The organism is Xenorhabdus sp. TS4, assembly GCF_014467265.1.
GTDB lineage: Bacteria > Pseudomonadota > Gammaproteobacteria > Enterobacterales > Enterobacteriaceae > Xenorhabdus > Xenorhabdus ehlersii.
This window is the reverse complement of the sequence record NZ_NKHQ01000011.1, coordinates 1-115343: the sequence shown is the minus strand read 5'-3', so window position 1 is coordinate 115343 and position 115343 is coordinate 1. Positions and strand designations below refer to the sequence as shown.

At 43.9% G+C, this 115343-nt stretch carries 88 protein-coding genes, 8 tRNA genes, 1 pseudogene and 1 riboswitch (1 of these 98 running past the window's edge); of the genes and pseudogenes, 45 read left to right on the top strand and 52 right to left on the bottom strand.

The genetic code is table 11. From position 1 onward, the window contains the following. The 3 genes in view from Xets_RS28195 to Xets_RS28185 are tightly spaced (at most 13 nt apart) and all read left to right on the top strand, a layout consistent with a single transcriptional unit that may run on beyond the window. Positions 1 to 1144 carry the 3' portion of an ATP-binding cassette domain-containing protein gene (locus Xets_RS28195; protein WP_187651101.1) on the top strand. It extends 593 nt beyond the left edge of the window, so 1144 of the gene's 1737 nt are visible here — the last part of the coding sequence; its start codon lies off the left edge, out of view; the stop codon is at positions 1142 to 1144. Continuing rightward, a complete protein-coding gene (locus Xets_RS28190; protein ID WP_099131181.1) occupies positions 1141 to 2301 on the top strand; it encodes an ABC transporter permease in 1161 nt (386 codons plus the stop codon). Before Xets_RS28195 ends, Xets_RS28190 begins: the two co-directional genes overlap by 4 nt. A gap of 13 nt (positions 2302 to 2314) precedes the next feature. Next, on the top strand, positions 2315 to 3421 hold the full coding sequence (locus tag Xets_RS28185) for an ABC transporter permease (protein WP_187651102.1): 1107 nt from the start codon (positions 2315 to 2317) through the stop codon (positions 3419 to 3421). A gap of 95 nt (positions 3422 to 3516) precedes the next feature. Here the strand turns inward: Xets_RS28185 and Xets_RS28180 are convergent, their stop codons facing one another. The 5 genes from Xets_RS28180 to moaA form a co-directional block, all read right to left on the bottom strand. Next, positions 3517 to 4227, bottom strand: coding sequence for a Bax inhibitor-1/YccA family protein (locus Xets_RS28180; protein WP_099131179.1), 711 nt, complete (start codon positions 4225 to 4227; stop codon positions 3517 to 3519). A 187-nt stretch (positions 4228 to 4414) separates the two neighbouring features. After that, positions 4415 to 4867 (bottom strand): molybdopterin synthase catalytic subunit MoaE, encoded by a 453-nt coding sequence (gene moaE, locus Xets_RS28175; RefSeq protein WP_187651103.1) that lies wholly within the window; start codon positions 4865 to 4867, stop codon positions 4415 to 4417. Positions 4868 to 4869: 2 nt separating this feature from the next. Beyond that, a complete protein-coding gene (gene moaD / locus Xets_RS28170; RefSeq protein ID WP_099131177.1) occupies positions 4870 to 5115 on the bottom strand; it encodes a molybdopterin synthase sulfur carrier subunit in 246 nt (81 codons plus the stop codon). Beyond that, on the bottom strand, positions 5112 to 5591 hold the full coding sequence (moaC, locus tag Xets_RS28165; protein WP_099131176.1) for a cyclic pyranopterin monophosphate synthase MoaC: 480 nt from the start codon (positions 5589 to 5591) through the stop codon (positions 5112 to 5114). The genes moaD and moaC overlap by 4 nt, the downstream gene beginning before the upstream one ends. 48 nt (positions 5592 to 5639) lie before the next feature. Beyond that, on the bottom strand, positions 5640 to 6623 hold the full coding sequence (moaA, locus tag Xets_RS28160; RefSeq protein WP_187651137.1) for a GTP 3',8-cyclase MoaA: 984 nt from the start codon (positions 6621 to 6623) through the stop codon (positions 5640 to 5642). Then, positions 6610 to 6766: riboswitch (molybdenum cofactor riboswitch) on the bottom strand. (Overlaps the previous gene by 14 nt.) Before the next feature lie 225 nt (positions 6767 to 6991). On the opposite strand from moaA, the gene yvcK reads away from it, so the two are divergent. Then, complete coding sequence (yvcK, locus tag Xets_RS28155; RefSeq protein WP_099131174.1) at positions 6992 to 7900, top strand: uridine diphosphate-N-acetylglucosamine-binding protein YvcK; 909 nt, start codon at positions 6992 to 6994, stop codon at positions 7898 to 7900. A 94-nt stretch (positions 7901 to 7994) separates the two neighbouring features. On the opposite strand, the pseudogene Xets_RS28150 reads toward yvcK, so the two are convergent. The 7 genes and pseudogenes from Xets_RS28150 to bioB all read right to left on the bottom strand — a co-directional run. Beyond that, positions 7995 to 8212, bottom strand: a pseudogene (locus Xets_RS28150) (type II toxin-antitoxin system RelE/ParE family toxin); the annotation flags it as partial. Continuing rightward, positions 8212 to 8460, bottom strand: coding sequence for a type II toxin-antitoxin system Phd/YefM family antitoxin (locus Xets_RS28145; RefSeq protein ID WP_099131173.1), 249 nt, complete (start codon positions 8458 to 8460; stop codon positions 8212 to 8214). The gene Xets_RS28145 and the pseudogene Xets_RS28150, both read right to left, overlap by 1 nt. A gap of 61 nt (positions 8461 to 8521) precedes the next feature. Then, positions 8522 to 10537, bottom strand: coding sequence for an excinuclease ABC subunit UvrB (gene uvrB / locus Xets_RS28140; protein ID WP_099131217.1), 2016 nt, complete (start codon positions 10535 to 10537; stop codon positions 8522 to 8524). A 612-nt stretch (positions 10538 to 11149) separates the two neighbouring features. Continuing rightward, the gene (gene bioD / locus Xets_RS28135) at positions 11150 to 11833 is read right to left on the bottom strand and encodes a dethiobiotin synthase (protein WP_099131172.1); all 684 of its coding nucleotides are present in this window, start codon (positions 11831 to 11833) and stop codon (positions 11150 to 11152) included. After that, positions 11823 to 12596 carry a malonyl-ACP O-methyltransferase BioC gene (bioC, locus tag Xets_RS28130; RefSeq protein WP_099131171.1) on the bottom strand — a complete coding sequence of 258 codons (774 nt, stop codon included), beginning with the start codon at positions 12594 to 12596 and terminating at the stop codon, positions 11823 to 11825. Before bioC ends, bioD begins: the two co-directional genes overlap by 11 nt. Beyond that, the gene (bioF, locus tag Xets_RS28125) at positions 12580 to 13731 is read right to left on the bottom strand and encodes an 8-amino-7-oxononanoate synthase (protein ID WP_187651138.1); all 1152 of its coding nucleotides are present in this window, start codon (positions 13729 to 13731) and stop codon (positions 12580 to 12582) included. Before bioF ends, bioC begins: the two co-directional genes overlap by 17 nt. Continuing rightward, positions 13731 to 14771 (bottom strand): biotin synthase BioB, encoded by a 1041-nt coding sequence (gene bioB / locus Xets_RS28120; protein ID WP_099131169.1) that lies wholly within the window; start codon positions 14769 to 14771, stop codon positions 13731 to 13733. Before bioB ends, bioF begins: the two co-directional genes overlap by 1 nt. 95 nt (positions 14772 to 14866) lie before the next feature. On the opposite strand from bioB, the gene bioA reads away from it, so the two are divergent. Next, positions 14867 to 16135: an adenosylmethionine--8-amino-7-oxononanoate transaminase gene (gene bioA, locus Xets_RS28115; RefSeq protein ID WP_187651104.1), complete on the top strand. Its 1269-nt coding sequence runs from the start codon at positions 14867 to 14869 to the stop codon at positions 16133 to 16135. A gap of 175 nt (positions 16136 to 16310) precedes the next feature. Beyond that, positions 16311 to 16892, top strand: a complete 582-nt coding sequence (locus tag Xets_RS28110; RefSeq protein WP_187651105.1) for a hypothetical protein — start codon at positions 16311 to 16313, stop codon at positions 16890 to 16892. 79 nt (positions 16893 to 16971) lie between these two features. Here Xets_RS28110 and pgl read toward each other — a convergent pair whose 3' ends face one another. After that, a complete protein-coding gene (pgl, locus tag Xets_RS28105; protein ID WP_187651106.1) occupies positions 16972 to 17958 on the bottom strand; it encodes a 6-phosphogluconolactonase in 987 nt (328 codons plus the stop codon). A gap of 149 nt (positions 17959 to 18107) precedes the next feature. Here pgl and Xets_RS28100 point away from each other — a divergent pair, with 149 nt between their 5' ends. After that, the gene (locus tag Xets_RS28100; RefSeq protein WP_099131165.1) at positions 18108 to 18923 is read left to right on the top strand and encodes a pyridoxal phosphatase; all 816 of its coding nucleotides are present in this window, start codon (positions 18108 to 18110) and stop codon (positions 18921 to 18923) included. A 62-nt stretch (positions 18924 to 18985) separates the two neighbouring features. On the opposite strand, the gene modC is transcribed toward Xets_RS28100, so the two are convergent. The 4 genes from modC to Xets_RS28080 all read right to left on the bottom strand — a co-directional run bounded on the left by modC (position 18986) and on the right by Xets_RS28080 (position 21879). Next, entirely contained in the window at positions 18986 to 20050 is a 1065-nt protein-coding gene (gene modC, locus Xets_RS28095; protein ID WP_187651107.1) for a molybdenum ABC transporter ATP-binding protein ModC, read from the bottom strand. Beyond that, the gene (gene modB / locus Xets_RS28090) at positions 20044 to 20736 is read right to left on the bottom strand and encodes a molybdate ABC transporter permease subunit (RefSeq protein WP_099131163.1); all 693 of its coding nucleotides are present in this window, start codon (positions 20734 to 20736) and stop codon (positions 20044 to 20046) included. The genes modC and modB overlap by 7 nt, the downstream gene beginning before the upstream one ends. Positions 20737 to 20753: 17 nt before the next feature. After that, entirely contained in the window at positions 20754 to 21524 is a 771-nt protein-coding gene (gene modA / locus Xets_RS28085; RefSeq protein ID WP_099131162.1) for a molybdate ABC transporter substrate-binding protein, read from the bottom strand. A 220-nt stretch (positions 21525 to 21744) separates the two neighbouring features. Then, the gene (locus Xets_RS28080; protein ID WP_074018394.1) at positions 21745 to 21879 is read right to left on the bottom strand and encodes an AcrZ family multidrug efflux pump-associated protein; all 135 of its coding nucleotides are present in this window, start codon (positions 21877 to 21879) and stop codon (positions 21745 to 21747) included. 176 nt (positions 21880 to 22055) lie between these two features. On the opposite strand from Xets_RS28080, the gene modE reads away from it, so the two are divergent. The 4 genes from modE to gpmA all read left to right on the top strand — a co-directional run bounded on the left by modE (position 22056) and on the right by gpmA (position 26480). Beyond that, positions 22056 to 22844 carry a molybdenum-dependent transcriptional regulator gene (modE, locus tag Xets_RS28075; protein ID WP_099131161.1) on the top strand — a complete coding sequence of 263 codons (789 nt, stop codon included), beginning with the start codon at positions 22056 to 22058 and terminating at the stop codon, positions 22842 to 22844. Positions 22845 to 22962: 118 nt separating this feature from the next. Continuing rightward, positions 22963 to 24447, top strand: coding sequence for a molybdate ABC transporter ATP-binding protein ModF (modF, locus tag Xets_RS28070; RefSeq protein WP_187651108.1), 1485 nt, complete (start codon positions 22963 to 22965; stop codon positions 24445 to 24447). Between the two features lie 211 nt (positions 24448 to 24658). Next, a complete protein-coding gene (locus tag Xets_RS28065; protein WP_099131159.1) occupies positions 24659 to 25498 on the top strand; it encodes a CPBP family intramembrane glutamic endopeptidase in 840 nt (279 codons plus the stop codon). Positions 25499 to 25727: 229 nt separating this feature from the next. Further along, the gene (gpmA, locus tag Xets_RS28060) at positions 25728 to 26480 is read left to right on the top strand and encodes a 2,3-diphosphoglycerate-dependent phosphoglycerate mutase (RefSeq protein WP_074018398.1); all 753 of its coding nucleotides are present in this window, start codon (positions 25728 to 25730) and stop codon (positions 26478 to 26480) included. A 75-nt stretch (positions 26481 to 26555) separates the two neighbouring features. On the opposite strand, the gene aroG is transcribed toward gpmA, so the two are convergent. The 23 genes from aroG to sdhC all read right to left on the bottom strand — a co-directional run bounded on the left by aroG (position 26556) and on the right by sdhC (position 48379). Then, a complete protein-coding gene (gene aroG / locus Xets_RS28055; protein WP_099131158.1) occupies positions 26556 to 27608 on the bottom strand; it encodes a 3-deoxy-7-phosphoheptulonate synthase AroG in 1053 nt (350 codons plus the stop codon). Positions 27609 to 27856: 248 nt separating this feature from the next. Next, complete coding sequence (pnuC, locus tag Xets_RS28050) at positions 27857 to 28576, bottom strand: nicotinamide riboside transporter PnuC (protein WP_187651109.1); 720 nt, start codon at positions 28574 to 28576, stop codon at positions 27857 to 27859. 288 nt (positions 28577 to 28864) lie between these two features. Further along, positions 28865 to 28940, bottom strand: a tRNA-Lys gene (locus Xets_RS28045). Positions 28941 to 28970: 30 nt separating this feature from the next. After that, positions 28971 to 29046, bottom strand: a tRNA-Lys gene (locus tag Xets_RS28040). A 156-nt stretch (positions 29047 to 29202) separates the two neighbouring features. Then, on the bottom strand, positions 29203 to 29955 hold the full coding sequence (gene cpoB / locus Xets_RS28035) for a cell division protein CpoB (RefSeq protein ID WP_370588214.1): 753 nt from the start codon (positions 29953 to 29955) through the stop codon (positions 29203 to 29205). Positions 29956 to 29988: 33 nt separating this feature from the next. Continuing rightward, on the bottom strand, positions 29989 to 30489 hold the full coding sequence (gene pal, locus Xets_RS28030) for a peptidoglycan-associated lipoprotein Pal (RefSeq protein ID WP_047770281.1): 501 nt from the start codon (positions 30487 to 30489) through the stop codon (positions 29989 to 29991). Between the two features lie 42 nt (positions 30490 to 30531). After that, positions 30532 to 31818: a Tol-Pal system beta propeller repeat protein TolB gene (gene tolB / locus Xets_RS28025; protein ID WP_370588200.1), complete on the bottom strand. Its 1287-nt coding sequence runs from the start codon at positions 31816 to 31818 to the stop codon at positions 30532 to 30534. 189 nt (positions 31819 to 32007) lie between these two features. After that, entirely contained in the window at positions 32008 to 33084 is a 1077-nt protein-coding gene (gene tolA, locus Xets_RS28020) for a cell envelope integrity protein TolA (RefSeq protein WP_187651110.1), read from the bottom strand. 35 nt (positions 33085 to 33119) lie between these two features. Next, the gene (gene tolR, locus Xets_RS28015) at positions 33120 to 33551 is read right to left on the bottom strand and encodes a colicin uptake protein TolR (protein ID WP_099131153.1); all 432 of its coding nucleotides are present in this window, start codon (positions 33549 to 33551) and stop codon (positions 33120 to 33122) included. Between the two features lie 24 nt (positions 33552 to 33575). Then, positions 33576 to 34265: a Tol-Pal system protein TolQ gene (gene tolQ / locus Xets_RS28010; RefSeq protein WP_099131152.1), complete on the bottom strand. Its 690-nt coding sequence runs from the start codon at positions 34263 to 34265 to the stop codon at positions 33576 to 33578. After that, positions 34262 to 34666 carry a tol-pal system-associated acyl-CoA thioesterase gene (ybgC, locus tag Xets_RS28005; protein ID WP_099131151.1) on the bottom strand — a complete coding sequence of 135 codons (405 nt, stop codon included), beginning with the start codon at positions 34664 to 34666 and terminating at the stop codon, positions 34262 to 34264. The genes tolQ and ybgC overlap by 4 nt, the downstream gene beginning before the upstream one ends. 114 nt (positions 34667 to 34780) lie before the next feature. Further along, positions 34781 to 35068 (bottom strand): cyd operon protein YbgE, encoded by a 288-nt coding sequence (gene ybgE / locus Xets_RS28000; protein ID WP_099131150.1) that lies wholly within the window; start codon positions 35066 to 35068, stop codon positions 34781 to 34783. Then, positions 35068 to 35184 (bottom strand): cytochrome bd-I oxidase subunit CydX, encoded by a 117-nt coding sequence (cydX, locus tag Xets_RS27995; RefSeq protein WP_099131149.1) that lies wholly within the window; start codon positions 35182 to 35184, stop codon positions 35068 to 35070. The genes ybgE and cydX overlap by 1 nt, the downstream gene beginning before the upstream one ends. Before the next feature lie 11 nt (positions 35185 to 35195). Then, positions 35196 to 36335, bottom strand: coding sequence for a cytochrome d ubiquinol oxidase subunit II (gene cydB / locus Xets_RS27990; protein WP_099131148.1), 1140 nt, complete (start codon positions 36333 to 36335; stop codon positions 35196 to 35198). A gap of 14 nt (positions 36336 to 36349) precedes the next feature. Continuing rightward, entirely contained in the window at positions 36350 to 37921 is a 1572-nt protein-coding gene (cydA, locus tag Xets_RS27985; protein WP_099131147.1) for a cytochrome ubiquinol oxidase subunit I, read from the bottom strand. A 644-nt stretch (positions 37922 to 38565) separates the two neighbouring features. Continuing rightward, positions 38566 to 39435: a succinate--CoA ligase subunit alpha gene (gene sucD, locus Xets_RS27980; protein WP_099131146.1), complete on the bottom strand. Its 870-nt coding sequence runs from the start codon at positions 39433 to 39435 to the stop codon at positions 38566 to 38568. Beyond that, positions 39435 to 40601 (bottom strand): ADP-forming succinate--CoA ligase subunit beta, encoded by a 1167-nt coding sequence (sucC, locus tag Xets_RS27975; RefSeq protein WP_099131145.1) that lies wholly within the window; start codon positions 40599 to 40601, stop codon positions 39435 to 39437. Before sucC ends, sucD begins: the two co-directional genes overlap by 1 nt. A 157-nt stretch (positions 40602 to 40758) precedes the next feature. Continuing rightward, a complete protein-coding gene (gene odhB, locus Xets_RS27970) occupies positions 40759 to 41970 on the bottom strand; it encodes a 2-oxoglutarate dehydrogenase complex dihydrolipoyllysine-residue succinyltransferase (RefSeq protein ID WP_099131144.1) in 1212 nt (403 codons plus the stop codon). Between the two features lie 14 nt (positions 41971 to 41984). Beyond that, positions 41985 to 44792: a 2-oxoglutarate dehydrogenase E1 component gene (sucA, locus tag Xets_RS27965; RefSeq protein WP_099131143.1), complete on the bottom strand. Its 2808-nt coding sequence runs from the start codon at positions 44790 to 44792 to the stop codon at positions 41985 to 41987. Between the two features lie 335 nt (positions 44793 to 45127). Continuing rightward, positions 45128 to 45844 (bottom strand): succinate dehydrogenase iron-sulfur subunit, encoded by a 717-nt coding sequence (locus Xets_RS27960; protein ID WP_099131142.1) that lies wholly within the window; start codon positions 45842 to 45844, stop codon positions 45128 to 45130. Between the two features lie 37 nt (positions 45845 to 45881). Further along, entirely contained in the window at positions 45882 to 47648 is a 1767-nt protein-coding gene (gene sdhA, locus Xets_RS27955; RefSeq protein WP_099131141.1) for a succinate dehydrogenase flavoprotein subunit, read from the bottom strand. Further along, positions 47649 to 47996 carry a succinate dehydrogenase membrane anchor subunit gene (gene sdhD, locus Xets_RS27950; protein ID WP_099131140.1) on the bottom strand — a complete coding sequence of 116 codons (348 nt, stop codon included), beginning with the start codon at positions 47994 to 47996 and terminating at the stop codon, positions 47649 to 47651. Further along, positions 47990 to 48379, bottom strand: coding sequence for a succinate dehydrogenase cytochrome b556 subunit (gene sdhC / locus Xets_RS27945; protein WP_074022583.1), 390 nt, complete (start codon positions 48377 to 48379; stop codon positions 47990 to 47992). The genes sdhD and sdhC overlap by 7 nt, the downstream gene beginning before the upstream one ends. 621 nt (positions 48380 to 49000) lie before the next feature. Here sdhC and Xets_RS27940 point away from each other — a divergent pair. Beyond that, positions 49001 to 50284 carry a citrate synthase gene (locus Xets_RS27940; protein WP_099131139.1) on the top strand — a complete coding sequence of 428 codons (1284 nt, stop codon included), beginning with the start codon at positions 49001 to 49003 and terminating at the stop codon, positions 50282 to 50284. A gap of 101 nt (positions 50285 to 50385) precedes the next feature. Here Xets_RS27940 and Xets_RS27935 read toward each other — a convergent pair whose 3' ends face one another. Beyond that, positions 50386 to 51171, bottom strand: a complete 786-nt coding sequence (locus tag Xets_RS27935; protein ID WP_099131138.1) for a helix-turn-helix transcriptional regulator — start codon at positions 51169 to 51171, stop codon at positions 50386 to 50388. Positions 51172 to 51290: 119 nt separating this feature from the next. Between Xets_RS27935 and Xets_RS27930 the strand changes: the two genes are divergently transcribed. Beyond that, positions 51291 to 52439 carry an MFS transporter gene (locus tag Xets_RS27930; protein WP_099131137.1) on the top strand — a complete coding sequence of 383 codons (1149 nt, stop codon included), beginning with the start codon at positions 51291 to 51293 and terminating at the stop codon, positions 52437 to 52439. Positions 52440 to 52470: 31 nt separating this feature from the next. Here Xets_RS27930 and Xets_RS27925 read toward each other — a convergent pair whose 3' ends face one another. Beyond that, entirely contained in the window at positions 52471 to 53214 is a 744-nt protein-coding gene (locus tag Xets_RS27925; protein ID WP_187651140.1) for a type 2 GTP cyclohydrolase I, read from the bottom strand. Positions 53215 to 53423: 209 nt separating this feature from the next. Beyond that, a complete protein-coding gene (locus Xets_RS27920) occupies positions 53424 to 53633 on the bottom strand; it encodes a YbfA family protein (protein WP_187651111.1) in 210 nt (69 codons plus the stop codon). Between the two features lie 351 nt (positions 53634 to 53984). Between Xets_RS27920 and kdpF the strand changes: the two genes are divergently transcribed. Genes kdpF through kdpD form a run of 5 tightly spaced genes read left to right on the top strand, consistent with a single transcriptional unit; the run spans position 53985 to position 61199 of the window. Then, on the top strand, positions 53985 to 54074 hold the full coding sequence (kdpF, locus tag Xets_RS27915) for a K(+)-transporting ATPase subunit F (RefSeq protein ID WP_065814091.1): 90 nt from the start codon (positions 53985 to 53987) through the stop codon (positions 54072 to 54074). After that, a complete protein-coding gene (gene kdpA / locus Xets_RS27910; RefSeq protein WP_099131134.1) occupies positions 54075 to 55772 on the top strand; it encodes a potassium-transporting ATPase subunit KdpA in 1698 nt (565 codons plus the stop codon). It begins immediately after the preceding gene. Between the two features lie 16 nt (positions 55773 to 55788). Further along, positions 55789 to 57855: a potassium-transporting ATPase subunit KdpB gene (gene kdpB / locus Xets_RS27905; RefSeq protein ID WP_187651112.1), complete on the top strand. Its 2067-nt coding sequence runs from the start codon at positions 55789 to 55791 to the stop codon at positions 57853 to 57855. Positions 57856 to 57910: 55 nt separating this feature from the next. After that, on the top strand, positions 57911 to 58510 hold the full coding sequence (gene kdpC / locus Xets_RS27900; protein ID WP_099131132.1) for a potassium-transporting ATPase subunit KdpC: 600 nt from the start codon (positions 57911 to 57913) through the stop codon (positions 58508 to 58510). Beyond that, positions 58497 to 61199 (top strand): two-component system sensor histidine kinase KdpD, encoded by a 2703-nt coding sequence (gene kdpD / locus Xets_RS27895; RefSeq protein WP_187651113.1) that lies wholly within the window; start codon positions 58497 to 58499, stop codon positions 61197 to 61199. Before kdpC ends, kdpD begins: the two co-directional genes overlap by 14 nt. A gap of 54 nt (positions 61200 to 61253) precedes the next feature. On the opposite strand, the gene pulA is transcribed toward kdpD, so the two are convergent. Then, entirely contained in the window at positions 61254 to 64052 is a 2799-nt protein-coding gene (pulA, locus tag Xets_RS27890) for a pullulanase-type alpha-1,6-glucosidase (protein ID WP_255430553.1), read from the bottom strand. 530 nt (positions 64053 to 64582) lie between these two features. Between pulA and Xets_RS27885 the strand changes: the two genes are divergently transcribed. Beyond that, positions 64583 to 65011 (top strand): EamA family transporter, encoded by a 429-nt coding sequence (locus Xets_RS27885; RefSeq protein WP_099131129.1) that lies wholly within the window; start codon positions 64583 to 64585, stop codon positions 65009 to 65011. Between the two features lie 61 nt (positions 65012 to 65072). Here the strand turns inward: Xets_RS27885 and pgm are convergent, their stop codons facing one another. Next, positions 65073 to 66713, bottom strand: coding sequence for a phosphoglucomutase (alpha-D-glucose-1,6-bisphosphate-dependent) (gene pgm / locus Xets_RS27880; protein ID WP_099131128.1), 1641 nt, complete (start codon positions 66711 to 66713; stop codon positions 65073 to 65075). Positions 66714 to 66806: 93 nt separating this feature from the next. Continuing rightward, positions 66807 to 67340 carry a replication initiation negative regulator SeqA gene (gene seqA / locus Xets_RS27875; RefSeq protein ID WP_074018432.1) on the bottom strand — a complete coding sequence of 178 codons (534 nt, stop codon included), beginning with the start codon at positions 67338 to 67340 and terminating at the stop codon, positions 66807 to 66809. Positions 67341 to 67599: 259 nt separating this feature from the next. Here seqA and ybfF point away from each other — a divergent pair, with 259 nt between their 5' ends. The 4 genes from ybfF (at position 67600) to Xets_RS27855 (ending at position 72334) form a co-directional block, all read left to right on the top strand. Continuing rightward, entirely contained in the window at positions 67600 to 68379 is a 780-nt protein-coding gene (ybfF, locus tag Xets_RS27870; protein WP_099131127.1) for an esterase, read from the top strand. Positions 68380 to 68571: 192 nt separating this feature from the next. After that, on the top strand, positions 68572 to 69306 hold the full coding sequence (locus tag Xets_RS27865; protein WP_099131126.1) for a class I SAM-dependent methyltransferase: 735 nt from the start codon (positions 68572 to 68574) through the stop codon (positions 69304 to 69306). Between the two features lie 392 nt (positions 69307 to 69698). Next, positions 69699 to 70730, top strand: a complete 1032-nt coding sequence (locus tag Xets_RS27860) for a methyltransferase (protein ID WP_099131125.1) — start codon at positions 69699 to 69701, stop codon at positions 70728 to 70730. Between the two features lie 65 nt (positions 70731 to 70795). Next, positions 70796 to 72334 carry an FAD/NAD(P)-binding protein gene (locus tag Xets_RS27855; RefSeq protein ID WP_187651115.1) on the top strand — a complete coding sequence of 513 codons (1539 nt, stop codon included), beginning with the start codon at positions 70796 to 70798 and terminating at the stop codon, positions 72332 to 72334. A gap of 179 nt (positions 72335 to 72513) precedes the next feature. On the opposite strand, the gene rtxA is transcribed toward Xets_RS27855, so the two are convergent. Genes rtxA through Xets_RS27840 form a run of 3 tightly spaced genes read right to left on the bottom strand, consistent with a single transcriptional unit; the run spans position 72514 to position 87479 of the window. Beyond that, positions 72514 to 86604 (bottom strand): MARTX multifunctional-autoprocessing repeats-in-toxin holotoxin RtxA, encoded by a 14091-nt coding sequence (rtxA, locus tag Xets_RS27850; RefSeq protein ID WP_187651116.1) that lies wholly within the window; start codon positions 86602 to 86604, stop codon positions 72514 to 72516. A gap of 29 nt (positions 86605 to 86633) precedes the next feature. Next, positions 86634 to 87095 carry an RTX toxin-activating lysine-acyltransferase RtxC gene (gene rtxC, locus Xets_RS27845; protein WP_099131122.1) on the bottom strand — a complete coding sequence of 154 codons (462 nt, stop codon included), beginning with the start codon at positions 87093 to 87095 and terminating at the stop codon, positions 86634 to 86636. A gap of 33 nt (positions 87096 to 87128) precedes the next feature. Next, positions 87129 to 87479: a peptide chain release factor 1 gene (locus Xets_RS27840; protein ID WP_099131121.1), complete on the bottom strand. Its 351-nt coding sequence runs from the start codon at positions 87477 to 87479 to the stop codon at positions 87129 to 87131. A gap of 541 nt (positions 87480 to 88020) precedes the next feature. On the opposite strand from Xets_RS27840, the gene Xets_RS27835 reads away from it, so the two are divergent. The 6 genes from Xets_RS27835 to fur all read left to right on the top strand — a co-directional run bounded on the left by Xets_RS27835 (position 88021) and on the right by fur (position 95544). Further along, positions 88021 to 90138: a peptidase domain-containing ABC transporter gene (locus Xets_RS27835; protein ID WP_187651117.1), complete on the top strand. Its 2118-nt coding sequence runs from the start codon at positions 88021 to 88023 to the stop codon at positions 90136 to 90138. After that, positions 90131 to 91486, top strand: coding sequence for an HlyD family type I secretion periplasmic adaptor subunit (locus tag Xets_RS27830; RefSeq protein WP_187651118.1), 1356 nt, complete (start codon positions 90131 to 90133; stop codon positions 91484 to 91486). Before Xets_RS27835 ends, Xets_RS27830 begins: the two co-directional genes overlap by 8 nt. A 2-nt stretch (positions 91487 to 91488) precedes the next feature. After that, the gene (locus tag Xets_RS27825; RefSeq protein WP_099131118.1) at positions 91489 to 93684 is read left to right on the top strand and encodes a type I secretion system permease/ATPase; all 2196 of its coding nucleotides are present in this window, start codon (positions 91489 to 91491) and stop codon (positions 93682 to 93684) included. Positions 93685 to 93907: 223 nt separating this feature from the next. After that, a complete protein-coding gene (gene ybfE, locus Xets_RS27820) occupies positions 93908 to 94198 on the top strand; it encodes a LexA regulated protein (protein ID WP_074018441.1) in 291 nt (96 codons plus the stop codon). A gap of 174 nt (positions 94199 to 94372) precedes the next feature. Continuing rightward, positions 94373 to 94906 (top strand): flavodoxin FldA, encoded by a 534-nt coding sequence (fldA, locus tag Xets_RS27815; protein WP_099131117.1) that lies wholly within the window; start codon positions 94373 to 94375, stop codon positions 94904 to 94906. 185 nt (positions 94907 to 95091) lie between these two features. Continuing rightward, the gene (gene fur / locus Xets_RS27810; RefSeq protein ID WP_099131116.1) at positions 95092 to 95544 is read left to right on the top strand and encodes a ferric iron uptake transcriptional regulator; all 453 of its coding nucleotides are present in this window, start codon (positions 95092 to 95094) and stop codon (positions 95542 to 95544) included. A gap of 155 nt (positions 95545 to 95699) precedes the next feature. On the opposite strand, the gene Xets_RS27805 is transcribed toward fur, so the two are convergent. Both Xets_RS27805 and glnS read right to left on the bottom strand, forming a co-directional pair. Beyond that, positions 95700 to 98405: a beta-N-acetylhexosaminidase gene (locus Xets_RS27805; protein WP_187651119.1), complete on the bottom strand. Its 2706-nt coding sequence runs from the start codon at positions 98403 to 98405 to the stop codon at positions 95700 to 95702. 207 nt (positions 98406 to 98612) lie between these two features. After that, complete coding sequence (gene glnS / locus Xets_RS27800; protein WP_187651120.1) at positions 98613 to 100280, bottom strand: glutamine--tRNA ligase; 1668 nt, start codon at positions 100278 to 100280, stop codon at positions 98613 to 98615. 431 nt (positions 100281 to 100711) lie between these two features. Between glnS and Xets_RS27795 the strand changes: the two genes are divergently transcribed. The 11 genes from Xets_RS27795 to Xets_RS27745 all read left to right on the top strand — a co-directional run bounded on the left by Xets_RS27795 (position 100712) and on the right by Xets_RS27745 (position 108047). Further along, the gene (locus tag Xets_RS27795) at positions 100712 to 101998 is read left to right on the top strand and encodes a glycosyltransferase (RefSeq protein WP_187651121.1); all 1287 of its coding nucleotides are present in this window, start codon (positions 100712 to 100714) and stop codon (positions 101996 to 101998) included. Positions 101999 to 102193: 195 nt separating this feature from the next. Next, entirely contained in the window at positions 102194 to 103708 is a 1515-nt protein-coding gene (gene nagE, locus Xets_RS27790) for an N-acetylglucosamine-specific PTS transporter subunit IIBC (protein WP_187651122.1), read from the top strand. Between the two features lie 283 nt (positions 103709 to 103991). After that, a complete protein-coding gene (nagB, locus tag Xets_RS27785; protein ID WP_099131111.1) occupies positions 103992 to 104798 on the top strand; it encodes a glucosamine-6-phosphate deaminase in 807 nt (268 codons plus the stop codon). Positions 104799 to 104822: 24 nt separating this feature from the next. Then, a complete protein-coding gene (nagA, locus tag Xets_RS27780; RefSeq protein ID WP_187651123.1) occupies positions 104823 to 105980 on the top strand; it encodes an N-acetylglucosamine-6-phosphate deacetylase in 1158 nt (385 codons plus the stop codon). 12 nt (positions 105981 to 105992) lie between these two features. Further along, complete coding sequence (locus tag Xets_RS27775; RefSeq protein WP_099131109.1) at positions 105993 to 107216, top strand: ROK family protein; 1224 nt, start codon at positions 105993 to 105995, stop codon at positions 107214 to 107216. Positions 107217 to 107371: 155 nt separating this feature from the next. Further along, a tRNA-Met gene (locus tag Xets_RS27770) sits at positions 107372 to 107448 on the top strand. 5 nt (positions 107449 to 107453) lie between these two features. After that, positions 107454 to 107538, top strand: a tRNA-Leu gene (locus Xets_RS27765). A 69-nt stretch (positions 107539 to 107607) separates the two neighbouring features. Continuing rightward, positions 107608 to 107682, top strand: a tRNA-Gln gene (locus Xets_RS27760). Between the two features lie 83 nt (positions 107683 to 107765). Then, positions 107766 to 107840, top strand: a tRNA-Gln gene (locus Xets_RS27755). Between the two features lie 41 nt (positions 107841 to 107881). Further along, a tRNA-Met gene (locus tag Xets_RS27750) sits at positions 107882 to 107958 on the top strand. Between the two features lie 14 nt (positions 107959 to 107972). After that, positions 107973 to 108047, top strand: a tRNA-Gln gene (locus tag Xets_RS27745). Positions 108048 to 108369: 322 nt separating this feature from the next. Here Xets_RS27745 and ubiF read toward each other — a convergent pair. Next, on the bottom strand, positions 108370 to 109557 hold the full coding sequence (gene ubiF, locus Xets_RS27740) for a 3-demethoxyubiquinol 3-hydroxylase (RefSeq protein ID WP_099131215.1): 1188 nt from the start codon (positions 109555 to 109557) through the stop codon (positions 108370 to 108372). 203 nt (positions 109558 to 109760) lie between these two features. On the opposite strand from ubiF, the gene miaB reads away from it, so the two are divergent. The 5 genes from miaB to lnt all read left to right on the top strand — a co-directional run bounded on the left by miaB (position 109761) and on the right by lnt (position 115216). Next, the gene (miaB, locus tag Xets_RS27735) at positions 109761 to 111191 is read left to right on the top strand and encodes a tRNA (N6-isopentenyl adenosine(37)-C2)-methylthiotransferase MiaB (protein WP_099131108.1); all 1431 of its coding nucleotides are present in this window, start codon (positions 109761 to 109763) and stop codon (positions 111189 to 111191) included. Between the two features lie 24 nt (positions 111192 to 111215). Next, on the top strand, positions 111216 to 112262 hold the full coding sequence (locus tag Xets_RS27730) for a PhoH family protein (RefSeq protein ID WP_099131107.1): 1047 nt from the start codon (positions 111216 to 111218) through the stop codon (positions 112260 to 112262). Beyond that, the gene (gene ybeY / locus Xets_RS27725) at positions 112259 to 112726 is read left to right on the top strand and encodes an rRNA maturation RNase YbeY (RefSeq protein ID WP_187651124.1); all 468 of its coding nucleotides are present in this window, start codon (positions 112259 to 112261) and stop codon (positions 112724 to 112726) included. The genes Xets_RS27730 and ybeY overlap by 4 nt, the downstream gene beginning before the upstream one ends. A gap of 70 nt (positions 112727 to 112796) precedes the next feature. Beyond that, complete coding sequence (corC, locus tag Xets_RS27720; RefSeq protein WP_099131105.1) at positions 112797 to 113675, top strand: CNNM family magnesium/cobalt transport protein CorC; 879 nt, start codon at positions 112797 to 112799, stop codon at positions 113673 to 113675. 11 nt (positions 113676 to 113686) lie between these two features. Then, a complete protein-coding gene (lnt, locus tag Xets_RS27715; protein ID WP_099131104.1) occupies positions 113687 to 115216 on the top strand; it encodes an apolipoprotein N-acyltransferase in 1530 nt (509 codons plus the stop codon). The last annotated feature ends 127 nt before the right edge of the window (positions 115217 to 115343 follow it).

The following is a 115343-nucleotide window of genomic DNA, read 5'->3' as shown; positions in this document are numbered from 1 at the left end:
TTATTTGGATGAAGCCGAATTATGTCGTGATGTTTTGCTTATGAACCAAGGTAAGCTGCTCTATCGCGGCCAGCCACAAGAATTAACCCAAAATATTGCGGGTCGATCTTTTTTGCTTGATGTCAAACAAGATGCGCGGCGCAAAATGTTGCAACATGCCCTCACCTTGCCCCAAGTGACTGATGGTGTAATTCAGGGAAAATATGTTCGTCTGATCTTAAAAGAAGAAGCGGATAAAAATGCATTACTCCAACAAATAGGGTTGCCTGAAGCCAATCTCTTCGAGGCCGAACCACGTTTCGAAGATGCATTTATCGACTTATTGGGTGGTGGCCCATCCCATCGTTCCGAATTGGCAGAAATAATGCCTCAAATCCCACCAAACCCAACGGAAACCGTGATAGAAGCCCGTAGCCTGACTAAAAAATTTGGCGATTTTGCTGCCACTGACCAAGTCGATTTTCAGGTGAAACGAGGGGAAATATTCGGCCTATTGGGGCCAAATGGAGCCGGAAAATCGACTACCTTCAAAATGATGTGTGGTTTAATGATCCCCACTTCAGGCAAAGCGCTGGTTCTGGATATGGATTTAAAAACCGGTTCAGGCAAAGCCCGCCAACACCTTGGCTATATGGCCCAAAAATTTTCACTTTATGGCAACCTGACTGTTGAGCAGAATCTTAAGTTTTTCTCCGGTGTTTACGGCTTGAAAGGTCGCCATCAACAAGAAAAGATGTCTGATATGATCCGAGCGTTCAATCTTAGGCCAATCTTACATCAAAAGACTGATAGCCTTCCGCTCGGGTTTAAGCAACGACTTGCCCTTTCCTGCGCATTGATGCACGAACCTGATATTCTGTTTTTGGATGAACCCACTTCGGGTGTGGACCCGCTGACCCGTCGAGAATTTTGGTTACATATCAATGGCATGGTAGACAAAGGGGTAACTGTGATGGTCACAACCCACTTTATGGATGAAGCCGAATATTGTGATCGTATCGGGCTGGTATTTAGAGGCAAATTGATTGCAGCCGGAACGCCCGATGAACTGAAACAACTGGTTACCACGGATAAGCTCCCTAACCCTTCCATGGAAGATGCTTTTATCGATCTCGTGTTGAACTACGATAAGGAGCCGCAATGAGTCATCCTGAACATATAACATCCCAACAAGCGGTCAGTTTCTCATGGCGTCGATTGAAAGCACTCTGTATCAAGGAGACTAAGCAAATTGTCCGTGATCCCAGCAGTGCTTTGATTGCGGTAGTTATCCCTTTGATGTTGCTCTTTATTTTTGGTTACGGCATTAACCTGGACTCCAGCAAGCTTCGCCTTGGTATTCTAATGGAACAGCAGAGCGAGGACGCCAGAGAATTGGTGCATGTATTTACAGGATCGCCCTATATTGATGCCACCATCAGCGACAATCGCCAGCTCTTAATCAAAAAAATGCAGGAAAACCAAATTCGGGGCATTATCGTCATCCCTGTCAATTTTGATGCCCAGCTTGCCCGCGCAGACGGCCATGCCCCCATCCAGGTTATTACCGATGGCAGTGAACCTAATACCGCCAATTTTGTGCAGGGCTATACCAAAGGTATCTGGCAAATCTGGTTACAACAGCGAGGGCAAAATCGTGGGGTTGCAACGACTCCCTTGATTGATACACAAATCCGCTATTGGTTTAATCCCGCCGCCATTAGCCAGCATTTCCTTATTCCTGGTGCTGTTTCAATTATTATGACCGTGGTAGGCGCAATTCTTACCTCGCTCGTCGTCGCCCGTGAATGGGAACGCGGAACCATGGAAGCACTACTTTCGACCCAAGTTACCCGCACCGAATTGTTGCTCGCTAAATTATTACCCTATCAAATGCTGGGGTCTTTTGTCATGGTACTTTGCATGTTATTCACAGTGTTTGTACTGGGAGTTCCCTATCGCGGCTCACTCTGGATATTAGCATTAGTCTCCAGCCTTTATCTCGCTACTGCCCTGGGTATGGGGTTACTAATTTCCACCCTAACACGTAATCAGTTCAATGCGGCGATGATTTCTCTCAATGCAGCTTTCTTGCCTGCCATTATGTTGTCTGGTTTTGTTTTCGAGATAGACAGTATGCCCGTACTTATTCAGGCTTCGACTTATGTCATACCGGCTCGTTACTTTGTCAGCAGCCTACAGACGCTCTTTCTGGCTGGGAACATTGGTACTGTGTTGATGACAAACCTGCTCCTGCTAATTGCCAGTTCCATTGTCTTTATCGGCCTGACCGCGTGGAAAACCCGTCGGCATCTGGAGTAAATAAGGAAAGAGCATGTTTTATCGTCTGTATACACTCATCATGAAAGAGTTACAGTCTCTTCTGAGAGAACCGCAAACACGGAACATTTTGATTTTAACTGTGATTATACAAATGATCCTGTTTCCGTGGGCCGCAACGCTGGAAGTCAAAAATGCCACCATTGCTATTTATAATGAGGATAAAGGACATGCATCAATTGAATTGACCCAACGGTTGGCAAAATCAAAAGCATTTCCTGATGTTATTTTGCTAACTAGTTCGCAAGAGATCCGCCCTACTCTGGATAACCGCAAGGCATTATTGCTGGTGCGCTTTCCACAAAATTTCAGTGCTGATCTCGCCAACCATAACCCGACATCAATTCAAGTTTTGTTGGATGGGCGTAATTCAAACAGTGCCCAAATTGCAGCCAACTATATCCAGCAGATTGTGATGGATTACCAAAAACAACTGTTGGGAAATGCCCCTAATTTCAATAATAGTGAACTCATTGTGCGTAACTGGTATAACGCCAATTTGGATTACAAGTGGTTCGTCGTACCGTCGCTGGTTGCCATGATTACTACGATTGGTGTTCTCATTGTCACAGCATTGTCAGTCGCCCGTGAGCGGGAACAAGGAACGCTGGATCAGTTGCTGGTCTCTCCACTGGCAACCTGGCAAATTTTCCTTGGCAAAGCCATTCCGGCATTGGTTGTGGCAACGATGCAAGCAAACATTGTTTTGCTGATTGGAACACTGTTCTATCAAATTCCTTTCGCGGGTTCATTGCTGCTATTTTATGGCTGTATGTTGATTTATGGCTTATCCCTGGTGGGTTTCGGTTTGCTGATTTCTGCTGTCTGTTCCACCCAGCAACAAGCATTTATTGGTGTATTTGTGTTTATGATGCCCGCTATTTTGCTTTCTGGTTATATCTCTCCGGTCGAGAATATGCCCGTTTGGTTACAAAACATCACCTGGATTAACCCAATCCGGCATTTTACAGATATTACCAAGCAGATTTATTTGAAAGGGGCTGATTTATCCGTTATTTGGCCAAACTTATGGCCTTTATTGGTGATTACTGCAACAACTGGGGGGATCGCTTATCGGCTGTTTCGAAGTAAGATTGCCTGATAAATTTAAAGCAGATTCGAAAGATTAAATGACCTTTTAAAAAACCCTGACAAGGCAGGGTTTTTATATCAAAAAATAATTCAATATATCAGTGACTATCGACGATCACCCAAAATACGCAACAGCATCAAGAACAGGTTAATGAAGTCCAGATACAGAGTCAGTGCACCAGTAATTGAATACTTGCGCAGGTTTTCTTTATCGTTAACATCCAATTGTTCACCCATTTCTTTCAGTTTTTGGGTATCGTATGCCGTCAAGCCAGCAAAAATTACAACACCAATATAGGTGATTGCCCACATCAACGCTGGGCTTTTCAGCCAGATATTTAGCAAAGAAGCCAGAACAATACCAATTAGCCCCATAAACAGGAAGCTACCCAGACCACTCAAACTACGTTTGGTGGTATAACCATAGATACTCAATGCACCGAACATACCCGCTGAAACAACAAATGTGCTGGCGATAGAACTACTGGTATAAACCACAAAGATACTGGAAAGTGTCAAACCCGTTAGCATAGAGTACAGCATAAACAGCCCTGTCGCCATTGCCCCACTCATTTTATGAACCAAACCAGACAGCACAAATACTAACGCAAGCTGTGCGATGATTAAGCCATAAAAAACAATAGAGCTACTGAAAATGGCGTATAAAATTTCAGGGGTATTTGCCACATACCATGCAACAAATGCAGTTAACAACAAGCCACAAGTCATCCAACCGTAGACTTGTGCCATGTAAGTTTGTATACCAGAACCAGTTTTCTGGACAATCGAATCATTAGAACGTTGATATCGATCCATGATGATTACCTTTTCATGACAATGTTTAAGGATTAAGAATGTTTAAAAATAAACAATCTATTCAAAAGTTATACATTAGCATAGAACATTAATAAAACCATCCGCCAATTAATGGCAATTTCAGTGACATATTATTTATTTGTCCAGTTTCCGAGATAGTCCGCAGAACGAACCCCCAAAAGCTGTTTTACCAGCGACTTACCGCATCCCAGTCACTCTGCCTCGCCTCTACCCAGCGCTCTCCCTCCGCAAGTGATTCTTTTTTCCAGAATGGAGCCTTAGTTTTCAGATAATCCATAATGAATTCAGCCGCCATAAAAGCCATATTGCGGTGAGAGCTGGTGACACCAACAAATACGATCTCATCTCCAGGGTACAATTCACCAATGCGATGAATAATGCTGACCCGTTGCAACGACCAACGTTGGCGGGCTTCATCAACAATTTTCTGCAACATCTTTTCTGTCATGCCAGCATAATGCTCCAGTGTTAGTGTCTTAATGGTGTCTCCTAAGTTATGGTTACGAACTTTTCCGGTAAAAGTCACAACAGCACCATCTTCATCACATTGCGAGAGCCATTGATACTCTTCACCAACACCAAATGTCTCCTGTTGGATACTGATCCGCGTATTTTCCATTTTTATCCCCCCGTAACAGGTGGGAAAAAAGCCACTTCATCATCATTATTCAGAGCATGTTCAGCGTGGACAAAAGATTGATTGACAGCAGACAACACTTTGCCTTCTTCCAATGCCAGTGCCCATCGTTCTCCCTTTTCAGTCAGTGCATGACGAAGATGCGCTACAGTTGGGTAATCATTAGGTAGTTCAAGTGAATCCGTTCCTACCAGCTCGCGAACTTGAGCAAAAAATAGTACCTTTATCATACCCCCACCTTAAAATTTTCTGATTTGCCACCACTTTTTTCCAACAAACGCACAGGCCCGATGACCATATCTTTTTGTACCGCTTTGCACATGTCATAAATTGTCAAAGCAGCCACAGATACCGCCGTCAAAGCTTCCATTTCCACACCTGTTTTCCCTGCCAAGCGGCAACAGGATTCGATTCTGACACGATTGTGTTCTGTTTGCGCTTCCAGCCGGACTTCCACTTTACTAAGCAACAGAGGATGGCACAGCGGGATCAATTCCCACGTCCGTTTCGCCGCCTGAATACCTGCAATACGAGCAGTAGCAAAAACATCTCCTTTGTGGTGATCACCAGCAATAATCATGGCCAAGGTTTCAGCCTGCATTTCAACAAATGCTTCTGCCCGTGCTTCACGCACAGTTTCTGATTTGGTAGAAATATCTACCATATGAGCTTCACCCGAAGTATTGATATGGGTTAATTGAGACATTTTACATTCCTAAAAATAGCACCTAAAACGGCTTCCGAAAAATACAGGCTAACCGCCAATAAAAGAAAGATTAGGAGTGATCCCGCTGTCTCCTTGATGTAAAAAGTGAGTTTCACGCTTATGGTGCAACCCACCTTGAATACGTAGTTTCAGGGCATCAAGCGATACGTTATCAGACAATAAATCACGCAATGGAATACCCTGTTCACCAAATAAGCACAAATGCAGATTGCCAATTGCTGATACCCTCAGACGGTTGCAGCTTTGGCAAAAGTCTTTTTCATACGGCATGATAAGGCCAATTTCTCCCTGAGAATCGGGATGACGAAAAACTTGCGCCGGCCCATCACTTCGCGCACGTTGCTGTTGTTGCCATCCCTGTTGTAGCAGTTTGCGGCGGATCACTTCTCCAGAAAGATGATGACGATAAAAAATGGCACGACCTTCCCCCGTTTCCATCAATTCAATAAAACGCAACTGGATAGGACGATGTTTAATCCAATCAAGAAAGGCTGGCAGGTTGGTATCATTCACATTCTTCATCAACACGACATTGACTTTCACTGTGTTGAACCCCGCCTCAAAAGCCGCGTCAATGCCACGCATAATCTGGAAAAATTTATCTTGTCCGGTAATAGCGTAAAATTGGCGGGGATCCAAACTATCAACACTCACATTAATCACTGTCAGGCCAGCCAATTTCCATTGAGAAACATCCCGCTCCATACGGTAACCATTCGTTGTGACAGCAATTTTTTTGATTTGTGGATTTTCATGAACCGCAGCGATGATGTCGCAGAAATCACGGCGCATGGTTGGTTCTCCTCCAGTTAAACGAATTTTTTCTGTGCCAAGTTCAGCAAATGCCCGGCTAACCCGACGAATTTCTGGCAGGGAAAGGAATGATTTATGGCCATGAGGCCGGTATCCATCAGGCAGGCAATATGTGCAACGGAAGTTACACACATCGGTAATAGACAATCTCAAGTAATAGAACTTGCGCGAGAATGCATCTACGAGTTGTTCCACAATAACACCTTCCAAGTACGGGAGATGCTGGCATTTCTACCTTGCATCCTGGTGACTCAGGAGCCACGGCCAGAGCATCATATCAATGTGATATCCATTTGATAGAACAGCGACTTAGACACAGAGGCTAGGGGTTAATATCAGTTAAATTTTATATGAACCTAAAATAAAAAGCTAATTCCTGATCCGATATATACCTTATTATACAACGAGTTAACTAAACGCGATAACATCAGCGCCCTACAGTGTTTCCAGGCTATCTATTCGCAATGATCGCATAGCATCGCATCAATTTCTGGAAGCATCATATTTTGTGATAAATTACACGAGATTTATTAAAGCCCCTATGTTTAGCCAATAACAGGAATCCTATGCGAAATCGCACATTAGCTGATTTGGATCGCGTTGTCGCCCTCGGCGGCGGTCATGGACTCGGACGCGTTATGTCTTCCCTTTCTTCTCTCGGAGCACGCCTGACAGGAATTGTAACGACAACGGATAATGGGGGTTCAACTGGTAGAATACGGCGCTCGGAAGGCGGGATTGCATGGGGAGATATGCGCAATTGTCTGAATCAGTTAATCACGGAACCGACCATTGCTTCTGCCATGTTTGAATATCGGTTCAGTGGCAATGGCGAATTATCTGGACATAATTTAGGCAACTTAATGTTGAAAGCCCTTGATCATTTAAGTGTCCGTCCTCTTGAGGCAATTAACCTGCTCCGCAATTTACTGAAAGTCAATGCACAGTTGATTCCTATGTCAGAACAACCGGTTGATTTAATGGCTGTCGATGAGCAAGGCAATACTGTGTATGGTGAAGTGAATATCGATCAACTTAATTGTGTACCACAAGAACTATTGCTTTACCCTCACGTCAATGCCACTAAAGAAGCACTGGATGCTATTGAGCAAGCAGATTTGATTTTGATCGGCCCAGGCAGCTTTTTCACCAGCCTAATGCCGTTGTTGCTATTGGAGGATTTAACACAATCCTTACGACGCAGTAATGCAAACATGATTTATATCGGTAACTTAGGGAAAGAACTTAGTCACGCTGCTGCCAATCTATCATTAAAAGATAAACTTACCATCATGGAGAATAAGATTGGTCGCAAGATGATTAATGCGCTGATTGTCGGCCCGCGTACCGATATCAGCCCTTTCAGTGACCGCATTGTGACACAACAGGTTTTGGAAGCGCAGGATATCCCTTACCGTCACGATCGTGAATTATTGCGCCAGGCAATTGAGCATACTCTGCAAAAATTGGGTTAGCATTTCAATCCACTGACAAACTCTATTTAAAATAATGGGGTTTGTCTTTATTTATGATAAATACTGTTATCCATCATTAATCATGTTAAATAGTAATTAATTTATCATCAATGACCTGATAAACAAGCCTAAAACCAGAAGCACGTAATTTTACTTTATAACAATTGGGCATTCCACTGAGTTTAAGAGAAGGAATATGTGGATTTTCACATAACTTCTTTAGTTTCTTAACAAATTGTCGCGGAATATAGTGCTATCCAGTCTAGCCCACTCTTTTGCAGCATCTTCCCTAAATTTGACCGTATAAATCATCAATACTGATCCAAATCCACATCAATTAGAGGCTGATTTTCACGCTCCTGCACTATCTTGACTAATTCCCGATCATCCAAAGCATCCAACATTTTTTCATACAGTTCCGCAGGAACACAATAAAATGCAGGTTGATTTCTATTCAATATAGCAACTGGAGAGCCCCCTCCAGCACTGACAATCGCCATGGGGTTACGTTTTAACTCACTAACACTGGCCCTCATGTCACTCAAAATAATAGCAGCCATAATCCCTCCAAAAGACCAGTTAACAAGTCACGATGAATCACATAGACACGGATATACATTTTCAGGAATTGGTAATAAATTGCGCCCGCAATGCCTGAACCTGGTCACGAATATTGGCTGCTTGTTCAAATTCGAGATCCCGTGCATGTTGGTACATTTTCTCTTCCAGCACACGGATTTTTCTCTCCAGCTCTTTCGCCGACAGGTTGCGGTAATCATCTGTATCCAAGGTAACTTTACTTTTTCCTTTGGCCTTCCCTTTGCCATTAATCGGCTGACCAATTTTCAGGATATCACCAATTTTTTTCTTCAAACCTTGCGGAACGATGCCGTGCTCTTGGTTAAATGCCTGCTGTTTGGCGCGACGGCGTTCTGTTTCTTCAATAGCCCTTGCCATCGAATTCGTAATTTTGTCACCATATAAAATGGCCTTACCATGCAGGTTACGTGCTGCACGACCAATGGTCTGGATCAAGGAGCGTTCTGAACGAAGGAAACCTTCTTTATCTGCGTCCAAAATTGCCACGAGGGAAACTTCCGGCATATCCAGGCCTTCACGCAATAAATTGATACCAACCAAAACATCAAATTCACCAAGACGAAGATCACGGATAATTTCCACTCGCTCTACGGTATCAATGTCAGAATGGAGATAACGCACTCGCTCGCCATGCTCTTCCAAATACTCAGTCAAGTCTTCCGCCATGCGTTTGGTTAAGGTTGTGACCAACACTCGCTCATTGTTTACCGCACGGATACGAATTTCAGACAGCAGATCATCGACCTGAGTTGCCACCGGTCGAACTTCAACTTCAGGGTCAATTAACCCCGTTGGACGCACAACTTGCTCAACAACTTCGTGGCCAGATTTTTCTAATTCATAATTGCCGGGCGTGGCTGAAACATAAATGCTCTGCGGAGCCAGGGCCTCAAATTCCTCAAACCGCAACGGGCGGTTATCCAGCGCTGACGGCAAACGGAAGCCATATTCCACCAATGTTTCCTTGCGTGAGCGATCCCCTCGGTACATTCCACCAATCTGTGGAATAGTGACGTGGGATTCATCCACCACCAGCAAACCATCTGCCGGCAGGTAATCAAACAGCGTTGGGGGGGGATCACCAGCAGAACGTCCAGACAGATAACGGGAGTAGTTTTCAATACCAGAGCAGTAGCCCAATTCATTCATCATTTCGAGATCGAATTGTGTTCGCTGGGTGACACGCTGTTCTTCCAATAGCTTGTCTGACGCTAACAAAATCTTGCGCCGTTGTTCCAGCTCAATCTTGATCTCCTCCATCGCCTGAAGGATACGTTCACGCGGTGTAACATAATGGGTCTTGGGATAGATGGTATAACGCGGCACATGGTACTCGACCTGTCCCGTCAGCGGATCAAACTGGGACAGGCGTTCGACTTCATCATCAAACAATTCTACGCGCAAAGCACGTTCATCCGATTCTGCGGGGAAAATATCGATGACTTCACCACGTACCCGAAATGTTCCGCGCTGGAATGCCTGATCATTACGGGTATATTGCAGTTCCGCTAAACGACGCAAGATGGCACGCTGGTCAATTAACATGCCCTCAGTTAAATGAAGCATCATTTTCAAATAACTATCAGGATCACCTAAACCGTAAATCGCAGAGACAGAAGCCACGACGACGACATCACGACGTTCCAGCAAGGCTTTCGTTGCGGACAGCCGCATCTGTTCAATATGTTCATTCACTGACGCATCTTTTTCAATAAAGGTATCGGAACTGGGTACATAGGCTTCTGGTTGGTAATAATCGTAATAGGAAACAAAATACTCCACTGCATTCTCAGGGAAAAACGCTTTCATTTCACTATAGAGCTGTGCCGCCAGTGTTTTATTGGGGGCAAGGATCATAGTGGGTCGATTTAAGTTTGCGATAACATTGGCAATCGTGAAAGTTTTACCCGATCCCGTAACTCCCAGAAGGGTTTGATGGGCCAGTCCATCTTCCAGTCCTTCCTGTAACTGCCTGATGGCCGATGGCTGATCGCCTGCCGGCTTAAAATCAGAATGTAACTTAAATACCTTATTTATTTCTTTGCTCATTTTCCCCACGCCATCCATACATCGACAAAATTCTTTTTATCATACTGGATAAAAAACCAGCTTCAAGTAAGTTGGCAAAATAATGTTATTGCTCGGATGTTATTAATCTTATAATTTTAACCTTTCATTAACATTAAAGGTGGCTATTTTTATCCCCAGATAATGATCTTACTTTTTTCTATTTTTGTATTAATGACTGAAATGATAAAGCACTGAATAGCAAAGAGATACAAAAAGGATTTGATTTTATTTAACGTATTGATTTTGATTATAAAAAAATCCAAGTAGAGAATAACAACAAATCTGGCGCAAGCCGCGTATTGCCTTGCACGAGGATACTTTTCTAAAACTAATACACAAGGTTATCCACAGGAATAGTGGATAACTCAGCAAAACCTATTAAGCATGGGTAGTTGCGGAGTTATCCCCACTTATAAATTTTTTCAATAGTGGAATATTTTTATGCTGCTTTGGGATTGACTCACGCTATTTGTTGATCAAAATTGGCTCAATCGTTGTTGAAATAAAACATCTTCTACGTAAGAACATCGATTAAAGAACAGCTCTAAACATCAATTTTAACTAACCCAAAGTAAACAATTAGTTAACCAAAGAATCAATAGTAATATATTTTCCTAGGTTATTTTTATCATATGATCCACTCAGATGAGGAATAACGCCTAGTAAAGGTGCGGGGATCATGCGCTCCAGTGTCTCCAGATAGGCAACCTGATGCTTGCCGGCTGGTTCAATTTCATTGGCAACCCAGCCTGCTAACTTTAGTCCAGCATACTGAATTGCCTTTGCGGTTAATACAGCATGGTTGATACAGCCCAATTTGACACCAACTGTCAAAATTACCGGTAAATTCTCCTGGATCACCCAATCGGCAAAAGTCGTATTTTCCGATAATGGCGTATACCATCCTCCTGCGCCCTCAACCAAAACCCAGTCAGATTTTTTTACCAGTACAGCCAAACCTTCCGATAAAACGGAAAAATCTATTGGTTGATTAAGTTCCGCACTTACAATGTGTGGCGATGTCGGTTCCATAAATACCAGAGGATTCACTTCCTGATAAGTTAGTGACACCGTGCTATTACGCTGTAAGGCCAGTGCATCACTATTACGAATTCCTTCTGATGTCATTTTACTTCCTGATGCCACAGGTTTATAACCGGCAGTCAAATATCCCTTCTTATTAGCAGCTTGCAGCAGAGCACAACTCACCACTGTTTTACCTACTTCAGTATCAGTTCCTGTAAGAAAATATTTACTTGTCACAATAAATGACTCCAAAAACAATTTGATAGCTTAATGGGTAATCCCCATTGTTTCGCGGGTATGCTTCTGCAAGGGTATTTAGACGTTTTCTCGTCATCAATCCCTGCTGACGACCATGATGAAGGTGTGTTGCACCAATCCCTTTTAGAGAATTCAGTAAGGGCAACAGTTGTGGATAGCGCTGGTAATATTTCCGATCAATAACTTTATGTCGATAGGGTTGACATGCCTGGATAATTATTTGCAATGGCAGAAATTGATTAATATGCCGATAATCATCCACTCGCGCCCACGCAGTTGCTAATTCATTCAGTGAACCCTGTGCAAGCGTGGAAAATACAATCAGCCCACCGGGACGGGTAACACGATAAAATTCGCGCAACGCACATGACAAATCATTGCACCATTGTACCACCAGGTTGCTGAAACAGATGTCGACGCTGTTATCCGCTAACCCCAAATGTTCAATATCTCCTTGCAAATAATAATCAGCAACGTGCTGCCCTTTTGCCTGGCCCAACATACCGGAAGCCAGATCCAGTGCGATAACTTGTTTACCCTGCTGTTTCCAACGAGCACTGAAAAAACCGGTTCCGCACCCTGCATCCAATACCCGCATACCGATATCTTCCGCTTGTGCCAATCCCATCAAATACTCACCGGTTTGCTGTTGCAACTTAGCCACAGTGTCATATTTGGCAGCCGCACGTCCAAAAGCACCGGCGATCGCTTCCTTGTCAACGGCTTTAACAACCAGAGCCATGCAACGCCTCCAGTAATGCATCAATGTCGTGTCGGGTATGGTTTGCTGTCAATGTAATACGCAATCGCGCACTGTCAGTGGGAACAGTGGGTGGAAGTATCGCTTTAACCCACACTTTTTGTTGCTTAAGTACATAAGACAGTGCGGTACAACGCTCATTGTCACCAACGATCAACGGCTGAATGGCCGTTTCTGAATTCATCAATACAAAAGGCAGATGCTGTGCTTCGCGACAAAAATAACGGATGTTGCTTTGCAACCGCTGACGCAATTCATCCCCAGCCCTGATTTGTCGTACTGCTTCGGACAGGGCCACTGCCTGCGCAGGTGGCATTGAGGTGCTGTAAATCAGATGCCTGGCATATTGGAGCAGGTATTCTGCGGTTTGTTCATCGCATAAAATTGCAGCTCCACTCAATCCAAATGCCTTGCCAAAAGTGACAATCAGAATCTCCGGTTTAACATTTTGCATCCAGCAACTGCCGCGCCCTTCATCACCGTGAATGCCGATACCGTGAGCATCATCCACCATCAACCAACTTGCCGTCGATTTCGCTTGCTGTGCAATAACGTTAAGTGGTGCATAATCTCCATCCATGCTAAAAACCCCTTCCGTGACCACCAGCGTTTTACCGAGACACGCTTTTGTCAAATGTTGCTGCAAAGATCCCATATCATTGTGCAAAAAACGCCGAAGTTGTGCAGGAGAGTGCATTGCTGCTTCGAGCAACGACGCATGGCTCAGGCGATCAGCAATAATGCGATCTTCCCTTTCCATCAAGGCCGTAATCACCCCCTGATTAGCGGCATAACCGGAAATGAAAAGTAAAGCGCAAGGGTATCCCAACCATTCAGCCAATTGTTGCTCCAGAGTATGATGTGCCGCAGTGTAGCCCGTAACATGCCCTGAACCGCCACTGCCTACACCATATTGCTGGGCGCCTTGCTGCCAGGCAGCAATAATCTGGGGATGTTGGCTCAGCCCAAGATAATCGTTACTGGAAAAATTAAGATATTGGCCGTCCGAAGTGGACAATAAACGTCCATCAGATCCGTAATGGACTTGCCTGTTACGCCATAGCGGGGTGCCCTGACGTTTGGCCAAACGTCGGGAGAGAAAGTCTGACCAACTCATCATATTGCCGCATTATAGAATTGTTCGTTATCAGCATCATGAATGATGGCTTCTGTCAAATTTTGCTGTTGTTGATTGTCACCAAATGCCGTCTTTGTCTGTTGAGGATTGATACCCAAACGGCGGAACAGTTGCAAATCTTTATCTTCATCCGGGTTTGGTGTGGTCAACAATTTACAACCGTAGAAAATAGAGTTAGCCCCTGCCATAAAGCACAGTGCCTGGGTTTGTTCATTCATCTGTTCACGTCCTGCGGATAAGCGGACGTGAGATTTTGGCATCATGATCCGTGCCACAGCAATGGTACGAATAAAATCAAAAGGATCGACATCTTCATTGTCTTCCAGTGGTGTTCCTTTGACTTTTACCAGCATATTAATTGGTACACTTTCCGGCGGCTTAGGTAGGTTTGCCAATTGCACCAATAATGCTGCCCGATCGCGAATTTGCTCACCCAAACCAACGATACCGCCGGAGCAGACTTTAATACCTGCATTTCGGATATTACCTAAAGTGTCCAGTCTGTCCTGATAACTGCGAGTGGTGATGATATTGCCGTAAAATTCTGGCGAGGTGTCCAGGTTATGGTTGTAATAGTCCAGACCTGCCTCCGCCAAACGCTGTGCCTGAGATTGGTTCAGCATTCCCAACGTCATACAGGTTTCCATTCCCAATGCCTTGACTTCCCTGACCATTTTTTCCAAATACGGCATGTCACGTTCATGCGGGTTTTTCCAGGCCGCCCCCATGCAGAAACGGGTTGAGCCCGCATTTTTCGCTTTGTACGCTGATTCAATAACTTTTTCCACTTCCATCAACCGCTCTTTTTCTAAGCCAGTTTTGTAACGGGAACTTTGTGGACAATATTTACAGTCTTCTGGACAAGCCCCCGTCTTTATCGAAAGCAGTGTACTGACCTGTACTTGTTGTGGGTCAAAATGTTCGCGATGTACCTGTTGTGCCTGAAATAATAATTCAAAAAAAGGTTTATCAAACAACGCCTGTGTTTGTCTAATTGTCCATTGTTGACGCTCGCTCACAATAACATCTCCGATGTAAAAAATGTTGTCAGTTTAAATAACCCCGTTATCATGTCAACCAAAATGAACCAAAAAAGGTTTACATCAAAGTTATTATGACTCCTTCAGATCTTGAATTTGACCAGCGCCATATTTGGCATCCGTATACCTCAATGACGGATCCACTTCCCACTTATCCTGTCGTATCAGCCACAGGTGTAGAGCTGGTTTTATCAGACGGGCGTACATTGATTGATGGTATGTCTTCATGGTGGGCGGCTATCCACGGTTATAATCATCCTGCCCTCAATGAGGCAGCAAAATCACAAATCGATAAGATGTCCCATGTTATGTTCGGTGGCATAACTCACCCTCCCGCGATTGCACTGTGCAAACAATTGGTGGCAATGACACCTGATTCTTTGGAGTGTGTTTTTTTGGCGGATTCAGGCTCTGTCGCTGTAGAAGTCGCCCTGAAAATGGCATTGCAATATTGGCAAGCCAAAAGGAAAAAACGCCATCGTTTCCTGACCCTGCGTCATGGTTATCATGGTGATACTTTTGGAGCCATGTCTGTCTGCGATCCAGACAACTCCATGCATAATCTGTACAAAGGCCATCTCCCCAATCATCTGTTTGCCGATGCTCCGCAATGCCAGTTTGATGATGAATGGCAAGCAGAGGATATCGATTCTTTAAAACGATTATTGCTGCAATATCATGATGAAATAGCCGCTGTGATTTTAGAGCCTATTGTTCAGGGTGCTGGCGGGATGCGGATTTATCATCCTGAATATCTACGCCAGGTTCGTCAGCTTTGTAATGAATATCAGATATTGTTAATTGCAGATGAGATAGCGACCGGATTTGGACGGACTGGCAAGCTATTCGCCTGTGAACATGCACAGATCGAACCCGATATATTGTGCTTAGGCAAGGCATTGACGGGGGGATATATGACATTGTCCGCAACACTGACTACCCGCCACGTTGCTGAAACTATCAGCCAAGGTGAAGCGGGCTGTTTTATGCATGGCCCAACTTTTATGGGAAATCCTCTGGCTTGTGCCGTCGCCAGTGCCAATCTGAAATTGCTCGCTGATAGCCCGTGGCAACAGCGTATTCAATCAATTGAAACTCAATTAAAAGCAGAACTATTTCCCCTCAAATCACACAGTTTAGTCAAAGATGTTCGGGTGTTGGGCGCGATAGGTGTGGTTGAAATGAAACAGCCCGTAAATGTCGCTTCATTGCAACGCCATTTTGTTCAACATGGTGTATGGATCAGGCCATTTGGTCGGTTAATTTACCTGATGCCACCTTATATTATTCAAACAGAACAGCTAGCAAGACTGATAAAGGCAATTACTGATGCAATAAATTAAATAAGAATATATCCAGTCATATATCTCATTATATGACTGGAATAAAATTCATTTCCAAACGTCAATCACTGACAAATATTAATTACCAAAACAGAGGCTATTACATCACCTAAAAATAAATTATTTGGTATATTCATGACGTCACCACACTTATTTAAATAAAGAGGAAAATATCATGAATACAGAAAATTTAATCACACCTTCTAATGAAGAAATGCAAGATGTATTTGAACTATCTAAAAACAGGTATGAACAAGAAATTTTACATTATGAAAATCTGGCAAAAGAAAAGCCTGAATTAGCCCATCTGTTTGCAGAAACTGTCAAACCAGATTCATTAACCAGCTCTGCCCTGCAACAAACAGAATTTATCAGTGGGCATTTTAACATTAACACATATCATCAATATGGCAGTTATCCCTTTATACAGGTATCTTCTTACCCTGCCATCATTGGACATCAACCAAATATAGGTAAAAAAACCAATTTCAATGGCTATATTCAGGGAGGATATAATACACCACTATTGAATTTTAATAATATTCATCTTGGCGGCGTCGTAAAATATCCTTATTCCATTATCAACACTCCATTAAATATTCAACTTTATATTTATCCAAGAAATATTATATTACGTCTTTTAAAAGGAAATGTTTATTTGGGAGATTTATATTCTGTACAACAGAATCACATATTAATCACATATCCTATTGTTTTATCTGGTATCGGAACTTTTAATTTGATCCAACATCAATAAATTTTATTAATTTTTTATCTTAAGTGGCAAAGGCGTATTCTCCAGTCACATAGGTTGCTATGTGACTGGAATCCTAAGTTTATAGTGACAATACCGTCACCCACATCGGGCCTTTGCCAACCGGATAGCGCGCCAGTTGCGTTAATTCCCCCGAATATTTGTCAATACGCGATACTGAAATATGGTCCGATTTCTGCCCCGATGCAATCAGGAAACGACCACTGTGATCAATGGCAAAACCACGAGGCTGAGTCTCTGTCGGATAATGCCCGACTAATGTCAGGTGATAACCATCTTCTGAAACGCGGAAATGGCTGATCAGGCTCTCTGAACGCTCACTGGTATAAAGGTGCCGACCATCCGGTGTAATGTGAATATCAGCCGACCAACGAACGTTGGAAAAATCTGTTGGTAACGAATCAATTGATTGCACAATACGATATTTTTCCCATTGACGCAGAACATCAACAGTTGAATCCAATTCATTAATGCAATAGGTGGCCTGTTTTTCCGGATGGAATGCCATATGACGGGGGCCTGCACCTGCTGCGGCCGTAATTTCATCTGTCCGGCTTTCTGTCAGATAACCCTGCTCATCCAAATTAAAAATACGAATATGATCTTCTTTCAGACAAGGAACCAACAATTGACGATTTTCCCGATCAATATTAGCAGAGTGTGGCGCTTGCAAACCTTCTACAATTTGGCCTGGTGCTTTAACGATCCCATGTTCATCAATAGGATGGACGCTTAAGTTATTGAAGCTGTAAGAAACAGAAAATAAAAAACGCCCTGTTCTGTCAGTGGATATATGAGTTGGGCTACCCGGCAATGGTGCAATGGCTTGCTGTTCAAGACATCCATCTACCCCAATTGCATAAGTTACGATACTAAATTGAGGACGAATTCCCACATATAAGTGCTTGCCATCAGGATTGACAACCATTGGCTGTACTTCACCTGGCACATTTACGGTCTGGAGAAGCGAAAGTTCCCCTGTCACATTAAGCGACCATACGTGAATTTGTCGGCTATTTGGGCTGGCTGTATAAACCACCTGTTTCATGTTCTCTCCTTAATGCTTCATTGCCATTTCATTGATCTGTAAAGATTCTGGAAAAATCTTAACTACTAAACTGCCTATATGACGGTTTAACTATATTCAACTAACGTATAATATTTTGTTGATATCATAGACAACTTAGAGGCCAACCCATGTCGTATCGCGTTATCGCACTGGATCTAGATGGAACTCTGCTCGATCCACAAAAACGTATTCTGCCAGAATCACTGGCAGCCCTAAATGAAGCCAGCCAATCAGGTATCAAAGTTTTGATTGTAACCGGACGCCATCATGTCGCCATCCATCCTTTCTATCAAGCATTGCAACTCGATACGCCTGCCATCTGCTGCAATGGGGCTTATTCATATGATTATCATGCAAAGAAAGTATTGGCCTCTAATCCACTCTCCGCTCAAGAAGCTTCGCAAGCACTTTCCTATCTGCAAGGCACGGAAGTTCAGCATCTGATGTATGTTGATGATGCCATTTTATATCAATTTCCTCACACTGTAGTCCGAACCCTTGCATGGTCGGATTCCTTGCCTGAACACCAGCGCCCTAATGTCCACCAAACAGATAATTTTCAAGATGCAATCCATAATGTGAATTCGATTTGGAAGTTTGCCACCAGCTCATCCAATTTAGTGAAACTGCGCGAGATTAGTGACCAAATTGAGGAAAATGTTGGCCTTGAGTGTGAATGGTCATGGTTTGATCAGGTTGATATCGCCAAGAAAGGCAATAGCAAAGGCATGCGGTTACAACAATGGGTGGAATCGCAAGGCATGAGTATGAAAGATGTGATTGCTTTTGGTGATAATTATAACGATCTCAGTATGCTGGAGAACGTTGGGTTGGGCGTCGCGATGGGTAATGGCGTTGATGCCGTCAAAGAACGCGCAGATATTGTCACACGGGACAATACCCAACCCGGCATTGCTGAAGTTCTGAGAAAATACGTACTGTAATTCAATCCAACGGGAGCAAATCAGTCCACTGCTCTGCTCCCTATATATAACGTCCTATATATTTATAAGTGACGATTCAACGAAACACTTTTTATCTGTGCATACAACCATTGCCCTGCCCGCAGATTAAGCTCTTCCCGCGCCCACGGCGTAATTCTTGCCCATAGGCAATGTTCACTCAGTGCTAATTTGATATCAACCTGACCATTATCTTCGAAAAACTCAATGACTTTGACTTGCAAGGTGTTACGGATGCTACTGGCTTTTGGTGGCTCCAAGACCAACGAAACATCGGATGCATCAATACGGATACGCAGATCAGTTCCTGGAGAAACATTAACTTGTGGCAACCAAAGAAGTTTGTCAGCCACCGCAACTGCGGTCATTTGATAACGTTGATGATGTTCCATCACAGAAACTTTCAGTATGCTACCTAGACTCTCTTTTTGCAGCCACGGACGCAGTGCACTGCTCGACCAGACTTCTTCCAAGGTTCCTGTTGCCCTGATTTTTCCGTTGTCCATGACAATAACATTCTCTGCCAAACGTAAAATTTCATCCAAACTGTGACTGACATAAAGGATCGGGATTTTGACGTCTTCGGACAGCTTTTCAAGATAAGGTAATAACTCGCGTTTACGCGGTAAATCTAATGATGCCAGCGGTTCATCCATAAGCAGGATTTCAGGAGCAGTCAATAATGCACGGCCAATCGCTACTCTCTGTCTTTCTCCACCAGATAATGTGATGGGGAAACGTGACAGTAAATGTTCAATTCCCAACAGGCCAATGATGCTGTCAAACTGGGGTTTCATCTCTGGTGCCATGCCGTACTGTAAGTTTCCCTTCACGCGATAATGCGGGAAAAGGCGCGCATCCTGAAAAACATAACCAATTCGGCGCTTCTCTGGTGGCACAAAGATATTTTGCTCTGTATCCACTAAGGTAGCGCCGTTTAAAACAATGCGACCTTTTTGTGGACGGCTCAATCCCGCAATCACATTGATCAGTGAGGTTTTTCCTGCCCCCGAAAGACCAAATATGGCAGTGATACTTTCCGTTGGTAAAGTAGTATCCACCTGCATGTGCAGCTCACCCAAGCGCTGCTCAAAATCCAGCTCTAACATGCTGCCCCCAAACGTTTTCTGCCCCAACGTGTCAACCACTCGGAAAGCATTAATGAAATCAGTGCCAAGACAATAGCAATGACGCACAAACGGGCTGCGGCGGTTTCAGCGCCTGGCGTTTCTATCAAGGTATACATGGCAAGAGGAATGGTTCGGGTCTCCCCCGGAATATTGGAAACAAAGGTAATGGTGGCACCAAATTCTCCCAATGAACGGGCGAACGCCAATACCGCACCAACAATGATGCCAGGTAATGACAATGGCAAAATAATGGTGAAAAAGACTTTAAACGAACCTGCCCCCAAAGTACGGGCAGCCTGTTCCAGGCGCCGATCAATGCTTTCCAATGACAACCGAATGGCCCTGACCATCAGCGGAAAAGCTACCACAGCCGAAGCTAATGCCGCCCCTGTCCAATTAAATGCAAAACTGACACCAAACCAGTCATAAAGGAATTCTCCTATGACCCCGCGCCGCCCCATGCTGATGAGCAACAGATATCCCACCACTACTGGTGGTAATACCAGTGGTAGATGAATAATGCTGTCAAGCAGGGATTTACCAACAAACTGGCAACGAGCCAGCATCCATGCCATTAAGATCCCAAATGGCAAACTGAATAGCACAGCAATCGCTGAGATTTTTAAGCTCAATAAAATTGCCTGCCACTCATATTCACTTAACATCTCCAAAAGATCAGTTCCTACAGTGGACTAAAGCCGTAACGTTTAAAAATGGCAGCGGCTTCAGGGGTTTTAAGGTAATCATAAAAATCGCGAACCGCCTGTCTTTCATGACCTTTGATTATTGCCATCGGATATTCCACCCGTTTATGGCTTTCAGGTGGGAAAACACCCACAACTTTCACCTTATTGCTGGCAACGGCATCAGAGCCATAAACAATGCCCAGCGGGACTTCGGCTCGTTCTACCAAGGCCATACCACTACGCACATTGTTAGTACGTGCCATCAGTGGATTAACCGTATCCCATGCATTCAAATATTGCAGCGATTCTTTAGCATAAATACCAACTGGTACATGATCAGGATCGCCAACCGCTAATCGCCCTCCTGCCAGCAAAGATTTCCATTTTGTTTCTCGGTTGATCTCAACTTGATCCAAGTTACTTTCTTTAGGGGCAATCAGGACAAGCTGGTTACCCAACAAGGTATGACGAGTATTTTCGGCAATTAATTGTTTGTCAGTAGCATAATTCATCCACTGCTGATCGGCAGAAATGAAAATATCCGCAGGTGCTCCCTGCACTATCTGACGTGCCAGTGTTGATGATGAAGCATAGGAGGCAACAATATCGCCCCGTTTCTCTTTTTTATACTGTGCCGCAATATCATCCAATGCATTGGTTAATGAAGCAGCCGCAAAAACCGTCACCTTATCTGCGGCCCAGACATTCCCGACAAGCGCAAAAGTGACCGCAGCCCCTGCCAGCAACTGATAAACTTTATTTTTCATTTTACACTCACCTAAGATAATCAATATGGTGCGTTGTATATAACAAGATACAACGTTAAATGAAAACGCCATTCTTAGATTAATCGGCAAGTTGTGAGTTAGTTTTAGTTTTTATGTTGATCTCAATGCAACAATTACATATGAAAAGTTGCATATGAAGAGAAGACAGGAATTGATGATTACCCGGATAACCGGGTAATAGAAATTGTAAAGCTCAAGACTATCGACTGGTATTTTCTGTTTTGGAGATAAGATTGAATAATCCTCCAAGCCCGTAAATCAACGCCAAAATAGCCGCCATCACCACGGGGACCATGATCAGCGCAAATCCCATACTTTTAAGCAATTCAAACATGCTAACCTCATATCCTGAGTGACTAACAAATTAACTGTGTCATATCTGAATCTGACATAACACAGACGTTAATTGGGTTATTCTAGACAATAAAACAGTAACAGTAACCGACGAAACGTGCGATTCTTATGGTTCTGTTGTAAAAACTTTCAAATAGTTGCCCTAAATAAACCACTATGCAAGCCCAAATATTATTAACACTAAAATTGCAACAACGTCTGTTCGCTGATCCCCGACGAATTGCGTTGCTTAAGCAAATTAAAATCACGGGTTCTATCAGCCAAGGCGCAAAACAGACTAGGATCAGCTATAAAAGTGCCTGGGATGCCATCAATGAAATGAATCAGCTCGCCGATGAAATCCTGGTGGAACGTGCCACGGGTGGAAAAGGCGGCGGCGGTGCCCAACTTACCCATTATGGCGAACGTCTGTTGCAGCTTTATGATTTGCTGGAGAAAATTCAACAAAAAGCGTTTGATGTTTTAAAAGAGGATTCCCTGCCTCTGGATAGCTTGCTTGCGGCTATATCTCGTTTTTCGTTACAAACCAGTGCCCGAAATCAATTTTTTGGTACGATCATTGAACGTAGCCACGCAAATATTCAACAACATGTTCGGGTTCTGCTGGCAGATGGTAAAACATCAATCTATGCGGCTGTCACGGAACAAAGTGCCAATCGGCTGAATTTAGTTACCGGAAAAGAAGTACTGGTGTTAATTAAAGCGCCGTGGATAACCTTAACTAAACATGCTCCTTCTGTCCCATTCGATAATATCCTATCCAGCCAGGTGAGCCATATTGAAACAGGAACAGAATACAGTGAAATTATTCTGACACTTGATGGCGGTGAATCCCTTTGTGTTACGTTATCTAATCAGGAAGTAACCCATTTGCAACTCCAGCCCCGCGATTCTGTCACCGCACTTTTCAATGCCGACAAAGTGATTATTGCTACCCTATGTTAAATCGATTGCAAAAATGATTAACTCTCAATGAATAACAAATAGCTACACATTGACATTGAACATTATTCCGCTTATTTCTGATGATCCTTTAATTGATGTTGCTTAAAAAGGAAGAAAAATGTCTGAATTGCAAATAACGCAAGGTAGTTTCCGTTTAAGTGACACCCGTACCCTACGGCTACCGTCGCTGAAAATTATTTCTGGGGAAAGTTGGGCTTTTGTTGGCGCAAATGGCAGTGGAAAATCTTCATTAGCTCGTGCACTGTCGGATGAATTAATCCAACTGGCAGGTGACCGTCATTGTTCGTTTCGCACACCAATACGTCTATCTTTCGAACAATTACAGAAACTGATTGATGAAGAGTGGCAACGCAACAATACAGATTTGCTCAGTGAAGGAGAAGAGGATACTGGGCGTACTGCCGCAGACATCATCCAACTTCACCATAAAGACAATGAATTGTGCCTTGAATTAAGCGAATATTTTGGTATTAAGGATCTACTCTCACGACGATTCAAATACCTTTCAACAGGGGAAGTTCGTAAGGTTTTGCTATGTCAGGCATTAATGGTAAACCCAGATCTGCTTATCCTTGATGAACCTTTTGATGGGCTAGATAATTATGCCCGCAATCAACTTTCCCAATTGTTGAGTTCTCTGGCTGCAAAAGGCATTACTTTAGTTTTAATCTTAACCCGATTCCATGAAATTCCTGATTTTGTCGAACAAGTCGGTGTATTGGCGGATTGTCACCTGACGCTGGCCGGAAAGAAAAAACGCATTTTAGCAGAGTCTCTCGTGGCACAGTTAGCACACAGTGAAGGGCTAAAAAACATTCGTCTTCCCGAAACAGATGAATACCGGACTGATGGACAACTTCCAGCTGATCAACCGTTAGTGTCAATGCGTGATGTTATTGTCCAATACAATGATAAACCCATTTTGCACGGCTTAAGCTGGCAAGTGAATCCTAATGAACACTGGCAAATCATCGGTGAAAATGGCGCTGGAAAATCGACACTCCTCAACCTGATTACGGGCGATCACCCCCAAGGTTACAGCAATGAGTTAATATTATTTGGCCGCCAACGGGGAAGTGGTGAAACGATTTGGGACATCAAACGTTATATTGGTTATGTCAGTAACAGTATTCATCTGGGGTATCGTGTCAGTACCAACGTTCGGAATGTTATTCTATCGGGTTTCTTCGATTCAATAGGACTCTATCAGGCCGTTTCAGATCGGCAGCAACAGTTAGCCGATGAGTGGCTGGATTTATTGGGGCTATCGGGAGCAACAGCAACTAGCCCCTTTCATAGTTTGTCATGGGGGCAACAGCGGTTAGTTTTGATTGCCCGTGCTCTGGTGAAGCATCCCGCTTTATTGATCTTGGATGAACCTTTACAAGGGCTTGATCCTCTAAACCGCCAGTTAGTCCTGCGCTTCATTGATATCATGATTGCTCATGGTGATACGCAGCTTCTGTTTGTTTCTCATCATCAAGAAGATGCGCCACAGTGCATTACCCATCGCCTGCGATTTATTTCTGACGGTGATATTTATCGGTATGAAACTGAAAATATTTCCTTAGAATCGCTGTAATTTTCATTCTTCGCTCAATATATGACTATGATCCCTCTCTTGATGGAGAGGGGTTCCTGTTACCGTTCTATTTAATCACTCTTTAATAAAATCAAGTCATATTTTTTTGATATTTTTTATTATTATTTTTGAATTTTTTAACCATTACTATAAAATCACCGTCCATTTTTAGACTATTTCATTGGTTTTTTTAAAGATAATAGGGAATTATATGGCTTGGGCATTACTTGCCATTGCATTGGCGCTTTTAGAGAGTCGCCAGAAAATTGCTTTTTTCGTCGCGCTCTTCGCTATCATTGTTGGGATCAGCACTAACGTACTTACCTATCCCGCTATAATCACGCTGACAGTGATAACTCTTTTAGGTATGGCATATATTTATTGCCAAAAAAACAGCAAAAAACATTTTGTCCCCAAAATCGTTATAGAGCTGTTATTGCTCATTGGTGGTATTTTACTGTTTGTGCATTACATTCCAGGATTCCATAACCTCAAGTATCTGGATAAAGTGCAGGCAGGCCCGCTCAGCGCTCCTTTTTCAATGTATTTCAACTTTGACAAAGCGCTGCTACCATTTATCCTGATATTTTGTATGCCTACTCTGTTCACCAGAAAACCTTTGGCTAATGCACCTGCTCATGGATGGGCATTATTGATCGCAGCTATTCCAGCATTATTATGGCTTGCAACCGTATTAGGTGGATTGTCCGTTGAACTCCATTTACCTAATTGGTTCCCTGCTTTTGTTATTGCTAATCTTTTCTTTGTCTCTTTGGCTGAAGAAGCGCTGTTTCGTGGCTATATTCAGCAGAAGCTCAGTCAATGGATGAATCCTTACTTAGCCCTTGTCATTACCTCCCTGCTGTTTGGCGCTGCCCATTTTGCGGGCGGTGGTTTGCTGGTGATTTTTGCTACGCTGGCAGGATTAATTTATGGCCTGACCTGGCTGTGGAGTGGGCGTTTATGGGTGGCTGTTGCTTTCCATTTTTCACTCAATCTGATGCATCTGCTATTTTTCACCTACCCAATAAAATCAGTAGTCATGCACTAAACTGAATTCCATTTGATCTGAATTGTCTCCTTCTATTCGGGGACGGTTCAGATCATAAACTCCCCGCTATCCCCTTCTTTCCGGATATATAATCGCCGTAATTATCACCAAACATGATTTAAAACAGGAGATACGAGACTATTGTTTGCCGTTTTAGCCTGTCGCGCCATATAATGCCCGCAGCGATCTTTTCATTTTGTATTAAAAAGTACTGATAGGAGTTTAAGCTATGGCTGTAACTAAACTGGTTCTTGTAAGGCACGGAGAAAGCGAGTGGAACAAAGAGAACCGTTTTACTGGCTGGACTGACGTTGAATTGTCCGACAAAGGCCGCTCTGAAGCACAACAAGCTGGTCAACTATTGAAAGAAGAAGGTTTTACTTTTGATTTCGCCTATACTTCCGTTCTAAAGCGTGCTATTCACACTTTGTGGAATATTCTGGACCAAGTTGATCAGCAATGGCTACCTGTTGAGAAAAGCTGGAAACTGAATGAACGTCACTACGGCGCATTACAAGGTCTGGATAAAGCAGAAACCGCAGCCAAATACGGCGATGATCAAGTTAAATTGTGGCGTCGTGGCTTCGCTATTACTCCTCCTGATTTGACCAAAGATGATGAACGTTACCCAGGCCACGATCCTCGTTACGCCAGCCTGAAACCAGAAGAACTCCCAGTCACTGAAAGCCTTGCTACTACTATTGAGCGTGTTATTCCTTATTGGGAAGAAGTTATCAAGCCTCGTGTAGAAAAAGGCGAAAAAGTCATTATCGCTGCTCACGGTAACTCCCTGCGGGCATTGGTAAAGTATCTGGATAATATGAGTGAAGAAGAAATTCTTGAACTGAACATTCCAACTGCTGTACCACTGGTTTATGAGTTTGATGAGAACATGAAACCTATCAAACACTATTATCTAGGCAACGCTGATGAAATCGCGGCAAAAGCGGCGGCAGTTGCAAATCAGGGTAAAGCGAAGTAATCCTCAACGGTCGCATAAAAAGAATGTTAAAAGCCGGATTGATTTCCGGCTTTTTTATGGTATTTTTGCGATAAATTAACTTCTGCGGCTCTGGACGGCCTGAGACAACTGGAACAGTAACGCTTCTGTATCTTCCCAGCCAATACAACCGTCAGTCACACTTTGACCATACACCAAAGGCTTATCACTCTCCAGACTTTGGTTTCCTTCAACCAGATGACTTTCAACCATAACACCAATGATCGCATTTTCACCACCCGCAATCTGGCCGCAGACATCAACACCGACATCCATTTGTCTTTTGAACTGCTTCGCGCTATTTGCATGGCTGAAATCAATCATCACGCAGGGAGCCAAACCCGCTTTTTTTAACCCTTCTTTAACGGCACTGACATGTTCGGCACTGTAATTAGGCTCTTTGCCACCACGCAGAATAATGTGGCAATCTTGATTGCCTATTGTATTCACAATCGCGGAGTGACCCCATTTCGTGACAGACAAGAAACAGTGCGATGAACTCGCTGAATTAATCGCATCAATAGCGACTTTGATCGTTCCATCTGTGCCATTTTTGAAACCAACCGGGCAGGACAACCCCGATGCCAACTCGCGATGAATTTGAGACTCCGTTGTACGTGCCCCTATTGCGCCCCAGCTCATGAGATCTGCTAAATACTGAGGAGTAATCATATCCAGGAATTCGCCTGCCGCAGGTAACCCCATATTATTAATATCGAGCAATAACTTACGGGCAGTACGTAATCCGCCATTGATATTAAAACTGCAATCCATGCTTGGATCGTTAATCAACCCTTTCCAGCCGATAGTTGTGCGGGGCTTTTCAAAGTAAACCCGCATGATAATTTCCAAATCGGCTTTCAATTCTTCACGTAATTTATTCAAGCGCGCTGCATATTCTAACGCCGCTTGTGGATCATGAATTGAACATGGACCAATCACTACCAATAGACGATCATCTTCACCAATTAAAATATTATGAATAGATTCACGTGCCTTACGAACAGTAATAGCACTCTCTTCTGTGGCCGGAAATTTTTCGAGTAATGCAACTGGTGGTAATAATTCTGTTATTTTTCTTATTCTTATATCGTCATTCTGGTAATTCATTATCCTTTCACCTAATACGTTTACAGTTATTTAAAATAATTTTGTGATCTCAATCTAACTGTTAGGCGTTGTTCTGTAAATAATCTTTGTGAGTAAAAATAGAATACTTTTTTATGGAAAATGCCATTGAGAGTAAAAATGATGTTAATTCAAATAAATAGACAAATAAGAAGAAAGTGTTTTGTAGAAAAATATCAAATAACAGGCCATAGAACGTTAATTATCTATGGCCGATGATCGCTTTTAATTTACATTTTCTTTTGGTTGTTATCCGCTTGTTTCGCTGCCTTGATCCACAGGCGAGCACCATTTAATGCAATACCTGTCAAAATAATATATTGCAGCGACATCGCCAAAACACCTTGATAGTAATAAATCACGACACTGATAACATCTATGATGACCCAAATCAGCCAGTTTTCTACATACTTACGCGTCATCAGTATCATTGCCACAATGGATAATACTGTCATCACTGAATCCCAGAATGGGAAAGCATCAGGCTGTAAATCAGGCATGATGATATTAAAGCCTATTCCCTGTAGAGCAAGCACCACCACTTTTGCCATATAACCAAATAATTGATCGATATTAAATGTCATGATCAATATGGCAAAAATGGAAACCGCGGCAACAACAGCCATCTGTTTAGGGTTGAGCCACCGGATTTTAAGCTCTATTTGTTTTTGCTCATTGACTCGGCTCCATGCATACCAACCATAGATATTGGCCGCGAAGAAAAAGATTTGCAGAATGAGGCTAGCGTAGAGTTGAATTTGAAAGAAGATGACAGCGAAGAGTGAGACATTAATTAATCCAAACAGGTAATTAATGATTTTCTCCTGACTAGCGAGCCAAATACATAACAGCCCTGCTATCGTACCAATCGCTTCAATATATGAAAGGTTATAGCCGCCCGTTCCTAGTGGTATATGCACTAATATGTTATCAATGTTGAAAAAATCCATACTTTCTTATCCTTACCATAAATAATGTTTAGTATATCAATACAAAAAACATGAAATTACGAGATAATTAGGCTATTTTGCTCTTTTCTGTTTTATATACTAAACAAGATAGCGAATTTAAGAAAAAAAGTCTTTAATTATTTTAAAGATTTAAAAACGATAAGGAAAAAATGTGAAGTCGGTAATCAACTTATTAAGCTATCTGCTGCGATCAATTGATTAAAAGTCAACTGTTCTACTGACTGAGTTAACGACTTATCTAAGGAGTGTTTGAGTTAAGAATCTAGATGGTGGGTCGTGCAGGATTCGAACCTGCGACCAATTGATTAAAAGTCAACTGCTCTACCGACTGAGCTAACGACCCATCTAAGGAGTACTTGAGTGAGAGTTTAGATGGTGGGTCGTGCAGGATTCGAACCTGCGACCAATTGATTAAAAGTCAACTGCTCTACCGACTGAGCTAACGACCCATCTAAACCTGTTTGGCAGTTATCTTTGCCAACGGCGGCATATATTACTGATTTCTCAGTGTGACGCAATGTTTATTTTAGAAAACTTGTTTAAATGCTTATTAAGCAGTCAATCATCCCCCAAAAGACCGATATCTGACCTTTCGGGGATAATTATTACATCCCGGAAAGCTTTTTCCCGGCCATTTTTGCTGCATTAGTACCAGGATATTGCTTAACCACCTGCTGATAAACCGCCTTCGCTTTATCCTTTTGCCCCTTTTCCTGCATGATTAAACCAACTTTATACAGGGAATCACTGCTTTTTTGTGACTTGGGATAGTCTTTCACGACAGTGGCAAAATAATAAGCCGCATCGTCTTTCTTGCCTTTGTTGTAATTCAACTGCCCTAACCAATAATTGGCATTCGGCAAATATTTAGACTTGGGATAGGTTTTAGCAAAGTTTTGAAATGCGACAATCGCTTTATCATATTCTTTGGTGTTGATAGCCAAAGAAACGGCAGCATCGTAATCACTTTTTTCACTTCCTGTACTCGCTGACACAGCAGATTGTTTATTCCCAGCAGGTGCCGAAGATACAGCATTACGATTTTCTGGCTCTGAACTCTCTGCACTGGATGGATTGGTGATTTTATCCAATTGCAGATAAAGATCTTTTTGGCGTTCAATGATCTGATTTAATTGATACTGGTTTTCCTGAATTTGACCACGGAGTGTATCGATATCACGTTGAGAATCAGAAAGCTGTTGCTGGAGCTGAGTTAATAATTGACTATGAGCGTCAGAAATACGCTCTAATTGGGAGAGGCGCTCATCGGTGGAGCCTGAGCCGACATTACTGATTGGCGCTCGGGCGGTAGCGGCCCAAGGAGCCGCTACGCCAACCAATAACGACAGACCCAACATATAACGTCTGAAGTTACTGTTCATGCATTACTCTTAGTATACGATCACAGCGCGACGGTTTTTCGCATATGCTGCTTCGTCATGGCCAAGTACAGCTGGTTTTTCTTTACCGTAAGAAACGATAGCAAGCTGATCAGCGGAAACGCCTTTGCCTTGCAGATACATTTTCACTGCGTTCGCACGACGCTCACCCAGAGCAATGTTGTACTCTGGAGTACCACGCTCGTCCGCGTGACCTTCGATAGTCACTTTAACAGATGGGTTAGTACGCAGGAAGGCAGCGTGTGCATCCAACATCTGAGCAAATTCGCTGTTGATGTCATACTTATCGAAACCGAAGTATACGATGTTGTTGTTTTGCAGCTCTTGCATCTGCTGACGTGCTAATTCTTCAGCAGACAGAGTCTTAGAAGAATTATCAACAGTGCTTACACCAGACTGATCATTATTGCCAGTTTTGTTAGAACTACACGCTGCTACGGCCATGATTGGTAAAGCTAACATCAGCCCTTTTAGCACTTTGTTCAGTTGCATCTCTTTGATCCTTTTATAGTTTGCCATACATATTATTATGCATCACAGATACGGCGACCAGGCAGGGAATTTTACCTGTCCATCGGTAGCCGGAAGACGCGATTTGAAACGCCCATCAGTCGAAACTAGCTGCAATACAGTTCCCCACCCTTGAGTGGAGCTATAAATCACCATAGTGCCATTAGGTGCGATGCTCGGCGTTTCATCCAGAAACGTATCTGTCAAGACTTGGACAGATCCCGTTGCCAGATCTTGTTTGGCGATATGCTGACTGCCACTCGCTGAGCTAACCATCACAATAAAACTACCGTCAGGGCTAACATCTGCATCTTGGTTTTGTGGTCCTTCCCAAGTTAGGCGTTGTGGAGCACCGCCATTAATATCGATTTTATACAATTGTGGACGCCCACCCTGATCTGAGGTATAGACCAGTGTCTGGTTATCTGGCATCCAGCTTGGCTCAGTATTATTACTGCGGCCATCAGTGATCTGACGGATTTGGCCAGACGCTAAATCCATCACGTAAAGATTCAAACTGCCGGTTTTAGATAATGCAAAAGCAAGTTTAGTTCCATCCGGAGAAAATGCGGGAGCTCCGTTATGGCGAGGGAACGAAGCTACCTGACGAACAGCACCTGTTGCCAGTGTTTGAATAATCAGCGTAGAGCGACCACCTTCAAATGTAACATAGGCAAGTTTGGAAGCATCTGGCGACCAGGCTGGTGACATCAATGGGTCCGGTGAGCTATGTACGGTAAATTGATTATAACCATCATAATCAGAAACACGCAGCTCATCTCGATTCTTACCCGCACTGTTATTTTTAACGACATAAGCTATACGAGTAGTAAATGCACCTCTAATACCTGTCAGTTTTTCAAATACCTGATTACTGGCTGTGTGTGCCGCGAAACGTAACCATTTCTTTTCAACTGTGAATTGTTCTTGCGCCAAGACCGTTCCTGGCGCACCAGCAACGTCAACAAGCTGATAAGAAACCAGGAATTTACCATCTGCACTGGGTTGAATATGTCCAACAACGACTGAATCGATCCCTAACGCCGCCCATGCCGCAGGCGTCACCTCTGATGCAGTAGTCGGTTGTTGCGGCATACGAGCAGAATCAATCGGATTAAATTTCCCACTATTTCTCAAATCCGCGGCAATAATTGAACCAATATTTTCAGGTGACTCGCCCGCTCCAGTCCATTTAAATGGGACAATCCCAATAGGACGAGCAGAATCAACACCCTGCGTAATTTCAATGCGAACCTCTGCATGAGCAAGTGCTGCCCACATCACCAGAAAGCCCAGTATGACTTTAAACATCTGTTTAAAAGTTTGCTTCATCATCTCTCCCTTATCGCGATCTTTTATCTGCCGCAATAATCCGCCGGATTCTAACAAACGCCAACAAACAAAACTAGATACCTAAATAAAATCTAATAATTTTGTTTGTACATCTAAATTATTCGAAAGTTTGCTTAGAGCATAACGATTATCTACCAAACATTTAACTTACTGCGGTTTAAATTCTAGCGTGAAATTCTTAAAATATTCATAAACCTCTTTGCTTGGTGGAGGCGGCATTTTTTTTGCCAAATTAGCGGCGGTAATTGCAGCTCGACATAACGCCGGATCACCCGCTCCTGCTTTGATATCAATCAGTAATCCATCTGGCGCCAGCTTTATATTTAAATCACAAGTACGACCAATATACAGGTTCGAATCGTAAAATTTACTCTCTATTGCAGCCTGAACTTTCCCCAGATAACTATTAATATCTTGTTGAGAAAGACCACTTTTCTTACCGCCACCTTTTCCTGCCGCAGCCGCTCCCCCCAGCTTAGGTGTATTAGACGTTAATCCACCTAACAGATCATTAACCGTTTGAGCTTGTTTTGCTGCTTCTATCTTGGCTTTTGCTTTTTTAGCCTCTGCTTCTGCCTTAGCTTTCTCTTCTGCTGCTGCCTTGGCCTTAGCTTCGGCTTCCGCTTTAGCTTTTGCCTCAGCCGCCGCTTTACGTTTTGCCACCTCTTCCGCTTCTTTCTTCGCTTGGGCTTCCGCTTTCTGTCGGGCTTCAGCTTGCTCTTTTAGAATTCGTTCTTTTTCTGCCAGTGCTTTTGCCGCCGCTTCTTCTGCCTGCTTTTGATCTTCACGCGCTTTGGCAGCGGCGGCATCAGCCTGCTCCTGCTCTTCACGTGCTTTAGCAGCAGCAACTTCAGATTGTTTTTTCTGCGCTTCAGCTTCTTGCAATGCTTTAATTCGCTCTTCTTCAGCCGCTTTCAAGCGTTCCTGTTCTTCCGCCTGTCTTGCCCGCAATTCAGCCGCTTGTTGCTCAGCTTTTTTCTTCCGCTGTTGTTCAGCTAACTTTGCATTGGCCTGTTGCTGTTGCTGCTGGTTATATTGCTGCACGACCGCATTCGGATCAACCATAACTGCATCAATGACAGTACCACTTTGTCCACCGCCCCCCATTTCTGTTTTTTGCACCAAAGAACCCCAAATCAGAAATCCGATCAGGATAATGTGCAATATTACCGAAATGATAATAGCGCGATTCAGCCTATTATTTTGCTCGCTTGTCTTTCCCACACTCGACATCCAGAAACTTTAAGTGACAGCCGTTGTCAGGCGCCGATAGGCTGAGTCATTAAGCCCACCGATTTAACACCTGCCTGACGAAGCATATTCAACGCTTTGATAATTTCATCATAAGGAACTTCCTTAGAACCACCGATCAAGAAAATCGTTTTCGGATTGGCTTTCATCACGGTTTGAGCTTCTGCAACGATTTGCTGTTCAGGTAATAATTCCAAGCGTTCCTGATTAACAATCATGCTGTACTGCCCTACCCCAGAAACTTCCACAATGACCGGCGGATTATCAGTGCTGGAAACTGTCTTTGAATCCACCGAATCAGGTAAATCAACTTCCACACTTTGCGTGATAATCGGTGCTGTTGCCATGAAAATAAGCAGCAATACCAGCAACACGTCCAGCAAGGGGACGATATTGATCTCGGATTTTAGCTCACGTCTGCGACTACGAGTGCGCGCCATTCGCTGATTTCCCCTTACGATTTATTACGACTTATTAGTATTGGAAGCAAAAGCCTGACGATGCAGGATAGCCAGGAATTCTTCCATAAAATTATCGTAAACTTGTTCTAGTTTGTTAACCCTCTGGTTCAGGCGGTTATAGGCCATCACCGCAGGAATTGCCGCAAACAAGCCGATAGCTGTTGCAATCAAAGCTTCAGCAATACCAGGCGCAACCATTTGCAGAGTTGCTTGTTTGACCGCTCCCAACGCAATAAAGGCATGCATGATCCCCCAAACCGTACCAAACAAACCAATATAAGGGCTGATGGAACCTACCGTACCCAGAAATGGAATATGATTTTCCAATACTTCCAATTCACGATTTAATGAAATACGCATGGCACGGGAAGCCCCTGTGATAACAGCTTCTGGAGCATGGTTATTTGCCTGATGTAAACGAGCAAATTCTTTAAACCCGGAATGGAATATCTGCTCAGTACCACTTAACGAATCACGGCGTGACTGACTTTCTTTGTAAAGGCGAGATAATTCAATACCAGACCAAAATTTATCTTCAAATGCTTCTGCCTCACGGCTTGCGGCATTAAGGATTTTTGTTCGTTGAATAATGATTGCCCAAGAGACGATAGAGAAGCCAATCAAAATCAGCATGATCAGCTGCACTAAGAAACCTGCCTTAAGAAATAAATCAAGGATGTTCATGTCAGTCACTGCTTAAACTCCGCGACAATAGACTTTGGAAGCGCAATTGGCTTCATTTGAGATGAATTCACGTAGACAACCAGGCATTCTGCGCTGCTGACAACTACGCCATTACAATCGACAATTCGTTGAATAAATGTCAGAGAAGCACCACGGATATTCGTAACTTCGCTTTCAACAACCAGTTGGTCATCCAGTTTTGCTGGTTTCCGGTAGTCAATCGTCATGCGACTAACAACAAAGCCAACTTGTTCATCTAGCATAGACTGTTGGTGGAAACCTCTTTCCCGCAACATCTCTGTACGAGCTCTTTCGTAAAAACCCAAATACCGAGCGTGATAAACCACACCACTAGCATCTGTGTCTTCGTAGTAAACACGGATAGGCCAACGGAATAACATATTACTCATATAATCCTAATTAGGCGAATTGACGCTGTCACTATACTTAAGACAATAGCGCTTTGGAATGACTTGTCAGTAAAAAAAATTTATAGGCCGACGGCCTATAAAATTACAATTAGTTTACTTAAAGAAATGATATAAGCCAAAAAGAAGAATGAAAAATGCAGGTAACGGATGAAAAAATAATTGCCAGATAATACGCTTAGGATGAAAACCAACACCAAAAGTAACGCCAGAACAAACTCCCCAGATCAATAAACTACCTTGCCATATTTGTAGTGAACTGGTATTGGCAGCAAAACGTGCAGGATCCCAAAACACACATGCAGCAAGTGTTAAGGCGATAATGAGGATAAGAGCCCTCAATAGGCTCTTATCCATAAGTTGGTAGCATTTATCAGCCAACATTATTTTTTGTCACTCTCAGAAGCGTTCTGTGATTCGCTATGCTCAAGTGCCAAAGCAGCAATGACCGCAAAGCTACAAGCCAAAAGCGTTCCGAGAATCCAAGCAAAATACCACATGCCTATGCTCCTTAGTACAGTGAGTGTTTGTTGTTATCAATATAGTTCTTATCCAAACGCCCGAAGGTTTTGTAATAACACCAAATGGTATAAGACAGCACGATAGGAACGAAGATAAGTGCAACAACGAACATAATTTGCAACGTCCACTGACTGGATGTCGCATCCCACATTGTCAGACTGACATTCGGATCAATGCTTGATGGCATCACGAACGGGAACATAGCAATACCTGAAGTCAGGATAATACAAGCTACTGTCAGTGATGAGAACAAGAATGCCCAGGCACCTTTATCCATCCAGGTAGCCAGCATAGTCAGCAGAGGAAGCAATACGCCCAACACAGGTATAGCCCACAGAACCGGATAGTTATTGAAGTTGGTCAGCCATGCGCCTGCCTGCTGGATGACTTCTTTATGTAATGGATTGGATGCCGCATTAACATCCAAGCCTCCCGTTACAACATAGCCATCAATGCCATAAATCAGCCATATCCCTGCCAACAGGAATGCAATTGCCGTTATCGCTGCACAAACATGGGTTGCAGTACGGGAGCGCAGGTGCAGTTCGCCTGTTGTACGCATTTGCAGATAAGTTGCACCCTGCGTCACAATCATCATCAGGCTAATCACCCCGGCCAGCAATCCATAAGGGTTCAGCAATCCAAAGAATGAACCCTCGTAGGAGACACGCAGGTAAGAATCTACCGCCAGCGGTACGCCCTGCAGCAAGTTACCAAATGCCACCCCGATAACCAATGCAGGTACGAAGCTACCGATAACCAGCCCCCAATCCCACATATTGCGCCATTTGCTGCTTTCCAGTTTTGAACGGTAATCGAAGCCAACCGGACGGAAAAACAGTGCTGCCAAGACCAGAATCATTGCCACATAAAAGCCAGAGAAAGCGGCTGCATATACCATCGGCCATGCGGCAAATAGGGCCCCCCCCGCGGTAATTAACCAAACTTGGTTACCATCCCAGTGCGGGGCAACTGAGTTAATCATGATGCGGCGTTCGGTATCATTTTTACCAATGAGCCGCAGCAGGATACCAACTCCCATGTCGAAACCATCAGTCACCGTGAAACCGATCAGTAACACACCAATCAGCAGCCACCATATAAATCGTAATACATCATAATCAAGCATAAGTGGACTCCTGCTTACTCAATATTATTCGCTGAAGCAGCGGTTTTTTGTTCAAAATGGTAACGTCCAGTCTTGAGGCTGCTTGGGCCAAGACGGGCAAATTTGAACATCAAGAACATCTCTGCGATCAAGAACAAAGTGTACAGACCACAAATCAGCACCATTGAGAAAATCAGATCGCCTACACTACGTGTTGAAGTCGCGACAGCAGTTGGCAACACTTCACCAATCGCCCATGGCTGACGGCCATATTCTGCGACAAACCAACCAGCCTCAACGGCAATCCATGGCAATGGAATACTGAACAATGCAGCACGAAGCAGCCACTTATGTTGACCGATACGGTTACGCAGAACACTCAGGAACGACAGACCGATAACCAGCAGCATAATAAAGCCAGCAGCAACCATGATACGGAATGCAAAGTAGAGCGGTGCTACGCGTGGAATAGAGTCTTTCGCTGCGGCTTGAATTTGCTCTTCTGTGGCATCAGTTACGTTTTGGGTATAACGCTTCACGAGCATGCCATAGCCAAGATCTTTCTTACTTTCATTGAATGCACTGCGAACACTTGGATCAACATTACCTGCACGCAGTTCTTCCAGTAATTCATAAGCCTTGATGCCATTACGGATACGCTGCTCGTGCTGGCTCATCAAATCCCGCAGACCAACGACCGGTGTATCTGTAGAGCGGGTAGCAATCAAACCTAAAACGTAAGGAATTTGGATGGAATATTTATTTTCCATTTTGTCCTGATCAGGAAGACCAATCAGCGTAAATGAAGCCGGAGGCGGCTGAGTTTCCCACTCTGCTTCGATTGCTGCCAATTTGGTTTTCTGCACGTCCCCCATTTCATATCCAGATTCATCACCCAGAACGATGACAGACAGTACCGCAGCCATGCCAAAACTTGCTGCAATCGCAAAAGAACGTTTGGCAAACGCCAAATCGCGCCCTTTAAGCAGATAGTAAGAGCTGATACCCAATACAAAAATGGCACCAGTAACATAACCGGCTGCAACAGTGTGGACAAATTTCACCTGTGCAACTGGGTTAAGTACTAGTTCGCTGAAGCTCACCATTTCCATTCGCATGGTTTCGAAGTTAAAGTCAGACGCAATCGGGTTTTGCATCCAACCATTCGCAATCAGTATCCACAATGCAGAGAAGTTAGAGCCTAATGCAACCAGCCAAGTAACCGCCAAGTGTTGTTTCTTACTCAGTCGATCCCACCCGAAGAAAAACAGACCAACGAATGTGGATTCGAGGAAGAATGCCATCAGACCTTCGATGGCCAGAGGCGCACCGAAAATATCACCAACATAATGTGAGAAATATGACCAGTTGGTTCCGAACTGGAACTCCATGGTCAAGCCCGTTGCGACACCCAAGGCAAAGTTAATACCAAATAACTTACCCCAGAATTTTGTCATATCTTTATAGATTTGTTTGCCAGAAAGGACATATACCGTTTCCATGATCGCAAGCAAAAACGCCATACCGAGCGTCAATGGTACGAACAGAAAATGGTACATAGCAGTTAAGGCAAACTGTAATCGTGACAGTTCGACAATATCAAACATCTTGACTCCTTGCTCCTAGCAGGAAGACACCGACTTGCGGCAACCCGACTTCGTAAAACGAAAGTCTCGTAACTACCAGCAATAAATGCCTCAAACACAACAATGAATTATTACAAAATCAAAAATTCAATAGATACCACAATAATATTACGCCTATATTCACATACAATAAATAGCTTTTACGTGACTCAGCTTAGAATTCTGAATATAGGTCAACAATACCATACATTCTCAGGTTAATACCTATATATACTAGATCAATTTAATCAAGTTTAGCGAATACAATCTAGAGTAATAAATTGATTTTAGTCAATTTTTTCCTTATTTTGTTAAGCTTTACAGTTATTATTTCATTATAGTTTACTTCGTGTTAATAAGTTGTTATTTGCCATGGTTTGTAATTTATTTTTTGCTGTAAAATTCGTTAGAAAATTAACTTTTCGTTTTCATTCTTTAAAAAATATATTTTTCCGATATTTCCAATTTCATTAATCAAATAAATAGATTTTCCTAAAATCCAATTCAATTAAATTGAGAAATAACTTATCTTATGAATGAACTAACCTACTGTTAATATTATAAATAAAAACAAAAGGCCACCCTGAGGCAGCCTTTTTCTATAAAAATAGTTTATTTTGTGATTGTTATACCAATAACGCTTTTACAGCATCGCCAATGTCTGCAAGGCTACGGACAGTCTTCACACCCGCAGCTTCCAGTGCAGCAAATTTCTCATCTGCTGTCCCTTTACCCCCTGCGATAATCGCTCCGGCATGGCCCATGCGCTTACCTTTAGGTGCAGTCACACCAGCAATATAAGCAACAACCGGTTTAGTCACATGTTCTTTGATATAAGCCGCAGCTTCTTCTTCGGCTGTACCACCAATTTCACCAATCATGACAATTGCTTCTGTCTGTGGATCTTCCTGGAACAGTTGCAGAATATCAATGAAGTTTGAACCTGGGATCGGGTCACCACCAATACCAACACAGGTAGATTGCCCTAACCCAGCATCTGTGGTCTGTTTAACCGCTTCATAAGTCAGTGTGCCTGAACGGGAAACAATGCCCACTTTACCTGACTTGTGAATATGACCAGGCATAATGCCGATCTTACACTCGTCAGGAGTAATGACACCCGGACAGTTGGGACCAATCATACGAACACCTGCTTGATCCAGCTTTTCCTTAACTGTCAACATATCGAGTGTTGGGATGCCTTCTGTAATAGTGATGATCAGTTTAATGCCTGCATCAATCGCTTCCAGAATGGAATCTTTACAGAATGGTGCCGGAACGTAGATTACAGAAGCGGTTGCCCCCGTTGCTTCAACGGCTTCACGTACGGTATTGAATACAGGTAATCCTAAATGCTCAGTGCCACCTTTACCCGGTGTCACGCCACCCACCATTTGAGTACCGTAAGCTATCGCCTGTTCGGAGTGAAAAGTGCCCTGACTGCCAGTAAAACCCTGACAAATCACTTTGGTGTTTTTATCGATTAAAATAGACATTATTTATTCCCCGCTGCTGCTACTGCCTGTTTAGCTGCGTCTGTCAAACTGGTAGCTGCAATGATGTTCAAACCGCTATCCGCCAGTTTTTTAGCACCCAGTTCAGCATTGTTTCCTTCCAGACGAACGACTACCGGTACGTTAACACCCACTTCTTCCACCGCACCAATAATGCCGTCAGCGATCAAGTCACAGCGGACGATACCACCAAAAATATTAACCAAAACAGCCTTAACATTTTCATCTGACAAGATGATCTTGAATGCTTCGGTAACACGCTCTTTTGTTGCACCGCCGCCTACATCAAGGAAGTTGGCCGGTGCACCACCGTGCAATTTGACAATGTCCATCGTTCCCATTGCCAGACCTGCACCATTCACCATACAACCAATGTTGCCATCCAGCGCAACATAGTTCAATTCCCATTGTGCAGCTTGGGCTTCACGCGGATCTTCCTGTGTAGGATCGTGCATTTCACGCAGTTCAGCCTGACGGAACATAGCATTACCATCAGCGCTCAATTTTCCATCTAAACAAACCAGATCACCTTGCGTTGTGATCACCAAAGGGTTAATTTCAACCAATGCCAAATCACGCTCTAAGAACAGGTTCGCCAATCCCAAGAAAATCTTGGTGAATTGACCAACTTGTTTACCAGTCAAACCAAGTTTGAATGCCAATTCACGGCCTTGATACGGCATAGGGCCAGACAGTGGGTCGATAATGGCTTTATGAATTAGCTCAGGCGTTTCTTCCGCCACTTTTTCTATTTCGACGCCACCTTCAGTAGAGGCCATGAATACTACACGACGTGTACCGCGGTCAACAACAGCCCCCAGATACAGCTCCTTGGCAATATCAGTTGCCCCTTCCACCAAGATCTGATGGACAGGTTGCCCCTGTGCATCTGTCTGGTAAGTTACCAGTCGTTTACCCAGCCATTGTTCAGCAAAAGTGCGGATATCTTCCTTACTATTGACGACTCTCACACCACCAGCCTTACCGCGGCCACCTGCATGAACCTGACATTTAACGACCCAAGGGCCTGAACCAATCTTGGATGCTGCTTCTTCTGCTTCGCGCGGAGTGGTACAAGCATAACCAGCAGGTGCTGGTAAACCATACCGTGCAAAAAGTTGTTTTGCCTGATACTCGTGTAAATTCATGATGTTCTATCCATAATTTAATTTAAGAAAGGTAAATTACCTTCTATTTTGTTGCTCTGGATATGACCAGCCCAAAAGGGCTGGCCTGCATATATTTTTACATCAACGTCGTACTACTTCAGACTGGCGGAGTTAACACCCTCCGCCGATAGTGATGCTATACATCCAGCAACAAACGTGTTGGATCTTCCAGCATTTCTTTGATGGTCACCAGGAAGCCGACAGACTCACGACCGTCAATCAGACGGTGGTCATAGGACAGTGCCAAGTACATCATCGGAAGGATCTCAACCTGACCATTTACAGCCATTGGGCGATCTTTAATGGCATGCATACCAAGGATAGCGCTTTGTGGTGGGTTAATGATCGGGGTGGACATCAGGGAGCCGAAAACACCGCCGTTGGTAATGGTGAAATTACCGCCAGTGAGTTCTTCAACAGTCAGTTTACCGTCACGGCCTTTGATAGCCAGCTCTTTGATGCTTTTCTCAATATCAGCCATGCTCAATGCATCTGCATCACGCAATACAGGTGTAACCAGGCCACGTGGTGTAGATACAGCAATACTAATATCAAAATAGTTGTGGTAAACCACATCTGTTCCATCAATGGAAGCGTTCACTTCTGGATAGCGTTTCAACGCTTCAACAACCGCTTTCACATAGAAAGACATAAAACCCAGACGTACACCATGACGTTTTTCAAATGCATCGCCATACTGCTTGCGCAATTCCTGAATTGGCTTCATGTTGACTTCATTGAAAGTCGTCAGCATTGCTGTATTGTTCTTCGCTTCAAGTAAACGTTCTGCAACACGCTTACGCAAACGCGTCATTGGGACACGTTTTTCACTGCGGTGTGGCAATAAGGATGGCTGTTCAGCAGATGCAGCAGGCTTATCACTCTCTTTTTTATTCGCAGCGACATATTTTTCAATGTCTTCACGGACAATACGGCCACCAACACCACTGCCTTTAATGGCAGCAGGATCTAAATCATGTTCTGCAATCAGACGACGAACAGCAGGGCTTAGTGCATCGTTGCTTTCTTCTTCCAAAGACGCAGTCTGCCGCTGTGCTGGCGTTGCCTCTGTTTTAGCTTTTACTTCGGCAGGTATACCCGTGCTGTCACCTAAACGGATACGACCTAACAGTTGTTTGGACAGAACAGTGGCGCCCTCTTCTTCCAAAATGGATTCCAAAACACCGGCTTCACTTGCTGGTACTTCCAAAACAACTTTATCCGTTTCAATTTCAACCAGCACTTCATCACGCTCTATGGTGTCACCTGGTTTTTTATGCCATGTTGCCACAGTGGCATCTGCAACAGATTCAGGAAGGTCTGGGACCAGAATTTCTACGCTACTCATTTTCTATCCTTAATTTATTCAACATTCAGTGCGTCATTAACCAGTGCTTGCTGTTGCTGCTGGTGAACAGACGTATATCCCACAGCTGGGGAAGCAGATGCCGGACGACCTGCATAACGTAAAGAAGCCCCAAATGGGATCGCTTCACGGAAATTATGTTGACTGCAATACCAAGCCCCTTGGTTCAGTGGCTCTTCCTGACACCAGACGAAGTCATGAACATGGGCATACTGCTCAAGCTCAGCTTGCAAGTGCTGACGTGGGAATGGATACAGCTGTTCAATACGCACAATAGCAACGTCAGTCTGTTCGTTCTTACGACGCTGTTCCAGCAGATCGTAATAAACTTTACCGGAACAAAGCACAACGCGTTTAACACCTTTTGGCTCCAAGGCGTCAATTTCACCAATCACTGGTTCAAATTTGCCGTGCGCCAATTCATCCAGAGTAGACACTGCCAATGGATGACGCAGTAGTGATTTTGGTGACATAACGATGAGCGGACGGCGCATACCACGCAGAGCCTGACGACGCAGCATGTGATAAACCTGAGCTGGAGTCGATGGTACGCAAACCTGCATGTTTTGTTCAGCACACAGTTGCAGATAACGCTCCAGACGTGCCGATGAGTGCTCTGGTCCCTGCCCTTCATAGCCATGTGGCAGCAGCATAACCAGACCACACATACGGCCCCATTTCTGTTCGCCAGAGCTGATAAATTGGTCAATCACAACCTGAGCCACGTTGGCAAAGTCACCAAATTGGGCTTCCCAAATCGTCAGGACACGAGGTTCAGTTGTTGCATAACCGTACTCAAATGCCAGTACAGCTTCTTCTGAAAGGACAGAATCCCATACATTAAATACACCCTGTCCATTGTGGATATTCGCCAAAGGCACATAAACAGAAGCATTGTTTTGGTTATGAATAACGGCATGACGGTGGAAGAAAGTACCACGTCCCGCATCTTCACCAGAGATACGGACAGGAATACCTTCATCAACCAAAGTCGCGTAAGCCAGTGTTTCCGCAGCACCCCAGTCAAACAATTTATTGCCATTCGCCATTTCTGCACGGTCGCCATAGATTTTCGCAACACGTGAGTGCATTGCCACTTCGGCAGGAACAGTGCTGATGCTTTTGCCAAGATCTTGCAGACGTTTCATATCCATCTTATGTGGATACTCTTCATCCCATTCGTGATTCAGATAGGGTTCCCATGTGAATGAGTGCAACCCCATTGGGCGCCATTCATCGACAACGCATTCACCATGATCCAGTGCATCACGGTACAGGTTCACCATCTCAGTAACGTCATTGGCCTCCAGCAAACCTTCCGCTACCAGCTTATCTGCATAGATTTTACGTGCAGTTGGTTGTTTTTTGATTTGCTGGTACATCAGTGGCTGAGTTGCACTTGGCTCATCAGCTTCGTTATGACCGTGGCGACGGTAACAGACCAGATCGATCATCACGTCACGTTTGAAGGTATTACGGAAGTCAAGCGCCAGACGTGTGACGAATGCAACAGCTTCCGGATCATCTGCATTAACGTGGAAAATCGGTGCCTGAACCATTTTCACAATATCAGTACAGTATTGTGTTGAACGGGCATCTTTCGGGTTAGAAGTGGTGAAGCCAATTTGGTTATTCACTACGATACGAACAGTACCGCCAACTTCATAACCGCGAGCCTGAGACATGTTCAACGTTTCCTGAACAATCCCCTGCCCTGTGACTGCGGCATCACCGTGGATGGTGACAGGCAGAACCATGTTACTGCGACCTTCATCAAGGCGATCACGGCGGGCACGTACAGAGCCGATAACAACAGGGCTGACAATCTCAAGGTGAGAGGGGTTAAAGGCCAGTGCCAAATGCACCAAACCGCCTTCGGTTTCAAAATCAGAAGAAAAACCTTGATGGTATTTTACGTCACCTGTACCCAGATGCTCTTTATGTTTACCCGCAAATTCGTCAAACAGATCAATCGGTTTTTTGCCCAAGAGATTGACCAGAACGTTGAGGCGACCACGATGAGCCATTCCTAATACCACCTCGCGGGTACTTTGTTTACCTGCGTGACGGATCAACTCTTTTAACATAGGGATAAGTGCGTCGCCACCTTCCAGGGAGAAACGTTTCGCCCCTGGGAACTTGGCACCTAAATAGCGTTCCAAACCTTCCGCTGATGTTAATTCTTTCAGGAAACGGCGTTTTTCTTCTGCACTAAACTGTGAACTTACTGTCACTGACTCCAGACGTTGCTGGAGCCAACGTTTTTCTTCCGTATTGGTGATGTGCATATATTCCGCACCAATTGAACCACAATAAATGCGTTTCAGCGCGTCATACAGATCAGCCAATTTCATGGTCTCTTTGCCAATGGCAAAAGAGCCTACATTAAACGTTTCTTCAAAATCCGATTTTGTTAAATTATGGAAAGCAGGATCAAGATCGGGTACAGGTTCCTGTTTCCATAATCCCAATGGATCAAGGTTTGCATGTTGGTGTCCGCGGAAGCGGAATGCATTGATGAGCTGCAAAACTTTGACTTGTTTTGCATCCATTGCTGGATCGCTGACTGAAGTGTGGTAACGCGTGGCATCCTTTGCCAGACGACGGAAATAATCGCGTGTCTGTGTGTGAAGCTGTTCGCCGCTAAGTCCTGCATCCGGTAATTGTTGGAAAATTTCTCTCCAACTTGCATCAACAGAATTAGGATCAGTTATATAGTCTTCATAGATTTGCTCTATGTAAGACTGGTTTGCACCAGCCAGAAAGCTTGAGTCCAGCCAGTCCTTCATTGCGCCGTTCTGCATTGTGAGCCCTTAAGCTTTAAAAGCTTTAGTTTTCGCCGTGGTTAACAAATACCGCTTAATTAGCGGTGTTGATAAAAGGTTCATTTGGACGTGCTTAATGCATGTTCTTCTTTGGGTTTTCCTACCCATCAAGGAACCTTTAAAAACCGAATATCAGTTTTTAAAGATCCCTTTATTTGGAAACACATTTCGTCTTTAGCAGTAGGCAATTTATCATTTTTCATTCTTTAATGCCCTCCACTGATTTGATATTTATTTCAAAATTGTGGAGGGCAACATTATATGCACTATTTACACACTATTTATGTGTTATTTATGCACAAATTTTTATTTTGCTATGCGCTATGTTTCAGCAACATAGATTTAATATGACCAATCGCTTTTGTCGGATTCAATCCCTTAGGGCATACGTTGACGCAATTCATAATTCCGTGGCAACGGAAAACACTGAATGCATCATTCAGATTATCCAATCGTGAACTTGTTTCAGTATCACGGCTATCAATCAGGAAACGGTATGCCGCTAAAAGACCCGCTGGACCGATAAATTTATCCGGATTCCACCAGAATGATGGGCAAGACGTTGAGCAACAAGCACATAAGATACATTCATACAAACCATCCAGCTTTTCACGCTGCACTGGTGATTGCAGGTGCTCACGTGCGGGTGGATTTTTACCATCATTAATCAGATAAGGACGGATTTTTTCATATTGCGTGTAGAACTGCCCCATATCAACAACCAGATCACGAACCACTGGCAAACCAGGCAATGGACGAATAACAATTTTCTTATTGCCACGACGCAACGCTGAAATGGGTGTAACACATGCCAAACCGTTTTTACCATTCATATTCACGCCATCAGAGCCACAAACACCCTCACGGCAAGAGCGGCGGAATGACAAGGTTGGATCTTGCTCTTTTAGCTGGATGAGCGCATCCAGCAACATCATGTCACGCCCTTCCTCTGCTTCCAGTGTGTAATCCTGCATACGAGGTACATCATCGACATCTGGATTATAACGATAAATTGAAAATTCAAGTTTCATAATCTATTTCTCCGCAACTGGAACATCAGCAATGCAATTAGTAAGAACGCACTTTCGGCGGGAAAGCTTCACGCAACGTTGGCTGCATATTCACTTCACGACGAGTCATGCTCTCAGTTTGCGGTAAGTACAGGCTATGGCACAGCCAATTAGCATCATCACGCTCTGGATAGTCAAAGCGGCTATGGGCACCACGACTTTCTGTACGGAAGTTTGCAGAAACCGCAGTTGAATAAGCCGTTTCCATCAGGTTATCCAATTCCAGACATTCGATGCGTTGAGTATTGAATTCCGATGAAGTATCATCCAGACGAGCATTTTTCAGACGTTCGCGGATCACTTTCAGCTCTTCCAATCCTCTTGCCATCGCATCACCTTCACGGAATACCGAGAAATTATGCTGCATACAAGCTTGCAATGCTTTGCGGATTTCCACTGGATCTTCACCTGAACGGGTATTATTCCAACGGTTCAAACGTTGAAGTGCTGCGTCGACATCAGATTCGCTGGCATCACGGCTAGTACCTTGTTCCATAAGACATTCTTTCAGATGCAGACCCGCAGAACGACCAAATACCACCAGATCAAGTAGTGAGTTACCACCCAGACGGTTTGCGCCGTGAACAGATACGCAAGCAATTTCACCCACGGCAAACAACCCAGGGAGCACCACATCTTCGCCTTTCTCATTTACTGCCAGCGCCTGACCCGTAATCTTAGTTGGAATACCCCCCATCATATAGTGACAGGTTGGGATAACAGGGATCGGCTCTTTTACCGGATCGACGTGAGCGAAAGTACGGGATAATTCAAGGATACCTGGCAGGCGAGATTCCAATACTTCTTTACCCAGATGATCCAGTTTCAGTTTGACGTGCGGACCCCATGGGCCTTCGCAGCCGCGGCCTTCACGGATTTCGATCATCATAGAACGTGCGACCACATCACGACCAGCAAGGTCTTTAGCATTTGGTGCATAACGCTCCATAAAGCGTTCACCATCTTTATTCAGCAGGTAACCACCTTCACCACGACAGCCTTCTGTAACCAGAACACCTGCGCCAGCAATACCCGTTGGGTGGAATTGCCACATTTCCATATCCTGAACAGGAACACCTGCACGCAATGCCATTCCCACGCCATCACCGGTATTGATATGTGCATTCGTTGTGGATTGGAAAATACGGCCAGCACCACCCGTTGCCAGAATAGTCGCCTTAGCTTTAAAATAGACCACTTCACCGGTTTCAATGCAAATAGCGGTACAACCGACAATGGCGCCATCCTGATTCTTCACCAGATCCAACGAGTACCATTCAGAGAAAATAGTCGTGTGATTTTTTAAATTCTGCTGATACAGAGTATGCAATAGAGCGTGACCAGTTCGGTCAGCAGCGGCAGCAGTACGAGCGGCCTGCTCACCACCAAAATTTCTGGATTGCCCACCAAATGGACGTTGGTAAATACGGCCATCATCCAGACGGGAGAATGGCAGCCCCATGTGTTCCAGTTCCAAAATAGCTTCTGGGCCAGTCTTACACATATATTCAATGGCATCCTGGTCACCAATATAATCGGAGCCTTTCACCGTATCATACATGTGCCATTCCCAGTTATCTTCATGGGAATTGCCCAACGCAACAGTGATCCCTCCCTGTGCCGAAACAGTGTGGGAACGAGTTGGAAATACCTTGGAAATCAAAGCACAGGATAAACCCATTTGTGAAATTTGCAGTGCAGCACGCATACCTGCGCCACCAGCACCAATAACAACAGCGTCAAACTCTCTTACTGGCAGTTTCATTTATGCACCCCACACAACAATTGTTCCGTAAATCAAATAAGTTAACAGCGCTACAATAATCACCAGTTGCAAAACCAGACGCAGTACGAGTGGCTTGACATAATCTGTCAGTACCTGCCACATTCCAATCCATGCATGAACCAGAATAGAAAACAGAGTCAATATGGTGAACACTTTAGTGAGGGATGAAGAAAAGAAACCACGCCAAACTTCATAAGTAATATCCGACGTTGTTGCGACAAAACCAACGAGATAAAGGACATACAAAACAATAATAATTGCGGATGCGCGCAATAGCAGCCAATCCTGAATACCTGTACGACCCAAAGCGGATGCGTTGCTTACCATAATAATACCCCAGCCAGAATAGACAGAATAACCGCGATTGCTATTGCTACTTTGGCAGATGCGCTACCGGTAGCGAGATTTTCTTCCAGGAAACCAAAATCCATCAACACATGGCGAATGCCTCCACAGATGTGGTAAGCCAGCGCCGTCAATATCCCCCACAGGATAAATTTGGCGAAGAAGCCAGTCATGATTTCAGATGCTTGCAGGAAGCCCTCTTGCGAAGACAGAGACATCCCTAGTAACCACAGTAGAATGCCAACTGCGATAAAGGTGATGACGCCTGAGATACGGTGCAAGATCGATGCTATCGCGGAGACGGGTTGGTTAATCGTCCGCAGATCAAGGTTGACAGGTCTTTGTTTTTTCACAATTTTGCCCACAAAGCTTTTTTTATTTTCCATCCTCCGGTCCTGGGCGGGAATCAGACAGCGCGAAGAGGATACAAAGACACAACATAATTAACTTAAACAATCCCTACTGTTCATCAAAAGTTGTGATTTGGTTACGCTGGGTGCTCCTACATCAGGATAATCCGGAGACCTCCCAGAAGTATAAGTACTTCACATTGTTATTACAATTGCCACACAATATGATTATTAACATTTAGCTTGAACAGTGAGAAAGATCACGCTTCAAACATTTTTCATAAAATTAACAATCTTATTTGACAAAGATTAAACATTTATCTTACATATATGTCGTTATATATTATTTGCCATCATTTTATGATGCAAAATTAATCTTAACGAAAAATAAAAGTTATGCAAAAGTATCATATAAGCACAAAATGATAACATTTTATGTCAATAATACTTTAAACATAACTTCCAAAAACTTTTTAACAACCTGAAAACCATTGTCGTCCGTAATGAGATTTCAGCGTTAAATGTGATACCAGCCTGATTTTAAATTCTCTCCGGTAGCACAATGCTTTCGGCACAGTATAAATTGCGCCTATCTGGTTGTTAGGGGTTATAAAAATAAGCGCTAAGGAGATATAAATGGCTGATAAAAAGGCTACGTTGAACATAAATGGTTCAGCTGCTATCGAACTAGACGTACTAACGCCAACCCTAGGTCCTGAAGTGATTGACGTTCGTACCCTCGGCTCAAAAGGCTTCTATACTTATGATCCAGGTTTTACTTCCACTGCTTCCTGTGAGTCGAAAATCACCTATATTGATGGCAATGAAGGCATTTTGCTACACCGTGGTTTTCCCATCGATCAGCTTGCAACGGAATCGACCTATCTGGAAGTCTGTTACATTCTGCTATATGGCGAACCACCCACTCCCGAAGAATACGAAAAATTTAAAACTACGGTGACTCGCCATACTATGATCCACGAACAGATCACTCGTCTGTTCCACGGTTTCCGCCGTGACTCCCATCCAATGGCCGTACTTTGTGGTGTTACAGGCGCACTGGCTGCCTTCTATCATGATGCCCTGGATGTCCATAATCCTCGTCACCGTGAAATCACTGCTTACCGTCTACTGTCCAAAATGCCAACTGTTGCGGCAATGTGTTACAAATATTCCCTTGGGCAACCTTTCGTTTATCCACGCAACGATCTGTCTTATGCTGCTAACTTCCTGTACATGATGTTCTCAACACCGTGTGAAGAGTATAAGGTTAATCCAGTATTAGAACGCGCCATGGATCGCATTCTCATTCTGCATGCAGATCATGAGCAAAATGCTTCAACTTCAACAGTACGTACTGCGGGCTCTTCTGGTGCCAACCCATTTGCTTGTATTGCTGCGGGTATTGCATCCCTCTGGGGACCAGCACATGGTGGAGCAAATGAAGCCTGCTTGCGGATGCTGGAGGAGATCCAAACTGTCGAACACATTCCTGAATTCATCGCTCGCGCCAAAGACAAAAATGACTCTTTCCGCCTAATGGGCTTTGGTCACCGTGTTTACAAAAACTATGATCCTCGCGCGACAGTGATGCGTGAAACCTGCCATGAAGTGCTAAATGAGCTTGGTCTGAATGACAGTCTGCTGGAAGTGGCCATGGAGTTAGAACGCATTGCCTTGCATGACCCATACTTCATTGAGAAAAAATTGTATCCAAACGTCGACTTCTATTCAGGCATTATCCTGAAAGCCATGGGTATTCCGTCAACCATGTTCACCGTGATTTTCGCTATGGCCCGTACTATTGGCTGGATTGCACACTGGAATGAAATGCACGATGAAGGCTTGAAGATCGCACGTCCACGGCAGCTTTATACTGGTCACACGAAACGCGATTTCAAGAGCCAGTTGGAAAAGTAATTTGATCAATAACACTATTCATATTCTGGCACATGTTGAATAGTGTATTTCTGCACCTCTTATGCCAGTTTTTATTCTGAGATTAGGGGTGTATTTTTGCTTTATCTCTCTGAGCCAGCCATATATTCCTTTGGCGGTTTCCCCATGATTTTGCGAAAAAATGTCACAAATGCACTATCGTTGGCAAAACCGAGTTCCTGTGCAACATAGGATAACGTTTTATTCTGCGCCAATAACTCTATCGCCTTTACCAATCGCCATTGTTGCCGCCACTGTTGATAGTTCATTCCTGTTTCACGTTGAAATATCCGGGTAATGGTTTTCTCACTGGCACCAATATAAGTAGCCAGTCTGTGTAATGGTGATGGCAACTGATCAAATGGCAAATGTGTTAACCGCCGATCAGACGGCAGCGGCAATAAGGTTGGTTCCCTACGCGCCTCGCGAATTTCATCAAAAAATAATGCCAACAAATTTGCTCCTTTTCCCTGCTCCCAATCAGAGTCAAAAGAAGACACTGCGATACGCTCTAAAAGAGCCTGTAATAGTGGTGTGGCTTCCAATACTTCACTTTGTGTCGAAAGTAACTCCAATTCATGAGATTTCAAGTAATTAGAATTTAAATAAATAGAACGGTAACCTACTGAGCCACGCATTTCTGCCCGATGCCGTGTCTTTGGAGGGAGCCATGCCACTCTGGTTGGAGGCAGAACAGAAATCTGGTTTGCCAATGTGATCTTGATACAGCCCCGCTGGGTAAACAATAATTGCCCCATATCATGTTGATGAAAGCCAGAATCGTGTTGCCCCATCTCTGCTGCGATCCCTATCACAGGCATATCCAAGCTATCAGGATCAAAATAATCACTTTGTTGCAACCATGCCATGCTCATTCCTACTGATTTAATGTCCGATTAAATAAACAAATAGTCTTTATTATCATAAAAAGACAAAAATTATAATGCTAATCTTTCAAGTCATTACTTATCAGCAAAAGAAAAAAATCATGCAAACTAAACCATCACTTTGGCTTGCTATTGCCTTGATGATGTTCCCGCAGATCGTAGAAACCATCTATAGTCCCGCATTAACCAATATTGCCGCTGGATTTTCCGTCAACCCAGAGCAAGCTGCTCAAACATTATCACTCTATTTTTTTGCTTTTGCCCTTGGTGTTGTCGTATGGGGACGTATGTGTGATGTCATTGGCAGACGCCCAACTATTATTGCTGGTCTATCACTCTATGGCCTCGCTTCCCTGCTGGCATTATTGACACCACAATTTTGGTTATTACTCGTTGCCCGAATGCTGTCTGCTTTCGGGGCCGCAGTTGGCTCTGTCGGCACACAAACCATTATGCGTGATACTTATCGTGGGGAAGAGTTAGCACGTGTCTTTTCTGTCATGGGAATTGCCTTAGCAATCAGCCCTGCCATTGGCATGCTCAGTGGTTCAACATTGAACTATTTTGCTGGCTATAAAGCAGTCTTTGCTGGGTTAATTATTCTGGCGATTATCCTGATCTATTGGTCTATTGCCCGATTACCAGAAACCAGGCCGACTGACGTAACAAAAGTGGCTTTATTCAGCACAGTAATTATGATGCTTAAAGATATTTCAATTTGGCGAAATGCGTTTTTGATCGCATTTTTCAATATTTGTTTATTCAGCTATTACCAATTAGCGCCATTTCGTTTCCAACAATTTGGGTTATCACAGAAAATATTTGGTTATACTGGCTTGTTATTAACTTTCGGCGTTGTATTAGGCTCGCTATTAAACAAATATCTATTAAAGCAACAATGGATATCAACCCAATTAGTTGCCCTTGCCTCATTAATCAGTTTATTCAGTGGGATCGGTGTATACCTGCTCGAAAATAGCTGGCTCTTTATTTTTCCGATATTGGGAATAGTTATCGCTTATGGGCTGGCGATCCCGAATATTTTAGCTTCTGCATTGACCAACTATTCAGATAGGCTAGGTACAGCCGGTGCTTTACTTGGGTTATTTTACTATTTGCTGCTGGGACTTGGTTTGGCATTGGCAGGCTGGAGTCAGGCATTAGGCAGCGTATTAATATGTTGTGGGATCGCAATGATTGTTTTATCTCTCTTGCAAGATAAAAAGCCCCAACTCCCAAAATGGAAATAAAATCCAGGGGCTATATAGATTAGCTAAAAAATCAAGCCGGATTGGGAATATCGATAAAAGTCACATCCAATCCATAATTATTTGCCAGCCATTCACCGAGCGTTTTGATGCCATAGCGCTCTGTCGCATGGTGCCCTGCCGCAAAAAAATGCAGTCCCATTTCACGGGCAACATGGATCGTTTTTTCTGATACCTCTCCTGTCACAAAGGCATCAACACCAAACTCTGCCGCCTGTTCAATAAAACTTTGACCACCGCCTGTACACCATGCCAGTGTGCGGATCTCTTCTGGTGCATTATCACCACAATGCAGTATCTTTCTCTCCAGGCTTTTTTCAAGACGTTCAATCAATTCTGTCGGTGTAATAGGCTGATCAAAAGCACCATGAGGAAGAAGAGTATCAATCTCGCCGATAACCTTTGCTCCCATCTGACGCGCCAATTGGATATTGTTACCCAAAGCAGGATGGGCATCTAACGGAAGATGATAGCCATACAGGTTGATATCATTGCAAAGCAGTGTTTGCAAACGGCGACGCTTCATGCCACGGATAACAGGATATTCATTCTTCCAAAAGTATCCATGATGAACGATGACAGCATCCGCCTCAAGGCGAACAGCTTCATCCAACAGTGCCTGACAGGCTGTCACGCCTGTAATTACCCGTTGAACATGAGGGCGGCCTTCCACCTGTAATCCATTGGGAGCGTAATCTTGAAATTCGCGGATCTTCAATTCCGTATTGAGCACATGCTCCAATTCAACATTGTTCATCACATTCCCCTTGTCACTTAGCATTTTCTTCATCATAAAATACATACCTGCCATGGATTAAGTCAAAATAGATTAGTTATAAATCCAATATAAAACAAAACACCTTGCCAGCATAAACCGACAAGGTGCCAAGATACTATATGCAAGATACTACAGTTCAAGATGTTATATTCAAAATGCCCGGTTAGGCTCTCAGTCATAATGCTATTTTAGCGATTCCGTGTCTCTAAAGTCATTTCTAAACATTCCAGCCATACTGGCTTATCACTGGTTTTTCGCCATACTTTATACAGATAGCTATAAAAGCGGGCACGATCACGACGAAACAGCATAATAGGAAGCGCAATGGCACCCAGTGATATAGCGCCAATACGCCGCAAGAGAATCTGATGCCAAGAGTATGCACGATATATAGACATTGATACCCCCTCATGGGCTTAACCTGTAATATGCATAAAATTTTATCTGATAAAATGAAAATTTACTACTCATCCGACCACTTTTTTAGTGATATAAATCACCTTTTTTCTCTGATTGCGTAATTTAATTACAAAATCACACTTAAACAGAAACAAAACAAACAAATTGAAAACAAAAAATTAACTCGACATGGTTTGCTACACTTGCCTTATGATGCTTTGTCGATGAATTCCACAGATCACTTATACTTTTTTTACGTTTTCAGGAACCCTTTTAATAATTTCTTTGTATGGTATTTCTATGCTGTAACTGACTATTTCTTGAAGAAATAAGCAAGGAGATACACCACCATGAATATCTTCCTGATCCTTGGCATTTTTCTGGTGACGCTATTACTGGGCTATCTCATTTATGCGTTATTGAATGCGGAGGATTTCTAAATGGCAATATCCGCTTTTTTACTGATTGCCAGTTTCCTGCTCATACTATTTCTATTGGGTAAACCGCTTGGTATCCTGATTGCCAGGCTCGTCGAAGGAGAACTACCTCGCTGGCTGATAAAAACAGAAACCATCCTGTGGCGTTGTTGTGGCCTGAAGAAACCTGGTAGTAATGTCAAAGAAATGAACTGGTGGCAGTATGCTCTCGCCATCCTCATATTCAACATAGCCGGACTATTACTACTGTTTATGCTGCTGATCAACCAAGGTCATCTGCCACTGAATCCACAACATTTTGTTGGCATGAGATGGGATCTGGCCCTTAATACCACGATCAGTTTTATCACTAATACCAATTGGCAAGCTTATAGCGGAGAAAATACCCTCAGTTACCTGAGCCAAATGGCCGGATTGACTGTTCAAAATTTTCTGTCTGCGGCAACGGGAATTGCTGTGGCTTTTGCCTTAATGCGGGCGTTTTCCCGTCAAGGCACTAAAACAGTGGGAAATGCGTGGATCGACATCACACGCATCACTGTATATCTCTTGCTGCCGCTTGCGATTATTGTGGCCTTATTCTTTGTCAGTCAGGGCGTTATCCAAAACTTTTCTCCCTATGTCCTCATCCACTCTCTTGAGGGGCAACAACAATTGCTGCCTATGGGACCAGTCGCTTCCCAAGAAGCTATAAAACTTTTGGGCACTAATGGTGGAGGATTTTTTGGGGCAAACTCAGCCCATCCATTTGAAAACCCAACTTCACTTAGTAACTTTGTCCAGATCCTGGCCATTTTCCTGATCCCTTGTGCATTATGTTTCGCATTCGGTCTGGTTGTTGGCGACAATCGACAGGGATATACCCTGCTCTGGGCAATGAGCATTATTTTCATTATTGCTACCAGCGTTGTGATGTATGCCGAAACCGCAGGCAATGCCCAGCTCATACATCCCAATATCGGTAACCACTTTAATATGGAAGGCAAAGAAGCCCGCTTTGGTATCCTTGCCTCTTCTCTCTATAGCGTTGTGACGACAGCCGCTTCCTGTGGTGCCGTAAATGCGATGCATGACTCCTTTACTGCACTGGGTGGCATGATACCGCTCTGGTTGATGCAAATTGGGGAAGTCATATTCGGTGGGGCAGGTTCTGGCCTTTATGGCATATTACTGTTCGTTCTGCTTGCTGTATTTATTGCGGGCTTAATGATTGGCCGCGCACCAGAATACTTAGGCAAAAAAATCGATGTCTATGACATGAAAATGGTCGCATTGGCGATTTTAATCACTCCTTCGCTTGTTTTATTGGGCACCGCTCTAGCAATTTCAATCGACGTAGGTCGCAGTGCTATTGCAAATCCCGGCGCTCATGGCTTCACCGAAGTGCTTTATGCTTTCTCATCCGCAGCCAACAACAACGGCAGTGCTTTTGCCGGACTCAACGCCAACAATGTCTTTTACAACCTATTGTTGGGCGTCATCATGTTTCTTGGGCGCTTTGGTCTCATTCTGCCTGTTCTGGCAATCGCAGGTTCCATGGTTAACAAAAAACGCCAGCCGATTAGCAGTGGCACTTTACCGACCCACGGCTCGCTCTTCATCGGATTATTAATTCTGGTCATTTTACTAATTGGTGCCCTTACGTTTATTCCTTCCCTGGCTCTAGGCCCTATCGCAGAACACCTACAACTTTGGCCGTGAGAATGTGAGATAACGTATGAAAAATAAACAACAAGTATTATTTGAACCGACTTTAATTCGTCATGCATTTATCGATTCGTTAAAAAAATGCCATCCGGCTCAACAATGGCGCAATCCGGTCATGTTCGTGGTTTATGTGGGAAGTTGCCTGACCACTATCTTATGGATCGGTATATTAGTAGGACAATTAACGGGCAGCACGCTCTTTACCGGTGCCATTGCTCTCTGGCTATGGTTTACCGTACTGTTTGCCAATTTTGCAGAAGCGCTGGCTGAAGGACGCAGCAAAGCTCAAGCATCCAGCCTGAAAGGTGTAAAAAGAACTAATTGGGCGACCAAACTGACATCATCCAGCCGTGAGGCTACAAAAGAAAAAGTCACTTCTGACACTTTGCGCAAAGGTGATATTGTGCTAGTGGAAGCAGGAGAAATTATTCCTTGTGATGGAGAAGTCCTTGCAGGAGGAGCTTCCGTTGATGAAAGCGCTATTACAGGAGAATCTGCACCAGTTATCCGCGAATCCGGCGGCGATTTTTCTTCTGTCACTGGCGGTACGCGAGTTTTATCAGATTGGTTAATCATCGAATGCACAGTCAATCCGGGAGAAACCTTTTTAGACAGAATGATCTCAATGGTTGAAGGAGCTAAGCGACGTAAAACACCCAATGAAATAGCCCTCACCATTCTGCTCACTGCACTGACCATTATTTTCCTGCTGGTCTGTATAAGCTTGCTGCCTTTTTCCTTGTTCAGTGTCCAGGCTAACCAGTCTGGCGCACCTATTACACTTACGGTATTGATTGCCTTACTGGTTTGCCTAATCCCCACCACGATTGGTGGATTACTGTCAGCGATTGGCGTTGCGGGTATGAGCCGGATGTTGGGAGCCAATGTTATTGCCACCAGCGGGCGAGCCATTGAAGCCGCTGGGGATGTCGATGTTTTGCTACTCGATAAAACTGGCACTATCACGCTAGGTAATCGTCAGGCATCCCAATTTTTACCTGCACCAGATGTAACGGAACGGCAGTTGGCTGATGCTGCTCAACTCTCTTCCCTTGCAGATGAAACCCCTGAAGGGCGTAGTATCGTGATTTTGGCGAAACAACGTTTCAATATGCGTGAACGTGATCTTCGAGAATTAAAAGCGACATTTGTCCCCTTCTCTGCAATGACCCGCATGAGTGGCGTCAATATTGGTAATCGCATGATCCGCAAAGGTGCTGTCGATGCTATTCGCCGCCATATTGAAGCTAATCATAGCCATTTCCCAGATGTGATTGACCAATTGGTACAGCAAGTTGCGCATAAGGGAGAAACCCCCTTGGTTGTTGCTGAGAATCAGCAAGTCTTGGGAGTTGTTGCCTTAAAAGATATTGTGAAAGGCGGAATTAAAGAACGCTTCAGTGAAATGCGCAAAATGGGGATCAAGACTGTCATGATCACGGGTGACAATCACCTCACTGCTGCGGCAATTGCCGCCGAAGCGGGTGTTGATGACTTTCTGGCAGAAGCCACTCCCGAAGCGAAACTCGCTCTTATCCGCCAATATCAATCCGAAGGGCGCCTGGTTGCCATGACGGGTGATGGTACAAACGACGCACCCGCGCTGGCACAAGCAGATGTTGCCGTTGCCATGAATTCAGGCACACAAGCAGCGAAAGAGGCGGGCAATATGGTTGACCTGGACTCCAATCCCACCAAGTTGATCGAGGTTGTCCATATCGGCAAGCAGATGCTAATGACCCGCGGGGCTTTGACCACATTCAGTATTGCCAATGATATTGCTAAATATTTTGCCATCATTCCCGCCGCCTTTTCGGTCACATATCCACAACTTAATGTGTTGAACATCATGCATCTGCATTCTCCAGAATCTGCGGTACTGTCTGCGGTTATCTTCAATGCAATAATCATAATCTTTTTACTGCCATTGGCTCTAAAAGGTGTCAGTTATCGCCCAATGAATGCATTGTCACTCTTACGCCGGAATCTGTGGGTATATGGCCTTGGTGGCCTGCTGGTGCCTTTTGTGGGTATCAAGTTGATTGATATATTGCTCACTGCCTTAATGTTTAACTAACGATCTTTTCACTACAGCGTATTTAAAAATCGGGCTTCAAATAAGGTGATGAAAAATGATCTGGTTACGTTCTTCCATTGTTCTGCTGGTGTTTCTTAGCTTAGTCACGGGGATTGCCTATCCACTACTGGTGACGGGAATATCAGAATTTTTATTTCCCCATCAAGCTAAAGGCTCGCTAATAGAGCAGAATGGAAAATGGATTGGCTCTGAATTAATTGGTCAAAATTTTACCAAAGCCATCTATTTTCATGGGCGACCTTCTATGACAGCCGAAAAACCGTACAACACCCTGTCATCTGGAGGCAGTAATCTTGCTATAACCAACCCTGCATTGAGCAGTAAAATACACCAACACATTATCCAGGTACGTTTATTTAACTATCCCGAAAATTCTCCAATCCCTGTTGATTTAATCATGGCATCGGGTAGTGGGCTCGATCCCCATATATCCCCTGAAGCGGCTGAATTCCAGGCACAACGAGTGGCGATAGCCCGTCATATGCCACTTGCAATCATCCATAAGCTCATTGAGCAACATATTCAATATCCCCTGCTGGAATATATGGGGCAGCCCATAGTCAATGTACTGGAACTGAATCTGGCGTTGGATAATCTGAACCAAAAAGGCAGATTAAGATATGGAACAAAATGAACTACATCGCCCTGATCCTGATGAATTACTGACACTGGCAAACGAAAAACCACGTGGCAAACTAAAAATATTTTTTGGTGCTTGTGCGGGGGTCGGCAAAACGTATGCCATGCTGCAAGAAGCTCAACGACTGCTGGCGCAAGGGTTAGATGTCATTGTCGGTGTTGTTGAAACCCATGATCGACAAGAAACCGCAGCCCTACTGGAAGGGTTACCCCAATTACCCGCAAAATATTTCCGCCATAATGAACGCAGGATAGCGGCATTTGATATTGATGCCGCCCTTGCCCGCCATCCGGCCATTATTCTGATGGATGAACTGGCATTCAGTAACCCTAGAGGTTGCCGCCACCCGAAGCGCTGGCAAGATGTCGAAGAATTACTGGAAGCTGGCATTGATGTACTGACAACCATCAACGTGCAACATTTGGAAAGTTTGAATGATATTGTCGGCGGTATTACCGGTATTCGCGTACGGGAAACCGTTCCTGACCATATATTTGATCAGGCCGATGATGTGGTTCTGGTCGATCTTCCGCCTGATGATCTGCGTCAACGGCTCAATGACGGCAAGGTTTATATTTCAGGTCAGGCAGAGCGTGCCATTGAACATTTTTTCCGCAAAGGGAACCTGATTGCTCTGCGTGAATTGGCCCTGCGTCGCACAGCAGATCGCGTAGATGACCAAATGCGTGCTTTTCGTGATACTCGAGGAAAAGAACCCGTATGGCATACACAAGAGAATTTACTGCTGTGTATTGGCTACAACGCCGGCAATGAAAAACTGATTCGAAAAGCCGCTCGCCTGGCAGCAAAACTCAACTGTACCTGGCATGCTGTTTACGTTGAAACCCCCAAACTACATCGATTGCCAGAAGGTAAACGACGTACCATTTTGCAAGCCTTAAAGTTAGCACAAGATCTGGGCGCTGAAACCGCAACACTCTCCGATTCTGATGAAGAAAAAGCCATCCTGCGCTACGCCAGAGAACATAACTTGGGTAAAATCCTTATTGGCCGCTATTACAATTCACAGGTAAATTTTCTCGGCTTTAAATGGTATCGTGACTTTTCAGAGCGTCTGGGAAAACTCGGCCCTGATTTGGATTTGATTATTGTCGCGTTGGAAGATAAAAAACACGGAGACAAAGAGCCAAAAGATAACCGAACATTCAATGATAAATGGCGAGTCCCGATTCAGGGTTTTTTGATGGCTATTGTACTCTGTGCCCTGATTACCCTCTTTTCCCGAACCTTCTTACTGACCCTTGATAAAGCCAACCTGGTGGCGCTCTACCTGCTCGGTGTTGTCATCATCGCGCTGTTTTATGGTCGTTGGCCATCTGTCTTTGCTGCTTTTGTCAATGTCATCAGTTTTGATCTTTTCTTTGTCCAACCACGTTGGTCATTGGAAGTCAAAAACATACAATATCTGCTCACACTGGTTGTAATGCTGATTGTCGGGGCAGTTGTTGGAAACCTTACCGCAGGTATACGCTATCAAGCCAGAGTAGCCCGTTATCGCGAACAACGAACACGGCACTTATATGAAATAACTCGGACACTGAGCAAAGTTCTGAACGAAGAAGACGTAGCCCGTATCAGCTATCACTTTCTCTCCGATAGCTTTCAGGCAAAAACGGGTCTGCTGCTGCCAGATAGCAACCGACATTTATATCAAGTTAAATCCCATAATGGTGGTCAAATGCAGATCGATGAAGCGATCGCCAAATGGTGTTTTGAGAAAAAACAACCTGCGGGAGCTGGTACTGATACATTACCGGGTGTCCCTTATCAATTATTGCCTATCGCTACGCCCTCGCAGGTTTTTGCCGTTCTGGCTATTGAATCCCCTAACCAGCGCCAGTTACTAGTACCGGAACAACAGCGGCTATTACAAATCTTCACGGGACTCATTGCCAATGCGCTGGAACGCCTGCACCTTACCCGCAGTGCAGAATCTGCCAGGTTAGAAACTGAGCGGGAGCAGCTGCGTAATTCATTACTGGCAGCACTATCTCACGACTTACTTACTCCGTTGACCGTACTGTTCGGGCAGGCTGAAATACTGATGTTGGATTTATCGACAGAAAGTTCACCCCATACCCAACAAGTTAACCAAATTCGCCAACAAATTCTCAGCCTTTCGCGACTGGTCAATAACCTGCTTGATATGGCACGACTGCAATCAGGTGGCATTCAGCTTAATCTTGAATGGTATCCACTGGAAGACATTGTCGGCAATGCCTTGCACTCTCTGGAACATACCCTCAATCGCTATACTGTAGAACTTTCTTTACCTAATGATTTATTGCTGCACTGTGATGCCGCCTTACTGGAACGTGTTTTTATCAACCTGCTGGAAAATGCCATTGAATACACCAATGAACAAACTCCCTTGGGTATACAAGCCACAATAGAAAAAAAACAGATACATCTTGAAATTTGGGATGCAGGCACAGGAATTCCACAAAGGCAAGAAAAGCTTATTTTTGATAAGTTCTCACGCGCCAGCAAAGAAGCGACTATCCCTGGTGTCGGATTAGATTTGGCGATCTGTCGCTCCATTATTGAAATCCACGGTGGAAGAATATGGGTGGCTAACAATAAAAAAGGCGGGATCAGTTTTCATTTTCTTCTGCCGTTGGAAGAGCCACCAAAAATTGAAAATGCTCTCAATAAGATGTAAATAAAAATGAGTCCGCCCCAAAACTCAATTACTCAAATACCATACCTGATTTCGTTACTTCTTACGAACAGGCAAACCTGTTCCACGGATTCCTTCTTGTGGCAGAACCAACACGGCTGCTGACCATGCAGGCATGATTACCTCACCATTTTCTGTTATTTGTATTCCCGCCGCCAAAGATGCTTCGCCTAATTCACGTTGAATATCATTTAATTTCAGCCCTTCGACATTAAGCTCGTTGACAGTTACCGACCAAGGTGCAGCATTAATGACGACGACTAAACCATCAAACCGCCAATCACGATCACCCGACGTCATATTGCCATCATCAATCGTCATGACCAGTAAACCAAGTTGCTGATGAGAACCAACATTAACGAAATCAACACGCTGCTTGACAGCAACACCATCGCCAAGTGTCATCAGTGGTGAAAATTGACGTAAACGCAATAGCTCCTGATAAAACGTCATCATCTGTAATAATTCATTTTGGCCTGGTTTTTCCACCTGATTTTTCACCCGACTAATCAGTGGATAATTTTTGCCGTCATTATCACGTTCAGGTAGTCCCACGTCATAATTATTGTCTTTATAGTCATAGCTAACACGATTAAACCAATCGCCAGCATCATAAGAATCACGGGTAAATGATTTTGAACGCAATAATTCTGACCCTTGTTGATCAAAAGCCAAACCTTGCCCAAGGAATACCGTTGCAAGAGAGAGCGCCTGCATACGAACCCTCGTCACCAAATCCGCCTCTTGGGCAGCTTTGTAGCTAATAATATCCCACAATGTTTGATTGTCGTGCTTAGATACATAATTCAGTACTTCAATGGGATCTAATGCATAACCCGCAGCAGTACCCTTATAATCAATTTCCCTGCCTGTTTTTACCTCTCCATCTTTATCGATCATGACGAAATCCGCCAAATTACCAGCCATGCCAAGACGTACCAGATCCCATAAATGATGAACTTGATCTGTATCTAAGTCAGAAATTTCGTTGGGTAATATTTCGGCACCATTGCCTACTCCCTGATTACTGCGAATACTATCGGCAACATCAAAAGGCCCGCCACCACGTACCGCATCTCGTAACCGATCAGAGAAAGTCCCAATACCACTCCCTTTAAGATTAACTTGTGATGCGGTTTCAAACCGATCATCCTGCCCAGAATTCCAGCCCTCGCCGAAAAAGTAGATCGATGGGTTAATAGTTCGTACTTTTTCTAGTGCCGATATAATTTGCGCTTTGGGGTGATAACCCATTAAATCGAACCGAAATGCATCTATCTTATAATCTTTAACCCAGGTTACCAGTGAGTCTTCAATCAGTTTGGCAAACATACGGTGTTCAGGCGCAGTGTCAGCACAACAGGTATTATTTTCAACATTGCCTGTTATTTCATCTAAACGGTGGTAATACCAAGGCACGATCTTATCCAACACTGACGTTCGGGACGCAGAGCCTGCCGCATCGGTATGGTTATAGACAACATCCATGATCACATTCATACTCAATTGCTGTTTGATAGCCTGTATCATAGAACGAAACTCTTTTATGCGACTGGAACCTTCTGGATCAGTGGCATAAGAACCTTCCGGTACTGAATAGTGAAACGGATCGTAGCCCCAGTTATAGGAATCCGTCTTTGCCACCATCGTATTTAATTCTTGTACCTGCGGATTATTGATGTTGTCATCAAACCGCAATTGCTGCAAAACCTCCCGTACAGTCAATGAGCTATGGCAATAACCCGCAAAACGGCTATTTTTCACCATTGGATTGACCTGACATAGACGTTTAAAAGGGTGATCAAGATCAGCCACCTGATGGCTAAATTCATTAATGGAAGCGATATCAAACACAGGCAATAACTCTATATGAGTCATTCCCGCCTGACTCAATGCCTTAAGATGCTTGAACATATCGCTATTCTTGTCAGTCAGAGCCAGATATTTACCACGCCAGGCTGCTGGTATCGTGCTGTCTGCAACGGAAAGATCACGAATATGTGCTTCATAGATAGCCATGCTGGCAATATCCATTGGTGTATTTTGCGGGCGTGGCGTCAACAGGTTATCCCAGTTTTGTGGTTTTAAGGATGTATCATCCAAATTAACAATCTGGCTATATTCTGAATTAGTGGACAGACTATAAGAATAGGGATCGGTAACTTCATAACGTTCCACATTACGGGAAGATGGATGGTAGACTTTTAAGGCATAACGATAGTAAGCACCAATCAATTTCTTATCGCCTTGCCATGACCAAGAGCCACTCGCGGTATCGCGTTCCATTGTATAATTGGCGATAATTTGCTTATCTTGATTATAAAGAACCAAGTCCACCTCTTGGGCAGTTGGTGCCCATAAGCGGAAAATCACCCCCTTATCGTTTATCCGTGCCCCATATTCCAGCTTATCAGCAGCATCAGCGAAACGATCATCCAACACACCCGCCGTTTGTACTTGAGTTGCTGATATTAGCAAACCTTGCTCATTAGCAGCCAAAGCCACCAAATCTCCGGTCAGAAGAAGATCAATATCTGTTCCTTCTGGTAGACGGAATGCTGCCCATTTTGCCAGATGAGGAAATCTCCTCGCTGTTTCTTGATTTAAGTTTGTCGGTGTTAACGCCAGATACTTATCGGTAAAATAACCTTGGTCATTGGACTTTACCTTAGTGTCGTGATTGTAGTATAAGCGAACAATAGGCTGGCCTGCCCCACCTGACCATAATAATGTTTGTCGATCAACCCAATGTGCGGAAGCTTGAGAAATTTCTGACTCAGAATGACAACGGTAGATTTGTTCACTACCAGATATTTGCTTCAAACTAGGTGCCATCAGTTCCTCCTGGGTTTTGAGCGAATGATTTTTATTTTGTATACCGCTATCTTGTACGCAACTTGTCAGTGATAAAATGAATAAGCTGCCGAATACAATAAGATAAACCTTTCTCCAAAAGTCAGATTTCATAGTCAAACCTTTTTAATAGAAAGATCACATCAACTATTTTATTTTTAATAAAATGAAAATAATGATTAAACATTGTATTAGATAAGTTCACCTCATCCTTTATTAATAAATATCAGGAGGAGAATAAAGGATGAGTTACTTTCTGTGATGTTCATCATAAAAGGCATTTTGCAAAAAAACTTGGTCTGCTTTTTTGCATGGATTAATTTACAACTCTTTGGGCGATCTTTAATTAATGGTACTTTCACATAATTAAAAGTTGCAGCCATTCGAAGAATAAAGCGCATAAAAATTTTTAGCATTTTAATGGAATTCTATATATTCAGATCAACAAAATTAGCCTATGATTCACTCCTCTGATACAAACACGTTAATATCAAACACAGGATTAATTGAATATGAGTACATGGCTGATTTATGCCTTACTCTCCGCACTAACAGCAGCGCTGGTGGCTATCTTTGGAAAAATTGGGTTGCAAAATTTGGATGCCAATACGGCAACCGCTATTCGTGCTGTCATTATGGCACTGTTTCTGGTTGGCGTTGTCGCTGTGCAGGGAAAATTGACTCTTATCAGTGAAATTCTTGCCAATCGTAAGGCGCTGCTGTTTATCCTATTAAGTGGTCTTGCCGGAGCCCTCTCTTGGCTATTCTATTTTTTAGCGATCAAACATGGTAATGTTTCCCAGGTTGCTCCTATCGATAAATTGAGCGTGGTATTTGCCGTCGTTCTGGCGGTAATTCTATTTGGCGAGAAAATTTCTCTGGTGACTTCCGCTGGCGTCGTACTGATTGCCATAGGCGCTTTGATGGTTGCTTTGGGATAAAAGCAAAGAAGCCGCAGCAACTGCTACGGCTTGTGTTTTTCCAGCCAGAAATAGAAACCAATCAACCCGCAGCAAATACCTGATTGACGATTTCCTGTGCCTCTTGTTCAATTTTTTCACGATGCTCCGCACCAAGGAAGCTTTCGCAATAGATTTTATAGGCCTCTTCCGTACCAGAAGGACGGGCAGCAAACCAACCATTGTCACTCATCACTTTCAAGCCACCAATGGAAGCACCATTGCCCGATGCAGTGGTCAAACGGGCAGTAATCGGGTCACCTGCCAATATGTCGGCCTTGACCATTTCCGGTGATAATTTAGACAGCAATGCTTTTTGCTGATGAGTCGCTGGAGCCTGAATACGGCTATAGCTTGGTGTGCCAAATCTGGCCGCCAATTTATCGTAACGTTGCTGTGGATTTTCACCAGTCATTGCGGTCATTTCAGCAGCCAACAAGCAAAGAATGATACCATCTTTATCGGTTGACCACGGAGTGCCATCAAAGCGCAAGAAAGATGCTCCGGCACTTTCTTCTCCACCAAAGCCCAACTGGCCTTTATATAATCCATCCACAAACCATTTAAAACCGACGGGAACTTCTACTAATTCCCGTCCCAGATCGGCTACAACACGATCAATCATGGCGCTGGAAACCAGTGTCTTACCCACTGCGATATTTTTCGGCCATTGTGGACGATGACGGAATAGATAATCGACAGCCGTTGCTAAGTAATGGTTGGGATTCATCAAACCAGCCGGTGTAATAATCCCATGACGGTCATAATCAGGATCATTGGCGAAGGCTAAATCAAATTTACCACGCAGCTCCAGTAACCCCGCCATCGCCCAACGGGATGAACAATCCATACGGATCACGCCATCATGATCCAATGTCATAAAACGGAATGTCTGATCGACCTTATCATTAACCAGTGTCAGATCGAGATTGTAATATTCCCCAATCCGCTGCCAATAGGCGATCCCTGAGCCGCCCAGTGGATCAATACCAATCTTTAAACCTGCCTGTTGGATCGCCGCCATATCCACAACTTCACCCAGAGCAGTGACATAAGGATCGATCAAATCCTGGGCATGCAGATATTCACTTTTTAATACCTGTTCATAAGGCAGGCGCTTGATCCCATTGAGACCAACGGCCAATAATTCATTTGCACGTTGTTCAATGATTGCCGTCAAATCGGTATCGGCGGGTCCGCCGTTAGGCGGATTATATTTAATACCACCGTCTTCTGGCGGGTTGTGGGATGGCGTAATCACGATACCATCAGCCGAACTTTTTCCCTGACGGTTATGGCATAAGATGGTATGAGAAATGGCAGGAGTCGGTGTAAACCCATTATTTTCCTGCACAATTACATCCACACCATTTGCCGTTAACACCTCCAATACGGAGATAAATGCCGCTTCTGAAAGTGCATGGGTATCTTTGCCCACATAACATGGTCCAGTAATCCCATGTTGCGAACGAACTTCCACAATCGCCTGCGAAATAGCCAGAATATGCGCTTCGTTAAAACTACTACGCCCAGAACTGCCACGATGGCCAGAAGTACCAAATTTGACCTTATGTGCTGGATTTTCAGGATGTGGTTGTAAGGTGTAATACTGTGAAGTGAGCTGAGCAATATTGATTAAATCATGCTGCTGGGCGAGCTGCCCTGCCCTTGGATGAATTGCCACTTTATTATTTCTCCTGGGAAACCGCACTGACTTATCGCCAGCGCAGTACTAATAAACTAAGCGATTGTATTAGTAGTAGGGCAACTAACTGAATTAAATAGTGCCACACACTTTCTCAATCAAATTTGCCGGAAACTTCATATCCTGCATAATATGTTCAATCATGCTACGTTTACGGTCAGTATTGGTATTAGTGATCACCCAAAAAGGTGTACCGGGAATATGACGTGGCTTAGTTTGCTTACCCCTAGCCAATAAGGTGTACTCATCACCGGCAAAATAGGTACGGGTGCGGCCATGCATCGCTTCCGTTGCTTTAGAAAAATTCTCGCTGTTCAGGCTATACAATGCCGACAAGATCAGCATAAAACGTTCAACAGATTTTTTCTTTTCAGCATATTCATCAGAAAGCAATAATTCACGAATAACACGGACAGCATCACGGGAACGGGCAACAGGGGTTTTAACAACAGGTGCAGGGTCGTTGGCAGGCTCTGTAATTTGTACTGGCTGCCCGGCGTCTAACTTCAATATGCGCCGTAAAATATCAGATGCACTTTCACCGATATGCAGAGTTTGGCTTGCAATAAAGCGGTAAAGTTCTTCATCAACTTCTATCGTTTTCATTTCTATCCAGTACTGTTCTTAATGAAAAAATTATCTTGGGATTATAAGATATAATGCCACAAAACAAAACAATTAAACTTTCAATAACTTAAAGTGATTCCTTTAAAAATTGAGAATCTTTAGGAAAGCGACTTTCCTTTAAAATAAATCAATTAGTTACAACTATTTCATCCCATTGAGTTTGTCACAATTCACGCATCATGATATTAAGCATCTCAATATTAAACATTGTATAAATGGTATTAAATTCAGGCAAATCATGAAATCAAATCGTCAATTAAATTATCATCTTCACACTGTAGAAAATCCGCAATCTTCAACTCCCATTGTCTTGATTCATGGGCTTTTTGGAGATTTAAACAATTTGGGAGTATTGGGGCGTGATTTACAGCAACATTATTCGGTGATTCAAATCGATGTACGTAACCACGGTCTTTCACCACGTATGGAAAATATGGATTATCACGATATGGCACAGGATGTCCTGACACTGCTTGATGAGCTAAGTGTGCCCAACGCCATTATTATTGGGCATTCCATGGGTGGCAAAATCGCCATGACCATGACAGCTATTGCGCCAGAACGGATTGAAAAAATCGTGGTGATTGATATGGCTCCTGTCGCTTACCCGGTTCGCCGCCATGACAGCATTTTCGCAGCACTGAACAAAGTCACGACCGCCGGTGTACAAACCCGACAAGCAGCAGCAGATATTATGCACCAGGATATTCGGGAAGAGGGTGTTATTCAATTTTTACTGAAATCATTCCGTCAAGGGGAATGGAAATTCAACTTATCCGTTTTGCAAAAAGAGTACGAAAAAATTATCGGCTGGGAAACTATTCCTGCATGGTATGAACCCGCCCTGTTTATCCGTGGTGGAAATTCAGATTATATTACTGAAGAATATCGGGAAGATATTATCAACCAATTTCCACAAGCAACAGCATGGGTTGTAGCTGGTTGTGGGCATTGGGTACATGCAGAAAAACCTGAAGCTGTACTCAGGGCAATTCATCGCTTTTTAGACACAAAATAATTATGGATATCAACCCATCTGAATATGGGTTGATAAAATAAAGAGTTAATATAAAAATAATTATATCCAATTCATTACTGGCACCTTAATATGTAAAAAATAAAAAAGCAATTAGTAATCATCACACCAATATTAAATAATATATCCTACAGATAAATAAAACATCTTGACTTTAATTAAGGACAAAGAATTATGAAAGATAACATCTTATATAATCCCATTGCACATCTTTACGAAGATTTCTCAGACTCTAGTGCTCAAATCAAAATAGTCACTCGTACCCTCTTAAATCTGGCAGGGGATGTAAAAGGAAAATCGATGTTAGATTTAGGATGTGGATATGGCTTATTTAGTCGGGAATTCAGAAATCGCGGCGCTTCAAAAGTTATTGGTATTGATATATCAGATAAGATGATAGAAATTGCTAAAAACAAATCGCAACAATATGGCGACGACATAGAATTTCATATCAGAGATGTCAACAAAATGGAGTCATTTGGCAAATTTGATCTGATAGTTGCCGCCTGGTTATTTTGCCATGCGGAAACACTTGAACAACTTGAAAGTATGTTTCGTGTAATTGCAGATCATCTTAAACCTTCCGGTAAACTCATCGCTTATACATTTGAACCTGATTATCGTTTAGAAAAAGGGAACTATGAAAATTATTGCATAAAGGTTCTAAGTGAAGAGCCAGTGAAAGATACAACTCTTGTGAGGGCTGAATTTCTTACTACCCCACCCAGCCCTTTTACTATGCATCGTTGGAGCCGTGAACAATATAAGGATGCAATCACTAAGGCGGGATTAAAATTTGAATGGCATAAACCCATGCTACTGGAGAGCGATATTGAAAGTTATCCACCAGGTTTTTGGGATGATTTTCAAAGAAATAGCATTGATGCAGCCCTTGTTTGTCAACTCTAACAAAATAATCCCCCACGGTTTTTAGGGGGGTACTTTATGAAATATTTTTATATGCTATCAAACTAACAAAAAATTTCATTACGCAAATAATATAAATTACTGATGTTATTTATGATAGCGTTTTTATTATACCTTAATGTATTTTTCTATTGTGCTATTTAATAAATATACCCCCTAAAAATTCTCACTACAAACACAGCATAACCTTCTCGTAAAAACAACCTTATTCATCATCCTTATTAATAATAATCATTATAACAATATACTTCCGTATAAGATTTTTTGTGGTTGAAAAATGAACAATTTTCTGATTAATAATATAATTGAAATAATAAGGTAACTTATGTTTCTTTAATTTTTATTTTAATAATTATATTATAAATGAGATCTATATGAACATTTTAAATAATAACACAGCAATTTCTAATTACACATCAGCAGCTTTACATTTACTTAATCAAACAATGGGGTATACCTATCAAGCGGCACTTCGTGCTGCCACGGTTCTCGGTGTAGCCGATCATTTAAGCAATGGGCCAAAAACAGTGCATGAACTCGCCAAAACTGTCGGAGCCCAAGAGCAGCAGTTACACCGAGTTCTGCGGCTGCTTGCCACACGGAATATCTTTCATGAAACCGAAGATAAATGGTTTTCACTCACTCCAGCCGCAGAGTTTCTGCGCAAAGACACACACCATTCCCTCCGAGCCGCAGTATTGATGATGACTGACCGGACATTTTGGCAACCTCTTGGTGAGATTGTAGAAAGCGTCCGCGGCAATCCTGCCTTCAAACACCTCTACGGACTTCCTTTCTTTGATTATTGGGCGCAGACGGACACGCAGACTGATGATTTTCACGTCGGTATGTCCTCAATGTCTAAAGTGGAAAATTTGTTTCTCGTGCACAGTTATGATTTCCCGAAAAACGCAACAGTTGTCGATATAGCTGGCGGGTTTGGTAGCCTGTTATTAGAAGTATTACAGGCTAATACAACCCTGCGAGGGGTTCTTTTCGACCAACCACACGTACTCGCCAGACATGAACTTGGCGCGCTAGGTGATGATACGCGGTGGGAGATTACTTCTGGCGACTTTTTCGAGTCATGTCCTCAGGGCGATATATATCTGCTCAAGTACATTATGCACGACTGGTCTGATGAACAATGTATACAAATTCTACGTAACTGCCGACAAGCGATGTCCCCTGATGGACGAATATTGGTAATGGACCCTGTGATCCCTAATGGCAACGTTTCACATGCAGGTAAAGAAATGGATCTTCTCTGTATGGGGATCTACGAAGAAGGACGTGAACGCACAGAGGATGAACTACGACAATTGTTGGCTAACGCAGGCTTAAAACTCAATCGTGTCATTGATACAGGCTGTCACATTTCGATTGTTGAAGCCATTGCCGAATGAGTTCCTGCGCATTAAGTCAGCCAGGTAAAACTTCCTTATTTTCACAATATATTGAGGAAATAGTAATGTCCTTTCACAAAAGAAGTCTTGCCATTGTCGGAGGCGGGGCTGCTGGGGTGGCGACATTCATCGCAGCAGTGCAACATCGTGCAGCGCAAATCATTTATGTTATTGAACCTGGGCCGGTTGGCCCAGGAATGGCCTTTTTCAATTTGGATGGCGATGTACTCTGCAATACTTCGATCGATACCATGTCAGTCGTGGCTGATAATCCTCTGGACTTTCTGGATTATTTGCATAAACACGGCCATATCGTTACACCGGAATCTTTCGTGCCGCGGCAGTGGGTAGGAAACTATCTGAATCAAAGATTTCTGGAATTTAGCACTATTGCTCTCAAAACAGGAATCGATGTTTTCCATATGCCCCATTTATTTAGGGGGTTGAAGGTCAATCCACATCGTTGTTACACACTCTGGCATGGTGATAGCTTGACACCTCAATCACTGGAAGTGACTGATGTCATTTTCTGTACAGGCTTAGGTGCTTCTCGGCTCCCTGAGGTGTTGAAACCCCACTTGACTCGCCCAACTTTTATCCACAGCCCCTATCCAGAGAAAGAGATGTTAGCCAGAATACCCCCGCAATCGCGGGTATTGGTTATCGGCAGTAAACTTGCAGCAATCGATGCGGCTATTCTTCTCTGTCGTGAAGGCCATAGCGTCACCATGATTTCGCCATCAGGAGATATTCCCGCTGTCCGTTCGCGGCTTGTAAAAAGCCCTGGAACCTTCTTTGAGCATAAAAATACAATGTCGATAATGAACCGTCAGGGGAATCAATTGACCCATTTTTTTCCTGACTCATTGAAGCACGCGTATCTAAAATATTTCTACCGTGCACTCAAAAAATACACAAAAATACCCTGGCGAGAACAGTTTTCTAATGCCAATAGTTGTCGGGAACGTCTGCGTGAAGAAATCGCTATTGCCGAGCAAGGGAAGAGTCAATGGCAAGATATGATAGTCAATTTCGTGTATGTCGTTAACGAAGTGCATTTAAATGATAACACCTATTTTGGCGGTTCATTTCATCCCAACTTCGAAAAAATGCTTCATCGATATATCACCGCCATTGCTTTGCCCAATGCACAGAAACTTCTGCACTATATGGATAGTGGTTCTCTGCTCATTCAGAAAGGAGAAATTCTAAATGTTGTTATAGAAGAAGGAGAGGCAAATACCTGGTTAGTCAACTTAGGGCAGGATTATCAACCATTTGATGCGATTGTCGCTGCTGTTGGTTATCACCAACCTGACTTTATCCTTGACGAGGATGGGATACTTGAGATTGATACTCACGGCCAGCGTTCAGAACGCGCCATATCGATCTCGCCAGAAATGGGAGTCATCCCTCCTGACTTTAAGGAAAAAGAAAGTATTTGGTTTGTCGGAACGCCTGCGCATAAGCGGTTATGGGTACCTAATGCCCTCTTCGTGGTCGCAAATGTAGCGAATCTGGTTATTAAAAGTATGCTGAAATTAGATGTTCAAGTCACATCAACTATCGGCAATACCGAAAAAGAGCTGGAAATAAGCACATAATTTTAACCGTTCCACCCAAGCTACGACAGTGAAAAAGGAAGATCCCGAAGAAGTTACAAAAGAGGCAAGCCATCTTACAAGCAATCATAGATGGATAACGTAAATCCCGATAACACGTTAATTGAAAAATGGCCCACATTCATGGGCCATTTATTAATCAAGATCAGTTAATAAAACTATCAGGCAAGTTTAGATTTCCCGTTTATGGTATCAGACCACGCCGTCATAATGGTTGACTTCGTTTTACTATCAAGCGAATCAATAAAGCCGCTGTCTCCCATATTAGGCGCGAATCCACTCATAGCCTGCACCAGAGAATCTACCGCATTGGCAGAAAGTACCGTATATTCACGCTCGCCCTGTGTATCTTTATCCCCCATTTGGGTGATGATATCCGCACGGTTACCATTGAAATAGTCGTTGAACGTCACAGAACCCATTGCCTCAAACTGCCCCTGTGCAGAGGTATCTTTGACATTACGCTGGGTCAACAGCACCAAGTCGTAACCGCTGCGTTGTAACCACAGGTTTTGCCCATTGATATCATTGAAAATAATCTTGTCACCTTGCTTGATATCTTCAACTACGTTATCAATCACATCACCGCTGACCACAAAGCTATTCACGCCCGTGCCACCCTTGAAGCGGTTTTGGTATCCGCCCAGTATCAGCAGATCATCACCATCACCGCCGTTAAGCTGGCTGAACTTAGATACCACATCGGCAATCAGGTGATCATTACCTGTACCACCATTGATGATAGCGTGATAACCCATCAGTTTGATGGCATTGTTGCCCACATTACCATCGATCTGGTTATAGTTACCGAATACTGTCGCAAAGTCGTTACCTTCGCCTAAATCCACTCGGTTATTATTACCAATGGCTACAACGTAATCCTGATCTTCTCCCGCATCAATGCGGTTAAAGTTGCCGGAAGCCACGATATAGTCGCGTCCCTTGCCGCCATCAACCATGCCACCTTCACCAAAGACAAAGGCCTGATCATCGCCACTTCCCATATAGGCGTAGTTAATCCGTCCAGCCAATACCGCAACATCGTTGCCCGCACCGCCAAACATCATGTTTTCACGCCCCATCATAACACCCACATCATTACCCTGGCCGCCGGTGAAAATATTCGAGGTTCCTACGGAATAGAAGACGTCGTCACCACGGCCGCCCCAGACGTTGTTGTTATCGCCCAGATACGCACCGAGATCTTTACCATCACCCCCCCAGTTAAAGTTGTAGTTACCAAGGGAAACGTGAATATCACCGTCTCCTTGCAGATGGCCGCTGTTACGCAGGAAGTCGAAGGTTTTATCCTCTATGTTCAACAGATCAGCTGTCAGGTTCTTTTTCAGGTTAGTGACCAGCGATTTCATCTCGGCCTGCTTATCCTGATTGAACAGCGTTGCAAACAGGTTTGGCAGGTTCAGGGAAGTCAAACCAACGGGGCGATCTGCCTGTACATCTGCTGTTTCCGGTGTTGATTCATCCCCTTTGCTGATGGATACATGCCCTTCCTGACTTTCATCAGGTGCTTTTGCTTTCAGGCCGTGGCTTTCAGCAAAAGATCTCACACCATCAGCCCCCATATTCAAGCTAGCTTTCAGACTATCGAGTAGTTTTTCTTGATCAGTGAAGGCTTGCAGTTGATCACTACTGAATTCACCGATGATTTCCAGCATTTGACGCAGAATAGCGACACCATCAACAGGCTGGCCTGAACGGGAGACAATATCACCTTTCGGGGTATAATCTACGCCAAAGATATCTGCCAGCGTGGTATCCGCGTTGACGCCTGCCAGATCCCCCAACAATTTATTTTTGAGCTGACGAGGCAAGTCCGTTGGGCTAAAGGTAAACGTGGTTTTTGCCATCCCCGTTGAGGTATATTCCTGCGTCATCAAGCCGAACAGCGATCCCAGGTTGGTATCCAGAATCGACTGAATATTGTCACCGAACATAAAGTTCCAGTTACCCGCCGTTACCTGAATATCAGCACCCTGCCCACCAACGGCAAAGTTAAAGGCCAGTTTTTCATTCGCTTGACGGAACTTATCCGCCCGACTGATTTTGCCCATTTCAGGAGTATTGCCATTTCCACTCAGCCATTGGTTGTATTTCTTGTTCAATGTGCTTTCGAGATCATTTTTCAGGCCACGGCTGCTACGTTCATTTTGCGAGTCGAGATCTGTCAGGGTTTTATAGTCTACACTGCTGGTTAAATCGAGACCGGACAGATCACTGACATATTTCTTCGCACTTTCCAATGTCCATTGCTGGTTTTGTGTAGCTAACCAGTCCGGTGAGTTAAACGATCCGGCAATGTTTTGCAATACACCAGAAATGCGTGCTGCACCGTCAAATGGGTTAACCAACGGTGGTGTCGGAATGGATTTTTCCAGCATGACGATCAGATCATTACTGCGTCCTATGTTGAAACTGATGTTGCGGTTGCCTACAAACAGTTGTGCTCCTTCCAATGCCTGATAACCGGCAATATCAACACTGTGTTTGCTGTTACCCTCACCAATGTGGACCATCACATTGTTATCACCAAAGGCCATGGACTTAAAGCCGCCTGTACCGACCTTGATACCTACATTGGTGGTTCCCCAGTTAATGACCGTAAACTCACCATCACCAGCTTGTACCTGAATATTACCGGAATAACTCAGCTGGTTATTTGATGATACTACTGTTGAATGGTTATCTGCCGTATCACGTTGTTTTGGCGCATGGAATGTCTCGGCATTGTCCGCAATAGCGCCTTGCGCTTTTGCAGCAACCTCAGTCTGACCCACGCGGGATAAGTTGATGTCATTTTCAGCGATACCACGGCGAACACGTTCAGAGTGACTTTCCAATTCACCTTTGTCATTCCACCCCAACACGAGCTTATTATCCGTGAGTTTGTGTACCCACTGTTCCTGCGCATCTTTGGTGTATTTACGGCCAATACTGTCTACCGCAACCTCACTGCTGCGCGCCGATACGGTGGTACGGATACCCAGCTTATCCAGTTCCGAAATAAAGTGATGGGCGAAACCATTGCGGTTATCATCGCCTATCAGAGAACAACCCACGAGGCTGATATGATCTGGCCTCCCCACCTGTTTGAAATCAGTACGGAACTGTTTCAGTTTCAAGGCCAGTTCATCCGCACTGTAACCGCTCATGCGCGTATGATTCTGCGCTAACTCTTCACGTCCATGCCCAACAATCTGCCAGCGTAATTTGCCGGACTGTAATTTATCGGACAAAACAGCCGGATCACCATACACCACGCGATATTGACCGTTGGCATCAAGCTGAACGATCACACTGGAATCCGGGTGCTTACCCGCCAAGTTCGCAGCGGCTTCCGCAACCACAGGATCATTTTCTGTCTGGATAATAACCTGACCAGCAAAGCGGCTATCGCCACCTTCAGGCTGTGGTTTGACCGCAATATCTTCCCAAGAATTAACATCTTGGTTATTCACGTGCATATGGCTTTCCAGCGAGTTATCACTTAATGGTTTTTTTACACCATCAGCCGCATCAATCCCTATCGGTTTCTTGATTGAGGTATCATCAAATACCGGCAGTTCTAACATGTCTCGCATAGTGATTTTATCAGCCGCTCTTGGACGATAAGTTGCCAAAACCTCACCATCAATGACTGCTACACGCTCGAAAACACTTTCCCCTGCTGCGTTCTTCGGCAACCTGTAGCTTTGTGCCATATTCAGATCGGATTCACCGAAGAAACGCGTCACGTAAGCACTAAACTTCTCCGCTGACGAAAATTCAACAATCCCCACGTTTGGATCATAGAAACCATAAACACGATCCTCACTATTTCCTTTGGCCCACGCCGCCATTGCATGGTCTGGTCCATCCAGTTCAAGCAACACGGGTTTATCTTCTGTATTGCCAGCGGTAATTCTCTGGATCACGCCATCTACTGTCAGTGCTTTCGTGTCTTCCAGTTTCTCTTTCCACACTTTGATAAATGTGTCTGCCATCGGGTTCTTGGCATGCAGTGCTGCTAAAGAGCCCAACAGCTTATCCGCGTTGGCGCGCTCAGTTGCAGAATACAGATCTGGATTACTAAGTACAGCCGCCGAAGAATACATTTTTTCCAGCAATTGACGGGCAACACCATCCTGACCATCATTTTCAAGTTGTTTCGCAACCAGAACCAGTTTCGATAATGGATCACAACGTCCGCCAAAACCATCATTTGACAGATTCAACAATAACAACTGTGGTGCCAGTTGTTCGCTTGCCTTAGTATCAGCAATGCCCGTTGAAGCGACATCACGGAACAAGCGATTGTATTTCTCAGCTCTTGGCTGGAAGGTGACTTTTAAGGCGCGGCTTTCAATTTCCCAGGCCAAAGCCCCTTTTTGTTCTGGACTCCAGTTACCTTTAACCAGCAAATCTACCAATTGCTTGATATTCATGTTTGGACGGAAGCCATTCACCACCTGCTCCGCATGACCCTGCTTGTAGCCGGCTAAAAAATCCTCCGTTGTGCGAATATCTTTCGGTTTTTTACCTGGGCTGGATGACTGTGGTTTTAGTGCTTCGCCGTAACGTTTCAGGTCGCTCTTGATACCTTTGAGTACTTTTGATTCATCAGACTGAGGTTTCACATCAAACGCATCAGTCGCACTCTGCCCTGCATTTGGTTGTTTGGTAATATTTTCCGCCGACGCTTTGAGTGTAAATTTACCATTTTCCGAATTAGCAACGACTTTATCGATATTCGACTGCACAAGGTTAGCCGCCTGCCTGAAATTGTTACTTTCAACTTCAACCAGGACTTTCTCACCTTTCTTCGTTGTCACTTCTAACGTCACGGCATCGTTACCGTAATCAACCACTCGTCCTGTGACATTTGAACCCAGCTTAAATGCCTTACCCTGCTCTTTCAGTGCACGCAATACGTACTGTTGTTCACCTGCACGCGCCTGTTTCCAGACTCCGTCATAATGGGTAATGGTGCCATCTTCAAACGTATTGTAGTTAACATAGAAACTTTGGTTTTCTTCTCTGCTGGCGACATATTCATAACCCAATTTGGATTGATATCCCGTTAGTATTCCTTTATGGAAAGAGTCCATAAAGTGTTCAAAATCGCTATAGTTATCAAATGACTTGATACCAAAGTTAGGATCATAGAATGACCAAACGGTTTGATTTTCCCCTTTATGCACAACAACGGCCATTGCGTGATCTTCAGACATAAAGGACATATATGTCGTCTTATCCACATTGCGTAGTTGCTCCATGACAGACTCATAGCCAGCAACATCATTGCTCATCGAGCGGTCAATTCTATCTCCTGTCAGCCCGTTGGCTTTTAGCTTGCCGCCATAAGCTTGATTGGCTTTCCTGCGGTTTACCAAATTAGACATATTTTGCGTCTGGCTATACTGCATTGACAGCAGATCTTGAATTGCCGGACCAATATTTTGGCGGCGATACTGATTAAGCAAAGAGGCTTCAATCGAATTGATATCACTCTTTTTATTCACACTATTGTCATTGTAGGCTTTGACCGCATCCGTCAGCCACGATAAATACGCTTTACCACCACCGACTCCATGTACTCGCTCTTCTATCAGGTAACGGCCAGATAAGGCAAAACAGATGCCTTCCAGAAATTCTTTTGACTCAACGTGATTCCCATTAGTCAGGAGTACATTGCCAATTTCCGGTACCAATTTCTCAAGATTATTTAGCAGAGACTCTCCCTGCGTGAAATGGAATGAGTATTTATCCAACTCTTTTCCACCTGATTTCACATCAAACAGGGTGTAAACCATTTTTTCCAACAAGCCTGCCTTCACGCTACCACTTTCACGCTTAGGTTCGGAAAGTGTTGAGACAATCAGATCGGCGTATTGGCGTATCAATCCACTGTCTTCATGGCCATAGAAGGTCTGTTCACCCGATACCTGATAACCCGCTACAACCAGCTTGGCACGCAGTTTTTCCCCTTCTTTGCCCAATCCTTCATTATCGGTCAATAGCATGATTGGCGTCTGTTTCGAGATGCCTTGCAGATTTTTCTCCAACGAGAACTGACCATTAACAAATTTAGCCAGCCCCGCCGTGATCCCCGCAGGGTTTGGTACTTCATGGGCGGTAATCGCTTTGGTCATGCTTGGCATTGGCCTGTCAAGCAACAAACCCGAAACTGGCTGTCCGTTGCGCTCTGCATAACGGGCAAGATCCGCCGCTACCGCCCCACCCATGGAATAGCCATGGATAATAATATTTTCAGGCTTGATGCCACGGTCATTAACCAAATAGCTGAGCATGGTACGGGCATCCTGATAAAGCCCTTTTTCGCTTGGATGACCATCACTGGAACCATAACCCCGCATGTTCACCGCCAACATATCCACACCCTGTTTTTGGTAATGATTTTGGATAATGCTGGCTTGTTCTTCCGCAGATGAGCCGGAACCGTGAATGAAAAGTACAACTTTTTTCGCTGGACTATGTTCACCCTGATCTTTTTGAGCACCACTATGGTAATAACCCGTTAGACGCCCGGCTTCACCCTGTAGGGTGATCTTATCCGCGGCACCTTTGGCGACAGCCGCATCCAATATTATTTGGGTGTGATTATCGATATTACGGCGATCTTCTCTGGAGCCATAAAGCTCATCGTTCAGGAAACGAGTCACTGGATTGAACGGTTCTCTGTCACGCGGTGGCGTACCATCATTATTAATGGCAACTTTTTCGCCACTTCTCACCGTAAATTCCGTTAATACCAGCGATTCTTCCAGACGGACACTCACTTGTGACAACAAATTTTGTAACGCAGGAACTCGTTTTGAATCTGGATGCCCCTTCAAATAACTTTCAACCTGGTGCAGCAGATCAGTTAATTTTTCCACTGCTTCAAAGTCATTATCCTTGCTGTTTTGCAAAGTATTTTGATAGTTACTGAGGGCATCTAACACATGCCGATAACTGTCACCAAGGATCTTACCTTTAACGTAAGCGGCTTCCCGCAACTCCCCTACAGACATCAAATCAGTTTTCGGTTTATAGCTCCAGCTACCGTCGATTTTTTCCGCAATAATACGGGTACGCCCATGATCGTGGGAAACAATGCGATCTTTCACCAGATGCAACTCATCAGGCAATTGGTCGTAATTGTTATAGTTGGCGAGAATAAAACGCTCAATAGATTTAATCTGAGCTGAATCTTCTGGGTTTTCCATCATAATAGTTTTGAAACTATCATTGTTATTACCCGGCCACGGACGAATTTCAAAGCCTTTAGTATCAGATGCACGTACCAACAAATTGCGTTCTGTACGCAATCCATAGAATGGCAATGCTTGGCTCAGCAGGTTATCAATGGCACTGGTTTTGATATCCAGATCAACCAATGTATCCGGCTTATACTTGTCAGGGTTCAATGCCAGCAGCTTTTCCTGCTCTGCAAAGCTGAGTGAATCAAAACGCGCTTTTACAGAAACACCCGCTTCTGTCAATCTGCGTCCAATGGATTCAGGTGACATACCTTGATATGCTTTGGCCGTTTTATCCAGCAGGCGAATTTCCCCTACCAAGCCTTCACGCTGCAATTGACGCAATACAGGTAATTCAACATTCCAGAAATAGTTGCCAAGACGTAATCCGCCTTCCGCAATGACATAGACATCATCACGTGATCCGGTTGCATAGAGGGAACTCCAGAATCCGGTATTGCTGTATGCCGAAGCGTTAATGGTCGATTGCAAGGCTTTCTGTTCCGCAATGTCAGAATCGAGGAATATCCCTCCCCAACGCATCAGCGTCTTGTTCAGATCAATGGCAAAAGAGTTACCTTTTACATCAATATCGTAAACTACCTTCTTGCCATCAGTCTGTACTGCATCAAGAACTTCACGGTATTGCTTGAAGTTTCTACCAGACCAAAATGAAACGATGCTCTTATCGCCATGTACAGGTTCGAAGCTATAGCCATAGCTTTCCAGTCTTGAGACGAATTCGACGCGCTTATCCCAGTCGTAATCAATTGTGGCATCAACAAATAGTTTCGCTAGTGAAATAACCTGATCTTTCGGTACGCTATTTTCCGTAGCATTCAGGTAGCCTTCAACAAAGGTCACCATTTTCTGTCTGAGATCAGCAGGAATATCCGCATCAACACGGTTAAAACCAGGGACAGGAATGTAGCTATCTGTCGCAGCGCCATTGTCACTATCCAGCCAGCGATAAACATCAGCTACTTTTTGTGCCTTTATTGCCGTCGCAGACACTTTTGACGTATCAATGGATTCTGGTTGAGCCAAAGTTTCACCCAGTGCTTGCAAGCCACTGAGATCTAATCCTGAAATTCTCGGCGTATTCCTGACCCATTCAGTCACGGTATCCATGGACTGGTTGACAGGCTGATCGACTGATGTTTCGGTATGCAGAGATGTCAGAGCAGAGGCGCCAGACTCTTTTTTAGCGCGTATTCCCGCATTGATCTGCAAGCGATTCAGGGCTTCTTTGGCATCGTTCAGTTCGCTCAGATCGTTATCCAGATCTTGCAATTCTTTGCTGAATCGGCCATCTGCCTGAACAGTGAATTCAGAATTGATATTACTCTTGGATTTTTCTGCCTTTTCAACGTCGTCATAGTAATGGGATTCATAGGCTTTACCAGACAAACCGCTGCCTTTTGCGCCGGTACGGGTCGGCTGATAGCTACCATCCAGTTTCGAACCCTTGGCATCATTTTGTACTTGCACAGTTTTACTGTCTGCCACGGAGACTTCATTCTGACCATGTTGCTCTGCTTGCTGCGCTGCTACGTTGCCATCATGTTCTGCTTGTCTGGCCCTTAGCTCACGATCAAGAGCTTCTTTTTCCCTGTTTCTGGCTTGGATCAACGCTTCTTCAACATCCTGCTCAGCATGTTGATGGTTTTGATCAGCCTTAAGTACACCTGCTTCTGATTTAGCGACGGCATCCTTGATATTATCCAGATGTTCCGCTGCCGCTTTTTGTGAATTATCCAGTTGGTTTTGCGCAATTTCGCTAGCGTTGTTCAATTCGGACTGAATACGCTGCCGCAAACCAACAGCAAACTGATCACGCCATTGTTGGCCTGATTCTCCATGATAGGCGGCATGGGTTTCCAGCGCTTCCAAACCTTTGACTTTCGCCATCAGTTCATCTGTTACCGCCTGGGCTTCGCCCTTGATCGCATCACGCTGCGTCTGACCATTAGCGTTCAGAATATCCAGATCGGTAGCTTCCAGTTGTGCCTGGGTGCCAGCAATCGCTGCCAGTTGTTTATCTTTTTCCTGAACCAAACGCTGGCGACCAGCTTCTGCTTTTTCCTTATCCTGCAAGGCGTTATGGGCAGCCTTATCCTGCTGCATATGGTCAGTAATGGCACGGTCTGACAGATAAGATGATGAAGTTGCAGAAACGTTATCCAGAACGTAACCCAAACCATCACCCAAGCCGATTCCAGAAAATCCCAGTAGATTTTTGCCTGCCTTGGCGGTTAAGGTCAGTGTCTTGTTTTGCCACTCGCTTTTACCATTGGCAGCTGCAAAAACAAACTCGCCATTCCACCACACTTCCAGCCCATTATCCGCAGAGCTGCCAACTCGTCTTGCAAAATCGAACTTGACGGTAATTTCTTCACCCTCTGTCAAATTCTGGATATTCTGACAGATATGCGTGTTACCCTTGACATCAAGCTCACTGACGCGATCGCCATGCCCTTCTGCACTCAGGCCGTATGACTTAGCTGAATGACTCGCTTCAATGCCATTGGTGTATGTCCATCCCTTGGCGCCTTGCTCAAAATCACCATTGACGATCAAGTTGCGTGACTGATTTTTTGGATTCAGGTGTTTTTCGTTGCCGAGTGTCTTCTCGATACTCCCCATATCCGGGGTATCAACACCCGTCACAGAACCTTTCAGACTGTCCTTCAAGTCAGAAGTGATTTCATCCATCTCTGTCAGCTTAAAGCCATTCAGAGAGGAAACTTCCGGCAGCTCAATGGCACCACGTCCTTTATGGGTTCCCGATGTATTCGCTTCATCGCCATTTACCAGATAATTGATGCCTTGGCTGCCGGCGCTACCAAGTACTGTCTGTTTGATATTGTCAAACAGCGCATCCAGTTTATTGCTCTGTGTATTGCTTTCCGCCACCGCAAGGCTATAGAAATCACCATTACCCACCTGAATTGCCACGTTGTTACGGGCATAAGAAGCATTGATATTCAGGCCATCACCCACACGGATATTGGCATTGCCCTTGCCTTTCATAACTGAAACATTCAGGCCGTCACCCACACGAGTATTGACGTTGAATTTACCCCAAGCCACATTGACGGAAACACCATCACCGACTTTGGTATTGATATTCAGGTCGCCATGAGCCGCAGTCACGCTAAGGCCATTACCCACCGTGGTTGTGATATTACCCTTACCTTTGGCAGCGGTCACTTGTATGCCATCACCCACTTTGGTGACAACATTGCCCTGGCTCCATAACGCGTTGAAACTATCGCCATCACCAATCTGAGTCACGATATTGGCTTCGCCCTTGGTGAGCACAACATTGCGACCATCGCCGACTTTGGTCATTACGTTAGCCTTACCCCAGGCGCCGGTATAGTCATCACCATTGCCAACATGGGTGAAAATATTGGCTTGCCCTTGAACAACACTAACTTCCTGACCATCGCCAACTTTGGTAATGATATTCGCATCACCTTTGGCGAGGTTATAGCGATCACCATCACCAACATGGGTGAAAATATTGGCTTTGCCCCAGGCGGCATTGATGCCCAACCCATCACCCACTTTGGTGATAATGTTGCCTTCACCTTTCGCAAACCCGACCGTCGTGCCGTCACCAACATGGGTCATGATATTGCCGACTTTAGAAATCAACAGGCCGACCGCGGTTCCATCACCCACTTTGGTCAGAATATTGCCTTTACCCGCTAACAAGGCTGCCGTGGTGCTATTGCCTTCATTATTAACATGAGTCACCACGTTAGCTTCGGAAGCTGCCACAACGCCCATGAAATCATTGCCAACTTTTGTCACAATATTGGCTTTGCCTAATGCCAATACACCGGTCAAGCCATCACCGACATGGGTCATAATATTGGCTTCGCCAAACATGGCAGACAATGTTGTGCCATCACCCACTTTCGTCATGATGTTGGCTTTACCTGCAAACAAACCAATGCTGGTGCCGTTTCCGACATGGGTATAAATGTTGGCTTCACCCACCATCAGTGCCGCTGTCAGATCATCACCCACTTTGGTCAACACGTTTGCCCCACCAATCATGGCTGCGAAAGTGGAACCATCACCAATCTGGGTAAAGACATTGCCTTTGCCAATCATGGCTGACAGCGCATCACCATTGCCGACTTTGGTCGCAATATTGCCTTTGGCGATCATCAGGGCAACGCTCATACCATCGCCAATATGCGTGTAGACGTTACCCAATGCCAGCATCAGTGCCAGTGCATCACCATTGCCAACTTTCGTGAAGATATTGCCCTTCCCCCCCATCAGCGCCCAGGCATTTCCTTCTCCGACATGGGTGAAAATATTGCCAGCACCAATCATAGCCGCAATGGTTGTGCCATCACCCACTTTGGTGAAGATGTTGCCTACTGCCCCCATAATGCCTAACGTTTGCCCATCACCAACATGAGTCAAAACGTTACCGAGACCTAACATAATACCTGTAGTATCACCATTGCCGACTTTGGTCAGGATATTCGCGCCGCCCAGCATAATACCGGTGGTTTTACCATCACCAATATGTGTCAGGACATTGCCGCCACCGCCCATGAGAGCCTGTACATCACCCTTGCCCTTTTTAGTCAGAATGTTGGCACCGCCCAGCGCAATTGCTGATGTATTTGAAGAGCCGGAATAAGAAGCATCATGATTATCAATGTGGGTAATTATATTGGCACCGCCAAACATGGCTGACTGCAAATCGCCTTTACCCACTTTGGTCAGAACATTGGCGCCACCAACCAGTATTGATGAAACGTCACCGTTCCCCATTTGGGTCAGGACATTAGCACCACCAACACCAGTCCAGAAAGCATTACCATGACCGATTTGGGTATGGGTATTAAAACCACCACCCATTGAGATACGGCTGTTGCCATTGCCTTTATGAATGGAGATATTGCCAACAGCCAGAAGGTGAGCAAGATAGCGGCCATCCCCAACGCGAACCAATACGTTTGCTGCCCCACCCGCATTGACATTCATATCACCGTGCTGGCTTTGGTGCAGCAATACGTTGGCAATGCCAGCACCATTGAAATTCAGGTTACCTTCTTTGCCTTTTTTGATGATGACGTTTGCCCCACCACCACCATCGAATTCGGTGTTACCAAACTCAGAGCTATGTTCAATCACATTCGCAATGCCTGCACCTTTAAAGCTGACATTACCACGGGTAACGTTAGATTTAATGATGTTACCACCACCCGCACCGGCATAATGAATATCCCCAGAACTGTCACCATTGCCAGTTGCCGATTTGAACAGCTCCAGATCGCTATATTCATGCATATCAGGCACACGACTGGAATTTGTGCGCACAGCATTAACACTGTAATGAAGATCACTTAGCGAGTAGCTGCCGGTTCCCATATATTGGTAGCCATTGGCGGGGGAGATATTTTCGTTCGCCAAATTTGCTGTATGGTAGCCTTCTTTATATAAGGGACGAGCAAGATATTGCAGCATTCCTGTTTTTGGGTCGTTCCTTAGCTCAACCACCACAACCTTGGTATGTTTGCCAAGTTGCTTACCATAAATATAGGTGTTTGGCATCCGGTTGGATTTGACAGCTTTTACATCAACGGTGGTTCCATCGCGGTAAATAGCATAACCCCCCATTTTGGCATCAGATAAAGTGATATCTGCCGCGTCGATCTGGACACCATTGCCATAATTCACCCATTGGTTTTCCGTCAGTTTTTTCTCAACCGTATAAACCGTTACCTGTTTCCGCTGCTCAACAGTCAGGTTTGACAACGTGTATGCGCCGTCTTCACCGACTGAATTAAATCCCCCTCGCCTTGAGATATCTTGTTTTTCCAACCCCTTAAGATGCTTTCCTTCTTTATACCAGGCGGTCGAAACGTATCTCAGCTTGCCCGTTTCGGGATCATTACGGAGCTGAACCTTGTTGATTTTAGTGTAAGTCCCATCTTCAAACGCAAACAGGTAAGTATTCAACTCCCGCGTCGATTTAAACCCTGCCACCTGATGGGAGTTGCCAATCCATGAACCACTCATGGTTGCCGTTGTCAGCACAACCTCTTCCGCTTTAGCGTATTCTATCCCTTCACTATTGAAATCATTGGCTGTTCCTTTACGGGTAATTTCGTTATAAGCGCCGACACCCGTAAAATAGATATTACCGTGTGCAACATCGGAATAGAGGCTATTGTATCCACCCCCCCCCTCAAACCGGATATCTCCTTGGGTTTCAGAGTAGACGTCATCCACCTGACGAATACGTTCAACACGGTTAGATGCGCCTGCACCACGTAATGTGATGTCGCCAATTTTACCTTTACGGACAATATTATTGGCTGCTCCCGCCCCCTCAAAATCAATGTTGCCATTCTCAACTCGGGAGCTAATGATATTTGCAGCTCCGGCACCCTTGAATGTCAAATCACCACGTGAACCCTGATAACGGTTAAACCAGGTACGATCGATCTTGTTTGCGCCACCAGCTCCAGCGAAATAGAAATTTCCCTGATTAGTTTCATGCCAGAATTCGTTGTATGCACCAGCTCCCTTGAAGCTAATATCACCCTGTAAGCCCTTACGAGTGATACTATTATATCCAGCAGCGCCAGAATAAGAGATGCCACTCTTGTCTCCGGTATGATTGATTTTCACTCCACCAGCGGCGCCCTCAAATCTGATTAGCCCACTTTGTGTCTTGTTGATTGAAGTGAAACCAGAACCCCCTTTCACTGTCAGATTACCAGTCGTGTCATTGACTTTCAGATAGCCAGTCGCTCCCGAAATAGTGTCATCGCCCCACGTGGTATTGACTGTCACGTTAATAGAACCGACAACTATGTTGTCATTTCCACCATAAGCATTAATGACACCATTAATACCGACACCGAAGGCATGTATTGTGTTTCCATCATCATCATCTTCGTATCTCTCAGTAAAGAAGTATTCCGCACTGCGGCTAGATGACTTTCCCATAAAATAATCCTGATATTGGGTAAAAAAAATTAAACAGTGAACCACTGTACCCGACGGATACAGCGGTTATTTGGAACATCCAGAGTTCCCCTGACTGTGCAGGCTTTTTGCCCTTTCCATGCAGCAAAGACACGCCGACGCAGATCGCAGGCAATGTCACGCGCATGTCCGAAAGGCGCAATCATTTCTGGAAAAAAGATATGCTGGCCGGAACGCCAATCTTCCCGCACAATTTCCCGCTCACCGGAAAGAATTGCATCCCGACTGCTGTCAGACAAAAAAGCCCAATTACAAAAAGCAACTGGGCGTTGATGTTCATCTTCGTAATAGCAAAACTGATTAAGCTGGAATGATGGCAAGATACGTTGTTGCCATTCAGCAACTAAATAACGTCGGTGCAAGGGGGAGTGCTGACAAAGCAACATCACCCCACCAATCATTGCCTGTATTTCATTCGCACTCAGTGTTGCTGGTTGATGTGTAATCATCATAGGTTAGCAACGCCTGATAGAATTTTACTGATACTATTTTGCTGTTTCAGAATTGCGTGTTGAACGTTTTTTAGGTTCAGCGGCTTCTGCTTCAACAGATTTTTCGCTTTCATTGATCTCAGGCATAGGTAAAAAGCCAGCGGCAATCAGTTTATTGATTTCGGCTTCCATTCTTGGATCTTCAAGCATACTTTTAACCATAGAAACCATATACATAAAACCAGAAGCAGGCATATGGATCACTTGTTTTAATTGTAATTCCTGATCATTTTCCGCCAGCATACCATTCGCCATTCGATTCGATTCCTGGCCTACAAAATAGAGAGAGAATACGCCTTTGTTATAATTAACGCTTGAGATGGTTTGAACAAATTTTTCAGACATAGCATTATCCATTAAATAAATATTAATTTAATGTTAAAAACACATTAAATTAAAATGATTAAATCATAAATGAATCCATATGCATTATGGTTTCATTTATGATTAAACCTGATTGCTACGGTTATCTAAGTAAGCTAAAGTAAGTTATATTTTCCTTATTTTTCAATAGCTATTATCTTGAAATAACTATCTTTTTGAAAGAACTATCCAAAATACAAAATAGCAAGTAAAGTATAAGCCAACTTAAGTATGTTCTATAATCCAAATGGTATACTGATAATGAGTTACCAACCAGGGTTTACCGATAACGTTGGATAAAGATATATCTATTTATCGGCTAAGATCAACATATAAATAGTAAAATGCCTGTTTAGGCTCTACATTTTGTCCCAATTACCGACATTCATGGGTTCTTTGAGAGCAGATAATATCTTTCAAGAGATTTTGTTAAGATTATTTAATAAATATTATGCCTTATTATTTTTCAGGTTATCTCTTTACATCAAAAATGTGATTTTTTATTTAAAATAGATTTAATTTAATGAATGAAATAGAAAAAACAATAATATCATTAATTAATTTAATAATAATGATATCTAATAGGGATCATGTAACCACATCAAATAAAAACTTAAATGATGGTGATGATTATATTTCTACTCTAAACAAGCTGCAAAAAGAATGTAATATTAGTATTAAAAACAAACACGCTAGAAATAAGAAGTTAGGTAACATATCACTACCAGCCATTTTGTTTAACAATGATGGACAACCCTTTATTCTGGCAAAATATGATGAGCAACGAGTACTAATCCAAAAACCCCACCAAGAAACGCCTGAGATATTAGGTAAAGAAGAATTTATCAATCTATGGAGTGGCAGGTGGATAAAAATAAAACAAAAAAGCAACCAATTTAATATTCGCTGGTTTATTCCTGAATTTGTCAGGCAAAAGAAGAACCTTACGGAGATCCTCCTGTTCTCCTTCGTTCTACAAATCCTGGCACTTATTTCTCCTTTGGTCGTGCAAGTTATCATGGACAAGGTTCTTGTACACCAGGCGCTTTCCACATTGGATGTGCTGATTTTTGGGCTGGTGGCGGCTGGATTGGTTGAAATTATTCTGCGGGGATTACGTGAATACCAGTATGCCCACACCGCCAACCGGATTGATATAAAACTTGGCCTGAAACTGGTTAAGCACCTGTTTGGCCTGCCATTGCTATTTTTTAAATCCCGTCAAGTAGGCGCGATTGTCACACGAGTACGGGAACTGGAAACGGTTCGAGAGTTTTTAACCGGCTCTATGTTCACCTTGTGTATCGACGTTTTGTTCATGTTCGTATTTATTTATGTCATGAGCCTATTGTCCGGTATGTTGACCCTGATTTTCCTGCTTACCCTACCCTGCTATGCCCTGCTGGCCTGGTGGGTAACACCGAAAATTGAAAAAGCGGTGGAAAAACAGTTCACTCATGCTGCAATGAATACCTCTTTCCTGACTGAAACCGTTGCAGGTGCCGAGACACTAAAAAGCCTCGCCGCTGAACCCCGCTTTATTCGCCGCTGGGATAGTCAGACTGAAAAGATGGTCAGCACCAGTTATGATACACAGCAATGGGACAATCGTTCCGGTCATCTGGTGATGGTGCTACAAAAAGTTACCAGTGCGGTGATTATCTGGTTGGGCGCTTCGGAAGTGCTTTCCCTGCACATGACCATTGGTCAATTGATCGCCTTCAATATGATGGTAAGCCACACCCAGCAACCCCTGGCCAAGTTGGTGCAACTCTGGGGGCAATTTATCCGTTCACGCATTGCCATTGATAAGCTGGGGGATATGCTGAATCTGCCAACAGAGCAACAATCAGGCAATGAACAGGTTGCCTTACACGGGGCAATCTCATTCTCTGACATCGTCTTTCGCTATCAACCTGATCTCTCCCCCACTATCAACCATTTCACTCTGAATATTCGGCCGGGGGAAACTGTAGGCGTTGTCGGAACCTCTGGTTCTGGAAAAAGCACCCTTGCACGTTTGCTGTTACGGCTTTATACCCCAGAAAGTGGAACTATCACGCTGGATGGCGTTCCCTTGCAAAACTTCAATATTGAATCCATCAGGCAGCAGATTGGCATCGTTCTGCAAGAAAACTTTCTATTTAACAAAACGGTGTATGAGAATTTGTCCCAATCTTGCCCTGACGCCCCGTTATTTGCGGTCATCGAAGCGGCAAAACGGGCAGGAGCACATGATTTTATTCTTAAATTACCGATGGGGTATGACACGGTGATCGCCGAAGGGGGGCAATCGCTATCAGGCGGGCAGCGACAGCGTCTCGCCATTGCCAGAACCCTGCTGTCAGATCCCAAGATTTTGATCCTTGATGAAGCCACCAGTGCACTGGATGATGAATCACAAGCCATCATTCAATCTAACATGGCTGAGATTGCCCAAGGCCGAACGGTCATTACCATTGCACATCGGCTCTCCACGGTACGCCAATGTGACCGGATCATTGTATTACACCAGGGCCAAATCATCGAACAAGGTAGCCATGAACAGCTTCTGCAACAAGGCAAACACTATCGGAAACTTTGGCAGTTACAACAAGAACTAAAACAGGAAACAACACAGGAGGAGCCTGCCCATGTTTAAGGCTATCTTGCGCAGAGGGATCAAACAGTTACGTACTGCCAACCCGCATTATGATTTTTTACCGACACACTTGGCATTGTCACAACGCCCACCTTCTCCGTTCGCTCGTTATACAGCAATAACCCTAAGCATTAGCGTTCTGGTTGCTCTGCTATGGGCTTGTATGGGGAAACTGGATGTACAAGCAACCGCAACCGGACGCCTGATAGCTTCTGGTCGTTCCCAAATTATTCAGGCATATGAGCAAAGCCGACTGCTTGCCATTCATGTCCAAAATGGTCAGCATGTTGAAAAAGGTGCGCCACTGCTGACGCTCAATACGCTCGGTGTCAATCAGGATATTGCCCGTTTGAGCGAGCAACGCGATTATCTGGTGGAAGAGGAAATTCGTTACCAGGCCCTGCTTGAAAAGCACGATCCCAAATCCCTGCCGCTTTTCCAGCAGCAATCCGCAGATAAACAGGAAAGAATTCTGACGCATTACGCTCACGAAAAGCAGGAATTTGACTCAATCATTACCAGTATCCACGCAGAAATGGAAGAGAACCTCACCTCCCAAAAGGCGCGAAATAGCGATATACACTCATTGACTCATCTGCGCGAAAATATCAACCAGCGTTTACAGGCCAGAAAGACTTTGAGCCAGAAGCAGGTTATCAGCAAGGTAGAATATCTGGAACAAGAAAAAGAATTTCTGGAAACAGAAAGGTTGATCGCTCAACAAAAATCGGAACTCGATATTCTGATGACTAAATACAAGAGTCTGGAAGAGCGCTTAAAAGGCACTAAAATAACAAAAGAGCGGGAATGGTTTGAGAAAAGAAAACAGGCAAAAATACAGTTATCGTTAACGCATCAAGAAATTTCGAAAATGCAAGAGCGGGAAGAACTTGAGGTTGTACGCTCTCCCGTCACTGGCACAGTTCAACAATTAACTGTCCATACCCTCGGCGCTGTTCTGCAACCTGCGCAGAATTTGATGGTGATTGTTCCAGATGAACATGTACAACTCGCTGAAATCCAGATCCTGAACAAAGATGTCGGTTTTGTCCGAGCTGGCCAGCACGTTACAGTCAAAGTCGATGCTTTCCCCTATACTCGCTATGGCACAATTGAGGGAGAGCTACTTAGCATTTCGCGGGATTCCACCACTGATGAACGGTTAGGTCTGGTTTTTCCCGCACAAATTAGCCTCAAACAGAACAACATTATGGTAGATGGGAAACCTGTTGAAATCACGGCGGGTATGTCTATCGTTGCGGAAATCAAAACAGATCAGCGAAGAGTCATTGATTATCTGCTCAGCCCAATCCAGGAATATCAATCTGAAGCGTTGAGGGAAAAATAATCATGGCTGATACTTTTTCCTTCACCTGTAACTCAGATACAGACAAAAAACCCGACCACACAATCGGTGCAAATAGCGATATCAATGCAAACAATTATGCGCTGGACTGTATCGCCTATTTAGGAAAACAGTTCCATAAAGTGGCTTCTGTCGGACAATTACATCATTCCCTGGGGCTAGACTCTCTTGCACTAACAGATCCACAACTACGTGAAGCTGCGGATGCCATTGGGCTACACAGTAAGTTTGAACGCCTGACACCTGATAGCGCCACCACATTACCTTTACCTGCATTGGTTGAATTGGATCAGCGCTGGTGGGTATTGTCAGAAATCCGTCCTGACACATTTACGCTGTTCGATCCTGCCACCGAAAAATATGAAGTGCGTGCATTTTTGCACGATGAAAAAATGAGGGGCAGCCAATCTAACGGATACAAGGTGCTGCTGCTAGCAGATAAATCCCTGACCAGGCAACAGGTTAAATTTGGACTAAGCTGGTTTTATCCCTCTATTTTCAGGCAGAAAAACCAGTTACGGGACATTTTCCTGTTTGCTATCGTGTTGCAACTTTTTGCCCTGGCAGCGCCCTTGCTATTTGAAAATGTCATTGACAAGGTGCTGGTTGGGCGGAGTATTTCCAGCCTGCATATATTAGGCATGGCGATGCTGGCACTGGCATTAGCAGAGCCTCTATATGGGTTCCTGCGCAATACCGTGTTTGGGCATACGGCCAGCCAAATCAATGCTGAACTCTCCGGCAAACTGTATCGTCATCTTGTAGGATTGCCCTTGCCTTATTTCAAACAACGGCAGACAGGGCAAATTATCGCCAGAGTCAGGGAAATGGCACAGATCCGCCAGTTTTTGACCGGATCTACCCTTATGCTGTTACTTGACCTGATTTTCATTATTCTGTTTCTGGGCGTGATGTTCCATTACTCCTCCCTGCTGACATGGCTCGTAATCAGTTCACTGGTTCTCTATTTTTTGCTATGGATCGCCGTCGGTCCCATTATTCGGCGCAAGGTAGAAAAAGAGTATGAAGCCGATGCCAATGCCACCAGCTTCCTGACAGAAGCCGTCACGGGAATTGAAACCATTAAGACTACCGCGACAGAAAAGCGCTTTTTGTACCAATGGCAAAAGGTATTAAGCGAGCAATTAATCCAGCGCTTTACAGCCCAAAAAAGCGGACTGGCTGCGGGACAAGGGATTGAGCTGATCCAAAAAGTGGTTGCCGCCCTGCTTTTGTGGTGGGGAGTCCGAGGCGTGCTTGATGGAGAGTTGTCCCCTGGTGAATTAATTGCTTTTAATATGCTGGCGGGGCATGTTACCCAACCTATCCTAAGATTGGCACAAGTTTGGCAAGACTTTCAGCATACCCTGATTGCCCTGCGGCGGGTGGGTGATATTCTTGATGAACCGATGGAAAGCAGTAAACAAGGGCTGGCATCGGCTCCCGAACTGGCAGGCCAGATTGAATTCCGCAATATACGCTTCCGCTATCATGCAGATACGCCAGAAGTGCTGGTAAATTTGTCACTGGAAATTAAGGCCGGAGAATTTATTGGCATTACGGGGCCATCGGGTTCCGGCAAAAGTACCTTGACCCGATTGTTGCAGCGCCTATATGTGCCACAACACGGTCAGGTTTTGGTGGATGGAATGGATTTAGCGATTGCCGACCCAGTGTCACTGCGCCGTAATATGAGCGTGGTCTTGCAGGAGAGCATTCTGTTTTCCGGCAGCATTGCGGACAATATCCGCCTGTGTAAGCCTCATGCCAGTGATGAGGAAGTCTATCGGGCGGCAACCTTAGCGGGCGCGGTTGATTTCATCAATGCATTTCCACATAAATTTGCCCATCCTGTTGGCGAAAAAGGGGGCAACCTTTCTGGCGGACAACGGCAGCGTATCGCATTGGCAAGGGCATTGCTGAATGATCCCAAGATCTTGATCCTTGATGAAGCCACTTCCGCACTGGATTATGAATCCGAAGCTGCCATCATGAGTAATATGGCAGAGATATGCCGAAACCGAACCGTGATCAGCATTGCTCATCGGCTCAATACTATCCGCCATGCTGATAAGATTTTCGTTTTAGATTTGGGGAAAATCGCTGAATCAGGTTCACATGATGTTCTGGTACAACAAAATGGCTTATATGCACAGCTTTGGCATCAACAAACGAAGTGATGACTAAAAAAGAAACTTATCTCATCCACGAACAGCAGCCCGATATCATTCTGGTCAGGAGTATCGACAAAAATATCATCACTGACATTGTATACAGAAAAATTACCTCAAAAGGGTACTCCCACCGACAAAAGGCGGGAAGGGAAACTAGTAGCGACACGCGTCCAGCTAAGGTATTATTGCCCGCTATATTATTGGTACACGCCCATTATCAATTGAATTTATGGCAAAAGAACAAACTGATCGCACCACACTGGATTTGTTCGCAGATGAACGCAGGCCTGGGCGACCTAAAACAAATCCGCTGTCCAGGGATGAACAGCTCAGGATCAATAAACGCAACCAGTTGCGACGAGATAAAGTCAAAGGATTGCGTCGAGTGGAACTCAAACTTAATGAAGATGCCGTCGATGCACTAAACCATCTGGCAAAACAGCGCAACATTAGCCGCAGTGAATTGATTGAACAAATGTTATTAGCCCAACTGACAGAAAAAAATCACCTTGCCGATTAACGGCTTTTATTAAACACAATGAAGCGGTGTCACCACACAAATCTGACAGATTTGTCATGGATGTTTGGTCAGAATAACGCTTTTCATGTTACTAAAACTGACATTTTTCTAGCTGATTTCAGCGTGATGTGTATAGATTTAATACACAAATAAAACAAGAGGTTAACCCATTTTATGGCAATAATAGGTATATTCTTCGGCAGCGATACAGGCAACACAGAGAACATCGCCAAAATGATCCAAGAAAAATTGGGCGGTGCTGATGTTGCTGAAGTCCACGATATTGCCAAAAGCAGCAAAGAAGATATTGAAGCCTTCGATATCCTGCTGCTTGGCATCCCAACCTGGTATTACGGTGAAGCTCAGTGTGACTGGGATGATTTCTTCCCAACACTGGAAGAAATCAACTTCGAAGGAAAACTGGTTGCTTTGTTCGGCTGTGGTGATCAGGAAGATTATGCAGAGTACTTCTGTGATGCTATGGGCACCATTCGTGATATTATTGAACCTCGTGGCGCCATTATTGTAGGTCACTGGCCAACCGAAGGATATCATTTCGAAGCCTCTAAGGGCATGGCCGACGATAACCACTTTATTGGCCTGGCCATTGATGAAGATCGTCAACCAGAATTGACGGATGAGCGCGTTGAAGCCTGGGTGCAACAGATCAAGGTTGAAATGAGCCTGTCAGAGATTCTAGACGCTTAATAAGAAGAGAAAAGCCCTTTCAGGCAGGATTATTCTTGCATAATGTGTCATGATATCTAAATAGGCATGGTTTTCATTTTTAATATCCATGCCTATAATCAGCAACGTGAAACAGAATCATGATTCCCTCACGATACCCCAAGTATCACAAGTTCACTTAACTCAAGTTACAGGACTGAATCCGCATGACCGACAACAATAAAGCATTGAAAAATGCTGGACTTAAAGTAACACTTCCACGCCTGAAAATTCTGGAAGTGCTACAGGACCCAGAATGCCATCATGTCAGTGCGGAGGATCTCTACAAAAAACTGATTGATATCGGTGAAGAGATTGGCCTCGCCACTGTCTATCGCGTGTTGAACCAGTTCGATGATGCCGGCATTGTCACACGCCACAATTTTGAAGGCGGTAAATCGGTTTTTGAACTTACTCAGCAACATCACCATGACCATCTGATTTGTCTCGACTGCGGTAAGGTCATTGAATTTAATGATGAGTTCATTGAAGAGCGTCAGAAAAACATCGCTGAACGCTATGGGATTAAGCTCTCAAACCACAGTCTTTATTTATATGGTCACTGTGCTGATGGTGATTGCCGTGAAGATAGCGCATTTCATGATGAGAAAGCACGATAACTAAGCGCCAATAATGAAGTGATTGAAATAATCCGCTTTTGCTATTTGTTCATCTAAATAAGTTGTTCATCTGATAAGCAACCTGCCGATGAGTTCTCAAGATAATCGGCAAGTTGCTTTATCAATTTATTGCCCTCATGCTTCAAACGCAATTGTTAGAATTTAACTTCATCTATGCGGCTAAAACGTTTTCCATCAGCACTGACAGAGCGAATTTTCACATTGCCGCGGACATGGGGTCGTTGTCTGTCATTGTAATCCTGCCATGTTTTTCCATTATCCAATGAGTATTGGATAACCACTCCCGGTAATGCGATATTAGCTTCCAGTATTCCAGAAACAATTCTGCCACCCGGTACTGGCAAACGATACGAAATTTGGGCGTTATCCAGCTTAGCTAGCTCACGCTGCCCCATCAGATTGGCAAAGCGTTCCCAATCTTGTTGCAGGAGAGTCGTATCAACATAATGCGTGATTCCACCTTTGTACTCCCTGCCCTGCTGATAATTTTGTTCCCACTCTGCTCGGTGCCATGCCCGTTCTGCCAGCGGCAGTAAGCGTGGATAGATCATATATTCCATTTGCTCATCGGTACGCACGGTTTCACTCCATGATTGCCCCGACATACCATAAGCCCCCGGCCAGCGTTTATTACTATGAGTATTAAAGTGATTACCATCACGATCCAGCGAGGTTTCAGCATTTTGTGGCATATTGTTCGGGGCAAAGCTGAAAATTTTTGCCTCATCATTAAAGCGAGTTGCCCAATAGTAGCCCCGTTCTTTCGGATGGACTTCATATGGCATATCCAGGTAGACATAATCAGGGCTGGAAACAACAACCCGATAGCCCTTATTCGCCCAGTCATTGACAGAATCATAACCTCCCCAATACTGGGTATCCCAGAAGTTCACCGCAACATGTTTAGTGGCGAAATCTTTTGCCGATTTGGCATGTTTCAGGCCATCCTGCCATGCCTGCATGGTGCTGATACCGTGGGCATCGACGATTTTGCTGACTTCAATGGCAAAATAACTGGCAAGTTCATCAACATCTTTGATGACTCCTTGCGCTATCATCTTCTGACAAGCCTGAGATTTTGCCCATGGTTTGTCTTCGATTTTCTGGTTGATAATGCCCTTACCTGGCACAATCGGTTCGTTTTTATCCTGATATCCCGCTCCTAAACGAATATTTTTCGCCTCATCCCCACCAAAATGCCATGTGTTCAACGGCAGACCGGCTTCTTTATGCATGGCAACAACTTCGCTAATAACTTTATCGATAAACCGTTTTGAAGAATTCATACACGGGTTAAGATAACTGTGACGATCATAGAACTGCACGGAGGTTGTATTCGAGGTATCTGTCGGATCAAGCAGACGATATTCATTGGCTTCCTGCTCTTTGCCCTGCGCCATAAGCCGCTTATAACGCGCTTCCATCGACATCACTGCGGCACGAGCATGGGCGGGTATATCAATTTCTGGGATCACTTCTATCTGGCGAGCTTTGGCATAGTTCAGAATATCAATATAATCCTGACGGCTAAAATAGCCACTTCCCATATTGTTATTCTCTGGCCCTGATCCCAATTGCGGCAATAAACACTGAGTCTCACTCAAATCATGGCAACGTTGACTGCTGATTTCAGTCAACTCCGGTAAACCAGGGATTTCTAAGCGCCAACCTTCATCATCACTCAAATGAAAATGGAACTTGTTCAGTTTATGGCGGGACATTTGATCAAGCAGACGCAAGACAGCTTCTTTGCTATGAAAATTTCGCCCAACATCAAGGAACACGCCACGATATTCAAACCGTGGTGCATCTTTTGCCGTCAGTGTCGCAATCTTTGGAATACCATTGGCGGGAAGTAAGGAAAACAGCGATTGTAGACCATAGAATACGCCAGATTGATCAAACGCAATGATTTGTGTCCCTTTGGTGGTAATTTCCAATAAATACGCACCTTTTATTCGCCAAGGCTTAGTAAATTGGTTTGCGTTGATTTGAGTTGCTATTCGGTAACCGTTATCCGTTAAACTAATATCACGGGCTTTGAAACGTTCCCTAATCACGTTAATAGATTCGCCGCTCAACCCGCCCAACTCTAATTTCACTCCACGGGATAAATCCACATCTTGGGAGTAAATGGAAAGTTCTCTCGGTGTCGGAATAATCTGCCCTCGCAGTTTATCTTCACTGATCGTTGCTATCTGTTGGTTTTTTGCAAAGCGGTTTTCAGGCGTCATCAGGATATTGTTATCCGTTGTGGTCCGTTTCCACTGTTCACCTTCCAGATCAGATAAAAATTTGCTGATGTTTTCAGTATCGGTACTTACCAAGACCTTGGGCGTGGTATCACCGGAAGTTGCATACCAACGCGGCATAAAATCTGTACTGTAAATCTGCCAATATTCACCAATAATCGGTAGCACGACTTTTTCATTGGCTTTGATACCCGTAAATTTTTTCGTCGGTTCCAGTTTATGTAAATCACCCGTAATATGGGTGATTTTATATTGATCATTGTCCAGTTTCAGTATTTGGCGAATACTGTGAAAATAGAGTGCCCAATCAGAAGAATTGATTGCCTGATCACCATTGCTCAAGATGATGTTGACCCGATTACAGGCCGCCGAATCAGCGCCAAGAATGGCACACTCTGTACCATGTGAACCAGCTTGATTATCAATGACTTTGAAATTGACTTTCAACTGACTGAGTAAATCCACGATCTGTTGTGATGACATTGGATTTTGCGGCAACATTGCCGATGTCATTTCTGTATGAGCGCTGCCTATAAATCCAACTGCCGTGATAAATGCTGCCAAGGTACGTAATTTAATGGGTTTCATAAATTACCTCGTCCGAACTTATTATTTTTTCGATGGGTAAATTTTTGGGCAAATAGTGTACAAATCTGGTCAGGCAATAACCCTATACAATATGGGACTATAAGGCAATTTTTAATCTTAGCGGAAGGAGTTAATTTTCATTACGAGGTTATCAAGCACAAAAAAGCGTGAAAATAATCACGCTTTTTTGTGCATGGGATGAGATTATTACTCTTGTGAGATTTTTGCCCAAGTATCGCGCAAGCCAACCGTGCGGTTAAAGCTCAGATGTTCAGCACTTGACAGGCGGCTATCAGCACAGAAATAACCTTCACGCTCAAACTGATAGGTTGTTTCCGGCAATGCATTTGCCAACCCTGGTTCTACAAAACCTTTACGGATCACCAACGATTCTGGATTGATAGTAGACAAGAAATCATCTTCTGCCCCCGGGTTTGCCACGCTGAACAGACGGTCATACAGATAGAATTCCGCTGGTACACCGTGCGCAGCGCTTACCCAATGAATGACGCCCTTAACCTTGCGACCATCAGCTGGATCTTTGTTCAGAGTTTGCTCGTCATACTGGCAATAAATTGTCGTGATATTGCCTTCCGCGTCTTTCTCAATTCGTTCTGCTTTAATCACATAAGCATTGCGCAAGCGCACTTCTTTGCCCAGCACCAGACGCTTATATTGACGGTTTGCTTCTTCGCGAAAATCCGCACGGTCAATGTACAGCTCTCGGCTGAACGGCACTTCACGGCTACCCATTTCTGGCTTGTTCGGGTGATTAGGCATCGTCAAAATAACTTCACCTTCTGGCATATTCTCAATCACCAATTTCACCGGATCAAGAACCGCCATAGCCCGCGGTGCATTTTCGTTCAGGTCATCACGAATGCAGGATTCCAATGCCGCCATTTCAACGTTGTTATCTTGTTTCGTCACACCAATGCGGCGGCAGAACTCACGGATAGCAGCGGCAGTATAACCCCGACGACGTAATCCAGAGATAGTCGGCATACGTGGGTCATCCCAACCATCAACGATTTTTTCTGTCACCAACTGGTTAAGCTTACGCTTGGACATCACCGTATATTCCAGATTCAGGCGAGAAAACTCGTACTGACGTGGATGGCAATCAATCGTAATGTTATCCAATACCCAATCGTACAAACGGCGGTTATCCTGGAATTCCAGTGTACAGATGGAATGGGTGATCCCTTCCAGCGCATCGGAAATGCAGTGCGTGAAATCATACATCGGATAGATGCACCATTTATTCCCTGACTGGTGATGCTCTGCAAATTTGATACGGTAGATTACCGGATCACGCATAACAATAAACGGGGATGCCATATCAATTTTGGCACGCAAACACGCTTTACCTTCAGCAAATTCACCGACACGCATTTTTTCAAACAGGGCCAGGTTTTCTTCTACGCTGCGATCACGATATGGGCTGTTTTTGCCCGGTTCTTTTAAAGTACCGCGATATTCACGGATCTCTTCGGGACAGAGTTCATCCACATACGCCAGACCTTTATTAATTAATTCAATGGCGTATTGATACAGGGTATCAAAATAGTCAGAAGAGTAACGAATATCCCCACTCCACTGGAATCCCAACCACTTAACGTCAGTTTTAATCGACTCAACGTACTCGATATCTTCCTTGACGGGGTTTGTATCGTCAAAACGTAGGTTGCATTGTCCCTGATAGTCTTGAGCGATGCCGAAATTCAGGCAGATCGACTTGGCATGGCCGATATGCAGATAACCGTTGGGTTCAGGTGGGAAACGGGTATGTACGGATGTATGTTTACCTGTTGCCAGATCTTCGTCAATAATCTGACGAATAAAGTTTGTCGGGCGGGCATCTGCCTCACTCATCGTTTTTTTCCTCAATGCAAAAAGCGCTTTAACATAACCCTCTATAATCTAATAAGCTGAACCGAGAAACAATACTTTGTTCGTGGGAAATGGCCGAATGGGTAAAGTTAGTGCGGAAAAGCGGGAGAACAGCTCTTATCTTAGCCGATTAAAGAAATCAGTTAACAAAGAATCAACAATAACTCATTCCCTGAAAAATAAGTCACTGGCAAAATACGATATACGTTTTATATATAATATAATTTAATTTTTCTGGCTATATGAGTATATCTTAAAGGCATTGATTCGCCAGACACATAATCTTCAGAAAATAAGTGAACAGTTACTTAATTATCATACCTTCCAGTATATCCACATAACTGGAAATTTCACCTTTTTTATTACCATTACTTCAATACTAAAAGCTATCTATATATCAATAGAGAATGAAAATGAACGATCTATCATCAAGCAATAAAAAGATGATTATAGCGATAGTCATTAATGAAAAATATATATCAAATCACTATACAGATGGATTTAAGGTAGGTGCCACATCATTTACATTAAAAATGGTTGACTATTTTATTAAGCAACAAATTTTTGCTGGATTTATTCTCTATAAAAGAGACGAATCTCTATTAGCGCCCAAAATTGAACAATCAAAGATAGATGGAATAAAATATATAAAAATTTTCTTCAATTTCTCGATGAATTCAGAGGATATCAAGCAAACCTTAACTAAAGGTTTACTCTTTCTTTCTATAAACAATCAGCAAGAATCCAATATTTTTGCTTATTATCAAACCGATACGCTTCTCTGTTATCATCCATCAAACTTTCCATGTGGTGTAACACATCATGGACCTTTTGTTGAAGATTTTCAGAGACACTATTCACAAGAGGAAGCTTGTCAATCATTTGAAAATAAAGATAAAGCTCTTCATCTCTATAAACAACAATCCATAGGTATTAATACCTTAATTGATAAAGGATATTATGTTATACAACATTCAAAACTACAAGGGGATTACTTAATAAGCAAAAGAGTTCACCGAGAAAAAATAAAACAAATTAACCCCCCCATGTTTCTCCACGAAAATTACGAATTAAAATCATTAAATCCTGACATAAGTCATTTCCTAAAAATGGATAAGAACGAATTTTTATTATTCACTGCTGTTGCCAGGCTAGATTATTTTAAAAATATAGAATTATTAATTAACTCATCCGTTAGCTTATTAAAAAAAGGCATTCCAACAAGAACATTAATTTTAGGTGATGAAGAAAAATATACTTTCAGAAGAGATATGCTCTACTCCATGATCCCCATAGAATATAGAAAATATTTTTTAATTTCACATAAACTACCACATAAAGAACTATTTAGTGTTTTTAATGCAGTAAAGAAAAAGGCTATTTTTGTATGCACATCACGCTACGAAACACTGGGTATTACTCCTTTAGAGGCAGCATTAAATGGGATCTATACGATAGTTCCTAACTTAAGCTGTGTGGAAGCATCAACTTATTTCTCTTCAGAAGATAAGTTTGAATACGACATCATCTCACTGACGAAAAAAATAATTTCCATATATAATAAAAAATTATTCGCATTCGATATACAACAAAAAAATATCAATCCTTTACTATCAAAAGATATTTTTGAAGAAAGTGTTAATAGATTTTATGAGGAAATTTCAATAAGTTGCAATCATCCATTATCATACGTTATCTAAACATTATTTATAATCATAAAGATTAACAGTCTCAAGTAAATGAGCACACCAAGTGCTCATTTTAATTTTCATCAAGATCGTTACAACGATCACAATTACTTACTTATCTATAGCTTTTTCTTATTTTTCATTTAAAAATAAGTCTTGTTAATAGTGAAACGTCTCCAATAATATTTACTACAACAGGTGAGCATCATGAGCATATTCAGTTACTTACAGCGATTGGGAAAAGCACTCATGCTCCCCATCGCTTCACTTCCTGTCGCTGCGTTACTACTGCGGCTTGGTCAACCGGATGTATTTAATATCGCTTTTATTGCCAGTGCAGGTGGCGGAATTTTCGAAAATTTGCCTTTACTATTTGCACTAGGAATCTCTGTTGGTCTGGCGAAAGATAATAGTGGAGCGGCAGCGCTCGCTGGCGTCGTTGGCTTTTTTATTCTGACAAAAGCAACCACTGTTATTGATCCTAAAATCAATATGTCGTTTTTTGCCGGTATTATTTCAGGAATTGTTGCTGGCCACTGTTATAACCGTTTTTCTGAAACCCAATTACCCGAGTTTTTAGCATTTTTCGCTGGTAAACGTTTAGTCCCCATTATAACCGGAATTATTTGCCTTTTCCTTGCATGGATTTGCGGGCATATCTGGCCATATGTACAACATGGCATTGATCATTTTAGCCTTTTAGTTTCAAAAAGTGGTATGGCGGGATGGTTTGCCTATGGCGTTCTTAACCGTGCCTTAATTCCGTTTGGCCTACACTATATCCTGCATTCCGTTTTCTGGTTCAGCTTAGGTGACTGTATAAAAATTACTTACGATCTGGCTGGAGCAATGCATAACATCTGTTTGGCGCCTGATGTAGCACACTCGCTCACTATTGGAGCAGCGATACCAGGAATAGAAGGTTCAAATATTACTCAAGTAGCGAGTGACCTTACTCGTGGTGATCTCAATCGCTTCTTTGCTGGTGATCCCAATGCCGGGGTTTATATGGCCTGGGCCTATCCAATATTTATGGGCGGATTACCTGGTGCTGCTTTAGCCATGTATTTGGCTGCACCAAAATCACGTCGTCCTCAAATTGGTGGGATGTTATTTTCTGTCGCCTTAACATCATTCCTGACGGGGATCACTGAACCAATAGAGTTTTCATTCTTGTTTTTAGCTCCCATATTATATGTGTTACATGCAATTCTTGCGGGCGTTAGCATGGTAATTGCAAACTCTTTAGGTGTCTTGCACGGTTTTGGCTTCTCTGCTGGCCTTATTGATTTTGGCTTAAATTGGGGGTTAGCAACAAAACCATGGATATTAATCCCACTTATCATCCTGTTCTTTGTTATCTATTTCGTTGTCTTTACCTTAATGATCCGCATTTTCAATCTGAATACGATAGGCAGAGAACAGGAAAACTCTGATAAAGCAACTTCGGCATCTCAAGATAAAGAGGCTATCTCACACTATATCAGTGCGCTCGGCGGGCCTGACAATATTCGTACTGTTGATGCCTGTATCACTCGACTGCGTTTAACTGTAGAAGACAACACCCAGTTAGATGAGGCTCAATTGAAGAAATTAGGGGCTAAGGGAGTCTTAAAAATAGGTAAGCAAAGTATTCAGGTTGTCCTCGGGCCACAAGCCGAAAGCATCGCTGAACAGGTAAAAGTTCAGTTGAAATTAAGTCACTCTAATAAAACTGAATAATTTATACTTATAGGGATAAAAAGGAACGTGATAATGTTCCTTTTTATCATAGCGAGCACAGTCCATATGTCTGTTTTAAAAGAAAAATACACCAAAAAACTTATTTAATAATACAAAAAAACATCTTTTAAAAATGCTAATAAAAAGTCACAATATGACCTGTTAGTGACAAAAACTAGCCATATTGCCGATCTTATTTTAAGATTTAAAATATCTCAAATATCACGAATATCGTGCACAACTTATCTTCATTAACTTATTGAATGTTTTTTAAGAGGTAATCATGAGGCTAATCCCCCTAACTACGGCAAGTGATGTTGGCCGATGGTCTGCTCACTATATTGTAAGTAGGATTAAAGAGTTCAATCCCACGGCAGAACGCCCTTTCGTGCTTGGGCTTCCCACAGGCAGCACACCGCTGACAACCTACAAGGAACTTATTTCCCTGTATCAAGCTGGAAAAGTGAGCTTCAAGCATGTTGTGACATTTAATATGGATGAATACGTTGGCCTGCCGGAAGATCATCCTCAAAGCTACCACTCATTCATGTACCACAATTTCTTTAATCACATTGATATTCCAAAAGAGAACATCAATTTGTTAAATGGAAATGCGAAAGATATTGATATTGAGTGCCAACGTTACGAAAATAAAATTAAAGCCTATGGCAAGATACATTTATTTATGGGGGGTGTTGGTAATGATGGGCATATTGCCTTTAATGAACCGGCATCTTCTCTTTCTTCACGCACACGAATTAAAACACTGACCATTGAAACGCGGACTGCCAATTCCCGTTTTTTTAATAATGATGTGGAACAAGTCCCCAAATATGCATTAACTGTTGGTGTGGGTACTTTAATGGATGCTGAAGAAATTATGATTTTGGCAACCGGTATGAATAAAGCGCAAGCCCTGCAAGCCGCAGTAGAAGGGAATATCAACCATATGTGGACAATCAGTTGTCTCCAGATGCATCCAAAATCACTTATTGCTTGTGATGAACCCGCCACTATGGAACTGAAAGTAAAGACAGTGAAGTATTTTCACCAGTTAGAGGCCGATATCGTTAATGAATTCGCCAGCTAAACTGATTCAGGAGTTAAGATATCAATGTACGCATTAACCAATGGCATTATTTATACTGGATATGACAGGCTCGATAACCATGCAGTCATTATTGCAGATGGTTTGATTAAACAAGTCTGTCCGGTAAACGAGCTGCCAGAAGAGATTGAAAAACACGATTTACATGGCGCAAATCTCGCACCAGGATTTATTGACCTACAACTGAATGGTTGTGGGGGAGTCCAGTTTAATGAACAGTTGGAAGATATTTCAGAAGAGACTCTGCATACCATGCAGAAAACCAACCAGCTCTACGGTTGTACCAGTTTCTTGCCTACCCTCATCACCAGTCCTGATGAATTAATGATAAAAGCCATTGAAGTAATGCGCGCTTATCTGCAAAAAAATCCTAATCAGGCATTAGGGCTGCATCTGGAAGGGCCTTATATCAATCCAATAAAAAAAGGAACTCATAATACAGCTTATATCCGCAAGCCGACCCCTGAAATGGTTAATTACCTATGCCAGAATGCTGATGTTATTACCAAGATCACTCTCGCTCCTGAAATGGTAGAAAGCAAATATATTCAGCAATTCGCCGAAGCTGGCATGACTGTTTCTGCTGGCCATTCTAATGCGACTTATGAAGAAGCTCGTCATGGCTTCCGACATGGCATTACTTTCTCTACCCATTTATATAATGCCATGCCTGCGATTTCTGGCCGTCAGCCTGGGTTGGTGAGTGCCATTTATGATTCCCCAGAAGTCTATGCCGGCATTATCTGTGATGGAATGCATGTATCATGGCCAAATGTCCGCAATTCCAAGAGATTAAAAAACGAAAAGCTTATCCTGGTAACGGATGCCATCCTTCCTGCAGGGCTTGCTCCCGATGCCATAGAACAATTTACCTTTGCCAATAAAACAATATATTATCGAAATGGCTTATGTGTTGATGAAAATGGAACACTGAGCGGCTCATCAATCACAATGATTGATTGTGTTAAAAATAGTGTGGAGCATGTTGGTATTGCTTTGGATGAAACGTTGCGAATGGTGACACTTTACCCAGCCAGGGCAATCGGTATTGATAAACACCTCGGTACGATTGAATCCGGCAAAGTAGCGAACCTGACCGCATTTACTCACGATTTCAAAATCTGCAAAACCATTGTTAATGGAAATGAAATCAAACTACCGTGAGTATAAAGACTAATGAGTAATGAGAACGCACAGAAGCAAATTGGTAATATTGATCTCGTCAAACAGCTAAATAGTGCTGTAGTCTATCGGCTGATTGATCAGCATGGGCCAATATCACGCATCCAAATTGCAGAAGAGAGCCAACTGGCTCCTGCCAGCGTAACTAAAATTACTCGTCAGTTATTGGAGCGTGGCCTGATAAAAGAAGTCGAACATCAGGCTTCCACCGGCGGAAGACGCGCAATCTCCATTATTACCGAAACGCGCCATTTTCATACGATCGGAGTCCGGCTTGGGCGCCATGATGCAACCGTGGCGCTGTTCGATATGAGCGGCAAGATGTTAGTGGAAGCACATTACCCTGTGCGGGAAAATAGTCAGCAGGAAGTCGAGAGACGGATTATTTACGCCATTGAAAGTTTCATCGACAAAAACCAACGTCGGTTCCGTGAATTGATCGCAATTTCAGTTATTCTTCCCGGACTGGTTGATCCTGAGCAAGGTATTATCCGCTATATGCCACACATTAAGGTAGATAACTGGCCTCTGGTTAAGATCCTCAAAGAGCATTTCAATACCTTCTGCTTTATTGGTCATGATATTCGCAGCCTTGCATTAGCAGAAAATTATTTCGGGGCAACACACGATTGTGAAGATTCCATTCTGGTACGCATTCATCGCGGCACAGGGGCTGGTGTCATTGTTAACAATAATATTTTGCTCAACAAACGCGGTAACCTGGGTGAAATTGGCCATATCCAAATCGATCCTCTGGGTGAACGTTGCCATTGTGGTAATTTTGGTTGTCTGGAGACCATCGCTTCCAATTCAGCAATAGAAGCTAAGGTACAGCAACAATTACGCCAAGGGTTTCCAAGTCAGCTTGCCTTGGATAATTGCAATATCCATGCAATTTGCCTTGCAGCCAACGCGGGCGATCTGCTTGCAACAGAAGTCATCAAACAAGTAGGACTCTATCTTGGCAAGGCTATCTCAATCGCGATTAATCTATTTAACCCTCAGAAGGTGGTGATTGCCGGAGAAATCACTGAAGCAGAACAGGTATTGCTGCCGACTATCAAAAGCAGCATCAATACCCAAGTATTAAAAGCATTCCGCGAAGACCTCCCTGTGGTGGTTTCTGAGCTAAATCACTGTTCAGCAATTGGGGCATTCGCATTAACGAAACGAGCAATGCTTAATGGCGTACTGTTACAACATCTTCTTGGAGGATAATTTCCACCGTTTTAGCTGACTTTGTCGACAAAACGCTTACAAGACAAACAAACAAACGATTTTGCGCATATTTCTTTAAAAAAGCAGTTGACGCATCTGTCTGATATACGCATAATGCGCCCCGCACCGCCGATGAAGGCAAAGCGAAAAAAGATGGCTACGTAGCTCAGCTGGTTAGAGCACAGCACTCATAATGCTGGGGTCACAGGTTCGATTCCCGTCGTAGCCACCATCTTTGCGGGAGTGGCGAAATTGGTAGACGCACCAGATTTAGGTTCTGGCGCCGCAAGGTGTGCGAGTTCAAGTCTCGCCTCCCGCACCATTTTCTTCATCGGGTTGTACTTACGATGTGTTTTAGTAACGATTTTAAGTTTTAATGTGTTGTTTCAGGTGGGGTATCGCCAAGCGGTAAGGCACCAGGTTTTGATCCTGGCATACCCTGGTTCGAATCCAGGTACCCCAGCCATTTAACTGGAACAATGAGTTAAAACGATATAAGGTTAATTGCACATTCTGGGGATAACAAAGGCTGCATTGATAAGTCTCAGGTGGGGTATCGCCAAGCGGTAAGGCACCAGGTTTTGATCCTGGCATACCCTGGTTCGAATCCAGGTACCCCAGCCATATCACTGGGATTTATCACAAACATTACGTTTAACGTAAATGGCTACGTAGCTCAGCTGGTTAGAGCACAGCACTCATAATGCTGGGGTCACAGGTTCGATTCCCGTCGTAGCCACCATTTAAAAATTAAGTTGGGGTATCGCCAAGCGGTAAGGCACCGGATTCTGATTCCGGCATTCCCAGGTTCGAATCCTGGTACCCCAGCCAATATTTTTAATGAGTTACAACATGTAACAAATTGAAAAAGAATAAACAGTAAAAATATTCTTTAATGCAGAGGCCACCAATAAAGGTGGTTTTTTTGTTTTCCAACCGTCAAAATCTCCCATAAAAGCCACTTCAGCGATTACCAAATAAATAAGTATTCAGTTACCTACTTCACCAATTCAACAACACTGTTGGATAACAATAACACGCTTACTCGCTACCTATGATCCGGAATTTGCACTGTATGCTCGGAATACCCGCTGATATTCTTATAAAACCAACTAAATTAGCCCCATAAGGGGCTAATAGGAGATAATATCCATCACAGTCCCAAGGCATATTTCAGCGCAAGATTTTTCATGACTCCTGAACGTTGCGCTGCCATTAATGCCAGATTTCGTACCGTTTTTAACCCCGGTAAATCATGACTGAATGTAGTATGGAAAAAATCCATTCCCGCCTGCATCACTAAATTATCCGGCATTCTGCGACGCTGATAACGCATCAAGACTGCCAAAGAATCCCACTCTTCCAACAATTCTTTAGCATTAATCAGCACCTTGAGTAACACATCAACATCCCGATAACCTAAATTCACTCCCTGCCCTGCCAACGGGTTAATGGTATGAGCCGCATCTCCCAGCAAAACCAACCCTTCTTGTACGTAATGGCTGGCATGATGACGAGTCAGAGGAAATGAACCCGCAGCAATCGGGGTGGCTTTACCCAAGCGAGTGGGAAATGCCTGAAAAATTTCTCGCTCAAGTTGTGCCATCGTCATTGACTGCAATTGACGAATACGGGCAGGAGAATCATACCAAACCAACGAGGCCCATTGATCAAACAACGGCAAGAAAGCCCTGGGACCAGAAGGAAAAAATTGTTGCCATGTTGTATCTTGTTGGGGCTGGTCAGTCTTGACAGTTATCAACATACATGACTGGCGATATTGCCACCCGTTACTGCCAATACCCGCCAATTGACGGACTTGAGAACGGGCACCATCTGCACCAATAATCAGACGTGTGTCAATTTCCGTGCCATCTGCCAATGTCACCAGCCACGTTTTATTTTCATGCTGACGCTGCATAGATTGCAAAACAGTGGGACAAATCAATGTCAGGTTTGGATAACGTTCAAATTCCTGCCACAATGCCAGTTGCAAGACACGATTTTCAACCATATGCCCTAACTCTGGCAGCCCCAAACTTTCAGCGTCGAAAATGACGTTCGAATCATTTTGCTCCCATGTTTCCAACTTTCGATAAGGGGCACTGCGCATTCGCAGTACATTTTCCCATGCTCCCAATTGTTTCAATAAACCCACTGAAGCACAGCTGATCGCAGATATACGAACATCAGGTTCACTATCTGCATCATAAGATGCGGGAGGCTGGTGCTCCAATAATGCAACACGCCAACCTTCCTGCGCCAATCCCAATGCTGTTGCAGCGCCAATCATACCTGCGCCAACGACAACGATATCGAATTTTTGTTGTGGATTATTCATATTCATCACGTCATTAACTTATTGATTAAAATAGTCTACCGGAATTTTCCCTTTCCGACTGTGAATATCCGCTGTTACAGTCTGGTCACTGGTGCCTCAAATGACTACAATAGCCAGCAATATTATGCTAAATACACTGCGTGCAATATATTGCGCTTTTCAGTGTTGAAGCATCATTCCACTGGAAACACCGGATACACAAAATGTCGACGATAAAAAAACTGTATATCAAAACCTGGGGCTGTCAGATGAACGAATACGATTCATCCAAAATGGCCGATTTGCTGGAAACCACTCACGGTTATCAGTTAACCGATGTCGCCGAAGAAGCAGATATCTTACTCCTAAATACTTGTTCAATCCGTGAAAAGGCTCAGGAAAAAGTCTTTCATCAACTTGGCCGCTGGAAAGGCCTGAAAGATAAAAACCCTGAAATCATTATCGGTGTGGGTGGTTGTGTCGCTTCCCAGGAAGGGGATTACATTCGCCAGCGCTCACCTAGCGTCGATATTATTTTCGGGCCACAAACCCTGCACCGCCTGCCTGAGATGATTAATCATGTCAAAGGCACCCGCAGCCCGGTTGTTGACATCAGTTTCCCTGAAATTGAAAAGTTTGACCGGCTGCCAGAGCCTCGTGCCGATGGCCCAACAGCATTCGTTTCCATCATGGAAGGCTGCAATAAGTACTGCACATTCTGCGTTGTACCTTACACTCGCGGAGAAGAAGTCAGCCGTCCTTGTGATGATATTTTATTCGAAATTGCACAACTTGCTGCGCAAGGTGTACGTGAAGTTAATCTGCTCGGTCAAAACGTTAATGCCTATCGTGGTGCTACGTTTGATGGCGGTATCTGCACATTTGCAGAACTGTTGCGTCTGGTTGCGGCTATTGATGGTATCGACCGTATTCGCTTCACCACCAGCCACCCAATTGAGTTTACTGACGACATTATTGCCGTCTACGAAGATACCCCTGAGTTAGTGAGTTTCCTCCATCTGCCAGTCCAGAGTGGTTCTGATCGCATCCTTACCCTGATGAAGCGCGCCCATACGGCACTAGAATATAAAGGCATTATTCGCCGTTTGCGTAAGGCACGCCCTGACATCCTGATCAGTTCTGACTTCATCATTGGTTTCCCAGGTGAAACACAGGATGATTTTGAAAAAACCATGAAACTGATTGCCGATGTTAACTTCGATATGAGTTTCAGCTTCATCTATTCAGCGCGTCCAGGAACACCCGCCGCCGATTTGCCAGATGACGTCAGTGAAGAAGAAAAGAAACAGCGCTTGTACCTGCTCCAACAGCGCATTAACCAACAAGCCATGAGCTACAGCCGCGCAATGCTTGGCAGCACACAGCGCATTCTGGTTGAAGGCCCATCACGCAAAAATATCATGGAACTCTCTGGCCGTACCGAAAATAACCGCGTGGTTAACTTTGAGGGAACACCTGACATGATTGGTAAATTTGTTGATGTCGAAATTGTTGACGTATACGCCAACTCCCTGCGTGGTAAAGTCATTCGTACTGAAGATGAGATGGATCTGCGTATCCATGAGTCACCTGAATCAGTCATTGCCCGTACTCGCAAAGAAGATGAACTCGGCGTTAGCTTTTATCAGCCTTAATAGGCCCTAACATAGAGATAATCAGTGACACAAATAAACTCACAAGTAGCAACCCAAGAAATCTTTCTGGAACCCGCAGACAATCAACGTTTGATGAGCCTGTGTGGACCACTTGATGATAATCTGAAACAACTTGAGCGTCGTTTGGGGATTGAAATCAATCGCCGCGATAACCGTTTCAAACTGGCAGGTAAACCATTGTGTGTTAGCGCGGCTGCGGGGATCCTGCGTCACCTTTATGTCGAAACCGCTCCGATACGCGGCATGATACCGGATCTTGAGCCTGAACAGGTTCATCTCGCGATTACCGAAAGCCGGGTACTGGAACAAGCAGCAGAAAGCGTTCCTGAATACGGCAAGGCCGTCAATATCAAAACCAAACGGGGTGTTGTAAAGCCCCGCACGCCCAATCAGGCACAATATATTGCTAACATCCTTGATCACGATATCACGTTCGGGGTTGGGCCTGCGGGTACAGGAAAAACTTATTTGGCTGTCGCCGCGGCGGTGGATGCACTGGAACGTCAGGAAGTCCGCCGTATCCTGCTAACCCGCCCTGCGGTTGAAGCCGGAGAAAAACTGGGTTTCCTGCCTGGTGATCTCAGCCAGAAAGTCGACCCTTATCTGCGTCCGCTTTACGATGCCCTGTTTGAGATGATGGGATTTGAAAAAGTTGAGAAGCTTATCGAAAGAAATGTTATTGAAGTGGCGCCATTGGCTTATATGCGTGGACGTACCCTTAATGATGCCTTTATTATTCTCGACGAAAGCCAGAATACGACCATTGAACAGATGAAAATGTTCCTGACCCGTATTGGTTTTAATTCTAAGGCAGTCATTACCGGTGATGTAACCCAAATTGACCTGCCAAGGGGCCAAAAATCAGGACTGAGTCACGCAATAGAAGTTTTATCTAATGTTGATGAACTGAGTTTTAACTTCTTACATAGTGAAGATGTTGTTCGCCATCCGGTGGTGGCAAAAGTTGTTATTGCTTATGAAGCATGGGAAGCGACGGAACAGGAACGTAAAAAAGCGCTCAATGAGAAACGCAGACAGGAAGCACAATGAGTTCAGTCATATTAGATTTGCAAATTGCATGTGAAAACCCTGAAGGGCTTCCCAAGGAAGCGCTTTTCCAGCACTGGCTGGAAGGTGTTTTGCCACAATTTCAGGCCGAAAGTGAAGTGACTATTCGCTTGGTCGATGAGGCAGAAAGCCACGATTTAAACCTCACTTATCGTGGGAAAGATAAACCAACTAATGTGTTATCTTTCCCATTTGAAGCACCACCTGAAGTTGAATTACCCTTACTCGGTGATTTAATTATCTGTCGTCAAGTTGTTGAAAAAGAGGCAGATGAGCAACAAAAAACGGTCGAAGAACACTGGGCACATATGGTGGTTCACGGCTGCCTTCATCTTCTGGGATATGATCATATTGAAGACGATGAAGCGGAAGAAATGGAAGCTCTGGAAACAGAGATCCTAAAAAAAATGGGTTATGCTGATCCCTATCTCGCGGAAAAAGAATAACCATTGTCAACATTTTTATGTTAAACATAATAGTCTACGATTTTATATGGGGAATTTTCATTAAAACGCCATGAGCGACGACCATCCTTCAAGTAACGATAACCCTGGCCCTAAGAAAGGCTTTTTTGCGCTTCTTAATCAGCTTTTTCACGGTGAACCGAAAAACCGTGATGATTTGGTTGAACTGATCCGTGATTCGGAGCAGAACGACCTAATCGATCCCGATACCCGCGAGATGCTCGAAGGTGTCATGGATATTGCTGATCAACGCGTGCGTGACATTATGATCCCACGCTCACAGATCGTTACCTTAAAACGCAACCAATCTCTGGACGAATGTCTGGATGTTATTATTGACTCGGCCCACTCACGCTTTCCAGTGATCAGCGAAGACAAAGATCACATTGAAGGCATATTAATGGCGAAAGATCTGCTACCCTTCATGCGTACAAATGCAGAACCTTTCAGCATTGATAAAGTACTTCGTCAGGCTGTTGTCGTGCCGGAAAGTAAACGTGTTGACCGCCTGCTGAAAGAATTCCGTTCCCAACGCTACCATATGGCGATTGTGATCGATGAATTTGGCGGCGTTTCGGGGCTGGTCACAATTGAGGATATTCTTGAACTGATTGTGGGTGAAATAGAGGACGAATACGATGATGATGAAGATAACGATATTCGTGCTTTAAGTCGCCACTCCTATTCAGTGCGGGCATTGACTCAAATTGAGGATTTTAATGACGTTTTTGGCACCAATTTCAGCGATGAAGAGGTTGATACTATTGGTGGGCTAGTCATGCAGGCATTTGGGCATCTGCCTTCACGTGGGGAATCCATCACCATTGATGGCTACCTTTTCAAAGTGGCAATGTCTGATAGCCGTAAAATCATTCAGGTTCATGTAAAAATACCGGATGATGCTGGCGTTCCTAGCCTTGATAAACAATAAATAGGATCTGGATGAACAAAGCCTCATTAATCAGCTGCCAGCGGCTACGTGCTGCGCTGGCACTTTTCTTCGGAGCCAGTGGAACGCTGGCTTTTTCACCTTTTGATTTCTGGCCTGCTGCACTTGTTTCCCTCTTCGGCCTGCAAATCCTTTCTTTGAACAGAACAACCCGCCAAGCTTGCTTTATTGGTTTATGCTGGGGCCTTGGTTTATTTGGTAGTGGCGCAAACTGGGTTTATGTCAGTATCGCCGACTTTGGTGGTATGCCAACCGCTATCAATATCTTTTTAGTGATCCTGCTATCTGCCTATCTTGCCCTTTATCCCGCTCTGTTTACTGGTTTATTGAACCGCTTTTTTCCAGCTTCTAATAGCATCAGGCTGGTTATAGCCAGCCCTGCGCTATGGCAGTTGACAGAATTCTTGCGTGGCTGGGTGTTATCTGGGTTTCCGTGGTTGCAATTTGGTTACAGCCAAATTGATGGTCCGATGAAAGCTATTGCGCCTATTCTGGGGGTGGAAGGTATTACTTTCTTGCTGATGATGATCAGCGGACTACTGGTTTTTGCTGTCACCCAGAAAAAAATTTCCGCGACTATCTTCGCCATTATCCTGCTGCTGTTACCGTGGCCAATGAATCACTACCAGTGGTACACCCTACAACCAGAAAAAACCACTAATATTGCTTTGATTCAAGGTAATATTCCTCAGGCCATAAAGTGGGATCCCGCTGTTCTTGGAAAAACATTAGATATTTATTTGGATAACAGCCGTCCTTTCATTGGTCAAGTACCAATCATCATTTGGCCAGAATCTGCCATTCCTGATTATGAATATAACCAAAGTGATTTCCTGACTAAATTGGATAGCGTGTTGAGGAAACACAATACCAGTTTGATCACTGGCATTGTGGACGCCCGACCGACGTTGGAAGGTTATAAATTTTATAACAGCATTATCGTATTGGGGGATAAAATACCTTACCAGTACCCAGCACTAACCCGTTACGACAAACATCACCTGGTACCATTTGGGGAATTTGTGCCATTGGCATCAATCCTGCGGCCACTAGCACCTTTATTCAATTTGCCAATGTCTTCTTTTAGCCAAGGTAATTACATCCAACCCCAACTTTCTGTTGCCGGACACAATATTACTGCTGCTATCTGCTATGAAATTATTTTAGGTGAACAGGTACGTGATAATTTCAAACCTGACACAGAGTTCCTCCTGACCGTTTCTAATGATGCCTGGTTTGGACGTTCCATTGGCCCTTGGCAGCATTTCCAAATGGCACGGATGCGCGCTCTTGAACTAGGCCGTCCTCTGCTAAGAGGAACGAATAATGGTGTTACAGCAGTAATCAATCCGGACGGCTCCATTCAGGTTGAACTTCCACAATTTACCCGGCAGGTATTGGAAGCCAAAGTAACGCCAGCCACAGGAATAACCCCTTATTTTCGCTTCGGGAATTTACCAATATGGGGTACGAGCGTCCTGTTTTTCATCTTTGCTTTTATAAAGAAACGTCGCAAAACTTAATTTTACGCGATGCTCGACTTTAACATCTTATAACGTTGGCTTGTTGAAGCCAGTCGCGTTGACTTTTACCTTGTTTAAAATTGGCAAAAATACCCAACGTGTGAGAAAGAAGTTTTCTAGCAATTCG

Coding starts and splice junctions, on each gene's coding strand:
- ybfE (WP_074018441.1), top strand. CDS start 93,908: ATGGCAAAAGAACAAACTGATCGCACCACACTGGATTTGTTCGCAGAT.
- bioA (WP_187651104.1), top strand. CDS start 14,867: ATGACTCCTTCAGATCTTGAATTTGACCAGCGCCATATTTGGCATCCG.
- Xets_RS27795 (WP_187651121.1), top strand. CDS start 100,712: ATGAACGATCTATCATCAAGCAATAAAAAGATGATTATAGCGATAGTC.
- Xets_RS27885 (WP_099131129.1), top strand. CDS start 64,583: ATGAGTACATGGCTGATTTATGCCTTACTCTCCGCACTAACAGCAGCG.
- moaE (WP_187651103.1), bottom strand. CDS start 4,867: ATGGAAAATACGCGGATCAGTATCCAACAGGAGACATTTGGTGTTGGT.
- Xets_RS27855 (WP_187651115.1), top strand. CDS start 70,796: ATGTCCTTTCACAAAAGAAGTCTTGCCATTGTCGGAGGCGGGGCTGCT.
- modC (WP_187651107.1), bottom strand. CDS start 20,050: ATGTTAGAGCTGGATTTTGAGCAGCGCTTGGGTGAGCTGCACATGCAG.
- miaB (WP_099131108.1), top strand. CDS start 109,761: ATGTCGACGATAAAAAAACTGTATATCAAAACCTGGGGCTGTCAGATG.
- seqA (WP_074018432.1), bottom strand. CDS start 67,340: ATGAAAACGATAGAAGTTGATGAAGAACTTTACCGCTTTATTGCAAGC.
- Xets_RS27925 (WP_187651140.1), bottom strand. CDS start 53,214: ATGAACAATGTTGAATTGGAGCATGTGCTCAATACGGAATTGAAGATC.
- cydA (WP_099131147.1), bottom strand. CDS start 37,921: ATGTTTGATATTGTCGAACTGTCACGATTACAGTTTGCCTTAACTGCT.
- cydX (WP_099131149.1), bottom strand. CDS start 35,184: ATGTGGTATTTTGCTTGGATTCTCGGAACGCTTTTGGCTTGTAGCTTT.
- Xets_RS28110 (WP_187651105.1), top strand. CDS start 16,311: ATGAATACAGAAAATTTAATCACACCTTCTAATGAAGAAATGCAAGAT.
- tolR (WP_099131153.1), bottom strand. CDS start 33,551: ATGGCGCGCACTCGTAGTCGCAGACGTGAGCTAAAATCCGAGATCAAT.
- nagA (WP_187651123.1), top strand. CDS start 104,823: ATGTACGCATTAACCAATGGCATTATTTATACTGGATATGACAGGCTC.
- Xets_RS28065 (WP_099131159.1), top strand. CDS start 24,659: ATGGCTTGGGCATTACTTGCCATTGCATTGGCGCTTTTAGAGAGTCGC.
- tolB (WP_370588200.1), bottom strand. CDS start 31,818: ATGTTTAAAGTCATACTGGGCTTTCTGGTGATGTGGGCAGCACTTGCT.
- modF (WP_187651108.1), top strand. CDS start 22,963: ATGTCTGAATTGCAAATAACGCAAGGTAGTTTCCGTTTAAGTGACACC.
- Xets_RS27840 (WP_099131121.1), bottom strand. CDS start 87,479: ATGTCTGAAAAATTTGTTCAAACCATCTCAAGCGTTAATTATAACAAA.
- cpoB (WP_370588214.1), bottom strand. CDS start 29,955: ATGTTGGGTCTGTCGTTATTGGTTGGCGTAGCGGCTCCTTGGGCCGCT.
- lnt (WP_099131104.1), top strand. CDS start 113,687: ATGAACAAAGCCTCATTAATCAGCTGCCAGCGGCTACGTGCTGCGCTG.
- glnS (WP_187651120.1), bottom strand. CDS start 100,280: ATGAGTGAGGCAGATGCCCGCCCGACAAACTTTATTCGTCAGATTATT.
- kdpF (WP_065814091.1), top strand. CDS start 53,985: ATGAATATCTTCCTGATCCTTGGCATTTTTCTGGTGACGCTATTACTG.
- pal (WP_047770281.1), bottom strand. CDS start 30,489: ATGCAACTGAACAAAGTGCTAAAAGGGCTGATGTTAGCTTTACCAATC.
- Xets_RS27830 (WP_187651118.1), top strand. CDS start 90,131: ATGTTTAAGGCTATCTTGCGCAGAGGGATCAAACAGTTACGTACTGCC.
- bioF (WP_187651138.1), bottom strand. CDS start 13,731: ATGAGTTGGTCAGACTTTCTCTCCCGACGTTTGGCCAAACGTCAGGGC.
- Xets_RS28080 (WP_074018394.1), bottom strand. CDS start 21,879: ATGTTTGAATTGCTTAAAAGTATGGGATTTGCGCTGATCATGGTCCCC.
- kdpA (WP_099131134.1), top strand. CDS start 54,075: ATGGCAATATCCGCTTTTTTACTGATTGCCAGTTTCCTGCTCATACTA.
- Xets_RS28180 (WP_099131179.1), bottom strand. CDS start 4,227: ATGGATCGATATCAACGTTCTAATGATTCGATTGTCCAGAAAACTGGT.
- ubiF (WP_099131215.1), bottom strand. CDS start 109,557: ATGAATAATCCACAACAAAAATTCGATATCGTTGTCGTTGGCGCAGGT.
- Xets_RS27935 (WP_099131138.1), bottom strand. CDS start 51,171: ATGGCATGGTTGCAACAAAGTGATTATTTTGATCCTGATAGCTTGGAT.
- kdpD (WP_187651113.1), top strand. CDS start 58,497: ATGGAACAAAATGAACTACATCGCCCTGATCCTGATGAATTACTGACA.
- fur (WP_099131116.1), top strand. CDS start 95,092: ATGACCGACAACAATAAAGCATTGAAAAATGCTGGACTTAAAGTAACA.
- rtxC (WP_099131122.1), bottom strand. CDS start 87,095: ATGATGATTACACATCAACCAGCAACACTGAGTGCGAATGAAATACAG.
- odhB (WP_099131144.1), bottom strand. CDS start 41,970: ATGAGTAGCGTAGAAATTCTGGTCCCAGACCTTCCTGAATCTGTTGCA.
- Xets_RS27920 (WP_187651111.1), bottom strand. CDS start 53,633: ATGTCTATATATCGTGCATACTCTTGGCATCAGATTCTCTTGCGGCGT.
- Xets_RS27825 (WP_099131118.1), top strand. CDS start 91,489: ATGGCTGATACTTTTTCCTTCACCTGTAACTCAGATACAGACAAAAAA.
- Xets_RS28145 (WP_099131173.1), bottom strand. CDS start 8,460: ATGGCTGCTATTATTTTGAGTGACATGAGGGCCAGTGTTAGTGAGTTA.
- corC (WP_099131105.1), top strand. CDS start 112,797: ATGAGCGACGACCATCCTTCAAGTAACGATAACCCTGGCCCTAAGAAA.
- aroG (WP_099131158.1), bottom strand. CDS start 27,608: ATGAATTACCAGAATGACGATATAAGAATAAGAAAAATAACAGAATTA.
- Xets_RS27940 (WP_099131139.1), top strand. CDS start 49,001: ATGGCTGATAAAAAGGCTACGTTGAACATAAATGGTTCAGCTGCTATC.
- sucA (WP_099131143.1), bottom strand. CDS start 44,792: ATGCAGAACGGCGCAATGAAGGACTGGCTGGACTCAAGCTTTCTGGCT.
- kdpC (WP_099131132.1), top strand. CDS start 57,911: ATGATCTGGTTACGTTCTTCCATTGTTCTGCTGGTGTTTCTTAGCTTA.
- modB (WP_099131163.1), bottom strand. CDS start 20,736: ATGTTAAGTGAATATGAGTGGCAGGCAATTTTATTGAGCTTAAAAATC.
- Xets_RS28100 (WP_099131165.1), top strand. CDS start 18,108: ATGTCGTATCGCGTTATCGCACTGGATCTAGATGGAACTCTGCTCGAT.
- Xets_RS27775 (WP_099131109.1), top strand. CDS start 105,993: ATGAGTAATGAGAACGCACAGAAGCAAATTGGTAATATTGATCTCGTC.
- pnuC (WP_187651109.1), bottom strand. CDS start 28,576: ATGGATTTTTTCAACATTGATAACATATTAGTGCATATACCACTAGGA.
- nagE (WP_187651122.1), top strand. CDS start 102,194: ATGAGCATATTCAGTTACTTACAGCGATTGGGAAAAGCACTCATGCTC.
- Xets_RS27930 (WP_099131137.1), top strand. CDS start 51,291: ATGCAAACTAAACCATCACTTTGGCTTGCTATTGCCTTGATGATGTTC.
- sucC (WP_099131145.1), bottom strand. CDS start 40,601: ATGAATTTACACGAGTATCAGGCAAAACAACTTTTTGCACGGTATGGT.
- fldA (WP_099131117.1), top strand. CDS start 94,373: ATGGCAATAATAGGTATATTCTTCGGCAGCGATACAGGCAACACAGAG.
- Xets_RS28190 (WP_099131181.1), top strand. CDS start 1,141: ATGAGTCATCCTGAACATATAACATCCCAACAAGCGGTCAGTTTCTCA.
- gpmA (WP_074018398.1), top strand. CDS start 25,728: ATGGCTGTAACTAAACTGGTTCTTGTAAGGCACGGAGAAAGCGAGTGG.
- ybfF (WP_099131127.1), top strand. CDS start 67,600: ATGAAATCAAATCGTCAATTAAATTATCATCTTCACACTGTAGAAAAT.
- cydB (WP_099131148.1), bottom strand. CDS start 36,335: ATGCTTGATTATGATGTATTACGATTTATATGGTGGCTGCTGATTGGT.
- Xets_RS27960 (WP_099131142.1), bottom strand. CDS start 45,844: ATGAAACTTGAATTTTCAATTTATCGTTATAATCCAGATGTCGATGAT.
- pulA (WP_255430553.1), bottom strand. CDS start 64,052: ATGGCACCTAGTTTGAAGCAAATATCTGGTAGTGAACAAATCTACCGT.
- sdhA (WP_099131141.1), bottom strand. CDS start 47,648: ATGAAACTGCCAGTAAGAGAGTTTGACGCTGTTGTTATTGGTGCTGGT.
- Xets_RS28185 (WP_187651102.1), top strand. CDS start 2,315: ATGTTTTATCGTCTGTATACACTCATCATGAAAGAGTTACAGTCTCTT.
- Xets_RS27835 (WP_187651117.1), top strand. CDS start 88,021: ATGAATGAAATAGAAAAAACAATAATATCATTAATTAATTTAATAATA.
- sdhD (WP_099131140.1), bottom strand. CDS start 47,996: ATGGTAAGCAACGCATCCGCTTTGGGTCGTACAGGTATTCAGGATTGG.
- pgl (WP_187651106.1), bottom strand. CDS start 17,958: ATGAAACAGGTGGTTTATACAGCCAGCCCAAATAGCCGACAAATTCAC.
- yvcK (WP_099131174.1), top strand. CDS start 6,992: ATGCGAAATCGCACATTAGCTGATTTGGATCGCGTTGTCGCCCTCGGC.
- Xets_RS27805 (WP_187651119.1), bottom strand. CDS start 98,405: ATGAAACCCATTAAATTACGTACCTTGGCAGCATTTATCACGGCAGTT.
- moaD (WP_099131177.1), bottom strand. CDS start 5,115: ATGATAAAGGTACTATTTTTTGCTCAAGTTCGCGAGCTGGTAGGAACG.
- ybgE (WP_099131150.1), bottom strand. CDS start 35,068: ATGTTGGCTGATAAATGCTACCAACTTATGGATAAGAGCCTATTGAGG.
- Xets_RS27865 (WP_099131126.1), top strand. CDS start 68,572: ATGAAAGATAACATCTTATATAATCCCATTGCACATCTTTACGAAGAT.
- ybgC (WP_099131151.1), bottom strand. CDS start 34,666: ATGAGTAATATGTTATTCCGTTGGCCTATCCGTGTTTACTACGAAGAC.
- kdpB (WP_187651112.1), top strand. CDS start 55,789: ATGAAAAATAAACAACAAGTATTATTTGAACCGACTTTAATTCGTCAT.
- modE (WP_099131161.1), top strand. CDS start 22,056: ATGCAAGCCCAAATATTATTAACACTAAAATTGCAACAACGTCTGTTC.
- Xets_RS27860 (WP_099131125.1), top strand. CDS start 69,699: ATGAACATTTTAAATAATAACACAGCAATTTCTAATTACACATCAGCA.
- moaC (WP_099131176.1), bottom strand. CDS start 5,591: ATGTCTCAATTAACCCATATCAATACTTCGGGTGAAGCTCATATGGTA.
- nagB (WP_099131111.1), top strand. CDS start 103,992: ATGAGGCTAATCCCCCTAACTACGGCAAGTGATGTTGGCCGATGGTCT.
- modA (WP_099131162.1), bottom strand. CDS start 21,524: ATGAAAAATAAAGTTTATCAGTTGCTGGCAGGGGCTGCGGTCACTTTT.
- ybeY (WP_187651124.1), top strand. CDS start 112,259: ATGAGTTCAGTCATATTAGATTTGCAAATTGCATGTGAAAACCCTGAA.
- rtxA (WP_187651116.1), bottom strand. CDS start 86,604: ATGGGAAAGTCATCTAGCCGCAGTGCGGAATACTTCTTTACTGAGAGA.
- bioC (WP_099131171.1), bottom strand. CDS start 12,596: ATGGCTCTGGTTGTTAAAGCCGTTGACAAGGAAGCGATCGCCGGTGCT.
- sucD (WP_099131146.1), bottom strand. CDS start 39,435: ATGTCTATTTTAATCGATAAAAACACCAAAGTGATTTGTCAGGGTTTT.